The 115,343-nt window shown below is 43.6% G+C and carries 91 protein-coding genes and 6 tRNA genes (1 of these 97 running past the window's edge); 29 read left to right on the top strand and 68 right to left on the bottom strand.

From position 1 onward, the window contains the following. Positions 1-31: 31 nt before the first annotated feature. From L4C35_RS10950 to L4C35_RS10975, 6 genes are all read right to left on the bottom strand, one after another. Positions 32-121, bottom strand: a tRNA-Gly gene (locus L4C35_RS10950). An 84-nt stretch (positions 122-205) separates the two neighbouring features. Further along, positions 206-295, bottom strand: a tRNA-Gly gene (locus L4C35_RS10955). Positions 296-366: 71 nt separating this feature from the next. Beyond that, positions 367-442 (bottom strand) — tRNA-Gly (locus tag L4C35_RS10960). A 29-nt stretch (positions 443-471) separates the two neighbouring features. After that, positions 472-558, bottom strand: a tRNA-Leu gene (locus L4C35_RS10965). A 90-nt stretch (positions 559-648) separates the two neighbouring features. Then, positions 649-724, bottom strand: a tRNA-Gly gene (locus L4C35_RS10970). 12 nt (positions 725-736) lie between these two features. Then, positions 737-810 (bottom strand) — tRNA-Cys (locus tag L4C35_RS10975). Between the two features lie 303 nt (positions 811-1,113). Here L4C35_RS10975 and L4C35_RS10980 point away from each other — a divergent pair. Beyond that, entirely contained in the window at positions 1,114-1,908 is a 795-nt protein-coding gene (locus L4C35_RS10980; protein ID WP_428462903.1) for a hypothetical protein, read from the top strand. Positions 1,909-2,007: 99 nt separating this feature from the next. Here the strand turns inward: L4C35_RS10980 and L4C35_RS10985 are convergent, their stop codons facing one another. The 6 genes from L4C35_RS10985 to L4C35_RS11010 all read right to left on the bottom strand — a co-directional run bounded on the left by L4C35_RS10985 (position 2,008) and on the right by L4C35_RS11010 (position 8,194). Then, positions 2,008-2,640 carry a bifunctional 4-hydroxy-2-oxoglutarate aldolase/2-dehydro-3-deoxy-phosphogluconate aldolase gene (locus L4C35_RS10985; RefSeq protein WP_428462904.1) on the bottom strand — a complete coding sequence of 211 codons (633 nt, stop codon included), beginning with the start codon at positions 2,638-2,640 and terminating at the stop codon, positions 2,008-2,010. Positions 2,641-2,653: 13 nt separating this feature from the next. After that, positions 2,654-3,550 carry a sugar kinase gene (locus L4C35_RS10990; RefSeq protein WP_428463115.1) on the bottom strand — a complete coding sequence of 299 codons (897 nt, stop codon included), beginning with the start codon at positions 3,548-3,550 and terminating at the stop codon, positions 2,654-2,656. Positions 3,551-3,679: 129 nt separating this feature from the next. Beyond that, the gene (locus tag L4C35_RS10995) at positions 3,680-5,170 is read right to left on the bottom strand and encodes a sodium:solute symporter family protein (RefSeq protein WP_428462905.1); all 1,491 of its coding nucleotides are present in this window, start codon (positions 5,168-5,170) and stop codon (positions 3,680-3,682) included. 183 nt (positions 5,171-5,353) lie between these two features. Further along, complete coding sequence (locus L4C35_RS11000; protein WP_048900770.1) at positions 5,354-5,746, bottom strand: RidA family protein; 393 nt, start codon at positions 5,744-5,746, stop codon at positions 5,354-5,356. A 61-nt stretch (positions 5,747-5,807) separates the two neighbouring features. Next, entirely contained in the window at positions 5,808-7,247 is a 1,440-nt protein-coding gene (locus L4C35_RS11005; protein WP_428462906.1) for an N-acyl-D-amino-acid deacylase family protein, read from the bottom strand. 83 nt (positions 7,248-7,330) lie between these two features. Beyond that, positions 7,331-8,194, bottom strand: coding sequence for a MurR/RpiR family transcriptional regulator (locus tag L4C35_RS11010; RefSeq protein WP_428462907.1), 864 nt, complete (start codon positions 8,192-8,194; stop codon positions 7,331-7,333). A gap of 173 nt (positions 8,195-8,367) precedes the next feature. Between L4C35_RS11010 and L4C35_RS11015 the strand changes: the two genes are divergently transcribed. Together L4C35_RS11015 and L4C35_RS11020 are read left to right on the top strand one after the other, a co-directional pair. Continuing rightward, the gene (locus L4C35_RS11015) at positions 8,368-9,639 is read left to right on the top strand and encodes an amino acid deaminase (protein WP_428462908.1); all 1,272 of its coding nucleotides are present in this window, start codon (positions 8,368-8,370) and stop codon (positions 9,637-9,639) included. 548 nt (positions 9,640-10,187) lie between these two features. Continuing rightward, a complete protein-coding gene (locus tag L4C35_RS11020; RefSeq protein WP_428462909.1) occupies positions 10,188-12,608 on the top strand; it encodes a beta-N-acetylhexosaminidase in 2,421 nt (806 codons plus the stop codon). Positions 12,609-12,714: 106 nt separating this feature from the next. Here L4C35_RS11020 and nrfF read toward each other — a convergent pair whose 3' ends face one another. The 6 genes from nrfF to nrfB all read right to left on the bottom strand — a co-directional run bounded on the left by nrfF (position 12,715) and on the right by nrfB (position 18,325). Continuing rightward, positions 12,715-13,137, bottom strand: coding sequence for a heme lyase NrfEFG subunit NrfF (gene nrfF, locus L4C35_RS11025; RefSeq protein WP_428462910.1), 423 nt, complete (start codon positions 13,135-13,137; stop codon positions 12,715-12,717). A gap of 72 nt (positions 13,138-13,209) precedes the next feature. Next, complete coding sequence (locus tag L4C35_RS11030; RefSeq protein WP_428462911.1) at positions 13,210-13,818, bottom strand: DsbE family thiol:disulfide interchange protein; 609 nt, start codon at positions 13,816-13,818, stop codon at positions 13,210-13,212. After that, positions 13,815-15,935, bottom strand: a complete 2,121-nt coding sequence (locus tag L4C35_RS11035; protein WP_428462912.1) for a heme lyase CcmF/NrfE family subunit — start codon at positions 15,933-15,935, stop codon at positions 13,815-13,817. Before L4C35_RS11035 ends, L4C35_RS11030 begins: the two co-directional genes overlap by 4 nt. A 120-nt stretch (positions 15,936-16,055) precedes the next feature. After that, the gene (nrfD, locus tag L4C35_RS11040; protein ID WP_428462913.1) at positions 16,056-17,015 is read right to left on the bottom strand and encodes a cytochrome c nitrite reductase subunit NrfD; all 960 of its coding nucleotides are present in this window, start codon (positions 17,013-17,015) and stop codon (positions 16,056-16,058) included. After that, a complete protein-coding gene (gene nrfC / locus L4C35_RS11045; protein WP_048900763.1) occupies positions 17,012-17,701 on the bottom strand; it encodes a cytochrome c nitrite reductase Fe-S protein in 690 nt (229 codons plus the stop codon). Before nrfC ends, nrfD begins: the two co-directional genes overlap by 4 nt. A 9-nt stretch (positions 17,702-17,710) precedes the next feature. Then, positions 17,711-18,325 carry a cytochrome c nitrite reductase pentaheme subunit gene (gene nrfB / locus L4C35_RS11050; protein WP_428462914.1) on the bottom strand — a complete coding sequence of 205 codons (615 nt, stop codon included), beginning with the start codon at positions 18,323-18,325 and terminating at the stop codon, positions 17,711-17,713. 552 nt (positions 18,326-18,877) lie between these two features. On the opposite strand from nrfB, the gene nrfA reads away from it, so the two are divergent. Both nrfA and L4C35_RS11060 read left to right on the top strand, forming a co-directional pair. Further along, complete coding sequence (gene nrfA, locus L4C35_RS11055; protein ID WP_428462915.1) at positions 18,878-20,308, top strand: ammonia-forming nitrite reductase cytochrome c552 subunit; 1,431 nt, start codon at positions 18,878-18,880, stop codon at positions 20,306-20,308. A gap of 183 nt (positions 20,309-20,491) precedes the next feature. Next, positions 20,492-21,133 (top strand): DUF642 domain-containing protein, encoded by a 642-nt coding sequence (locus L4C35_RS11060; RefSeq protein ID WP_428462916.1) that lies wholly within the window; start codon positions 20,492-20,494, stop codon positions 21,131-21,133. Positions 21,134-21,225: 92 nt separating this feature from the next. On the opposite strand, the gene L4C35_RS11065 is transcribed toward L4C35_RS11060, so the two are convergent. The 4 genes from L4C35_RS11065 to amrS form a co-directional block, all read right to left on the bottom strand. Next, the gene (locus tag L4C35_RS11065; RefSeq protein ID WP_428462917.1) at positions 21,226-21,909 is read right to left on the bottom strand and encodes a TPR domain-containing protein; all 684 of its coding nucleotides are present in this window, start codon (positions 21,907-21,909) and stop codon (positions 21,226-21,228) included. 185 nt (positions 21,910-22,094) lie between these two features. Further along, positions 22,095-22,793, bottom strand: coding sequence for an MOSC domain-containing protein (locus tag L4C35_RS11070; protein WP_428462918.1), 699 nt, complete (start codon positions 22,791-22,793; stop codon positions 22,095-22,097). Positions 22,794-22,894: 101 nt separating this feature from the next. Next, positions 22,895-23,221 (bottom strand): glutaredoxin domain-containing protein, encoded by a 327-nt coding sequence (locus L4C35_RS11075; RefSeq protein WP_428463116.1) that lies wholly within the window; start codon positions 23,219-23,221, stop codon positions 22,895-22,897. 158 nt (positions 23,222-23,379) lie between these two features. Then, positions 23,380-24,477 carry an AmmeMemoRadiSam system radical SAM enzyme gene (gene amrS / locus L4C35_RS11080; protein ID WP_428463117.1) on the bottom strand — a complete coding sequence of 366 codons (1,098 nt, stop codon included), beginning with the start codon at positions 24,475-24,477 and terminating at the stop codon, positions 23,380-23,382. A 78-nt stretch (positions 24,478-24,555) separates the two neighbouring features. Here amrS and amrB point away from each other — a divergent pair, with 78 nt between their 5' ends. Both amrB and amrA read left to right on the top strand, forming a co-directional pair. After that, positions 24,556-25,404 (top strand): AmmeMemoRadiSam system protein B, encoded by an 849-nt coding sequence (amrB, locus tag L4C35_RS11085; protein WP_428462919.1) that lies wholly within the window; start codon positions 24,556-24,558, stop codon positions 25,402-25,404. After that, positions 25,373-25,960 (top strand): AmmeMemoRadiSam system protein A, encoded by a 588-nt coding sequence (gene amrA, locus L4C35_RS11090; RefSeq protein WP_428462920.1) that lies wholly within the window; start codon positions 25,373-25,375, stop codon positions 25,958-25,960. The genes amrB and amrA overlap by 32 nt, the downstream gene beginning before the upstream one ends. Before the next feature lie 92 nt (positions 25,961-26,052). Here the strand turns inward: amrA and L4C35_RS11095 are convergent, their stop codons facing one another. The 3 genes from L4C35_RS11095 to L4C35_RS11105 form a co-directional block, all read right to left on the bottom strand. Further along, positions 26,053-27,189, bottom strand: a complete 1,137-nt coding sequence (locus L4C35_RS11095) for a DUF3541 domain-containing protein (protein WP_428462921.1) — start codon at positions 27,187-27,189, stop codon at positions 26,053-26,055. An 85-nt stretch (positions 27,190-27,274) separates the two neighbouring features. Beyond that, entirely contained in the window at positions 27,275-28,354 is a 1,080-nt protein-coding gene (locus L4C35_RS11100; protein ID WP_428463118.1) for an endonuclease/exonuclease/phosphatase family protein, read from the bottom strand. A gap of 143 nt (positions 28,355-28,497) precedes the next feature. Continuing rightward, positions 28,498-28,983: a hypothetical protein gene (locus L4C35_RS11105; protein WP_428462922.1), complete on the bottom strand. Its 486-nt coding sequence runs from the start codon at positions 28,981-28,983 to the stop codon at positions 28,498-28,500. 312 nt (positions 28,984-29,295) lie between these two features. Here L4C35_RS11105 and mobB point away from each other — a divergent pair, with 312 nt between their 5' ends. The 4 genes from mobB (at position 29,296) to L4C35_RS11125 (ending at position 33,955) form a co-directional block, all read left to right on the top strand. After that, entirely contained in the window at positions 29,296-29,814 is a 519-nt protein-coding gene (gene mobB / locus L4C35_RS11110; RefSeq protein WP_428462923.1) for a molybdopterin-guanine dinucleotide biosynthesis protein B, read from the top strand. A gap of 359 nt (positions 29,815-30,173) precedes the next feature. Then, the gene (locus tag L4C35_RS11115) at positions 30,174-30,320 is read left to right on the top strand and encodes a hypothetical protein (protein ID WP_428462924.1); all 147 of its coding nucleotides are present in this window, start codon (positions 30,174-30,176) and stop codon (positions 30,318-30,320) included. Positions 30,321-30,767: 447 nt separating this feature from the next. After that, complete coding sequence (locus L4C35_RS11120) at positions 30,768-31,865, top strand: methyl-accepting chemotaxis protein (RefSeq protein ID WP_428462925.1); 1,098 nt, start codon at positions 30,768-30,770, stop codon at positions 31,863-31,865. Between the two features lie 167 nt (positions 31,866-32,032). Continuing rightward, positions 32,033-33,955, top strand: coding sequence for a PhoX family protein (locus L4C35_RS11125; protein ID WP_428462926.1), 1,923 nt, complete (start codon positions 32,033-32,035; stop codon positions 33,953-33,955). Between the two features lie 169 nt (positions 33,956-34,124). Here L4C35_RS11125 and L4C35_RS11130 read toward each other — a convergent pair whose 3' ends face one another. The 6 genes from L4C35_RS11130 to torS form a co-directional block, all read right to left on the bottom strand. Then, positions 34,125-34,637 (bottom strand): ecotin family protein, encoded by a 513-nt coding sequence (locus L4C35_RS11130; protein WP_428462927.1) that lies wholly within the window; start codon positions 34,635-34,637, stop codon positions 34,125-34,127. Between the two features lie 81 nt (positions 34,638-34,718). Beyond that, a complete protein-coding gene (locus L4C35_RS11135; RefSeq protein ID WP_428462928.1) occupies positions 34,719-35,705 on the bottom strand; it encodes a FecCD family ABC transporter permease in 987 nt (328 codons plus the stop codon). An 11-nt stretch (positions 35,706-35,716) separates the two neighbouring features. Further along, entirely contained in the window at positions 35,717-36,697 is a 981-nt protein-coding gene (locus L4C35_RS11140; RefSeq protein ID WP_428462929.1) for an ABC transporter substrate-binding protein, read from the bottom strand. A 7-nt stretch (positions 36,698-36,704) separates the two neighbouring features. Then, positions 36,705-37,430, bottom strand: coding sequence for an ABC transporter ATP-binding protein (locus L4C35_RS11145; protein ID WP_428462930.1), 726 nt, complete (start codon positions 37,428-37,430; stop codon positions 36,705-36,707). Positions 37,431-37,651: 221 nt separating this feature from the next. Continuing rightward, positions 37,652-39,124, bottom strand: a complete 1,473-nt coding sequence (locus L4C35_RS11150) for a C69 family dipeptidase (RefSeq protein WP_428462931.1) — start codon at positions 39,122-39,124, stop codon at positions 37,652-37,654. Positions 39,125-39,412: 288 nt separating this feature from the next. Beyond that, positions 39,413-42,466, bottom strand: coding sequence for a TMAO reductase system sensor histidine kinase/response regulator TorS (gene torS / locus L4C35_RS11155; protein WP_428462932.1), 3,054 nt, complete (start codon positions 42,464-42,466; stop codon positions 39,413-39,415). Positions 42,467-42,566: 100 nt separating this feature from the next. Between torS and torT the strand changes: the two genes are divergently transcribed. Both torT and L4C35_RS11165 read left to right on the top strand, forming a co-directional pair. Beyond that, positions 42,567-43,661 carry a TMAO reductase system periplasmic protein TorT gene (torT, locus tag L4C35_RS11160; protein ID WP_428462933.1) on the top strand — a complete coding sequence of 365 codons (1,095 nt, stop codon included), beginning with the start codon at positions 42,567-42,569 and terminating at the stop codon, positions 43,659-43,661. Positions 43,662-43,872: 211 nt separating this feature from the next. Further along, the gene (locus L4C35_RS11165; RefSeq protein WP_428462934.1) at positions 43,873-44,331 is read left to right on the top strand and encodes a methylglyoxal synthase; all 459 of its coding nucleotides are present in this window, start codon (positions 43,873-43,875) and stop codon (positions 44,329-44,331) included. 139 nt (positions 44,332-44,470) lie between these two features. On the opposite strand, the gene helD is transcribed toward L4C35_RS11165, so the two are convergent. Then, a complete protein-coding gene (gene helD / locus L4C35_RS11170) occupies positions 44,471-46,561 on the bottom strand; it encodes a DNA helicase IV (protein ID WP_428462935.1) in 2,091 nt (696 codons plus the stop codon). Positions 46,562-46,878: 317 nt separating this feature from the next. On the opposite strand from helD, the gene yccS reads away from it, so the two are divergent. After that, entirely contained in the window at positions 46,879-49,056 is a 2,178-nt protein-coding gene (yccS, locus tag L4C35_RS11175; protein ID WP_428462936.1) for a YccS family putative transporter, read from the top strand. A gap of 124 nt (positions 49,057-49,180) precedes the next feature. Here yccS and L4C35_RS11180 read toward each other — a convergent pair whose 3' ends face one another. Continuing rightward, positions 49,181-58,318, bottom strand: coding sequence for a retention module-containing protein (locus L4C35_RS11180; RefSeq protein WP_428462937.1), 9,138 nt, complete (start codon positions 58,316-58,318; stop codon positions 49,181-49,183). Between the two features lie 327 nt (positions 58,319-58,645). Between L4C35_RS11180 and L4C35_RS11185 the strand changes: the two genes are divergently transcribed. Next, a complete protein-coding gene (locus tag L4C35_RS11185) occupies positions 58,646-59,290 on the top strand; it encodes a LysE family translocator (RefSeq protein ID WP_428462938.1) in 645 nt (214 codons plus the stop codon). A gap of 114 nt (positions 59,291-59,404) precedes the next feature. On the opposite strand, the gene treC is transcribed toward L4C35_RS11185, so the two are convergent. The 3 genes from treC to treR form a co-directional block, all read right to left on the bottom strand. Beyond that, positions 59,405-61,102, bottom strand: a complete 1,698-nt coding sequence (gene treC / locus L4C35_RS11190; RefSeq protein ID WP_428462939.1) for an alpha,alpha-phosphotrehalase — start codon at positions 61,100-61,102, stop codon at positions 59,405-59,407. A gap of 120 nt (positions 61,103-61,222) precedes the next feature. Beyond that, positions 61,223-62,653: a PTS trehalose transporter subunit IIBC gene (gene treB / locus L4C35_RS11195; protein WP_428462940.1), complete on the bottom strand. Its 1,431-nt coding sequence runs from the start codon at positions 62,651-62,653 to the stop codon at positions 61,223-61,225. A 264-nt stretch (positions 62,654-62,917) separates the two neighbouring features. Continuing rightward, a complete protein-coding gene (gene treR / locus L4C35_RS11200; protein WP_428462941.1) occupies positions 62,918-63,862 on the bottom strand; it encodes a trehalose operon repressor TreR in 945 nt (314 codons plus the stop codon). Between the two features lie 478 nt (positions 63,863-64,340). On the opposite strand from treR, the gene L4C35_RS11205 reads away from it, so the two are divergent. After that, positions 64,341-65,507: a Card1-like endonuclease domain-containing protein gene (locus L4C35_RS11205; protein WP_428462942.1), complete on the top strand. Its 1,167-nt coding sequence runs from the start codon at positions 64,341-64,343 to the stop codon at positions 65,505-65,507. Between the two features lie 93 nt (positions 65,508-65,600). On the opposite strand, the gene L4C35_RS11210 is transcribed toward L4C35_RS11205, so the two are convergent. Then, entirely contained in the window at positions 65,601-66,851 is a 1,251-nt protein-coding gene (locus L4C35_RS11210; RefSeq protein ID WP_428462943.1) for a hypothetical protein, read from the bottom strand. A gap of 567 nt (positions 66,852-67,418) precedes the next feature. Further along, positions 67,419-68,609, bottom strand: coding sequence for an iron-containing alcohol dehydrogenase (locus L4C35_RS11215; protein ID WP_428462944.1), 1,191 nt, complete (start codon positions 68,607-68,609; stop codon positions 67,419-67,421). 473 nt (positions 68,610-69,082) lie between these two features. Here L4C35_RS11215 and L4C35_RS11220 point away from each other — a divergent pair, with 473 nt between their 5' ends. The 4 genes from L4C35_RS11220 (at position 69,083) to L4C35_RS11235 (ending at position 73,735) form a co-directional block, all read left to right on the top strand. Then, positions 69,083-69,346: a GrxA family glutaredoxin gene (locus L4C35_RS11220; RefSeq protein ID WP_048900199.1), complete on the top strand. Its 264-nt coding sequence runs from the start codon at positions 69,083-69,085 to the stop codon at positions 69,344-69,346. Between the two features lie 340 nt (positions 69,347-69,686). Continuing rightward, positions 69,687-71,369 carry an aspartate:alanine antiporter gene (locus tag L4C35_RS11225; RefSeq protein ID WP_428462945.1) on the top strand — a complete coding sequence of 561 codons (1,683 nt, stop codon included), beginning with the start codon at positions 69,687-69,689 and terminating at the stop codon, positions 71,367-71,369. A gap of 348 nt (positions 71,370-71,717) precedes the next feature. Further along, complete coding sequence (locus tag L4C35_RS11230) at positions 71,718-72,392, top strand: response regulator (protein WP_428462946.1); 675 nt, start codon at positions 71,718-71,720, stop codon at positions 72,390-72,392. After that, entirely contained in the window at positions 72,389-73,735 is a 1,347-nt protein-coding gene (locus L4C35_RS11235; protein WP_428462947.1) for an ATP-binding protein, read from the top strand. The genes L4C35_RS11230 and L4C35_RS11235 overlap by 4 nt, the downstream gene beginning before the upstream one ends. Positions 73,736-73,847: 112 nt before the next feature. On the opposite strand, the gene fabV is transcribed toward L4C35_RS11235, so the two are convergent. The 10 genes from fabV to L4C35_RS11285 all read right to left on the bottom strand — a co-directional run bounded on the left by fabV (position 73,848) and on the right by L4C35_RS11285 (position 88,876). Next, positions 73,848-75,050: an enoyl-ACP reductase FabV gene (gene fabV, locus L4C35_RS11240; RefSeq protein WP_428462948.1), complete on the bottom strand. Its 1,203-nt coding sequence runs from the start codon at positions 75,048-75,050 to the stop codon at positions 73,848-73,850. 322 nt (positions 75,051-75,372) lie between these two features. Then, a complete protein-coding gene (locus L4C35_RS11245; RefSeq protein ID WP_428462949.1) occupies positions 75,373-77,457 on the bottom strand; it encodes a methyl-accepting chemotaxis protein in 2,085 nt (694 codons plus the stop codon). Positions 77,458-77,955: 498 nt separating this feature from the next. Continuing rightward, on the bottom strand, positions 77,956-80,232 hold the full coding sequence (locus L4C35_RS11250; RefSeq protein WP_428462950.1) for an acyl-CoA dehydrogenase: 2,277 nt from the start codon (positions 80,230-80,232) through the stop codon (positions 77,956-77,958). Between the two features lie 63 nt (positions 80,233-80,295). Next, a complete protein-coding gene (gene psrA, locus L4C35_RS11255; protein WP_428462951.1) occupies positions 80,296-80,970 on the bottom strand; it encodes a TetR family transcriptional repressor PsrA in 675 nt (224 codons plus the stop codon). 333 nt (positions 80,971-81,303) lie between these two features. After that, on the bottom strand, positions 81,304-81,777 hold the full coding sequence (locus L4C35_RS11260; RefSeq protein ID WP_428462952.1) for a response regulator: 474 nt from the start codon (positions 81,775-81,777) through the stop codon (positions 81,304-81,306). Between the two features lie 19 nt (positions 81,778-81,796). Next, positions 81,797-83,125 carry an ATP-binding protein gene (locus L4C35_RS11265; protein WP_428463119.1) on the bottom strand — a complete coding sequence of 443 codons (1,329 nt, stop codon included), beginning with the start codon at positions 83,123-83,125 and terminating at the stop codon, positions 81,797-81,799. A gap of 175 nt (positions 83,126-83,300) precedes the next feature. Further along, a complete protein-coding gene (locus L4C35_RS11270) occupies positions 83,301-84,716 on the bottom strand; it encodes an SLC13 family permease (RefSeq protein ID WP_428462953.1) in 1,416 nt (471 codons plus the stop codon). A 483-nt stretch (positions 84,717-85,199) separates the two neighbouring features. Then, the gene (locus tag L4C35_RS11275; protein ID WP_428462954.1) at positions 85,200-86,669 is read right to left on the bottom strand and encodes an MATE family efflux transporter; all 1,470 of its coding nucleotides are present in this window, start codon (positions 86,667-86,669) and stop codon (positions 85,200-85,202) included. Between the two features lie 126 nt (positions 86,670-86,795). Beyond that, positions 86,796-87,212: a CBS domain-containing protein gene (locus tag L4C35_RS11280; protein WP_428462955.1), complete on the bottom strand. Its 417-nt coding sequence runs from the start codon at positions 87,210-87,212 to the stop codon at positions 86,796-86,798. 350 nt (positions 87,213-87,562) lie between these two features. Further along, positions 87,563-88,876, bottom strand: coding sequence for a DUF945 family protein (locus L4C35_RS11285; RefSeq protein WP_428462956.1), 1,314 nt, complete (start codon positions 88,874-88,876; stop codon positions 87,563-87,565). Between the two features lie 175 nt (positions 88,877-89,051). On the opposite strand from L4C35_RS11285, the gene L4C35_RS11290 reads away from it, so the two are divergent. The 8 genes from L4C35_RS11290 (at position 89,052) to gspS2 (ending at position 95,458) form a co-directional block, all read left to right on the top strand. Beyond that, entirely contained in the window at positions 89,052-91,013 is a 1,962-nt protein-coding gene (locus tag L4C35_RS11290) for an ATP-binding protein (RefSeq protein ID WP_428462957.1), read from the top strand. A gap of 16 nt (positions 91,014-91,029) precedes the next feature. Then, positions 91,030-91,530: a response regulator gene (locus L4C35_RS11295; RefSeq protein WP_428462958.1), complete on the top strand. Its 501-nt coding sequence runs from the start codon at positions 91,030-91,032 to the stop codon at positions 91,528-91,530. Between the two features lie 79 nt (positions 91,531-91,609). Continuing rightward, complete coding sequence (locus tag L4C35_RS11300) at positions 91,610-92,617, top strand: 2-hydroxyacid dehydrogenase (RefSeq protein ID WP_428462959.1); 1,008 nt, start codon at positions 91,610-91,612, stop codon at positions 92,615-92,617. 200 nt (positions 92,618-92,817) lie between these two features. Next, positions 92,818-93,369, top strand: coding sequence for a hypothetical protein (locus L4C35_RS11305; RefSeq protein WP_428462960.1), 552 nt, complete (start codon positions 92,818-92,820; stop codon positions 93,367-93,369). Positions 93,370-93,598: 229 nt separating this feature from the next. Continuing rightward, a complete protein-coding gene (locus L4C35_RS11310) occupies positions 93,599-94,144 on the top strand; it encodes a septation protein A (RefSeq protein ID WP_428462961.1) in 546 nt (181 codons plus the stop codon). A 13-nt stretch (positions 94,145-94,157) separates the two neighbouring features. Further along, on the top strand, positions 94,158-94,556 hold the full coding sequence (gene yciA / locus L4C35_RS11315) for an acyl-CoA thioester hydrolase YciA (protein WP_428462962.1): 399 nt from the start codon (positions 94,158-94,160) through the stop codon (positions 94,554-94,556). 140 nt (positions 94,557-94,696) lie between these two features. Next, positions 94,697-94,996 carry a YciI family protein gene (locus L4C35_RS11320; RefSeq protein ID WP_428462963.1) on the top strand — a complete coding sequence of 100 codons (300 nt, stop codon included), beginning with the start codon at positions 94,697-94,699 and terminating at the stop codon, positions 94,994-94,996. Positions 94,997-95,068: 72 nt separating this feature from the next. After that, complete coding sequence (gene gspS2 / locus L4C35_RS11325; protein ID WP_428462964.1) at positions 95,069-95,458, top strand: type II secretion system pilot lipoprotein GspS-beta; 390 nt, start codon at positions 95,069-95,071, stop codon at positions 95,456-95,458. A 98-nt stretch (positions 95,459-95,556) separates the two neighbouring features. Here the strand turns inward: gspS2 and L4C35_RS11330 are convergent, their stop codons facing one another. The 4 genes from L4C35_RS11330 to L4C35_RS11345 form a co-directional block, all read right to left on the bottom strand. Next, the gene (locus L4C35_RS11330) at positions 95,557-96,492 is read right to left on the bottom strand and encodes a class I SAM-dependent methyltransferase (protein WP_428462965.1); all 936 of its coding nucleotides are present in this window, start codon (positions 96,490-96,492) and stop codon (positions 95,557-95,559) included. A 52-nt stretch (positions 96,493-96,544) separates the two neighbouring features. After that, positions 96,545-96,751, bottom strand: a complete 207-nt coding sequence (locus L4C35_RS11335; RefSeq protein WP_428462966.1) for a hypothetical protein — start codon at positions 96,749-96,751, stop codon at positions 96,545-96,547. Positions 96,752-96,947: 196 nt separating this feature from the next. Further along, a complete protein-coding gene (locus L4C35_RS11340; protein ID WP_428462967.1) occupies positions 96,948-97,652 on the bottom strand; it encodes a TIGR01621 family pseudouridine synthase in 705 nt (234 codons plus the stop codon). A 175-nt stretch (positions 97,653-97,827) separates the two neighbouring features. Then, positions 97,828-99,162, bottom strand: coding sequence for a sodium-dependent transporter (locus L4C35_RS11345; RefSeq protein ID WP_428462968.1), 1,335 nt, complete (start codon positions 99,160-99,162; stop codon positions 97,828-97,830). Positions 99,163-99,532: 370 nt separating this feature from the next. On the opposite strand from L4C35_RS11345, the gene cls reads away from it, so the two are divergent. Beyond that, positions 99,533-100,990, top strand: coding sequence for a cardiolipin synthase (gene cls, locus L4C35_RS11350; protein WP_428462969.1), 1,458 nt, complete (start codon positions 99,533-99,535; stop codon positions 100,988-100,990). Positions 100,991-101,070: 80 nt separating this feature from the next. Here cls and L4C35_RS11355 read toward each other — a convergent pair whose 3' ends face one another. From L4C35_RS11355 to L4C35_RS11430, 16 genes are all read right to left on the bottom strand, one after another. Continuing rightward, a complete protein-coding gene (locus L4C35_RS11355; protein WP_428462970.1) occupies positions 101,071-101,709 on the bottom strand; it encodes an OmpA family protein in 639 nt (212 codons plus the stop codon). Then, the gene (locus L4C35_RS11360) at positions 101,706-102,518 is read right to left on the bottom strand and encodes a tetratricopeptide repeat protein (RefSeq protein WP_428462971.1); all 813 of its coding nucleotides are present in this window, start codon (positions 102,516-102,518) and stop codon (positions 101,706-101,708) included. The genes L4C35_RS11355 and L4C35_RS11360 overlap by 4 nt, the downstream gene beginning before the upstream one ends. After that, positions 102,518-103,297: a type II secretion system F family protein gene (locus L4C35_RS11365; RefSeq protein WP_428462972.1), complete on the bottom strand. Its 780-nt coding sequence runs from the start codon at positions 103,295-103,297 to the stop codon at positions 102,518-102,520. The genes L4C35_RS11360 and L4C35_RS11365 overlap by 1 nt, the downstream gene beginning before the upstream one ends. 95 nt (positions 103,298-103,392) lie before the next feature. Beyond that, the gene (locus L4C35_RS11370; RefSeq protein WP_428462973.1) at positions 103,393-104,310 is read right to left on the bottom strand and encodes a type II secretion system F family protein; all 918 of its coding nucleotides are present in this window, start codon (positions 104,308-104,310) and stop codon (positions 103,393-103,395) included. A 27-nt stretch (positions 104,311-104,337) separates the two neighbouring features. Beyond that, complete coding sequence (locus tag L4C35_RS11375) at positions 104,338-105,606, bottom strand: TadA family conjugal transfer-associated ATPase (RefSeq protein WP_428462974.1); 1,269 nt, start codon at positions 105,604-105,606, stop codon at positions 104,338-104,340. A gap of 66 nt (positions 105,607-105,672) precedes the next feature. Further along, positions 105,673-106,938: a CpaE/TadZ family protein gene (locus tag L4C35_RS11380; RefSeq protein WP_428462975.1), complete on the bottom strand. Its 1,266-nt coding sequence runs from the start codon at positions 106,936-106,938 to the stop codon at positions 105,673-105,675. Further along, entirely contained in the window at positions 106,938-107,480 is a 543-nt protein-coding gene (locus tag L4C35_RS11385; protein ID WP_428462976.1) for a hypothetical protein, read from the bottom strand. The genes L4C35_RS11380 and L4C35_RS11385 overlap by 1 nt, the downstream gene beginning before the upstream one ends. Then, the gene (locus tag L4C35_RS11390) at positions 107,477-108,790 is read right to left on the bottom strand and encodes a type II and III secretion system protein family protein (protein ID WP_428462977.1); all 1,314 of its coding nucleotides are present in this window, start codon (positions 108,788-108,790) and stop codon (positions 107,477-107,479) included. Before L4C35_RS11390 ends, L4C35_RS11385 begins: the two co-directional genes overlap by 4 nt. 13 nt (positions 108,791-108,803) lie before the next feature. Then, on the bottom strand, positions 108,804-109,598 hold the full coding sequence (gene cpaB / locus L4C35_RS11395; RefSeq protein ID WP_428462978.1) for a Flp pilus assembly protein CpaB: 795 nt from the start codon (positions 109,596-109,598) through the stop codon (positions 108,804-108,806). Then, positions 109,595-110,056, bottom strand: a complete 462-nt coding sequence (locus L4C35_RS11400) for a prepilin peptidase (protein WP_428462979.1) — start codon at positions 110,054-110,056, stop codon at positions 109,595-109,597. The genes cpaB and L4C35_RS11400 overlap by 4 nt, the downstream gene beginning before the upstream one ends. A gap of 3 nt (positions 110,057-110,059) precedes the next feature. Beyond that, a complete protein-coding gene (locus L4C35_RS11405) occupies positions 110,060-110,263 on the bottom strand; it encodes a Flp family type IVb pilin (protein WP_428462980.1) in 204 nt (67 codons plus the stop codon). 292 nt (positions 110,264-110,555) lie between these two features. Continuing rightward, a complete protein-coding gene (locus L4C35_RS11410) occupies positions 110,556-112,058 on the bottom strand; it encodes a pilus assembly protein (RefSeq protein WP_428462981.1) in 1,503 nt (500 codons plus the stop codon). A gap of 1 nt (position 112,059) precedes the next feature. Beyond that, positions 112,060-112,575: a tight adherence pilus pseudopilin TadF gene (gene tadF / locus L4C35_RS11415; protein WP_428462982.1), complete on the bottom strand. Its 516-nt coding sequence runs from the start codon at positions 112,573-112,575 to the stop codon at positions 112,060-112,062. A 2-nt stretch (positions 112,576-112,577) separates the two neighbouring features. Continuing rightward, positions 112,578-113,150, bottom strand: a complete 573-nt coding sequence (locus tag L4C35_RS11420) for a TadE/TadG family type IV pilus assembly protein (RefSeq protein WP_428462983.1) — start codon at positions 113,148-113,150, stop codon at positions 112,578-112,580. 519 nt (positions 113,151-113,669) lie between these two features. Beyond that, positions 113,670-114,818: an L-threonine dehydrogenase gene (gene yiaY, locus L4C35_RS11425; protein WP_428462984.1), complete on the bottom strand. Its 1,149-nt coding sequence runs from the start codon at positions 114,816-114,818 to the stop codon at positions 113,670-113,672. A gap of 307 nt (positions 114,819-115,125) precedes the next feature. Continuing rightward, positions 115,126-115,343, bottom strand: the end of a protein-coding gene (locus L4C35_RS11430) for a hypothetical protein (RefSeq protein ID WP_428462985.1). 244 nt of this gene lie beyond the right edge of the window; the window shows 218 of its 462 coding nt (coding positions 245-462); its start codon lies beyond the right edge, outside the window; it ends in the stop codon at positions 115,126-115,128.

The raw sequence follows: 115,343 nt of genomic DNA on the forward strand, positions 1-115,343 counted from the left end.
CTGACGAGGCTATGTATTTGGGTATAAAGCTTGGAGCGACACACGAGGTTCCCGATTTTCGAGGAGCTGGCGTGACCTCAACCTTGGCAAGGTTGCGCTCTATCCTCTGAGCGAGTACCGCATGACAGCAGACATATCACCATAAATTTCAGATAGTAAAAAGCCCCGTCATTTCTGACGAGGCTATGTATTTGGGTATAAAGCTTGGAGCGACACACGAGGTTCCCGATTTTCGAGGAGCTGGCGTGACCTCAACCTTGGCAAGGTTGCGCTCTATCCTCTGAGCGAGYACCGCATGACARCAGACATATCACCATAAATCGCAGAYAGTAAAAAGCCCCGTCATTTCTGACGAGGCTTTTTATTTGGAGCGACACACGAGGTTCGAACTCGTGACCTCAACCTTGGCAAGGTTGCGCTCTACCAGCTGAGCTAGTGTCGCGTTGCTGCATAAATGCAGACTTTAATCGATGGTGCCCCGGGCCGGACTTGAACCGGCACAACGCGAACGTCGAGGGATTTTAAATCCCTTGTGTCTACCAATTCCACCACCAGGGCACGCAATTCTTTATTGCGATGCGCTAACTGAAAAGTTAAACACCATCTAGATACTGACCTTCAATGAAGAACTATCAATATCGCAAATTTTGGAGCGACACACGAGGTTCGAACTCGTGACCTCAACCTTGGCAAGGTTGCGCTCTACCAGCTGAGCTAGTGTCGCAGAGTAATCGAATGGAGGCGCGTCCCGGAGTCGAACCGAGGTCCACGGATTTGCAATCCGCTGCATAGCCACTCTGCCAACGCGCCATGCCTTCTTTCGATTTACCGCTTAGAGATTGTCTCTCCGTTGCGGTATGGGATGCATTCTACGGATTGCTGAGTTTGAGTCAACAGAAAATCTATAAAAAAAATCTAGTCGTCTGATATATGTACAATTTATCGAATAAAAAGCCATTTTTAGTCACTAGAAGCCATTCAAAAGCAACGAAAGCTCTCAAATACAATAATAAGAAGTAGTATTAGCACCGAAAAAGGTTAAACGGCAAACTTGAATTACTCAGCAAGATACAGGAAAATAGCGACATAGATCACATTTCATCCAGTTTGCACATGCCACGTACTCAAATCATACTTATTAGCATTATTGCCACTTTTTTATCGGCTTGCTCCCCTGCTCAGCATCAATCTGTTGATGTCGCGATCAGTTTCATTACGCAAGCGCCAGATTCAATGCTAATAAATAAGCAATACCAGCATCCCGCCACTGAGCGTTGGCTACAGCGTCATTTACAGCAAGCCTACGACCAAGCGCAGGTTAGAAATGCAAAGCACATTGGCTTTTACTCTGATCAGCGCACAGACAAACCACTGCTCACACCTGCGTTTTCGTACGTAACAGCCTTGGTATTAAACGAAGATAATATTCGTTCAGTCAGCCACACTCTACAACCACAGCAGTCTATTATTGCTAGCAACGTTAGCTTCGGTTTAAAACAATACGGTGCGCATGTTTACGCCTACAACAATGACAAGCAGCGATCCGATGCTTATATTCAGTACGTCAAAGGTGAAAAAATTGCTTACCTTTCCCTTATCAAGCAAACCGCACAAGCGAATAGTGCCCCTTTAGCAGAAGACCTTTCATTACTTGGGCATTCGGTCGATCAACTGTATACACGTGCAATCAATAAAGTCGTATTACTGAACCAATACGATGAAGCATATGCCTCAACCATCAGCAAGGCAGTAAAAGGGATCGATGTCATTATTAGCGCAGGTAAAGCAAATAAAACCGTCATCGAAAACGGTAGATGTTTGGCCTATTTCGATAAGTCAAAACCACTACAAAGCAATCTCTATATTCAGTTTAATGCTTCCGGCCATGTTGATAAATGTGCTTTTTAACTAAGAAAAAGCCACCGACACAATTGCCAGCAGTGAAGCTGAAACAATAAACGTCAGTGGCTCTAAATTTATAGGGTTGAGTCCGCAATTATGCTCGTATTAATCCTGTACGAGCTCAACAGCTTCACGTACCAAGCGTCCAATTTCATCCCAATCACCCGCTTCAATCAGTTTAGGTGCAACCATCCAAGTACCACCACAGCAAAGCACACGGTCAACCGCTAAGTAATCACGAATGTTCGCTTTACCTATACCACCTGTAGGCATGATAGAAACATCAACATAAGGTGCTAACAGTGATTTCACCATATTGATACCGCCCGATGCTTCCGCAGGGAAGAATTTCAAGAAGGTTAACCCTAGCTCCAGCGCTTGTTCAATCTGACTTGGGTTATTAATTCCAGGTACAAATGGAACTCCTTGCTGCTGACAGTAGCGAACTGTATTTGGGTTTAAGCCCGGCGCGACAATAAACTCAGCACCAGCATCTTTGGCTTTATCGACTTGCGCCGCATTCAGTACCGTACCAGCACCAATACACATTTGCGGGTAAGCTTCACGCATCGCGCGGATGGCATCGGCTGCGGCATCTGTACGGAACGTCACTTCCGCAACGGGTAAACCATTTTCAACTAACACTTTAGCTAAAGGTACCGCTTGCTCAACATGGTTAATTTGAATAACTGGAATAACTTTGAAGGCTTTTAATTGTTCGATAAGAGCTTGAGACATGTATCTATCTTCCTTAAATAATTTCTTTCATTGCTTCAAGTGGAATAATGGCACCAGGGTATTGAATAACAACAGAGGCAAGTTGATGGCCTAACTCTGCAGATGATGAAGCAGATTCGCCACTTAAACGTGCGGCTAAGTACCCTGCTGCAAATGAGTCACCCGCTGCGCAAGTATCAATCACTTTCGCTACTTTGTTCGCTGCGATATATGAGGTCTCCGCGACATCAGTTTGTAACTGGGTAACCACCATACAAGGCTCAGCACCGCGCTTGATCACCACTTCTTGGCAACCATACTGCTTACATCGAGCGACGATATCACTCTCTCCCCAGATACGCTGATCATCGTCTTCGGTGATCAAGGCAATATCGACGAAGGGAAGGATTTGAGCATACCAATATTGTGCTTGTTTCTCTGTCCATAATTGTGGACGGAAGTTATTATCAAATAAGACTTTACCGCCATTACGCTTATGTTTATCTAGTAGCGTAACCAGCACTGTTTTCGCTTCTTCAGAAAGAATCGCTAAGCTGATACCACTGATGTAAAGCGCATCAACTTGCTTGCTCTCAATTGCAACTTCAAGCGGTGAACAGGCCTGTTCTGAAAAATAGAATTTAGCCGCGCTGTCGTTGCGCCAATAGTGAAAATGACGTTCACCGCATGGCTCTGTTTCAACCAAATATAAACCGGGCAGTTTATCGTCAAGCGTGCGAACTAAATCCGTATTAATGTTTTCTGCCTGCCACGAGGTCAACATATCTTGTGAGATATTATCAACGCCCAAGGCTGTTGCGTAACTCACATTAATATCACGCTTTTTACCTAAGCGAGCCAAATAAAGCGCTGTATTTAAGGTGTCGCCACCAAAGGTGCGCTGCAATGGTTGGCCACTCAGCTCCACCATACACTCGCCAAAAAATGCAATTTTCACACTGTCACCTTTGTGCTTGGTTGTAGTAATAATAAAAGGGTAGTCGTTAAGCGTTAATTTTCCGCAGCGGCAAACGATGTATTCGCTTGCCGCTTTAGCATATTATTCCGCTAGTGCTGGTTTACCGACGGGCGTTGTTGTACCCGATTGTTCCATCCCATTGCGCTCTGCATCCAGAATCGCTTTTGCTTCTTCTTTAGTTACCGTATTTGCTGGCGTGACCAAGCTAACCGCAACACCTGCCACTAGCGCTGTAAGTACTGAAGGGATACATGGGTTGCCCCAAAATGCCGACCAGTCCGCATTAAACATCACAGCAAATGAAGCAAGAGATGCACCCGCTAAGGTCGCTAATGCACCCTGCCAGTTATAACGATTCCAGAAACGTCCTAACATGCCGCAAACAAACATCCCCGACATCACAGTTGAAATCATTTTAGTGATGTAGCTAATAATGTCGTTCGAGGTTAGCGCGAATAATAAAGCACAGCCGATGACAATCACGAGTGCAAAGCGAGAGTAGCCCACCATCTTATCTTTCGCGGGCACTTTACCTGTGAACATAATATAAATGTCGCGCAAGAGGATAGAAACACCAGCAATAGCATCTGAGCTGGCGCTCGACATGGTGGCAGATAAACCTGCAATCAATACCACTAAACCCACACCGACAGGTAACACTGTTGCTGCAACATACGGGAACGCAAAGTTAGCATTGTTAAGTTCAGGGTTAATTGCATGGGCAGCCATACCGATAACCGCCGGGATGATAGAGAAGAACAGGTACAAGACACCAGACATCACAAACGAGCGACGAATCGTTGAAACATCTTTACCTGAGTAAATACGCTGACGGAAAGACGGTGTTGCAAGTACACCCACCCCAACCACCATCGCAAGCGATACCGCAGGGATAATGCCTAGCTTCTCTATTGCAAGGAAGCTCGTGGTCGCAGGGTCCATGGCAGCATATAAATTATCAAGGCCACCGATGTGTTCGACAGACAGAACGGCCATTAGAATGAAGCCCACAAATAAAATGATAGCTTGGATGGTATCGGTCCAAACAACAGCAGTGTAACCACCAATCACAACATAAATAGTAAAGGCCGCAGCAATGATGATTTTCGCGGTATTAATATCGAGATCGGCGATCCACGCTAGGTACATACCGCCACCTAGGATGTGTGCGCCAAGCCAGCCGATAGAGGCAATGAAGATCAAAATGCCAACAACATTTTTGACCACTTTATTGGCACCAACGTAGTAAGCGAGCTCTTCACTCATGGTCATAAAGTTAAGCATACGTACTGGCGCAAACCACTTCGCCAACAACAAAATACCTAATGCACCGCCAATACCATATAAGGCGCCGGCCCAGCCGTTAGCGTAACCAAAGCCAACCGCACCCATGCTTGATCCTGTACCGACCATAGTCGCTACAGTTGTTCCTAAAACTAAAAATAGTGGTAGTCCACGTCCGCCCAGTAAGAAATCTTCACCTGATTTTTGGTTGCGTGAAACAAACCAACCTAACCAGATTAAAAAGACTACATATACGCCGAAACCTGTGAGAAAAAGTGTACTGTTCATCTTACACCTCTTATAATCCGTCATTGCTAAAATGCTTGGGGATAGCTGCAACTACCCCATGAGATACTGATTTATCAGTATTTTTAATTGGGCTGGTGCTTCGCCAGCCCTTTTTTTACTCTTATCCGTGAAGGTTACGATTATTAGCCGTACCCAATATTCACGTATAACTGTGACTGATGCTTAGCGACGATCTTCGCGGTAACATGTCACATCAACTTCAACTTTCACATCAACCACTAGGTCACATACCATGCAAATACGTGCAGGTGGGTGTTCACCAAAAAACTCTTTAAAGACTTTATTGAACGACTGGAAATAGCGTGCGTCTGTCAGTACAACCTTCACATGTACCACATCTTCAAGGCCATATCCCGCTTCTTCCATAATGTTCACGCAGTTTTGGATCGCAAGTCGAGATTGCTCAACAACACCACCTTCAACCACCTCTCCATCGACCATTGGCGTTTGGCCCGACACATAAAGGAAGCCACCCGCTTGCGTTGCACGTGCAAACGGTAAATGTTGACCACCTGTACCTGTACCACCCTCGATGCCGTAACGTGTAATAGTCATATTATTCTCCAATGTTTTTACAACTTTCAGTATTAAAATAGTGATGCCCCAGCGGCTGATATTAGCGCTGATGACGATAAAGGAATCGGCCGTGACGGTGGCTGCCCACCTGACCATTTTGGTAACTGACTGCGCCATTCACCATCACAACCTCTATGCCCTTGGCGGCTTGGATTGGATTATCGAATGTCGCTAAATCTTGAATTTTGTTCGCATCAAACAGCACTAAATCTGCATATGCGCCTTCACGGATTACGCCGCGATCGGTTAAGCAATAACGCTGAGCAGACATCCCCGTCATTTTGTGAACGGCTGTAGGCAAATCAAACAGCTTTCGCTCGCGGCTGTAATAGCCCAAGACTTTAGGGAAAGTGCCCCACAAACGAGGATGTGGATGCGGATCATTGGGTAAACCGTCAGAGCCCACCATGGTTAAGCGGTATTTCAGCACTCGCTCGACGTCCGCTTCATCCATACAGTGGTATACAGCGCCAGCGGGTTGCAGTGCTTTGGCGGCATCTAATAATGGCAAGGCCATTTCAGTCGCAATATCGGCCAAAAGCTTTCCTGCATGTTGCGGCAAGGTTTCTGACCAAGTAATGAAAATATCAATTTCATCGCTGACCTGCTTAAGATCGAGCGTGGAAGAACTGGCTGAATACGGGTAACAATCGCAGGCGACATCTTGATGCGCTGCCGTTTTTTCCATGGCATCCAGCACTTCAACGGTTCGTCCCCAGTTACCTGCACCTGCACATTTTAGGTGAGAGATAACAACAGGCACTTTACCGTGTTTACCGGTGCGGAACGCTTCATCCATGGCTTCTAGTATTTGCTCGAATTCCGTACGCATATGGGTGGTATAAATACCCTTGAAAGCCGCCAGCTCTTCAGCCAGTGCCATCACTTCTTCGGTTGGTGCAGATTTAGCAGAAGCATAAGCAAGACCAGAGCTGAGACCTAATGCGCCTTGCGCCATAGCGTCTCGCAGTGTGGTTTGCATTTGAGTAATTTCAGACGCTGTCGCAGGGCGTTGCAATTCATCCATTACGTTATTACGCAATGTGGTATGGCCAACTAAGGCAGCAACATTCACTGCGGGTTGTGCCGCTTGTACTGCATCGGCATAAGTCTGAAATGATGGGTATTTGAAATCTTGTTGCTGACCCAATAAGTTCATAGGATCAGGTGGGTCGCCAGCCAATACCGCAGGAGATGCACTGATACCGCAATTGCCCACAATCACAGTGGTCACACCTTGGCTGATCTTTGGCAAGCACTCTGGGTAGCGAATAACATTAGTATCATCGTGCGTATGCACGTCAATGAATCCTGGCGCAAGTACACGCCCTTCACCATCAATGATCTTTGCCGTCTCGCACCCCGCCAGATCACCAATTGCCGCTATACGTTGATCTTTAATCGCAACATCTGCGTTGTAAGCCTGCGCTGCGGTTCCATCAACCACCTGCACATTACGAAATACGATATCGAACTGCATGTTTCTTCCTTAAATCATGACACCTCAGCTATTCACTCAGGTATCCATTTGAATCCACACAGTTCGACCGTATCAAACTGTGCTCAATCACCTAAAGGTTGGCGATCAACCCCACCGCGGTGGCTATCTAATGCCAATTTCAAGCGACGTAATCGATCACGTGAACGGCGCTTGTGGCTCAAGGCTAACTCCGTTGACAACACATCAATTAATGCCATCATGGCGTAACGTGAAGCCGAAGGTTTATATATAAAATCAGTTTCTTGCGTTACCACAGGCAACACGACATCACTGATTTCTGCTAGCGGTGATTCTGCCGCTGTAATGGCTATTACCTTTAATCCGTATTGCTTCGCAATCGTTGCCGGCTCAACCACTTCTGGGGTATACCCCGTTGCAGATATCACTACCATCACATCGTTGCTATCTGCTGTGGCTGCCACCATTCGCGCTAATAATCCATCGTTATAAGCCGTAATGGGGTAGCCCAGCCGGAATAAACGAAACTGTAATTCTTGCGACAACATGGTTGAACCACCGCCCATCCCAAGTGCTAAAATCTGACGTGCGTTTTGTAGAATCTCGACAGATTTAGCAATGTCTTGTTCATTCACCACCTTACGATTTATGTTGATCACATTTTTAATGGACTCATAAACCCCTTGGATACCCGATTGTTCAGGGCTTTCGTGAATGAAGCGCTGACCAATAGCCAGTGACTGCGCAAGTTTCATTTTCAAGTCACGCACATTTTTACAACCGACAGCTTTAGCAAAACGCGTTATGGTTGCTTCGCTGACACCCGCTTCTTCAGCAAGTTGGGTAATACTGGCATTCGCGGCTGACGCTAAATCGTCCATTACCAACTTGGCTACTTTCTTTTCTGCTTCACGCAATAACGGGAAGCATTCAGTTATTCTCGACACTATATCGACTTCGATGGTCACGGCTTTCACCTTTCTCTCGACACCACAAATAATATTGTTCACTCACTCATCAAACAGTGAGAAACAGCACAAAAATTGATCCAATGTTTGATACTTTCTAACATCGCAAATATTATCAACACACCAAAGCCCACTAACAGCAAGACTTGAGAGCCATGTTAGGAGAATAATAAATGAACACCCCAAATAAAAAGCATGTTAGTAAATACCAAGATAGCCATCACAAAAAATTTCCAAAAGGCACCAAAGGCGTCTGGGTAACTGAAAAAAGTGATGGCAAATACCAGCTAACTAACGAAGAAATCAGCCTACCTGCAGCCGTGATTAAGCAAAGTGCTATCGACAATAATCAGCAATGGATGCAGCACTTTGCCAACCATCACAATGTGAAATTATCACCTCATGGCAAAACAACTATGTCACCAGCACTTTTCGAGCAACAACTTGATGCTGGCGCATGGGGGATCACCATTGCAAGTGCACCACATGCAGAAGTGGCCGTAGAAGCTGGCGCGCGCAACATCATGATTGCCAACCAGTTGGTGGGTAAAGCCAACATGGCGATGGTGGCAAATTTATTGGATGCTCACGATGTCACGATTTACAGCTGTGTTGACTCGCTGGCGAACGCCCAGCAACTCAATGAGTTTTTCGTTTCGCGCAATCAAACCTTGCATGTATTGATTGAATTTGGGGTTGAAGGTGGCCGTTGTGGTTGTCGTACGGAAACAGAAGTGCATGCACTCGCTGAATTTATTGCACAGTGCCCAGCACTTAAACTTGCAGGTATTGAAGTATACGAAGGTGTGATCCACGGTGATAATGCCGAGCAAGCTATTCGTGACTTCTTAGCGACCACAGTTAAATTAGTCGAAACATTAAAAGAAAACGCACTGGTTGAGGGAACGCCAATTGTTACAGGTGCAGGGTCAGCATGGTATGACGTTGTAGCAGAAAGCTTTGCGGCATGTCAGCACCTTACGCCGATTATTCGCCCTGGCTGCTACCTCATCCATGACACTGGCATTTATCAAGATGCACAAAATAACGTGATGAAGCGTGCGAATACCAATCAAGGCTATGCCTGTGAATTAGGCGGTGATTTGCAATCTGCGCTAGAAGTATGGGCATACGTACTTTCTCGCCCAGAGCCAAACAAAGCCGTTATTGGTTTAGGTAAGCGTGATGTGGCTTTTGATGCAGGCTTACCCATTGTTGAACATGTCTACCGCAACGGTGAAAAGCACGCTATTGAAGGGCTAACGGCAACCGCTGTGATGGATCAACACATGTTTATGACAGTCGAAGAAGGCTGTGACTTACAAGTTGGCGATATTATCGGCTTTTCAACTTCACACCCTTGCCTGACGTTTGATAAATGGAAGTATGTTTGTGTCGCTGATGAGGACTATATCGTTGAACGCGTTATTGAAACCTGCTTCTAATCAAGTACCATAAAATACCTATCAACAAACAGAATATACAGAATATTTTGAAATAAGATGCTCGCCTTATTTGAATAAACCATGCTCATTGATTAAGCATGGTTTATTCGTGCTTTAATATCGAAAACATCACTAACATCACACTTTATTTCCCGAGAGTAATATCTACGCTTTATTCAAGTAAATGCTTTGTCTAATTCGGGATGAGCATCACAAATACCTTGCTAATAAGCGCTTTATTCTCGCGAATAAATTCAGCCGTACCTGGCATTTGTTTTCATCCAAAAATAATTATTGAAGGCGATCACAAGTCATGAAAATCTCAATGTTACTTTTATTGAGCACACAGCTTAAAATATTATAAGTACTTGATTATACTACAATATAATCATGTTACTTCCGATCGTACCGTGGTTTGATAACCAACAACTTCAGTCTTAATATAATCGGCAATTTACAACATTTAGGTAGCGCGTTTATTCAAACAGGAAATACTACCTCTATGTTCCAGTAGCAGTTTCATCTACGATTATTATCGAGGCTAATAAATGAAGTTAAAACCTTTAGCATTCTCTCTTTCTCTTATTTTGAGTGCGTTCCCTGCTATGGCTGAAAAACCTAATACCGATCTTCAATTAATGCCCTACCCTAAGCATGTTGAATTGAATAACAGCCAAGGTTTGATTATCGACCGTGATTTTTCAGCTAAGTTAATCGGCTTTAAATCTCAGCGCCTTAATAATGCCATTGATCGTTTGAATGCCCGTATTGAACGCCAAACAGGTTTTTTCCTCACCACGCCTATCCAAGCCGCAAGCAAAACACCGCAGCTAGTGATTGATGTGAAGCATGCAGCGCCAACCAAAGTGCAACAAGCGAAGGAAGATGAGAGTTACCAATTAACCATCACCAACAAGCAAGCCGTATTAGCAGCTAACACTCCATATGGCGCCTTGCATGGGATAGAAACCTTCCTTCAATTGATTGAAAACACACCTCAAGGTGCACAAGTCCCTGCCGTTGTGATTGAAGATGAGCCTCGCTTCTCATGGCGTGGCGCACTGCTGGATACTTCTCGTCACTTCATGCCATTGGAAGATGTTAAGCGCCAAATTGATGGCATTGCCTCTGCTAAATTCAATACCTTCCACTGGCACCTAACCGATGACCAAGGCTGGCGTTTAGAATCGACATCTTATCCGAAGCTTCACCAAAAGGGTTCTGATGGCCTGTACTACACTCAAGCTGAAATAAAAGAGGTGGTTCAGTACGCAAGTAACTTAGGTATTCGTGTTATTCCTGAAGTAGATTTACCCGGTCATGCATCTTCAATTGCTGCCGCTTACCCTGAATTAATGACGGTGAAGAAAGACTACCAAATCGAGCGGAAATGGGGGGTACACGAGCCACTATTAGATCCAACTAAACCAGAGGTTTACGCCTTCATAGATAGCATCATAGGTGAAGTTGCAGCCCTTTTCCCTGACGCCTATATCCATATCGGCGGGGATGAAGTTAACCCTAAACAGTGGAATGAAAGTGAGCATGTTCAAACCTTTATGAAAGAAAAAGGCTTGAAAGACGATAAAGAACTGCACGCTTTCTTCAACCAAGAAGTCGAAGAGATCCTACGCAAACATAATCGTAAAATGATCGGTTGGGATGAAACCTACCACCCGAACTTACCTAAAAGTATCGTGATCCAGTCTTGGCAGGGTCAGGACTCTCTGGGGGAATCAGCCAACGATGGTTACCAAGGTATTCTATCAACGGGTTTTTACATCGACCAAGCGCAAGCCACCAGCATGCACTATCGCAATGACCCTATGCCGAAACCATTACAAGTCGATGATCAGATCCATAGCGATGAAACCTGGCAAACTTGGCAGTTTGAAGCACCACGTAAACGTGGCAGTGCTGTCGCAGGTAGCTTCACTATTATTACAGCAAAAGATGGCAGTCAACGCGGCTTTATCGACTATAAAGGTCGCTCACGTCGTGCTGTCTTTGATATTGAAACCACCAAGGGTGTGACATCATTCTGGATGGACTCTTGGATGGGTAAAACCATGCCTCGTGTGGCATTGGTTGACGGTAAACTGACTGGCGAAATGATTGTCGGTAATGCCCCTTACGTCATGACAGGCAAACAAATCGCTGGATCTGATATGCAAGGAACTGAAGTACCTAGTAACTCTCACCCTGTCGCACTGCAACCTGAACAAGAACATCTGATTCTTGGTGGTGAAGTCACCCTATGGGCCGAGAATGTGAAGCACGATACGCTCGATTTACGGATGTGGCCTCGCTCGTACGCTATCGCAGAACGTCTATGGTCGCCAGAAAGCATCACCGATGAAGACAGCATGTATGAGCGCTTACACTCTATGAACGAATGGTCGACAATTTCTGTTGGTTTGCAACAAGAGTGGAATGCTCTGATGGGAATGAAACGTCTCGCGAATGGTCATGATGTACGTCCTCTACAGGTGTTAGCTCAAGCAGTAGAACAAGCACAGTACTACCACCGCCACCATGAAAAATCGACGTATGAAAACTATGACCGCTTTGACCCATTAAATCGTTTTGCTGATGCCCTACCACCTGAGAGCATGGAAATCCGCGAATTAGGTAAACTGGCTCAAGCATTTACTGCTAATCCAAACGACAACAAAGCAAAAAACCAGTTAACTGCAAGGCTACAATTGTGGATCGACAATACCTCGAAAGTGATGCCAATTATTGACAGCAACTACTTACTGGCAGAAGTAAAACCTGTTGCAAAACATGTTCAGCAAGTGTCGGAACTTGGCTTAATGCTGGTCGAGCGTATCAGTTCTAAGCAGCCACTATCACCACAAGAAGTGGCGCAAGCGAAAGTGCTACTGCACAATGCACAGCAAATTCAAGATGAGTTGGTTGTCTCTTCCGCTTATCCGATTGAAACCCTACTCAATGCGGCTTATTAAGCGAATTAGGCAAACTCGCAAAGCATAACAATAAGCCTTAAACCAAAAACCCGCATGATGAACGCCATCATGCGGGTTTTCTTTGAGTAAGCTATTACGACTATGCCTAGCGCTCAGCCTCATGATTAACCCTTGGCTTTGTCTGACGGGAAAAACTACGATAAATCCCCAATCCAAAGAGCACAATAAGCAGCAATGGTCCTAACCACAGCACGTAGGTATTTGGGGCAAACTTAGGTTTATACAAGACAAAATCACCAAAACGACTGGTCATAAACTCGATAATTTCTTGATCGGTTTTTCCTTTATCGACCATTTGATAAACCCTCAAACGGAGATCTTTCGCAACGGGGGAGTTCGATTCAATTAAGTTTTGATTTTGGCATTGTGGGCAACGGAGGGTTTTCGCCAACTCCATCGCTCGTTTCTGTTCATGACTCGATCGAAACGAAAAAGTTTCAACACTTTCCACCAAATGGCTATCAGCTGCAACAAACAGCTGTGGCTCAGCAAAACTCGCTGGTAACATTAAGCAAAACCAAGCAATTAACGCTATTTTAAAGCCTCGATGTATCTCTATTGAGCGTCTTCCCATCTACTTTTAACCTTGTTTTTGTTCAGGTGTTGCATGTCCAATTTCTGGTTGCTCTTCCGCTAACGTTTCCCGCATTAATACATCAATAACAGGCACAAACTGCTGTTGCCATATCGTGTCATCTAATGCTCCAACATAACGCTGACGAACTATGCCTTTAGAGTCAATAAGCATTGTCTCGGGGGTGCCGTACACGCCTAAATCCAGAGCCAATTTACCTTGAGGATCATAAATAACGGTATCATACGGGTTGCCATATTCAGCTAATGTTGCCAGTGCTGATGTACGTTTGTCTCGATAGTTTAACCCCACTAGCGCTACGCCTTGTTTTTGTAATTCGAGCAAAAAACCATGCTCTTCTTTACAAATACCACACCAAGACGCCCATACATTCAGTAACTGCACTTTCCCTTTGAGCAAAGATTCATCGACTGTAGGTACAGAAAAAGTCCCCTCACTAGATTCTCTCTCTAACAAATTAATCAGTGAAAAAGTAGGGACTGGCTGACCCGCCAACGGTGAGATCTCGACACTCACAGGCTTTTCTAGTGCATAGACCAAAACAATGCCCGCTAACACTACCCCTAACAGCGGTAAGAACCGTAATTTATTCATTTACCTTGCTTCCAAATAATTTGATTTTCAGGTAACTGAGAGATATCTATTTTACTCTGAGCAGGGACAGTTTTTTCCCTACCTTCCCACTTCGGCTCTTGCGCCGAGCGCTTATTATCGATTAACCGAGAGCGGCTAACCGCAATACGCGCCATAACAGAGAGCGCCCCGCCGAGCATCATCAAAATAGCCCCTATCCATAGCCAACGCACAAAAGGTTTGTATTGGATCCGCACTGCATAGTCCGTTGCATTAAGCTTTTCGCCTAACGTGATATAAATATCACCATCCCACCACCAACGAATACCCGGCTCACTCATATTCATAGTGCGTACCGTATAATGGCGACGCTGCGGTTGAATAAAGCCCATCCGTTGTTCTTTAGAAAAATGGCCCAGTTTAGTGACCATAATATTAGCTTGTTCAGCAGTATAATTGGCACCAACCAGTAGCTCAGTCTCGAGATAATCAAACTGAAACCCCTCCAGAATCACAGTATCACCCGGTCCCATTTTATTACTGACTTCATGGGAGTAGTTACTGACTAACGAGGCACCAATCACAGTCACCGCAACACCAAGATGTGCAATGAGCATCGCCAACTGACGTAAACGAGGGCGAGGTAAACCATCAAGGCTCTTTTCGGCAACCGTCTTTTCAACCTGTTTATTTACCGCATTTTTTTGATAAGACGGCAGTAAGATCAAAGATTGTAGAGCCGTCAGAATGATCCATAACGCACAAATTAACGCACCACAAACAACCAGGTTCACACCACGTTCGAATAACACAGATAGCACCACACCACCAATGATTGATGCAGATAACGGTGCCAGTAAACGGGTAATCAAAAAGTCTTCTGCACTCGCACGTAAGCGAACTAATACACCTAACCCCATGACAAAAAACGTCACCATACTCAGTGGTACAAACATGCTATTAAAATACGGGGCACCGACTGAAATACTGCCTAAGCCAAAGGCTTGAAATATCATCGGGTAGAAAGTCCCGAGCAAAACAGTCAAGGTTGCGACAGCCAATAAGCTATTACCGACTAGGAATGCAGCTTCACGGGATAACAGCTCAAAATTCATGGCTTGAAGATAACGTTCACAGCGCAAAGCGTACAAGGTCAGCGCCGAAATTAACATCACGGCAAGAATAGCCAACAACACTAGGCCACGCGTAGGATCCACGGCAAATGCATGAACAGATGTCAGCACGCCTGAACGCACAATAAAAGTGCCCAGCAAGCTTAATGAAAAGGTGAAGATAGCGAGTAATAAACTCCAACCCACTAATGACCGACGCTGAGCAGTCACAATCAAAGAGTGCAACAATGCCGTACCTGTTAGCCAAGGAAGTAAAGAAGCATTTTCCACAGGATCCCAAAACCACCAGCCGCCCCAGCCTAATTCATAGTATGCCCACCATGAACCGAGAGCGATACCACCCGTTAAAAACACCCAAGCCGATAATGTCCAACTACGACTGAGTTGCGCCCACTGCCATTGCGGCTTTTCGAATGTGAGAGCGGCAACGGCAAAAGCAAAACTGACAGCAAATCCGACATAGCCTAGGTACAACATAGGCGGGTGAAAAATCAGCCCGATATCTTGCAACATAGGGTTTAAATCCCGCCCTTCCATTGGCACAGGAAAAAGCCGCTCAAACGGGTTAGATGTTAGCAAAGTAAACAAGGTTAAGGTCGCAACTAAGGCCGCCAAAATAGCCAATACTCGCGTTATAAATTCTCGTTGTTCACGGTTGTTATGATAACAAGCCGCGACTAACGCAGCCCAGCCGCTTAATGAAAACACCCAGAATAAAAAAGACCCTTCATGACCGCCCCATACTGCGGCAATCTTGAAGAAAATAGGTAATTGTGTATTCGAGTGATGCGCAATATAGGCAACCGAAAAATCATCGGTTGCAAAGCCAATCGCAAGTAGCACAATCGAAGTGAGAATCGAGCCAAAAGCGCCATAACTTAATGGCCACACGTAGCGAGTAAGGTATGACGCTTTCATTTTCGCGGCAACAAAAGGCATCAAGGCTGCCAATAACGCAAAAGAAAAACCAAGAATTAATGCAAAGTGTCCAATTTCAGCCAGCATAAAGTGTCCGTTTTTTTACTTAAACAAACAGCAGCACTAACAGTCTTGATCCCAATATCAATCGCTATTAGCACTGCTGCTTTGATCTTACTGATAACCATCTCTACTAACAATAAGCTACTAGACGATGGTCATTTGTCCTGCATATAGCACAAAGGTACGCAGCATTAACACACCAAGCAAACTCAAGGTAGTCACTAACATAATAAAGGCTTTATTGTGTCTTACCCCCGAAGGACTCACTGCGTTCAAGCCAAGTGGCAATAGCATCCCCGCACCTATGACACCATACCAAAACCATGATGCCCAAAACCCGCCGCCAATTGCCGCTATGGCAGCCGCTTCTTTCTGACCACCACCGAAGTAAAGGCCACTAAAAAACGCAAACAGAACAAACAATTCAAACATAACCACAGGGCGCTCGAATTTATGTACCCATTTAACGCTTGGGCTAGTGACTGACTCTTTAAAGAACACAACCCCGAACATCAAACACGCCGCAGCGCCAGATGATAGGCTTGAGAACAAGAATAGAATCGGTAACACTGGGTTGTTCAACAATGGGAAGGTTTTTAACGCTGATAGTAAGAAGCCGGTATAAGCCGCTAACATCACAGCTAAGAAGCCAAGGAATAATTCAATCGCATTTTCATAGCGAGTGACGTATTGCATGACTTTGCCCACAATAGGTAAACGTCCATTCAGCAAGTTTAATAATTCATCTTTATAGATAGCCGCAATCCATGCGAACAAGACCACCATATAAACTTGGAATAAAATAACCCCCATCGACATGACCGATGTTGGATTATAGAAGATCATGATTTTCCAAAATGACCAAGGTTTGGTTAAGTGGAAAACTAAGATCAACAAACCCACAATTATGCCAAATGGCGCTAAAATTGCGGTTGCTTTAATAATGCCATTCGTCGATGGATGTCCCTGAATTACCTTACGTTTTAGGTAAATAGAGATCATGACTGCACCTGCTGACATACCTGCTAAAAACAGATAAATAGCAATAATCCAATCCCATACTAACGAATCAAAATAGAAGGCTTCTGCAAAGGCTGTACTCATCCTTTTATCTCCCCTTTTTGATGCGGCACTTTATACAACTGCGGTTTAGTACCGAGTTCTACTTTGTCGCGGTAGACAGTTTTTTGTGTGATTAATTTAGAAACATCACTTTGCGGATCGTTTAAGTCACCAAATGTCAGCGCCTTGGTAGGGCAAGACTCAACACAGGCTGGCTGCTTTCCTTCCGCTAGGTTGGTTTTACGACAAAAATCACACTTATCAGCTGATTTCGTCTCAGGGTTGAAGAATCGAACTTGATACGGACAAGCAGCAAGGCAATAACCACAGCCTACGCACTTAAACGCATCCACATCCACAATGCCTGTTTCTGGATCTTTAAACGCCGCACCAGTTGGACACACATACACGCAAGGTGCATTTTCACAATGCTGGCAAGAAACACGGGTAAATGTGTAATCAATATTGGGGTACTCGCCCTGTGGTTCGCTTCGCACAATTTTCAAGCGCGTCACGCCTTCAGGTACTTTATTAACCTCACGGCACGCTTCCGTACAGGCTGTACAACCAATACAAAGCGTTTCGTCATGTACCATGCCATAGCGTTTATCGCCATCCTCCATGGTTGCCGCTAGCGTTTTACGGCTAAGTACCGCTTGCCCTGCAACACCCGTCGTAAAGATAACGGCACCTGCACCAGCCAGGAAATTACGTCTTGTACACGTCATAGTATTCTCCTATTTGGCTGCTTTAGCTTTAGTCTGATCAGCATGACAATCAACACACATCTTAATCTTGGAAGATTGAGTAATGCCTTTCATGGGATCAACTGTTGGGTGGATGTTATGGCAAGACGCACAAGACAGATCGAGCGCATGCACATCATGCGTCCAATTCACCTCACGAAGATCATCAGGCTCATGACAATTGGTACAAGTTTCATTTTGCTTTTTGATCCATAGCGGATCCGCAGCAATTTTTTGTGTACCAGCGACAGATTGAGATGGCGCGAATTTAGTGACTTGCGTGGCACCGTCACGATGGTTTTCACCAACATTACTATGACAGTCTACACAGCCCACTTCACGACCTGTTTGCGAATGAATTGCATCGGCATGAGCACCAAGCAATGCATCTTTGGTGTCTTTATGACACTGCGTACAAGCGTAATCGCGATCCCTTATAAATGTTACGACATGCTGTTTCGCGGAGTCAGAAGTAAGATGAGGAACGTTAGCTGTTGTGGCATCTTGTTTTTCTGAATCGGCGGCAACATTGAGGGAGAAGCCAGCAATACCAATCACAACTAATAAGGTCATGAATGTACTGACGGCCATTTTATAAATGCCCATTGTTCACCTTTTTTATTCCATTTTTGTTTGCTGCTTACAAACAATCGGTGCTTACTGTTACTTATTATTTAACTGGCAGATAAGTACGTTTAAATATGAACAAAACATATATATCCATTCCAATTGGAATCCATTCTCATTTACAACAAACATTAGCCACAACGCTTAACATTGCCATTAAACTATAAGGCATAAGTTAAAAACTTGATCTCCCTTTTAAATAACCATTAAGTAGCATTGAATATGAACTTTTAATGATTGAGATCAAATATAAAAACAGCCTAATTGCATGAATTAGAAAGGAATATCTAAAACTGCTAACACTAAAGTATCAGAGGTTATGTAAATACCCCTTTGGGGCTATAAGTAAGTATTTACTGGTGAACTCACACCGATGAAATCACATTGTTGATCCAAAGCAAGTCGCCATTAACTTTTAATAACATCCTTACATTTTTTGTTATTATTCATATTGGAACTCCAACTTTATTTGCATATTAGCCGCATTCACAACGCTTGGCTTTTTTTACAATAAAATCTGGAGTAATAACCGTGAGTAAAAAATGGACGCTAAATAGTGCCGTTACGGCAGCCATATTGTCAGCGTTTTGCTTTACAGGGAGTGCGCTGGCTTCCACTGAAACCGAACAAAAACAACAAATAGAGCCACGAAATCAAGTTTTTGCAGACGCTCATGCTGAACAGTATAAGAGCTGGGAAGCAACAAAAAACAGTGAAGAAATCACTGATGCCCTAAAAGAAGATCCTAATATGGTTGTTCTTTGGGCGGGCTATGGCTTCGCAAAAGACTACAACAAAGCGCGTGGCCACTATTACGCTGTAACTGATGTTCGCGAAACCCTACGTACAGGTGGACCAAAAGACGAGAACTCAGGCCCTATGCCGATGGCATGTTGGAGCTGTAAAAGCCCTGACGTTGCTCGTGTGATCGATGATCGTGGTGAAGATGGCTACTTTGCGGGCAAATGGGCTCGTTTAGGCAGTGAAATCAACAATTCTATTGGTTGCTCTGATTGTCATGACACCAATAGTGAAGACTTCGCACAAGGCAAACCTGCTCTAAAACTTTCTCGTCCTTATGCTGAACGTGCCATGGAAACCATAGGTATGAAGTTTGAAGATCAATCACGCTTTGATCAACAAGCTCAAACTTGTGGCCAGTGTCATGTGGAGTACTACTTCACAGGCCCGAACAAAAGTGTGAAATTCCCATGGGATAAAGGCACCTCTGTTGATGAAATGGAAGTGTACTACGACGGTATCGACTTTAAAGATTGGACGCATGGCGTTTCTAAAGCCCCAATGCTAAAAGCACAACACCCAGGCTACGAGACATGGCGTGAAGGTATTCACGGCAAAAACAATGTTGCGTGTGTGGACTGTCACATGCCTAAAGTGCAAAACGAAGATGGCAAAGTATATACCGATCATAAGATTGGCAACCCATTCGATCGTTTTGAAGACACTTGTGCACAATGTCATACTCAAACCAAGGAAGCGTTGCAAGGTATTGTTTCTACACGTAAAGCAAGTGTCCTTGAGCTAAAACTAACCGCTGAAAAGCAAATTGTTGCGGCACACTTTGAAGCAAAAGCGGCATGGGATGCAGGTGCAACAGAGCAAGAAATGGCACCAATCCTTCGTGATATTCGCCATGCGCAATGGCGTTGGGATTACGCAATTGCTTCACACGGTGTACACATGCATGCACCAGAAGTTGCCCTACGTATTCTAGGTACTGCAATTGATCGTGCGACCGATGCCCGTACCAAAGTTGTACGCTTACTGGCAACGAAAGGAATTACTGAAGAAATCCAAATCCCTGACATATCAACCAAAGAGAAAGCCCAACAAGCACTTGGCATGGATATGGATGGTATGAATGCGGAAAAAGAAAACTTCTTGAAAACCGTCGTACCTGAGTGGGATAAACAAGCAGAAGCGCGTGAAGCTAAATACTAATTTAGTAACACAATATCCGCTGTAATCATTGAAAATCGGCACTTTTAAGTGCCGATTTTTTTATCTCTACTGCGTATTGGCAATAACTTGTACTTTTTCACTCCCTATACAACAATTAAACAAATTGCACAGCAACCACTCGCTGTAAACTTGGTTGTTTTCTTATTTCAGGGAGAGAACACTATGGCGCTATTCAGATTACTCCGTATTAGCCTTTCTTTTTTCATCATTGCCTTTGCATTAACCAGCCATGCCAACCTCATTACGAATGGCGGCTTTGAAGACATAGATGTTCCTAATAACAGCTGGCGTTTTTTCGCTCAAGGCACGCCAAGCCTCGGGTGGCAAGGGTCTAACGTTGAGATATGGGATTCATTATTTGGTTTTGAAGCGTCAGAAGGTGATCAATACGCAGAGCTGAATGCCCACCCAAATCAAGGTATATTTTCAATTAATCAAACCTTTGATACTGTCACTGGGGGGATCTACAATTTATCGTTTGATTACTCTGCACGACGCAATAATCGCAATGAGCAGTTTGAAGTCAGTGCAGGGGATTTTACTCAAATTTTCTCTAGCAACGTTCGCTTTAACTGGAATGATTTTGCCACTGAATTTACAGCGTTAGACAATGAAACAACCCTTACCTTTACTTCCCTAAATAGAGGGACTTTGGGGAACCTACTGGACAATGTGGTTGTCACAACATCTCGTCTACCTATTCCTGAACCCGACTTAATCTTTCCATTACTCTTGCTTATCGCCTTTATCGTCCTTCGTTTTCAGTATCACAGGGCGCGTAAGTCGCATCGTTTAAATTCGTAACAATCAATAACGAATACATGCAACAACGCCTGTCATTAACAGGCGTTTTGGTTGAAGTACAATTCTAAAGCTAGATAAATAACTAAAGAGCCCTACATCATTTTCTTCGCACGATTGATCGCGGTAATTAATGCGACTCTGTCTGCATCAGGGTGTTCGCTATCAAGAATTTGTACCCAAGTATCTATCGCTTTCTGATAACGAGCAGACATAAAATACTCTGATCCTAATAGGGTTAGCGCGGGAAAGTTATCCGTATCTAGCATCAGTGCGCGATCTAATAAGTTTTGGATTTCTGGAGTTAAACGCTGACCATTTTCATAATAGTGTGCAGTTGCTAGGGCCGAGTAAATATTCGCTTGAGGATCAGGGGTTAATCGTCTTGAATAATCAAAGGCGATACTGGCTTCTTCAAATAAATTTACATACATGTAAGCATTACCTAGCGCATACCAAAGCTCACCATTTTGCTTATCTAGCACAATCTTGTCTTGAATTGCTTTGATCCGCTGTTGATTTATTTCATCAGCAGATAACCCCGCTAAATCATCGATTGGGTTCACCACTACAGCCGCTTTATCACTGTAATTCGGTGTTCCTAAAAAGGCATAGCCTGCTATAGAAACAGAGGCAATACATAGGCCAAAGAGTAATGGCGCTGTACGCGAACCCGATGGCTGAGTACGGGTATGCCACCAAACTAGCGTAATTATAACGATCATCATGACGATACAAATCGTTCCCCAAACCTCGACGCCACTTCCTTGTCCCAACATGTAGTATCACCTACTTTCAATATTATAAATAAGGTATATCACAGGCACATTAGAGCTATGCGAATGTGGATCAATTGATAAAAATAAAGGCAGCATTATGGCTACCTTTACTCCTTATTTGTGAAGATGATCTGCAAATACACTGCGTTGAGACTAATATAAATTCAGGTTCTAAACGTTAAGCATTAACAGCGCAGTTCACCGAATAATCGATAATCCCATACTTCAACTTCACCTGTTTCTAAGCGTTTTTCAGCGGTATCACGCCATTTTTGCGTTAACTTCTGACAGCCGATAATCTGAGCTAACCCTTCTTTATTAAGAGGGTCATTAAAAAAGTAGTCTCCCACTTGCTTAATCGTTAATGCTGATTCATCGCGTGATAGCAAAACCAGATCATCATCATGGCTGACATAACCCGTTTGAATAACGCGGTACAACCAACCACAATAACTCAATTGCTGCATTTGCTCTGACACACCTTCCGCATTCCAGCGAACATTCAATTTGTAACATGGCGAACGCGGTTGGCTTACTTCAATAATCGCTTCACCCCACTGATAACGATCGCCAACACACACTGTGTCTTCTGTCATACCTAAGGTGCTGATATTCTCGCCCATACCCGGCGCTTGCCAGCCACGATCAGGGTATTGTGTTTGCCAGTATGTATAATGTTCTGCGGGGTATTGGTGAAGTGCTCGCTCTACACCGCCATGGTGCTTAGGATCACCACATTCATCCCCCTGCAAGCCAATTTCAGACAGAAATAGACGTTCAACAGCTTGTTGTTTATCTAGCGCAGACTCAAAGCCAAAGGTGGCATTTATTTTACCTACAGACACCTGCTGTACTTTAATCGACTGACCCTGATTAGCTGCCATGTATTTTTCCTTTGTCTTCGATGCTTATGTGCTTTTTGAATCTAGGTGTTTTCTACCAATACAAAAAAGGCCCCGATGAGGAGCCTTTATCTGACTAAGCCTTACAGCTCAAAGTCACTCATATCAGCTTCTGCTGCATCATCTTGGCGCGCCAAGAAAGCAACAAGGTCATCGTGACCACCGATGTATTTACCATCCAGAATAATTTGAGGCACAGTACGCACCGTTGTGTTTGCGACTTGCTCAATAAACGCAATCATTTCAGGCTTCTCAAGATCCTGACCAAGTACCAATGTTGTGTACTCGGTACCACGGTCATCAAGCAGGTCTTTCGCTTTTACACAAAACGGGCAGCGTGGTTGAGTGATCACAAGATTAGTAAAACCAGATAATTGTTCGATAGTCATTGATGATGTTGATTCTGACATAGTATTACGCTCTGCTGTGGTAACAGTCTTCTGTTGAGGCTGACTGACATATTGATAAGTTACGTAAGATAAAGCAAAGCATAAGATGAGTAAAACATTACGCACTGAAAATAAGCGCGTTGTAATGGCTGACATGTATGTCTCCGACAAAAACAGGGTTATTCGCCAATTCTAATCGGTATTCTACGGCGACCAAAGCGCTTTTTGCTTGACGTGAAACGTCCAACAATTTCACCACCGCAATATAAACACTTTCCGTCTGCTGAAAGCTGATAGTCACCTAACTGATACCAATCTCTTTCAATCACCCGCTGGTGACAATGAGGGCAATACGTACTGGCGCCTTTTGCGTCATGTACATTGCCGACATAGACATAGTGCAAGCCCTGTTTAATGGCTATATCTCTAGCTCTTAATAAGGTTGCAGGCGGTGTTCGAGGTTTGTCAGTCATTTTAAAGTCAGGATGAAAAGCACTAAAGTGAATGGGAACATCTGCGCCTAAATTATCGTATATCCACCGCGACATCGCTTCTATTTCCGCTACGCTGTCATTTTCACCGGGTATCAACAAGGTAGTAGTTTCAAACCAAACCTTAGTCTCATTTTTAAGGTATAACAGTGTATCGAGTACAGGCGCTAATTGGCCTAGACATACTTTGCGGTAAAAGCGCTCAGTGAAGGCTTTTAAATCAATGTTCGCCGCATTCATATACTCAAAGAAGTCGCTACGTGGCAAAGGGTTCACATAACCAGCACTTACCGCCACACTATTGATACCAAGCTCACGACACGCAATGGCTGTATCACGGGCATATTCTAGAAAGATCACAGGATCGTTATACGTAAAGGCAATACTCTCGCATTGATGAAACTGCGCAGCCTTCGCTATCTGTTCAGGCATGGCTTGCGAACCTAAAGTATCGATTTGACGTGATTTACTGATGCTCCAATTTTGGCAAAATTTACACCCTAAATTACAGCCAGCTGTACCAAAAGAGAGTACAGAGCTCCCTGGGTAGAAATGATTTAACGGTTTCTTTTCAATAGGATCGATACAAAACCCACTCGAACGCCCATAGCTGGTTAACACTATTTCACCTTGATATGCCGCACGCACAAAACACGCGCCGCGCTTACCTTCGCGCAACTGGCAAAAGCGTGGGCACAAGTCGCACTGAATACGGCCATCATCCAATTGATGCCAATATTGAGTACGAACGAATTGAGGGGGCGTAGTTAAAGTGGGATTTCTCATCACAATAAACACATCTTGTTGGCTTATAAGGAGTTTTTATACCTATACTTACTATAGCTCTTTAAAGGATACATGCTTATGAATATTCGCCACCCCGCTGTTGCTGGGCGGTTTTATGACAAATCACCAACCCAGCTTAAAACACAGCTGGAAGCTTGGTTATTGCCGGTGCAATCCTCTGAAAATCCCCCTTTAGTCAACACACTTTCAGACAAGCTAGCCCCGTCTCACATACCCTCAGCAGGGACAATACGTGCACTGATTGTTCCACATGCAGGCTATGTTTATTCAGGGCACGTAGCTGCACAAGCTTACCAAGCACTACGAGATGCCGCAGATACCATTAAGCATGTGATTTTAATTGGGCCAAGCCATCGGTATTTTTTTCAAGGCTGCGCGCTCCCAACAGCAGAGCAGTTTTCTACCCCACTTGGCAATGTCACATTAAATACACAAACTATTGCTACCCTAAGTGAGATAGAAGATTTTGAACTCTCAGAGCAAGCCCATGCGTTAGAGCATAGCCTAGAAGTACAACTACCCTTTCTTCAAACAGTACTGAATGATTTCAGTCTATTACCCATATTAACGAGTAATGTATCACCCGCTAAATTAGCCAAACTAATCGATCCTCTATGGCAATCAGATGACACTTTATTAGTCGTCAGCAGTGATTTAAGCCACTTTCATCCGTACCACAAAGCGCAGCGCATAGATCGGAATACTTGCCATCTTATCGAGCACTTTGAGCCGGCATTGACACCCGAGCAAGCGTGCGGTTCGACAGGGATCAACACATTATTATTGTTGGCGAAACAGCGAGGATACCAACTCACACGATTAGCATTAAACAATTCTGGCGATACTGCTGGAGATAAGGAGAAAGTCGTTGGATATGTCAGCTACCTCATATCAAACACTGAATAAAGGGGAATTAACCCAACTGTTAGACATTGCTCGCGAAGCGATTCGTGGTCACTTTTCATCAGGGTTACCTAAATCACCTGAATACAGTTTATACGGGCGGAAACTACTTGCACCAGCGGCGTGTTTTGTGACGCTTGAAGTCAATGGTCAATTACAAGGCTGTTTAGGCTCGACTGCCGCGCATTCGCCTTTAGTACTAGAAGTGCATAACAAAGCGCGCGCAAGTGCGTACCAAGATCGTCGCTTCATGCCATTAACTGAAGATCAACTGGGCCAATTAACCATCGAGATCTCAGTTTTGTCGACACCTGAAGCCATCAGTATTGGTTCCGAGCAAGAGCTCATCGATTTCTTGGCACAAAATAAACTTGGCGTCATTCTAAGTGACAATCACAAACAGGCTCTGTTCTTGCCACAAGTGTGGAAAAAACTTAAATCGCCAACAAATTTTGTTAAACAGCTGAAATTAAAAGCTGGCTGGAATGCAGGTTACTGGTCAAACAGCATGACGGTCAAAGTGTTTGATGTCACTAGTATCAAAGGGAAGTATTATTGATTCGATAAGCTTTATGTATACGGATCACCATATAAGAAGAGAGCGCTTTACTAGCGCTCTCTTTTCAATCTAAGCAATAGCAATTAATTTACTTATTTATGGCTTTTAGGCTCTAACCCATAAGGCACAGAGCTAAATATCTTAGGCTGATTATTGACCGTTGGCGCAACGTGCGGCTGTTGCCAATCCAATAACATAATGGCTAATACGTTGCGGTGTTCGCCGTGAACTAATCCAAAATCACCATCAACCGATGGCACCATACCTTTTTCTTTATTAATGGCAGATTGAATGGCTTGGCGCATCGCAAGTACAACAGGGTCTCCGTCTTTGCCTGCCAATAAGAAGTTAATACCAACTTCGGCTAATACATCTTCTTTAGAGCGCTTTAAAATAGTATCGACATTTTTACGGTAATAATCGTAAATCCATTGGAAATCACTTTCGTTAATTGGATGCTGATAATATTCACTGGCGGCAAAAATAATATGGGTCATGCCGTAAATCTTATTCATGTACTGCTGATCGGTCAGTGTACTGTCTAAGCTATCTGGATAGGCCTGTTTAAACGCCACAATAAAATCATCAACCACATCCTGTTCACCCAATTGACGTAACCAATAAACTTGGTTGGCAAGCTGGGCCGCCCACGCGTGGATCATCTCGGTCTCTGTCGCGTATTTTTTGAAATCGTATCGACGAATGATTTCTCGGAGCTTTTGATCTTCTTTATGTTGTAAACCATATTCGTTGGCACGCGCCATAGACCCTAGTAATCCAACACCAAGGTAAATATATTCGGGCATTTTCTTGGTTGCGGCGTAACGACGCTGACTACGCTCATCTTTATCACCAATATACTCAGCAAGGCGTTTTTGCGAATACGTGGCGATCTGTTCAGGCGTATTTAGCTCATAAGCGACAGTATTAAGCTTACTGGCTACTCGCGCCATATCTGCCCATATTGCAGATTGATATTTGGGATCGAGCGTTTGACGATACATACGCAAACCATAATGCCCCATTTTAAAGGCAGGTAAGGTATAGAGTTGAGGTTCATAAGTATCACGGATCAACTGAGCATCTTGCTGAAAGCTAACAGCTTGGCTACCAATTGCTTGCTGTGACGTTTCTTGTTTTGTAAGCGCCAGCTCTGCATTGGCGGTATAAGCAAATAAGCAGCTACTAATTGCTATCGCTGACGCTATGTATTTCAAACCGAATTTCATGTATATCCCTCACTTTAAGAGCGGTTTACCGCTTAAGCTACCAGCAAGATTAACCTTTCAAGTCACATTTGTGTCAATATTCAGCTTAAAGGCTAATATCCACCCAGATTAAACGGTGATCCGATCCCGCTTGTGCACGTTCGCGGCCTTTACTATCAACCACCAATGGGCGCATAGGATCTTTTCGATCTGGCCAGAATACGCCACTTTTTACGACCTTAAGATCATGTGACGGCAATACATAATCTAAGCGTAAGCCTGACAAATGTGTCCATTCTGACGCCCGACCAATGCGTGGTTGCCAAACTCGAGCAAATCGACCTCCCACACTTTTCGGTGTTTGCCTACCACAGCTGACTGAGCGATTGATTCGAACATGATGAAGTAACTGTTTTATTGCACTTTTACTGCCATCACCGTCGACAGGATCAGCATTTAAATCCCCCATCACAATAAACGAATCAGTTGGCGCTAATCCCGCTTGAACACCTTTGTCATCATAGAGGTAATCAGCATTATCGATAATATCAACTAGCAAACGAAGCTCGTCATGATTGCGGCGTAAATTGCGTTTTTCCTCACCGTCAAAAACAGGTGGTGTTGGATGACAACACAATAATTTAAGAGTCCGCTCACCGACAATCACAGGGAGGGATATATGATTTTTAGAGGATAAGCGAAACACCTTTTGTGCCTCGGCACCGTAATAACCACGAGGCATTTGATTGTTTGGCATATCTCGCCATAAAAAACGCTGCCAGCTACGTAACTGGCTCTCATCGATAGGGTAACGCGATAAGATCACAAACCCATAATGACCATGATGCTCACCAAAGCCATAACCGTCTTCAGGCAAAGTACATTTTCCATCCCCATTAAAATCAACGCCACTCAATAAGCCAGTATTGGTCGGTGGTAAATAACGGAAAGCATATTCAATGGGCGTCGTCATTTCACCTAAACGACTTTGTTGGGCAACAGCAAGATAGTGAGAACAAAAACGATCGAGTGCACCATCATCGCCACCTTCACCTAAGTGATCAAATTCGCAAAGTAAAAGTATATCTGGTCGCACATGCTGGATAATTGCAGCTAATTTTTGAAATCGTTCAGTATCAGGATGAGATGTCTGTGCCAAAACTTGTCCAGCCGTAGCGTGAGACATAGCAACATTAAATAAAGCGACACGTAAAGAAGAAGGCAAAGTGAAGGTTCCAGCAATGAAGATGAACGCATTATAGCGCTCATCTTGCTGATTTTTATAATGGTATTACAACGATACGATAAGGAATGGGTGAGTAGATAAAATTAATCAACCAATTGCGAAATCGCTAAGCGGATCTGGTGGGCATCATCCATTGCTCTGTGTTTAGTTGGTCCTTGCGCTTCAAGTGCTAATTGAAAGCTTGCCCGTTCAATGCCGTTTTCTTGCTGTAGCCAATGGCCTACTTCGGTTAATGTAAAAGATGGGCGCATATGCGCGGCATGATAGAGGCGACCAAGCCAAAATAAATCCCATTGGCTATCGCAAAATACAAACTCGAACTTCCCTAATACTTTATTAAGGTGCTGGCACACTTCTACGACTTGTTCACCTTTTAACTCAATTTCACGACGAGACAGGTGGTGGATATGGGTTTCAGCATAATCATCCCAGTAGTGCCAAACATCACTCGATGAGAGTGGGTTTATCAGTAAACTTTCTCCTGAACCGTCAGGTAATGAGTAACCGACTTCAATTGGATAGGATTGATCAGACAAGCCCGAGGCTTCAAAATCTAACGTTGCCCACATTACACGCTCCCTGCTATATGAGAAGGTTGTGCTGTTGCATGCGAAACATCCGTTATCTCGGCATACCACAACATTGTGTTGAATCGGGTATCGGGTACTACACCTTATTCATCCTGCTACCCTGTTGTTCTTCAACCTAGGATCCAACGAGAAAATCCTCGTTATCTATAACTAAATGTAGACTTTATCTTAGTTACCTGAGCAATTTATTCCTTAAAACTCGATATTAAGACAAAAACTGTTGCGAGCCATAGAAATAGAACCTTTCACTGGATTACACTCAAGCAAATTGAAAAAACAGAATGATTTCCTATGACTCCGACTCTTGGTTTTGCTGGCTATAGCGGTTCAGGTAAAACAACATTACTTGAAAAATTAATCCCTTTATTACGCGCACAAAACCTGCGTATCGGGCTACTAAAACACAGCCACCACGATATCGAACCCGACAAACCAGGAAAAGACAGTTATCGACTACGTCATGCAGGATGCCAGCAAACCTTACTCGCGACGCGAAAACGCCACATGCTGTATTTTGAATACCCTGATGAAGATCGTGACGAACCGAAACTCGAGCATTGTTTAGCACAACTGGATCATTCAAAGCTCGATTTAGTACTTGTCGAGGGCTTTCGCGATCAGCCTATTCCCAAAATTGAAATCCACCGCCCTGACTATGGAAAACCATTTTTGCATACTCAGGATAAACACATTATTGCGATTGCTAGTGATGCTTCAATCAATCCAACACAGGATCTACTCCCCCTGCTCAACCTTAACGATGCTGAGGAAATTGCAAACTTTGTGATGCGATGGCTAAAAGATCAATAACCTTTACAATTCAGGTTACCGAGCAGTAGAAATTACTTAGCACAAAGTATGGGCTGATACAGGAATATTACGCATAAACACAGCGTGCTCATGGCATAAATACGCACGCTTCTACCTACGCAATGACATACCTTCCTCCGCCCCCTCATTCAAGGCTGAAAATGTAGACATAAATCACACTATTGTGTAATCTTCGCGCTTATTTTTTGCTTCTCATCACCATTGAAAGCAGTTTTTTGTGAGCTACGCCCTTAAGCTCATCCCAAAAATATATTTGTGAGGCTGATGTTTTTTTCACCAAGCCATCACAAAATAAAGACATAACAACGAATAACCGATACAAGAAGAGAATACGAGCCATGCTTATTTTCACCCAGTTCCACCATGATATCGACACTTGCGCCCACAATGAAACGACGGCTCAAATGTCAGAAATGGAAATCGCACGACAAGCGCTGGTTAAAAGTCAGCAACTATCTGGTGGCATCGAGTTGATTGAAGACTAATCTAACAACCAAAGCCACTAGAACATATTAAGGCGCTTTAGCTGTTTACAACAAAGCGCCATCGTCTTCCGACGATTCCATCACGCTAAATGAGGCAATACATTCGAAATGTTGCTCATTTTTTACTACCTTCCGGCAAAATGATTCACCATCAAACAACAAGCATTGTTCACTCGTGCATCGCAAAGCAACCACTTGCCATTAACACCCAAAGCCCCATCCTTACTGACCTCAGGGCTGACTTTACTCTTTGCAAATGGAATCCTCGTTTCACAATTCGCTTTTTGACACTGTTTTTTATAAAATGATTCAATATTAACTATGGTGACACGATGAAAACCTGCCTTCTAAAAATATTGATTACTCAATAGAAAGTAAGGTTGTCACCTTTATAAAATAAAGCACTAAATATCCACAAAAAAACAGTGCTTCGACAGTAGATCTATTATGTTTAACTTTGCTTGCTTCAAAAAGAACGATGAAACCGATGCACAGCTTGCTGCGCTTGAATCTAAACTCGCAGAACAACAGCGTGCGAATGATGAGTTAGAAAAAGAACTTATCAATCAACAAAATGTACTCAATGCTCAACAACAATCCGCCGTCATGCAACAGAGCTTCACGGATCAATTGCTACACTCGGTATCACCGCTGGAACACATCCGCGGCAACATCGCCAATGCTGCAGAAAACTTAAAACAGTACTTAGATCAACATGTCACAGAAAACAGAGATGGCATTGCTATCCTCAACGTGTTTCGTGACACTTTAAACCAGCTGATTGCACAAATTAACATGAGCGGCGATTCGCTTGAGGCATTAAAAAATAATTCTGAAGACATAGGTAAATTCATCGTTACCATTAACAATGTCTCTGAGCAAACCAATCTATTGGCACTCAATGCCGCCATCGAGGCGGCACGAGCTGGCGAACATGGTCGTGGTTTCGCAGTGGTGGCTGATGAAGTGCGCAAATTAGCGCAAAACGCAAGCGAGGCTGCAAGTCAGATTCAAAACGTGGTGGGTGAAATCAGCAATAATACCCAAGCATGTAGTCAAAACGCCTCGTTCATCGAAACACAATGTTCTCAGCTTCATAATGAAATTGAGGCACTGGTGAACATTGTTACTTTACTGATTGAAAAATCAGATGAACTCCATCGACTGGTGGATGAAAGTTACTCCTCTATTTTTCTACGCCTCGTACAGATTGACCACGTTGTCTGGAAAATCAATATTTATCAACGCATCCATAATCGTGATTTCGCTAACACTGATGTTGTCGATCATCATCAGTGCCGCTTAGGAAATTGGTATTATCAAGGGCGTGGCAAGCAACTCTTTACAAGCTGTCGATCTTACCAACAGTTAGAAAAGCCCCATGCCGAGGTACATACCTTTGGTCGAAAAGCATTGAAAGCCTTTGCAGAGGGTAATGACAGTGAAGGCATGCAATTTATGGCGCAAATGGAAACAGCAGCAGACACAGTTATTCGCTTACTAAACGATTTAGAAAACGAAATGGCAAAAGTGAAACAGCAATAATGGCAAGCTAATTCAGCAAAGCCTGCAATATTGCAGGCTTTATTATTGATAGCCGCTATAAACCGCAACGAGCTTCATGGTAATGTCATAAATCAGTAAATTGTTTGACATAAAATCAGCGTTAAATATGCGACATAACAATACGCATATGACACTGGAGAAAGTCAATGACAACCCGAATGAGCCCTTTTGAGCGCCGCGAAGACGATATTGACCCACGTAGCGAGACATCTCAGCTAACAAAAATGATCGATGCAAGCCTATCTCGACGTAAATTTCTTGGGGCTGCTTCAGTGATGACCGCTGGTGCATTCATGGCTGGTATGCCAGTTTCTGCTTTAGCAAGTTCGACAAAAGCGAATAGCAAGCTGATGGGCTTCTCTGCAGTCCCTGTCAGTACCGATGACACCCTAGTGGTTCCAGAGGGCTACAATGCACAAGTCCTGATCCGTTGGGGTGATGGTCTTTTCCCTACTTCACCTAAATTTGACCCAACGGGCAATGCCCCCTCATCGCACCAAGAAGTGCAATTTGGTGATAACAACGATGGTATGACTTTTTTCCCATTGTCTAATGATCGCGGCGTATTAGCGGTTAACAATGAATACTGCAACAACGAATACCTCTTCGCACATCAAGGCAAAAAAATGACCGCTGATGATGTGAAAAAGTCTCAAGCTGCGCACGGTATTTCAATTTTTGAAATTAAACGCACAACAAACAACAACTGGGAACTGGTTGTTGATTCAAAATACAACCGCCGTATTACAGCCAATACTGAAATGACCATCACAGGCCCAGCGGCTGGCCAACCAGATATGCAAACATCCGCGGATAAAGCCGGTAAAAAAGCATTAGGCACATTTGGTAACTGTGCAAATGGTTTTACCCCTTGGGGCACTTACTTAACTTGTGAAGAGAACTTCAATGGTTACTTTGGTACTAAGAGCGATATCAAAGTTACCAAAGAACAAAAGCGTTACGGCTTAGGCAAAGAAGATTCAGGTTACGGCTGGTCGCTGCACGATGAGCGCTTTGATGTGGCTAAAAACCCGAATGAAGCAAACCGTCACGGTTGGATTGTTGAAATCGACCCTATGGATCCAAGCTCAACGCCAATGAAACGTACCGCTATGGGGCGCTTCAAGCACGAGAATGTCGCTGTTGTTATTAACAAAGACGGTCACATTGTTGCCTACATGGGTGATGATGAGCGTGGCGAACACCTTTACCGCTTTGTCTCTAAAAACAAATACGTGAAAGGTAACGATGCAGCGAACCGTCAACTTCTTGAAGAAGGCACTATTTACGTTGCTAAGTTTAGCGCAGACGACGGGAAAATTGGCGGTACAGGCCAATGGATGGAATTAACCCATGGTAAGAATGGCCTAACCAAAGAAAATGGCTTCCCAAGTCAAGAATACATCCACATGTATACACGTCTAGCGGCTACCCAAGTTGGTGCTACCACAATGGATCGCCCTGAGTGGATTGCAGTACACCCAAATCAAGACTATGTGTTCTGTACACTGACGAACAACAAAAACCGTGGTGTAAAAGAAGGTCAACCTGTTGGTGGCCCTAACCCACGCGAAGCAAACAATTACGGTCAGATCCTACGCTGGCGTCAAGTGAATGATGACCATGCTCACCCTACTTTCGCCTGGGATCTGTATGTCATGGCAGGTAACCCTGAAGTACACAAAGGCACTTTGTACGCAGGCAGTGATAACATCAACAATGACAACATGTTTAACAGCCCAGATGGGTTAGGTTTCGATGCCGATGGCCGTATGTGGATTCAAACTGACGGTAAGTATTCAAATAAAGGCGACTATGCCGGTATGGGTAACAACTCCATGCTATGTGGTGACCCAAAAACAGGGGAAATTCGCCGCTTCTTAACGGGTCCAATCGCTTGTGAAATTACGGGCTTAACCTTCAGCCCAGACTACAAAACCATGTTTATTGGTGTTCAACACCCAGGTGAAGAACTAGAGCCATCACACTGGCCTGATGGTGGTAACAGCACGCCACGCTCAGCACTTGTGATGATCACCAAGCAAGACGGTGGCGTTATTGGTAGCTAATCGTAATAAGTAGAAGCTGATGTGGTTTTAGGTCTGACTCTCACAGCTTAGTCTAAAAAAGCCCCACTCTCGTAAACTGAGAATGAGGCTTTTTTGACCACGAGAGCTTGCCGTAAACAGCAACACTGCTAACGTGAATACAACTAGCGTCAATCAATGCATGACAGCATTAATTTTGAGTCGCAGCTTTCACTTCAGGTTGCCACACACGGTACGACACATCTAAGTTATCAGGTGCATACACCACAAGTGGTAACTTGCTGTTATAGCGATATAGTTCACTGCGTGGTGCTCGCACCGTTTGCTCACTATTTTCCTGCTCTTCTGGGCACGCCATTAATGTACCAACCATGTATTCAATATTGGCATCATAACGATAGTAAGGGTAACCCCAACCTTGAGCAATTTTTCGCTCTAGAGCACTTGGCAACATGTAATTATTACAGTCAAGTTTTAACGTTTTGCTGATCACAATCTCAACTAAGCGTTCTTCTTCATTCGCTAATGGCTCTAGGATGAACACGTGACGTGTCATACCCTCGCTAGCTTTGGGATAGGCTTTCATTTCTGACTGAACTTTTGCAATATGTGTCGTGTTCATATCATCACTATTATTCGGCTGAGCAGCACAGCCACTCAGCAATAATGCGGCCAATACCGCCGTTGTTAATGTGCGCTTCATTCGTTTTCGTCGTTGCCATTGATGATGGAAAATTTATGGCGGCAGATTATCATAAGTGTTTTTTTTGTCATACTAATACATCTATAACTTGCGGCTAACAATCAAGGTTAAGCAGACAAATGCGCCAACTGCCGAGGTTATCATACTTATGGGTAATTCCTGTGGCTGTAGTAAAACCCTAGCTCCCGCATCTGCCCACACAAGGAAAATAGCACCAAATAGAAAACAAATAGGAAGTTGATGCTCGATACGATATATACCCAAACGATTCACAATATTGGGAATAATCAAGCCGACAAAACCAATTGTCCCAGTCCATGCCACCAAGGTTGCAGTTAACAGAGCAACAACTAAAAATAGCCCTTTGCGAGTACGCTGAACATTCACTCCCATCGAGGCTGCCAGCTCATCACCTGTCATTAGCCTATCTATGCTTCTACGTTGTGAATGAATAACTACGTAACAACACGCTACAACAAGAGTAATGATAGGAATAACCGCCCATTTTGCGAGCCCCAAACCGCCCATTAACCAAAACAACACTGATTGGGCTGTGCGCTGATCACCCGAGAAAATCAGAAAACCCGTTATCGCCGAAAATAAACTATTGACGATCAACCCTGACAAAACAACCCGCTCTGGGTGCCATTGATTTTGATTCGTTAATGCATGGAGCATGAACTGCGCAAGCATAGCACCACAAAATGCAAAGGCAGGTAAACTAAAGATCCCTATGATGGAGATATTGAACACAATACACGCCACAGCACCACTCGATGCACCAGCCGATAAACCAAACAAGAAAGGATCGGCGAGTGGGTTGCGGGTTAGCTTTTGTAACACTAGGCCACATATTGCTAAACCGCCGCCTGTTAACATTGCCAATATCAAACGCGGGAAGCGCAGTTCAGCAACAATCAAGGCAATCCCGCTTAATCGTTCACTGCTGAGTAACCCCGTAAAGGCTAATACAATATCATTCGCCTGTGTCGGTACGGCACCAAGTAGCGCACAAAAGAAGGCTGAGGCAACTAACCCCACAGCAAGAAAACAGTATTGAAAAGTCATGGTCTATACAATTATTCTTGGTTCATTGCGCTGATCTGAGCTGCGATTTTCTCTATAGCATGGATATTAGCAGGGCCAGGTGTCAGCTCTTCATAACCTAACTTAATGATCTGATTATTTTTCACAGCATCCGTATTCGCCACGGCAGGGATTGCTTGCAGCTTTGCCATTACCTGTTGCGAAGTTTGCTGGTTATAATCCACCATAATAATTAACGCTGGGTTACGAGCAGCCACCACTTCCCACGACATAGAACCCCAGCTGGTTTCAATATCATCTGCAATATTTTTACCACCAGCGGCGGCAATGAGTGCGGTCGGCATACCGTATTTACCGGCCGTGATCGGTTTATCGTCACCAGAATCATACAAAAACACATTCAGTGGTTTCACCTGCTTATCTTGCTGTGCTTTCGCAATACGCTGTAGTGTGTTCTTCCAGCCTTGAATCACTTCATTAGCTTTATCTTCTACTTGGAAAATCTTGCCTAAGTTTGAGATGTCTTTATATAGCAATGCAATACTTGCAGCTTGGCTCGATTCGTTATTAGCTTTAGCTTGATGGATACAAGATTCACTCAAAATATAAGTCGGAATATTGAACCGTGCTAACGATTGAGGAGATACTTCCCCCCCCATTCGCATACCGTAATTCCAACCGGCAAAAAACATATCAGGGCTTTCTATCAAAATGTTCTCAAGTGTGGGGTTTTTCGGTGCAATTTCAGGGTAGAGCTTCAGCAAAGCTTGTGCGCGTTCAGAGCTTTTATACCAACCACTAATACCACTGATCGCTTTAATACGATCGTCAAGCCCTAGCGCCAACATCATCTGAGTCATATTAATATCATGGACTACAACCTGTTGAGGGTTAGTAGGAAACACCATGGGCTTACCACAAACATCAACCGTGACACTTTGCTTGGTTTGCGCGTATGACGCTGCAGAAACTAGGCATAATGATGCCGCTAGAAATAAGATGTTTTTTTTCATAATAAACTCAGAATTGGTAAGTAAATCGAGGGCAATCTGCCATTGGGTGACGGTCGGTGATCATGGTTAAACCAAAGACAGTTTGAATATTTTCACTCGTCATAACGGTATTAGGTTTTCCATGGCACACAATCTGCCCTTGCTTCATCATGTAAACATAATCACAGTATCGTGCTGCTAAATTGATATCGTGTAATACCAACACACAGGTATGAGGAAGGGTTTCTATGGTATCTAGCATGCTGACTTGATTGGCCACATCTAAATGATTGGTTGGCTCATCAAGCAATAAGACTTGCGGCTGCTGAGCTAGCGCACGTGCCAAATAGACCTGTTGCCGCTCGCCACCCGAGAGTTGATTTAATGGGCTATCAGCCAAATGCATGATATCGAGTTGTCGCAATATATCGTCAACTGCACGTCGACTAGGATTTGGACATGCTAACTCAATAAAATAACGAGCAGAAAAAGCCAGTTCAGGCGTATGTTGTGGCACTAAAGCGAGATAATCAGCTAACTCGTGCCGTGGGATGCGCTGTGCATCTTTACCATCAATCGAATGATGACTACTTTCCGAAGGAATAAATCGTAATAAGGCTTTAATAAAGCTTGATTTGCCACAGCCGTTTGGACCAAGGACACCCACTTTCTGCCCTTTATATACCCTGAAATGTGCAATATCGAGCGACATAGTTGATGATATTTTCGCACGTAATTGAACGATATCAAGCATGTAAGTCCGTTTAGCCAAGTAATTGATTTAACGTATTATAAATCATTATCTCGCTTACATGAATAACCTTGTTATTTATGTGCCATTTGGCGGCTAATGGAATTATTTTATTGCTGTTAAGCATACAAACGTCACCTTAGCCTACTAGCAAGATCAAAAAAGGCTCCTAAATACGTTAGAAGCCTATGTTATGGTTTCATCAAAAGGATCTTATTGGCTGATTACAAGCTCATGATCTTTTTGAACTCTTCATCTGTGTATTTTTTCTCGGTGCTTTTGGTCAGATCCGTCATCATTTTGTAACGGATTTCAGTCGCCTTTGATAACGTACGTTGCAACTGACCATAAGAGTAATCCGATGCCATGCTAAGTGCCGCTTGCTTATCAGACTTATAGAGGGATTTTAACGTCATATCTAAGCTGCTAACTTGCTGATAAAGCTTGGTTTCTTCTTTATCCCAAGTCGCTTTTAGCATCGGCAGGTATTTCGCTTGGTTCGCGGTTGCCAGTGCCGTTAAACTGCGGAATTGCCAGTATGCCGATTGATCAGAATACGTGTCTGTCCCAGTTTGGTAAGCGATTGGATATTCTTCAAGGCTGGTGTAGAGCGGTACGAGAACCGACTCAGACAAAACCCCGAAGCTCTGCCAAATTAGCCCTTGTAGCTCAGTTGGCATATTAGGGCGTAACTGGATGATGTGTGATTCAAGTTGGCGTTCGACACGCATCGGACGTTCGCCGTTCTTTTCGAGTTGCGTCCCTTCGTATGTTGCCCCTAATACATTCGCGACATCTTCAACTGAGATCTTTTGGTCTGGTTTTAAAAACAGTGGGTATTGTGCTTGACGGGTCGCTTGCTGTTTAGAAGCCGAGAGCATTTCTTGACCAAGCCATTCACGGTCAATGTTGTACACATCACCAATCACGCCAAAGGCTTTCGCAAAGTTGAACGATTTAGCATTCGGCTTTTCCAGTAGTTTGTGCTGCTTAACAAACTTCATTAAGTCTTTTGAATGCAGAACATCTTTACTGTTCAAGTCAACGCCGTGAACACGTAGACCATTGGCTATCATGGCATAGCTATCATCTGGCACTTTGACTGCAATCCAGTGGTGGCCAGAGCCAATCTCTACTAACCATGCTTCATTAACATCGGCAATATAGAGGCTGTTTCCTTCACCGGCACCGTATTGCTCAATGTATTTGCCCAGGAGTTCAACCCCTTCTTTTGCTGTTTTTACCTGAGGTAAAATTAGTGTTGGGATCACAGCTTCAATGATGCCGCTTTCAACCAAAGGATCGGCTTTTTTTGCGTTATCATTCACTTCAGCACTGGTTGTTGCAGAGACAGCAACATTAAATTCATTAATGCCACGCTCTTCGTAATACTTACCTTGGCTATCAACCGTATGAGCATCCCAGTCAGGAATAGCAGAATAAGCATAGAACTGCTTTGGCATAGGAACGACCAGACCATTACCTAACTTCCACTCTCCTGCTTCATTTTTTTGTGCGGAACGGTGAGTTAAGTGTTTGTTCCAATTGTTGATACCAAAATCTTCGTTACGCGCAATCATAATGCTACCGTCAACCGACGCACCTTTACCAACGATCAAACCAGTACAAGCATTCGCGCTCAGACTAACCGCAGATAGAATTGCCGCCGACAGTAAAGTTACAGACATTTTTTTCATCGTATCTCTCCATGATGGATAATGCTGAATTGAATTTTTATTCAACTTACATGAAATAAATGATTATTTATAGTGATTATGTGGTTATTTATTTCGAATGCAGTGTATCCAGCTATACGAGTGTTTTTTGTTCAACAGATCACGCCATTAATAATTTACTCAGCAGAATAATAAAAACAAGGGCTAGATCGCGTTATACGATCCAGCCCTCTATAGTTAATAATGCTTTGTCGACAGTTTGTTAATTACTAGGCGCAAATCGACCACTATCGTATGTGTGCCATTCCCTTATTGATGCTCATCAGGGGCAAATACTGTTTTCAATTCCTTGATCGAACCTGCAAATGTCTCGCCTAATTCATCTAAGGACAGCTGTGCCAGAGAACCTGATTTACCTACTTTTTCAAAATACAGGCAATGTTTATATAAGCGCATTAATCCCATCGTACCCGCAGCACCTTTAAGATTATGGGCAAGGCTAGTTACCTGCGCTACATCGTTTGCTTTAAACGCATCTTCTAACTTTCTGTAGGTTTCAGTCGATGATTCAGAAAAGAGCTGAATCAGACGTTTTACTTGCACCTCGCCCAGCACTTTCAAATCACTACCTAGCACTTTGCTATCTAGCCACTGAGCCTCAGCAATCACGGCATGGTCATCTGTCATTTCATCCATATCGGGCATTGTTCTCTCTGTATTGGGTTCGGTAGTGATTGCGGTATGATTTTCATCATTATGGGCAGTAATCGCTTGCGCCTTCACTTCGGTATCATGGTGATTTGAGTTTTCGAACTCATTAGCCTTGGCTACGCGATCTGACGCTGGCAACACCTTATGTAAAACATCCCATAGCTCTTTTTCAACAATGGGCTTTGGTAAGAATCCAGCAAACCCGGCCGCCAAGTAACCTTCCACTTCTTCTCGAAAAACATGGGCAGAAAAGGCAACCATAGGGGGAGTCAGTTTGGAAGCGGATAAACTCGAACCTTTCGACTTTTCAGTATCAATATGGCGTAAACGCGCTAGTAAAGTAACACCGTCGGTATCGGGCAAGTTAATATCCAAGAAAACCAAGTCAAAAGATTGTTGGCGATAAATAGATTCGGCTTGCTTGCCATCGATCGCTGTGACCACACTGTGCCCTAACCGAGCTAAGAAACCTTCAGCCACCATGCTGTTGACGGGATTATCTTCAACTAGCAAGATATGAGCAGGCTGTATCTCTTCGCGCTGAGATAGCTCGCAGCTAGTAACCTCGCCCTGTTCGAGCGGAATAGAGAACCAAAAACAGCTCCCCACCGACAAGGTTGAGTCGGCGCCAATTTCTCCATCCATGGCCTCAACAATGCGTTTACTGATCGCCAAGCCAAGCCCTGTGCCTCCCACCGTTTTTCGACCATCTTCAGCTTGATGGAACGCGGTGAACAAACCATCTTGTTCTTGTTCGGCAATTCCTACGCCTGAGTCCTGTACTTGGAACATCACTTCATCTGGCATGTCTGGGTGCATACCGACATTAATGCTCACTTGCCCTTTATGCGTAAATTTAATGGCGTTGCCGACTAAATTGACTAACACTTGGCGAATACGGGTAATATCACCGACCCAGTGATCATTCATGTAATTATCAACATGCGTTACTAAACGGATTTTTTTGGTACGCGCACGGTGTTCCAGCAGATTATTTACATCTGATAACAGCTCACACAAAGAAAAATTCGTCGGGCGAATATCTAAATGTCCTGCTTCAATTTTAGAGTAATCCAGCACGTCATTAAGAATATCCAGCAGATTTTCACCACTTCGATTAATCACAGCAAGATACTTTGCTTGTTTTTCATCAAGCCCAGTGTCAGCTAATAACGATGCTGTGCCTAGCACACCATTCATTGGGGTGCGGATCTCGTGGCTCATGGTCGCAAGGAAAGCAGATTTCGCTCGGTTGGCTTTTTCAGCTTCGACCCGCGCTTTGGCATGGTTAACAACTTCTTGGTTCAACTTAGTGTTGGTTTTCTCTAACTCACCAGTCCGTTGAGCGACCAAACGCTCTAAGCTGGTTTTATGTTGCTGTAATTCAAAGCGAATTTTAGATTCAACTTGAGCAAGGCGGTGGCGCTCATACGCAGTGTCTCGCGCCACCATGATGGCACGCCCCATCTCTGCAAGCTCATCATCACCTTCCGCGGTCAACTTAATATCTAGATCACCACGCGCTAACGACAACAGGGCTTGGCTGTAATTATTAATGCGTCGGATCACTTTGGCGTACACAAAGCGCCACATAATCAATACCAGGGCCAACATACCAATCGCAGAAATACCAATTAAGCTATTTCGAGCGGCAGTAAGTGTCTTATCAACGGTGGTGACTGCCTGTACTGTATTGTGGTTAGCTGTGGTAATAATATCGTCAACGGTATCGTTCACCTGCTGAAATAGGGCTAAATTTTGCTGAGCCATACGCTCAACATCTTGCTTGGCTTTCAATAATAGGTGTAAATTTTCAAACAACTGCTCGCCTTCATCTAACGTGGCAGCAAGTTTTGTTAGTTGTGCAGAGCGACTCGGGTCTTCAACAGATTTAACCCGATTTTGAATCACATTCGCAGCATGGGTAAATCGCTTTTGCTGAACATCCAATCGGACAGGATCATCCAATCGCATTGAATCATCCAGCATGTTGATCACTTGCAAAGACAAAAATCGCAGCTCAAAAAGGCGTTCAGTTAAGTCCATATCGACTTCAACCAAGCTATCCAGAGCCTGATAGACTTCATTGGTTTTGTCTTTCGCTATCAGGTCATAAATTCGCGATACGTTTGCAACTGCAATGGTGTTGGCATTAGACACCTGCGATTGTGATAACACATCGATCTGAGTTGTTGCCGAGCTCATCTTTTCATTCAATTGATCAACCAGATCTTGCAGCTCAATCTGACGTCCAACTAACAAGCCCAGCATTGCGAGGTTTTCAACTATCTTCTTAATGTTGTCATCAAGTCGAGTCATCAATTCAGGCTCAAACGAAAAGCGCTCTAATGCTGTTAGACTTTGTTTGAGCGTTTCCATATGAACAGTTAACGCCCGACCTTGCCTGACGCGATCATCTTCGTCTTTGGCTTGTGCCAATACTTGAGCAGAAAAAATGATACGCGTACTAAGATCGGAAAGCTGACGCGCTTCCACCAGCGCAGGAACAGCAGAGTTAATCACTGTTCGTTCTGTTTTGGCGACAAACGAAAAACCAGCCACCCCAATTAATACAGCGATGATCATCAAACCCGCCATTGCAGAGAAGGCCCAGAGGAGTTTTTGACCAATACCGTTTCGAGTGAACGCCATATGACTAACCACTTATCTTTCAATGTGCAATTATGGCGCTGACGCCATAGAATAGAGATATACTATTTTGCCAGTGATTTAGGCCTAGATGCTATCTACCATGCGAAAAATACCGTTAATATCCCTATTGTTTCTGTTTATTTCCTCCACTTTGGGGATAAAAAGCGCTTATGCGCGTGAAGTGCTTAACCATACGCCAGCATTTTCACCAGATGCGATTGGAGTTGCTATCAACTACCAACCTCTGACTAAAGCATTAAAACCGTGGAAAATATGCGCGGTTTACCCACATTTAAAAGATTCATACTGGCTTTCCATTAACTATGGCATGGTGCAACAAGCAAAGCAGCTCGGTATCGAACTGAATGTTTTTGAAGCAGGGGGCTATCCGCAGTTACAAAAACAAAAGAGCCAGCTTACCGCATGTAAAAAATGGGGGGCTGACGCAATTATTTTAGGCACAGTAGATCGTGATGCGTACAACGGTATGCTTTCAAACCTAATCGGTGATATTCCTGTTTTCGCGATGACCAATGACATTGATTTTACCGACGCAGATATTCGTAAAACTATCAAAGCGCGTGTCGGCGTAGACTGGTATTACATGGGTCAACAAGCGGGTGCTTTTTTAGCAAAACGTCACCCGAAAGGTAGCGGTAAGGTGAAAGTTGCTTGGTTACCTGGGCCTAAACTAAGAGGCGGAACCAAGCCTGTTTCTGCTGGTTTTAACGATGCTATCTCAGGTTCTGATATCGAAGTGGTTACCACGTTATGGGCAGATAACAGTAAAGAACTACAGCGCGATTTAATTCAGCAGCTTTTTGATAACCATACTGACATTGACTACATCGTTGGTGGTGCTGTTGCCGCCGAGGTAGCGATCAGCGAATTACGCACCAACGGGAAAACTAACGATATTAAGATTGTTTCCACTTACCTAAGTCATGGGGTATACCGTGGTTTACGACGCGGGAAAATCTTGTTTTCACCAACCGATAAAATGGCACAGCAAGCAAAACTGTCGATAGATCAAGCAGTGCGATATTTAGAAAACAAGCCCAGCAATACAGATCTCGCACCAAAAATCGAAGCATTAACGCCCGATCATTTGCCAGAAGACACAATTACAAATTCGCTCTCACCTGCGGAATTTCGCCCCGTTTTTCATGTGTCAGATCACCATATTAGGCAGTGATCTAACTCAACATCATCCTAATCGACAAAAATATATTACAGGTTCATGATTCTTGAGAATTTGTCTTGTATGAGTTGATAGTGCTCTGTTATTAATAGCCCGATATATCATTAGATATATCAACACTTGGCTAGAAAGGTCATCGTTTACACTTAACGCACAACAATAAAAAGTGAAACGATGCCGTTAAATAAGGAACCAGGGTGTATTTATGCAAATAACAACCCGCACAATGCAACGCCGTAAGAACATTGCTTTGGTTGCTCACGATAACTATAAAAAACATTTATTGCGTTGGGCTACCGAGCACAAAGACAAACTCAGTGAACATACTCTGTTTGCGACTGGCACCACAGGCCACATGATCGCTAATGAAGTAGGGCTAGACATCAAATGTATGATCAGCGGCCCTATGGGCGGCGATCAGCAACTAGGCGCCATGATTTCAGAAGGACAAATTGATTTAATGATTTTCTTCTGGGATCCGCTAAATGCGGTACCGCATGATCCAGATGTAAAAGCACTGCTGCGTATTGCTGGCGTTTGGAATGTACCTGTCGCGACCAATCGTGCCAGTGCTAATTTCTTGATCACGTCACCCCTGTTAGATCGTGAAGTGGAAATCGAGATCCCTGATTATGCGGCCTACCTTGCTGAGCGCGTAGGCTAATTTACCCCACAGCAAACAAACAGAAAAAAATAACTAGATATAAAAAAGCCTTCTCTTGTGAATACAATGAGAAGGCTTTTCTCTTTATGGCTTAGCGAGAATCAACACAGCCATTACGTTTGCTGTTTCCAGCCTAAGACTAACTCGCCTTTTTAGTACGTCTAATTTTATTGAGCACCGAATAGCTGTCATCAATCAATTCCTGCACAAATGGTGAGATTTTGTCTTGATCAGCACATACCCATACATGCTTTTTCGCGCGTGTTAATGCCACATAAAACAAACGACGCTCTTCGGCATCACTGAAGGCTTCAGTTCGCGCTTGCAAGCAGGCAGCTAATCCTGTCTCACGATCTGGTGCAGGGAAAGTCCCCTTGTTCACATCAAGAATGAACACATAATCAGCTTCACGCCCTTTACTGGCATGGCAGGTCATAAATTGAAGGTTCAACTGAGGCCATTTTTCTTGCCAACGGCTTAAGTGCTGCGGACGCTGATTATTATTACGACCAAGCAGTAACACCGAAGTTGGCTTTTCATGCTGGCTGGCAAGTTGAACCAGCTCTTGCTCAAGTAAATCTTGGCACAACAAAGTAACAGCTTTGCGTTTTTGCTTTTTGAAACTGGTCAGTGATTTAGAGACTTGCTCAGGGTTTTGCTGAATAAAAGTATTCGCGACTTCGCCTATCATGCTGTTAAAGCGATAAGTCGTTTCTAGTTGGGTAATGTGGCAATCACCAAAACGTTCTTCAAACCCCGTGGTAAGGTTCACATCGGCCCCCGCAAAACGATAGATCGCCTGCCAATCATCACCGACGGCAAACAAGGTCGCTTTACCCGCCCCTTCCGTTTCACTTTTACATAAAGCTTCAATTAACGCTAAGCGATGCGGTGAAATATCTTGATACTCATCCACCATGATGAACTTCCAAGACGGTACGAACTTACCGTCTTTGACGTATTCGGTCGCTTGCTGGATCATGGTATTAAAATCAATTTCTTTATTGGTCTTTAAATGCTGTTCATAAGCACGAAAACATGGCCACAACAACGCGAGTTCTGACTTCATTCGTGCGTGAGAAGCGGTTTTATCACTTTGATCTATGGCTTCGACTAACTCAGTTTTTTTCACGCCACCGCGCTGGCCTAATAACTCAATATGGCGCCACACCCAAGCAATAAGTTGCTCATTACTGGCTTGTTGTTCCATAGAATTATCAGATCTAAAACCAGGGATCCGCCATTGGGTCAGGTGTTTTTGCCAGCGCTTGCTTGATGCGGCATTTTGCCACTGCTCTTTAAGCATTGAAGCAATCCAGCTCGCACGCGCCTTATCATCTAACGCGAGTGGTGAAACATTGGGACGTTCACCTTCCACCGCCTGAATAATCTGTGTGCCCAAGCTGTGGAATGTCGCCACTTTAATGGCACTATTCACTTTGGTGCTCAAGCGTTCGCGCATTTCTTCCGCCGCTTTTCGCCCAAATGCCAACATCAAAATATCTTCAGGGTGAGCTTGCTGATCGGCAATTAAATAGCCAGCTCGCGCCACCAGCACACTGGTTTTGCCGGTTCCTGCTCCCGCAAGGACAAGGTTATGATCTTGATTGATTAGCACCGCTTCACGTTGAGATGGGTTTAGCGGCGAAGACTCAAATTGATCAAACCACGACGCCCATTTTTCAGATTCCGCCTCTAACCATTCACTATTGGTTTGCACTACCCAATCTTGGTTATCGCTCAGCCAAGGCGCGATTGTTTCAAGTGCATGCGGACGAAATGCCGTCGCCAATTCAGAGGTGAGTTCGGTCTCTGCAAGTTGCTCATTCAAAGACTGATGCAAAGCAAGATGTGCTGAACGACGTAAGTAGCCTTTTTGTTCCGTGAAAGATTGGATCTGCGTCATCATTTGAGGGATAGCGGCATCAAGTTTATCAACACGGTTGTGCGCCCACTGGCGGTAAGCATTCAATAAGTAATTCGCGAACACCTTACAATGACGCCACGGTAAACCATGTATGGTCCAGCAATATTGTTGATCAGCCGATGTTAATTCTAGTGAACCCCACATCACGCCACGATGAACGGCAATGGCGCCATCCCACTCATCAAAAGGAAGTACTTCGGTTGCAGTTTGGCTATCAAGAATCAGGCTATTGTCTTGCAATTCGATACTGTAAAAGTCGCCTTGTACTAACCATTGGGCAAACCAGTTGGCACTTAATCTCATCCTGTCCTCTGAAGCACTGAGTCATTACACGCTTGGCGTGATATTTCACATCCAGTATTTAATACTAGCTGTTAGGTATATAACGGAACTAGAGATTACCAAGAACTCTGACTTCGCCATAGCCTTCTGACCTAAAATTGACTAAATACCTCATCTCAACCATCAGATACTTGCATTTATCATACGATTTTTATGCTAAGGAAAAGCAAAAAGCTCCTATATTTGATATATTTGCCCTCCTTATTGCGATCAATATAATCAACGCAATGAATTGTTGTGTAACCTGTCTTCATTACGAATAAGAACTCATCAAAACCATGCAGAACAGCCGCTTCAAACAAACATTAGGCCGTTATTGGGCTAACGACCGTATCAACTACAGCATTCGCGTATTTATTGCACTCGTTGGTGTGGCGTTACCGTGCTGGTATTGGGAAGCCACCACGGCAGTTACCCCGTTAGTGCTTGGTATTATTGCATCTGCATTAGCCGAAACGGATGATAACTTACGAGGACGAATTAAAGCGCAAAGCATGACGCTGATTTGTTTCTTAGTGGCATCCTTGTCGATTGAATTACTGTTTGATACCCCTTGGCTGTTTGCAATAGGCTTATTCGTTTCAACCTTTGGTTTCATCATGCTGGGGGCGATGGGGGCACGCTACGCCAGTATTGCCTTTGCTTCGCTACTATTGGCGGTATATACCATGCTAGGCGCTGAAAACAGCCCTAACCTTTGGTATCAACCCACATTACTGATTGCAGGTGCCAGCTGGTACGGCATGTTATCGCTAACATGGCAGTTACTATGGCCAAACCAGCCCGTACAGCAAAGTCTAGCAGGCGTATTCAATGAGTTCGCCCATTACCTCGACAGTAAAAGTAAGTTATTTGAACCTGTTCTAGATATGGTTCCTCAACCGCTGCGCCTTGAAGCTGCCAGTAAAAATGCGCGCGTCGTTACCGCGCTTAATAATGCTAAATCGACCCTGTTACACCGTGCCCGTCGTGGTCAGCCGAACCAAACTGGCGATAAGTTTCTAAAAATTTATTTTCTGGCGCAAGACATTCATGAACGCGCCAGTTCATCCCATTACCGCTACCAAGATCTTGCGGCTGCTTTTCATCGCAGTGATGTGCTGTTTCGCTTTCAACGCTTGCTCAGATCACAAGCTAATGCCTGCCGTGAAATAGCGCAGGCACTGTCGATGGGTAAGCAATACCGACATGGCGCAGAGAGTGTTCGCGCCTTAGATGAACTACAGGAATCGCTTAGCTACCTAAAAGCGCAGAACAAACCGGAATGGCGGATTTTTGTTAGTCAATTGGAGTACTTGTTTAATAACCTTGCAACGGTTGAACGTCAGTTATCGAATGTGAGTAACCCTGATGTAGCTCAAACTGGCGACGATATTGAATTAGCCGATACCGAAGCGCGAAGTGTAAAAGAACTGTGGCAACGCTTTATTAGCCAGTTTACCCCTGACTCGCTGTTATTTCGTCATGCCCTTCGAATGGCGATTGCGTTAGTCGTGGGCTACGGTTGCATTCAATTTTTAGACCTTGAACGTGGTTACTGGATACTGTTAACCACCCTGTTTGTTTGTCAGCCCAACTATAGCGCGACCCGCCAGAAACTGGTCCAGCGTGTTGCTGGTACTTTAGCTGGCTTGTTAGTCGGTATTCCGCTGCTCTACTTATTCCCAGGTCAAGAAGGACAACTGGTATTAATGGTTTTGGCTGGGGTACTTTTCTTTGCTTTCCGCACTGTGCGTTACGGCTTAGCGACAACCTTTATAACACTGTTGGTTCTGTTTTGTTTCAACCAACTGGGCGAAGGGTTTGCGGTTATTCTACCGCGCTTAGGCGATACATTACTGGGCTGTTTACTGGCGGTATTAGCGGTGAGTTATATCCTGCCCGATTGGCAAGCTAACCGCCTTCATAATGTCATGTCTTCGGCTATTACAGCGAACCGCGATTACCTAGGCCAGATTATTGGCCAGTATCGAATTGGCAAAAAAGACAGTTTGCAATACCGTGTTTCTCGCCGAGATGCCCACAATACCGATGCACAGTTAAGTACAGCAATCAGTAACATGTTGGCAGAACCAGGACGCTACCGAATGGCAACCGATGAGTGTTTCCGCTTCTTAACCTTAAACCATGCCATGCTTAGCTATATCTCGGCTTTAGGGGCCCACCGTACCCGTTTAGATGAGGAATACACTCACCAGTTGGTCGCAGAAGCGCATCGTTATATTCACTCACAACTCGATTGTTTATCCACTCAACTGGCTGGGAATGTCTGCGCTACGGCACCTGATGGCGATAACGAGTTAGAGCAACGTTTATCACAATGGCGTGATGAAGACTGCACCTCAGCACGCATGGTATTGCAGCAGTTACATTTGATTCACCGCATGCTGCCAGAGCTGCATTCTCTGGCAAATAAATTAGCGGCGCGTACAACGAATACTAATCTGGGCAAGTAGCCGTTCAGACTACTTGCATAGAACAAAGCCGCTAAAACACCCTGTGTATTAGCGGCTAAATTTGATGCGAATTAAAGACCTAAATGAATAGAAGGGTAAATAGTTTTGCTTAAGCTACCTTGCCTTAATCAAGCTTAAATGCCTGTTGATTAAATAGCTGAGTAATGATGTCTTCACTTGCGGCTCCGCTTGCAAGCCCTAAGTCGGCTAGACCTACACTCGATAAGTTAATCACCTGCGTACCACCACCACTGGTATTCACATCCAGACTGAGTGCGCTGTTATCGCCACTGGCAGTAATGCTTGCCAGTAGATCATCTAAGCCGAGTCCATCGCTATTTTGATCATCCAAGATCTGGCTGATATCAAGCTGATCGCTATTTAATTCAAAGTCTGTGACTTCATCGGTATGCGCGGCAATATCTTCGCTGCGCCACAAGAATAAATCATCACCGCTGCCACCCGTTAAAATATCATCGCCCAAGCCACCAATCAGGATATCGTTACCACCAGCAGCCTCTAAAATATCGCTACCACTACCTCCCGTTAGCGTTTCAGGATCATCACCGCCTATCACCAAATTTCCGTCAGGTAACGCTGTCGCCCCTACCGCTAAATCATCACTGGCTTCCACCGTAATATTGAGAGCAATCGTATTCACCGATACTTCAGTCTCTCCAGCAACAGTTGATTGTGCTTGTACTGACAGTGCTGTTGACCCAGCACTGAGGCCACTGATATGCAAATCTGTCAGCTCTGCAGGTGTTAAGCGTGTACTGTTCGCATCAATTGTTGTTCCAAGTGGATCACCACTGCTATCCACCAGCACACCGCCATTTAAGCCACTCACCACAATAGTGAGTTCATCAGGAACAGGATTCGCCACGGCGGCCATTAAGCCAAGCAGGGGGATCAAGGTGGCAGTCGCTGCGGTTATCGTTGCTGTTTGTGGGCGAGTTAATGTGAGTGTCGGAATATCGGGTTTAGGTTGGACGGTAATATCAACCGTTTTGGTATCTGTCAGCGGTCCAGGTGTGCCTGTATTACCGTTATCGTTGGTGAATACCGTCAGCGTGTCATTGCCATGAAAATCTTGATTACCTTGATAGCTTAAGCCCACAGCAAGCGCAGTATTAATGGCATCAATTTGCCCTGTAATCTGCAGTGATCCCGTTCCCTGCCCTATGACAATAATGTCTGTGGTATCAAGTAAGGTGAGAACGCCATTATTCACATTCAATGCCACGGTTATGTCACCATTATTCTCGCGTGCGTCCACATCGGTGATAACAATGTTTGAGATGGTTAATGGGATATCTTCATCCGCCGACAATGGCCCTGTGGGTACGACATTAATGGGGGCATCATTTTCAGCCGTCACATTCAGGGTTAGAGTTTGATTGGTTGCCAGGCTATCTTCCGCTGCAACGCCGTTATCAACGCCGCGAATATTAACCGCTAGTACTATCTCTCCGTTGGCATTCACTGGATTAAACACCAAGCTATCGAGCTGGGTCGACGCAATTTCAAACTGCCACACACCACCGCCAAGGTTGACCGCAGTTCCGTTGGGCGGCACGTCAAAGGTACTGGAATCAGGCACATTCGATATGGTCACCAAGAGCGACTCTGGAGGGTTCTCTGTGACATTACTGACGGGTGGATTGACGCTGTCTTGCTTGTCTCGCGCTTCTACATTGAGCTCAAGGGTAATGCTGGCGCTCTCTGTTCCTTGATAAACAGTGGTGATGTCGCTATCGACCCGATCCCCAACCGGCGTCACTGTCACATTCACGGTTGTACTTTTCTCGGCAACCTCACTTAATAAGTCTTCTTTGGTAAAAACCGTGATCCCAAGTTCGACATCACCACTAAAATCTTTCGGCGGGATCAGGTTAATCCCCGATAAATCAAAGCGAGTACTATTGGCGGGAACCGTTACTTTCCATTCACCACCGCCTAAATTACGGGCTGGAGAGCCAATCAGGAAGCCATCAGGTACATTGGTTATGAGCACAGACACCATAGATTCAGAGCCATCAATATCATCAAGCTGAAACGCCACTGCGCCCAAGGATATGCCACCGACTTGTTCTTCTTCACCGACGATGACTTGCTCTGTACCACTGAATTGAACGTCGTCATTCACAGGGATCACATCAAACTGAGTATTGGTTATGACATTGCCCGAATCAGCGGCTGTTGCTGGCGTTGTTAAGTCATAAGCCACATTATCAATGACGACAGCATCGACAGCGACACTGACAGGGCCGCTGTAATCTTCAAAGGGTTGAAATTGAATGGCATTCAACTCACTGCTACCGACAGTTATCGATTGGGTCGGGGTAACACTGCCATCAGGATTGGTCACCAAAAATGCCCCGAGGGCGGCATCCACCGACAGTGTCGCTTGCTCAACGCTTTCTAAGCCTTCATCTAAACTGGTGCTTATATCCGCCAAGGTGGCCGCTAATGCTAGCGTGATAATGCCATCTTCATAAGCGCCGTCCGTTAAGATAACTTCAGGGTTGCCCGTCTCACTAATCGGTTGTTTATCTGCATCTAGCCCTGCCGTTTGCACTACATTAATATCAAAGTCAGGGTTACCTTCATTCGGCACATCCACAATGGGGGCAACACGTACCTGCAACGTCAGGTTCTCAGTATTCACGTCCCCGCTTGTGATATCGGTAGTCACCAAGCGCACAGGAAAATCAAAATCACCGGCAAAATCTTCCGCTAAATTCAATGTCATGCTGGTTAATATGACTGCGCCAGTTGTTGGATCAACTGGCACCTGAATAACGTACTCACCATTAACAAAATCAAATTCAGTACCGCCAATAGTGACACCACTTGGGAGATCACTGGCTTGAATAACCAATGAAAAAACATCATTTGTTTGATTACCATCAAGGGCTACTGACACAATATTGCCGAGCTGAACACCCAGATCAATGGTGCGATCTTCATCCCCTGTGATCACGACATTGTTGACTACAATTGTGCCCGCTTGATTAGTATTGACCGAGGTATTTGGTGAGAAATCTAAAGTAAGCACATCATCAAAGCGGACCCGTGAGCTGATATCACCTTCTGGAATGCCTGTTGCTGCGTTACTGTCCCCTTGGTCTTGCACTTGCGCACTAATGGTTAAATCAAATGTGCCGATGTAGCCACTCGGGGCAACAATCTGAATGTTATTAAGCTGGCTTTCTGGCACAACCCAGTTCCCTTCCCCATCATGGAAACCACCCACCACCACAAAACCTTCTGGTAACGGGTCACCATTACTGTCCGTTGCGGGGAAGCTGATCACCACTTTACGCACAATTTCATCACTTGAATCTTGCGGTGTCGGCGCATCATCTTCAACAAAGTTGAGCTGACCTTGCGAGTTCGTACCGTTACTTAAATCAATGACACCTTGCGTACTACTTTGCAAATTGCTGACCGCCGCACCTGTACTATCTTCAACTTGCAATACCCCATCAGGCTCAACAACCGCGCGAATATCAACCACTAAACTGCCGACGATCTCTTTGGTGGCTGTCGGCTCACCATCAGGATCACTTTGCTCTATGGTTAAACGGGTGGTGAGCGTTAAGTCACGATCTGAATCTTGCGGTGCTTGCAGCTGTAATTGGCTGCCTGATTGCAAGGCACTGATTTGAGCTGCTGTCAGCACTATCGCCCCACCCACTTGTGGTGTTAATACTGTCCCATCAATCAACAAGTTGTAATCACTCGGGATGGCATCAATACTAAAACCAGCAATCTGTTCCTGATTATCAATAAAGCCTTCATCCGCTGTTGGCTGCCAATCAATATTGATGGTGGTATCTTCTAATGCACCGTTTGAGGTGGTTTTGGTAAAATCCACGGCATCTATCACTGGTGCAATATTGATTTTAATGGTGCCTTCAGAGGTTAACTGATCGCCATCATCTTCTGTTGTCACCAAGGTCGCTTTGAGTTCGATATCGGTCGTGCTGTGCAATGGTGGAACAACACTGATACTTTGCAGTGACGATAAATTCACCTCATACATAGGGTTACCGCTGGCATCATTACCGACAAAGGTCAGTGTCTGAGGGTTACCCGCGGCATCAAAAATCTGCACGCCTGCTGGAATATTCGAAATAACGAAAGTTAAGGTTTCCGAATTATCACTCGGTTGTTTTAACGCGTCTTCACCCGAGACAATATCGAAATTCAGTGTTGCGGTACCATCTTCTAAAATTAAGGTTTCGACCCCTAGCTCTGTGGGTAACTTCTGCCAATCACCCGGGTCGAGGCTACCATCAGGGTCATCAGCCACCACAAAATCAGGCACATCGGCAACGCCTGTTAACGCTACTTCGAGTTGCGTGGCTGGGGTAATAAACACATCCTGCACGGTTTGGATATTACCCGCAGCATCCGTAATCACCGCGGTATCAACAACTTTACCTTCAATGGTCAATTCAAAATCAAGGTTACTTTCTGGTGTCGGTTGAAAAGTCAGTAAGCTTAGCTGATCAATCGGGACTTCATATTTACCGTCGGCATTTGGAGCTTGTTCTACATTATCGATAAATACCTTACTGGCAACAGGTAAACCCGATACCAGAATAAATCGCGTTTCCGACCCATCGGTGTCATCGGTTTCGGATAAGGTGATGAAATTGCCCAGCGCAATACGAACATCTTCATCAGATTCTATTCGTGTCACTTTAAGCACTGCGCTGTCCGCGACAGGTAATACATTCACCACTAATTCAATCGCCACTGAATCCGCATTTTGTACATCGAACACGGCAAGCTCTTCACTCTGTGCGACAGCAGTTAATCGAATATCACCACTGTAATTATCATTTGGGTTAACCTGCACCGAACCAATATTCGCGGCGGCAATCCGCCACTGATTGAGGCCCGTACTGACGAGCCCGCTCCCTACTAAGGTGCCATTGATGACACCGTTCGCATCGGGCTGAATTTCTACGATATAAAAGAGCGCTTCTGAGCCATCGGTATCATTTAAATCCGCGGTTAATTGCAGCGCGATATTGGCCTCATCCTCACGCCCTGTGTAGTGGAGCTCGGTTTGATCAAAATCCCATGTAGGAATATCCGCTAAACCTAACACAGTAACAGTAAAGGTCGCGGGAATAGGCGGATGCGGCACATCGTCAGTATCGACCGTCACTTGAACCGCAAAATTTAAATCACCATTAATGGTCGAGAAGTCAGCCGTGGGTAGAAAGCTGACATTGTTCATGTCATAAACTATGCCATCACTCGTGGTAAATGCGGACACGGGTACAATATAAAACTGACCGTCAGGTGTTTTATCTAACTTCACACCATCATGATAAAAATCACCATTTTCAGTCGTAGGCACTTGAATTAACACTTCACCAATGCGCTCACCACGATCCGCATCCCCTATACTGACCTGCATAAATACAGGTGTTCCAGCAGGTGGTTCGATAATTGTTTCATCAGGATCTGGTATACGACCAACATCTTCAAATGTTTGCAGTGGATCGATTTCAATAATCACAATGGGTGACTGATCGGCGATATTTAACGTAATGGTGCTTAATGCAATATCCCCATCACCATCCGTCACTTTGTAAGGAATTTGATGCGTTAAGGTGGCGCTATCATGGTCAATATTGGGTTCAACAATAAATTCAACCCGACCATTTTCACGAATGCGAAGCTCCCCCAGTAAAACCCCGCGATCATCATGAATCGGGATGGTATTAAAGCCTGTCCCTGTGAGGAAGATTTCTTGGCCTTGGTCAAAAACAGACGTTACGCTTGCATCATCAGCCCCTTCACGAGCAGCAGGTAGCAAGTTAACCCGATTAGTAGCGCCAGCCCCTTCAGTCATCGAAAAGCTAATATCACGACCGTTGGCGACATCATCGGTTACCACCACTGCAAGGTTTACAACCTCACTTAAATCACCGTCTTGGTCTTGCGCTTGAATAGGTAATTGTACAACCAAAGTATCAGCACCTTGAACGCTATGATCCAATGCGCCCAGTAAAGTAAATGTATAGTTTCCCGTCGGTTGCAAAACATACTCAAAGACAACTTTATCCGCACCACCTTGGCCGGCGCCAGCCACCACACCTTGATATATGCCGCTACCTGCGTCTTGCAGTTCAACCAAGGTGCCATCACTGGTCAGGGTGGGATTTCGTTGATTAAAAGAGGTAGTGTTGATTGTAAATGTCACCACTTCATCGCTACCAGTCACTGCACTAAAAAGTGAAGTATCAATATTGCCAGTTCCCGACGGATTCGACCCTTGGTGATTATCCGCATTACCATCAATATCACTTTCCAACACTGCAGCAGGCGCTGGAGAATTAATAACAGGGTTATCGCCATCACGCAGCACCAGTTCTACCAAAGCGGTGGTGGTTAAGTCATCCCCATCGGTATCTTGCATTTGAAGCGGCAGGTTTATTACTATTTGCTCGCCACTGACTTGCACTAAGCCTTGGCTATTACCATTGATGTTATGATCCAAAGGCGCATTTTGCGTCATTGTCAGGCTGACTCTGACATCCTCAGCGCCAGCATTCACGCCAGCATTCACGCCTGCACTGGCACCTGTTACATTGACGGCACTAAAGGTAATGACAAGCAGCGTTTGCCCAGCTAACTCCCCAATTAAGGTGTTGGTTGTAGCATCAAAACTGTAACTCAGCGCTTGCCCCGCAGATAAGACATCCGCGGTTAACTCAGCAATTAAGGCTGCAAGTTGCGTAGGGTCTATCGTAATACTGCTTGGGTCTAACCGATCAACGCCTGCTGCAAAAGTAAAACTTGCAGTATCAGTGGCTGGATAGCCACCCGCTTGTCCAGTGGGAATGGATAAACTACCTTCTCGCAAATCCGCGCTATCTTGGGTGGTAAAGGCGCCGCTGGGATCAAGGCCGTCATTAATGGTAATTAGCAGCTCACCATTTGGCGCGGTGACATCGTTATCGCTATCTTGCCCAGTCACCCCGAGTACAAGCTCAATGGTATCTTCAGCATTGATTTGGTCTAGCGCTTGGCTTTGCACCAAGGTGTAGCTGCCATCAGTTGCTAATGTCACTGTCAACACAGTTTGACTCGGGTCTGAAGCCAAAAATACCGTCAACACATTCGCGCTGACGCTAAAATCAGTCGCAAAACCATGGCTTGTGAGGTTTTCAACACTCGGTTGCGATGATAAAAATGAGACCGACTGCATCACATCACTGCCCAGATTTATCTCAATTTGACCATCATCAATCGTTCCAACTTCAGTTATTGCACTGCCTTGGTCTTCAACAAAAGCAGGGGCTTCACCATCCGTCGAAGCAACGGTCAATACTGCCGGCTGCCCCAGAAAATCACCATCACTGTTTTGCGCTTGAAGCGGTATTTTAAATTCGAGTTGTTGGTCGGTAACTGTGAGTAATGTCTGCGACTGGCTCAGGTGATCCAATGGCAACCGTTGGACCATCGTATTGGATATCAGAATATTCTGACCATCTTGGGTGGGAGTCATAACCACACTCAGCACTTCTTCGCCCGAAGCTAATCGTCCCGTCAGCGTTATTTCCCCTGTCGCCGCTTGGCTAGTACTAAAGGTGATGGCTTGTCGGCTGCTCGTCAGTGAATTGAGTTCTTGTATCAGTGTTTGTTCAAACGCAGGGTCCAAAATCAGTGACTCGGGCACCATGCGATCAACCCCTGCTTTAATCACAAAACTGTCACTGTTTGAAACAGGGTATTGTTCTACCGTCACCGTACTATCAAGATCACCCTCAACGACTTGGATCCGTCCTTTATTCCCGCCATCAGGGTCTGCACCATCGAGAATTTTAATATTCACATTCTCAATATTACTGGTATCACCATCTTTATCTGTCACCGTCACACCAAGGGCTAATAGTGTCACATCGGTGATAGGATCTTGGTCAAACGGTTGCGACAAGGTCACGCTATAAGCCCCTGTCGTGGTGATGACAATTTGTAAAACCTCAATATTAGGATCGTCGGCCCGTGTCACTAAAATAGTATCGCCAACCACTGAGAATTGAGTGGCAAAACCATTACTGGTTAACCCAACTAGGGTCGGCTGATCTGCTGCAAAATCGACCCTTTCAATAAAGTCACTCCCGACATCAAGGGGAACCTGACCATTGATTGTTTGCGGTTCATTTTGCTCTTGTAATTCAACCCCAGGATCAGTGGCTAACGCAGGAAACTCACCATCATTCAGCACGGCATTCATAGTGACAGGCGCCAGCATAGCATTGCCACCACCATCAAAGGCCTGAATGGAAAATGGAACACTTAGCCGCTCACCATCTATAGTCACTAGACCATTAGTCGTCGTGATGTGATCTATGGGTAAACGCTGTTCAACCGTTAAGGTAACCGCTAAATCAGTACCTGAGGTTTGGCCGCTTAAACCAAAAACCACCACTACACCATCAGAGCTTGTTCCAACGATTTCATTATCAGCTAGATTGTAAACAAAGCTGACACTTTGACCGTTCGCAGTGACCGTTTGAGATAATGCACTAATAATTTGAGCCACCGAGGCAGCTTCAAACACCACACTGCTTGCTTCCAAGGGCAAAGACCCAGATTGGATGAGAATGCTCTGTTGTGCATCGACAGGATAAGTTAAAGGCTGTAAATCCCCTTCCGCCAGAACAATAGAAACCGATTGACCACCAGCTGCTAATATAAACGGTTTTTCGTCATCGTCATCTTGATTAGAAAAGCGCTGAAAAGCGGTGTCATACCCCGCCATGGCCAAGGTTGAAAGATAGTTATAATCAATGGCAACAAAACCATCATTGGCCGAACCATCATCGTTACCAGCAGCGGGAGCGTCTAGCGTTGCCGTTGGATCTTGCCCTGCTAAAATAGCGGCTTGGATCGCTGCAATATCAATACCTTGTTCGTCATCTGGAGAAGTAAGCGCTAGCGATGGCGATTGGGAAACCGCCTGGGTATTCTGTTGAATCAAAGGATTGGTTGAGGTGTCCGCTGTTGAAGTTGGAGATAAACACGCTGCACAATTGGCATCAACAGCCACCAAATCACCATTGATAAACACCAATACTTGAGCTCCGTCAGCCGTCACTATGACTTGACCTGCTTTTAACACCATGCCCGCTTCAATCGGTATAGCTTGATCATTCGCTATAAGTAAAAATGCCGTCCCCTCGACACTTTCAACAACGGCAGCTTGCCCCACCTCAACTTGATGCATCGCTTCGCCCTCGCAGCATTCCTATAGATAAGTAACCACCTATAACTACTAAGTATGTACGAGTATTTGAATTTATCTTAAAACAGATATGAGAATCATAAATAAGATCAGCTGCACCAGAATCGAACAAAACAGATCGACTCAGCCATCTGTGCTTTAATCGGCTACATATTCGCAACTATAATTACATTTGTTATCTACTATTAATAACAATAGATATAGGCATAACATCTGAATTTTGATCTCTTCGCGACTTTAATTATCTAGCAAATAGTATAGAATCCAGCCCTTCCTTCTGATTTCATACAACAGTAACGTACCAACACCATGATTGATTTTTCTATACTGCCTGTTTATTTAACCGTAGTGGTCGCTTTATTGCTGATCCCTGGCCCTGATATGTTACTGATTGCGAGCTCGAGCCTAAGCTACGGGCGTAAAGTGGGGGTATTTGCCAGTTTAGGTAATGCAACCTCTGGTGTAATACTCACGTTATTGGCTGCTATGGGCGTTTCAGCTCTAATTGCGATGAATCCAATTGCACTTGAAGTACTTCGTGTGATGGGTGGCGCTTATTTATTAAAGATGGGCTGGGATTGCATGCGCACCACGCCATCAGATGCACCTGAGCTAGAAGCGCAATCAGGCATTGCCAAAACCTTATATCGCCGTGCGGTGATCAGTAATTTACTGAACCCTAAAGCGCTTATTTTCTTTGTGCTATTTTTGCCTCAATTTGTATCGACCCAATCAACAGCCTCGTCGGGTGAACAAATGTTGGTGTTAGGTTTACTCCTAAACGTACTGGGCTTGCTGTTTAACTTATTCTTAGTCACCACAGTAGGAAGCCTAGGCAAAATATTATTGAAGAATGAAAAATTCCGCACTAATCAGCACAAACTCATGGGGTTGATCTTTTTTGTATTAGCCATTTGGTTGTTGGCCTCACAAGTGCCGACACCAACACTGTAACGAATAATACAAAAACGAAAGGCTTCCGCTAATTGGGAAGCCTTTTTTACATCTACTCAGAAGAGCGAATGACTAATACACTCGTGCGAGTTAGGGGGACTCTATCTACGCGAGCTACGCTGTATGTTTAATGCAAACAACACGACACTCATAAGGACGAAGGGTCAGCTTTTGTTCTGGCTTCTGAGTGCATTCAGATTCAACTAAATCCGTGTAGTTACCTAAGAGATACATCCCTTCCGCCATATTAATTTCAGCCGGTATTTCGCACTCTACCGATTCACCATAGTAGTTATTGATACACACCAAGGTTTGGCTTGCTGACTGGCGTTTATAGCAAAACAGCTGCGCATGCTCAGGCATCAAATCGGTATAGTCACCCGTGGTGATCACATCAACCTCTTTACGCAATGCGATCAACTTACGGTAATAATGAAAGACCGAGTCAGGTTCTGCGACCGCTTGCTCTGCGTTCAAATTTGGGTAATTACTGGCAACCTCAAGCCAAGGCGTACCTTGGGTAAACCCTGCGTGCGCACTGGCATCCCATTGCATCGGGGTACGTGAGTTATCACGGGATTTTTGCGCCAAAATTGCCAGCATATCCGCTTCACTAACACCCTGCTCATTCACCATGATGTTATACATATTGGTACTTTCAACATCACGATACTGATCAATCGAAGCGTACTTAGGATTGGTCATCCCAATTTCTTCCCCTTGATACACATACGGTGTGCCTTGCATCATGTGGATCGAGGTGGCTAACATCTTGGCGGACAGCTCGCGGTATTGCTCATCATTGCCTAGGCGGCTCACGACGCGTGGCTGATCATGATTACACCAAAACAATGCGCCCCAGCCCTTACCATGCAAACCTTGTTGCCAATGATTAAAAATCGATTTTAACTGTAAGAAATCAAATGGCGCTTTGGTCCATTTTTCACCGTTTTGATAATCCGCTTTGAGATGGTGGAAATTAAACACCATCGACAGCTCTTTACCATTGTGTGCAGAGTATTGTTGGCAATGCTCTAACGTAGTCGAAGACATTTCACCCACAGTCACTGAGCCGTATTTCTGAAACACAGCTTCACTGATTTCTTGTAGGTATTCGTGCACACGCGGGCCATCGGTATAGAAACGTCGCCCATCACCTATGTCATCATTGACAAAATCTTGCTGCTTAGAAATCAGGTTAATCACATCTAATCGGAAGCCATCGACGCCCTTTTCGGCCCAAAAACTAATAACGTCTTTCACTTCTTGGCGAACTTTTGGGTTTTCCCAATTCAAATCGGCTTGCTCTTTCGCAAACAGGTGTAAATAGTATTGGCCTGTTTGCTCATCGAGTGCCCATGCATTACCACCAAACTTTGATTGCCAATTGGTTGGCTCTGCACCCTCAACAGGATCGCGCCAGATGTAATAATCACGGTATGGACTGTTCTTATCACCCAATGCTGATTTGAACCACGCATGCTCAGTTGACGTATGGTTAACCACAATATCCATGATAATGCGGATACCACGCTGATGCGCTTGGCTTAGCAACTCATTAAAGTCAGCCATGGTGCCAAAGTCTGGGTTAATGCGGTAATAATCGGCAATATCATAGCCGTTATCAACCATAGGTGATTCATACACAGGCGTTAACCAAATCGCATCAACACCAAGTGTTTTTATGTAATCAAGTTTAGAAATAATCCCGTTGATATCGCCAGTACCCTTTGCCCCACTGTCACAAAAGCTTTTTGGGTAAATTTGATAAATAGTTGCGGTGCGCCACCATTCATATTGCTCTGTCATCATGATTACTTGCTCACGTAAATCGTCATATTGCTAAAGGCTGCACCTTTCATCGATACTTTCATTGAAAAAGGCGCAGCTTAATGTGGAATCTTGCTGATTCGTACTGAATTGCTGTTACCGCTAAGCGGGTTGAGGTGAAGACTCGATTTCCCCTTTCGCTTGTGCGCGTTTATATAGCACCAGCGTAAGGACAATGGGGACGACCGTCGCAACAAGCATGGCGATAGCGAATGTCATCCAGTATTGCGGTTGGATAGAAAGAATCCCCGGAAGGCCACCTACGCCAATACCATTTGCCATCACCCCCGCACTACCACAAATTGCCGCCGCTAACGCTGAGCCAATCATGGCGCTCAGCATTGGGAATTTGTATTTCAGGTTAATACCGTACATGGCAGGTTCAGTCACACCGAGATAAGCAGAAATAGCGGCTGGTACTGAAATTTCACGTTCGTTGTGCTTTTTACTAATCCAAATAATACCGACAACCGCAGAAGCTTGAGCGATATTCGACAAGGCGATAAGCGGCCAAATTGGTGTGCCTCCCATGTCTTGCATTAATTGCAGATCCACGGCATTGGTGGTGTGGTGAATACCTGTGATCACTAACGGCGCATATAAGAAGCCAAAAATCATTGAGCCAATCACTGCAAAGTCACCTGTCATCGCCGCTTTCGCCGCCACACCAACCGCGTCACCTAACATGCGACCAAATGGGCCAATAAAGGCATGCGCCAAAATCACAGCAATAATGATAGAGACAAACGGCACTATCACTAGGTACAAATAAGAAGGAATAATCCGTTTGAGGTTGGTTTCAATCAGAGCAAGCGCTATACCCGCTAGCATGGCTGGAATAACCTGCGCTTGGTAACCCACTTTTTCGATAACAAACAAACCAAAGTCCCATACCTCGGGCACTTCTTTACCGATCAAATAGGCGTTCATCAACTGAGGCGACACCAGCGTCACCCCCAGCACTATCCCTAGAATTGGCGTACCACCGAGTTTTTTCACGGTAGACCAACACACGCCGACAGGTAGGAAGAAGAAAATGGCTTCACCGATCAGCCATAAGAATGAGTGTACTGTCGCCCAAAACTGACTGATTTCAGTTAAGGTTTGGCCATCGAACATTTTAATGTCGCCGATGACATTGCGAAAACCGAGGATCAAACCACCCGTAATAATCGCAGGCAGTAATGGCACAAAAATCTCAGCTAAATGAGAAATGCTACGCTCTAGCAAACTCATGTTCTGACGGGCTGCGACTTTGGCTTCGTCTTTACTCACGCCCGCTTGGCCTATCATTTCGTTCAGTAGCTTATAAACGTCATCAACCTCTGTACCTATCACGACCTGAAATTGACCTGCATTGGTAAAGCAACCTTTCACCATTGGAATGCCTTCAATGGCTTTTACATCTGCCTTGTCGTTATCTTGCAATACAAAACGCAAACGCGTTAAGCAATGGCTAACACCTGCGATATTTTCGCTTCCGCCAATATGTTTGATAAGTTGCTCAATATGCTGCCTGTCTATCTTACTCATATCGATATCCGTTCATTCTATGGGGCGTCGAGTGCCCGTATTTAAGCCTAAAGTTTCACTACGACTATTATTGTTATGCTTTGATTTAAGCCGTTACACCACCGTTGTACTACCCTTACCCAACATCGATGGGAACATTCCCAAATCAAGCTGCGATAATAATGGCAAACCTGACTTAAAATTGAAATGGGAACATTCCCAAACCATGAGAAGGCTCACAGTACGAGCACGGATTAACTATGGCTGATAAATAGTAGACAAGCGTTACAAATGCGCTTCTTGAGTCAAATGGGTAATAGAATGCTCACCTGAAAGTTGTTTAATCAACAAGTTAGCAGATGACTTGCCAGCATTAAAATAGCCAGGATCAATTGAGAAGGTATTGGGGAAAATAAATGACAATAGTTCGTTAGTACCGACCCCTGACACCATCACATCGCTACGGTTACGTTCCTGTAACCGCTTAGCAACGCCTAACGCTAAGGTATCACTGGCACAAACAATAGCATCGGTGTCATCGGTAAGAATCGAATCGGTAAGTTGGTAGCCACTTTCATGACTAAGCTGACCATGGCAATAATTAGGGATTAACTGACAGGCTTTACAGTAATTAATGTAAGCATTTAAGCGCATTAACCCCGTGGTTTTATCACAGGGATCCACGCCAACAAAACCTATATGTTGCTTACCAAGTTGCTGGAGTTTCGCCATCGCCAACTCGATCACACCCACATTGTCATAACCAACGGACGAAACCGCATCGGTATCGACCGCAATAACAACCGCCTTATGTTGCCATGCTTCAATCGCTTGGACATCAAAACCTGTAAACCCAAATACGATCACCCCATCAACATTACGCTTCTTTAATACATCGAGGTGTTCGTTTGTTTTCTGAATACTAAACTGACTTTCCATAATAACGGCATCATAACCAGCGGCATAGATAACGTCTAAAATCCCGCTCACTGCTTTATTTTCCGATGGCGAGTCTAATCGCGATAAAATAACACCCACCACTTTTGCACTACCACCACGCATTGCCTGAGCAGATTTAGACGGTACAAAACCTGAATCACGAATCACTTTCTCGACATTAATACGGGTACTTTCTTTCACTTTAGGATCATTGGTCAACACACGAGACACGGTCGATTTACCGACGCCCGCTAATTTCGCAATATCAAGAATGGTGAGTTTTTTAGTCATAGGTATGTTCAGGCTTAAACGTATCGCTACATTGTCGTTACCACGCTAATTTTTTCAACCGATTTCAGTCTCTTTTGTTAAATTCAATAAAAAGAACCCGTATTAGCGCGAAGATCGAAGCAAATAGATAAATTTACATTATGAGGACATGCCATTGAAACTTTGGATTTACACTCAGGTCTAAGTAAAAGGCAGAATTAAATTGCTTAATTTACACAGCAATTGCTTGAATTTTGGTTAATGAAACACCATATCTTACTCAGCGATATTAAATACATTATTGCCTTTAAGATGTTTTTTTTGAGCAACCATGATTTAAATCTGCCCTATGCCGTGTGGTGTTTTCAAAGCGCTTTGGTTGGCTATCTCCTATTTACTGCTGCCACACGGTCAACAATATTAGAACTAAAATCACCTCGTGCCACTGGTGACTGTATAAGCCACAGCCCACAGTGAGACACTATAAAGGTAGGAACTTATGATTACTCATGTTGGCATTATCGACCAAGACCCCGTCCGGTTGATAACCCCGTTACTAGACCATGGTGTACCCGCCAATAAAATGATTTTTATTGGTACAGAAGCGCAACGCGAACAATACGATCGCCTGTCTTCCATCTTAACGCCACGCAACATTGATGCTGAGTTTTTCGAGATCCCAGACTCCATCAACATCACTTGTATTCGCCAGCGTCTAAATGAACTCGCTGAAAAGTTAAAGCAATCACAATCTGAAGTATGGTTTAACGCCAGCTGTGGTCTACGTCATCGCTTGCTGTCTGCTTATGAAGTATTCCGCTCTTTTCATTGGCCCATTTATGTCATCGAACCTTTTAGTGATGAAATGTGCTGGCTATACCCCTCTGATCGTGAACAACAACAGGTTGAAGACCGCATTCAACTAACGGATTACCTCACTATCTTTGGTGCGCGCTGCGAACTACCAGAACAACTGGTACCCGAAGCACTTAGCGATCAACTACGCGAGTTAGGTCAACGCTGGGCAAGTTCAGCCCTCGAATTAGGCCCAGGCCTTGCAACACTAAACTACCTAGCGACAACGTGCCGCAAAGAACAATGTCTAACCGTTGCCCTTAGTGAAAAACAGCAAGGTTACCGTGAGTTAGGTATGTTACTGGCTGACTTAGAAGACACAGGGCTAGCAACGTACAAAGACGGCTCACTGACCTTCAAACATGAAGAAGCACGTCGCTTTGCCAACGGTGAATGGCTCGAAAACTTGGTGCACAGTACGGTACGTGCTATTCAAAGCGACTTACCGACGATTCAAGACCACTCTGTTGGTGTACAGGTTTACCGTAAAATTGGTGATCGTGAAGTACGTAATGAATTAGACGTTGCAACTGTGGTAAATAACAAGCTGCATATCATTGAGTGTAAAACCAAAGGTATGCGTGATGATGGTGACGATACGCTATACAAATTAGAGTCGTTACGTGATCTTCTTGGTGGCCTGCAAGCGCGTGCGATGCTAGTCAGCTTCCGTCCACTTCGTCACCATGACTTAGTGCGCGCCCAAGATCTTGGTTTAGCGATTATAGGCCCCGATCAACTTGGTGAACTTGAGCAACACCTTCACCTGTGGTTAAAAGGCGCTGGCGGTTGGGAACACAACATCGCTTAATGCTATATAGATGAAATAACACCAATAAAAAAAGAGGTTGCAATGAGCAACCTCTTTTTTTCAAACTAACTCAAACAATATTTACCATCAGCGTTACTGAACAGCCGATTGCGCCGTCTCACCTTCAAGAGGCAATTCAGCCTCATCAGCACTTTCTGCATCAAGATCAACCGCTGCCGTTACTGGTTCTTCATTAGGCGCAGTTGACTCTTCATCTAGCGAAGCTGGTACAGCTAATGGTGGCGTAGCTTTTTGTTCAAGCTGTAATTTCAGCGCCAATATCTCAGCTTGCTGTTGATTCACCAAGGCTTCTAATGCTGCTGCACGCTGGCTCACTTCATTGGTTTTCAATGATGTTTTAGCCACATACTGTAAACGTGCTGACTTAACATTATTGGTGATTAACGTTGCTTGGGTGCGAATAGGTTGATCACGTAAGTCTTGGTCATTCAATGCCTTAGATATTCTCAGCAACTTATTCTCCATTTCTAGAATGAAGTCTTCATGCTGATCTTTACTCAGATCACGCATGGTACTCACTTCCAATGCGATATGCGCGGCATGAGCTAATTCAAATTCGATGTCTTTAACCGCAACCTCAATCGCAGCAAAATCACGAGGCGTTGCATCTATGGTTGCTTTACCTGATTCAATTCTGATCTCGACGCGATTATAGCTCAGTGGCGCATAGTAACGCACATCATTGCGACGATGTTGATCAAGCTGAACTTCTAACGGCGCGATATAAATCTTCTTGACCGTTTTCACCTCTAAACTGTGCGCACGTTCCAAATACTCATCTTGCTTTTTACGTGCTTGGCTGACATCTTCACGATCAATGTAGTGAAACAAGCGGGCGTACAAACGGCCAATACGGGTATATTCAGAACGGTAATATTTCTTCGCGTCTAAGCTATCTAAATACTGCATCTGCGCCATCGCAGGTGCAAGTATCTCATCAGCTTCTTCCTTCAAGCGCTCTAATGCCTTCATTTGTGTTTCAACAACAGTGATCTCATCGTTGAAACGATCCAAATAGGTCGAGGAAGAAAAGAGTGAATAGCTCTTTAAGGCAAGATCAGGGTTGTTGACGAGCTCTTTATAGATCCCGTCCGCTTTAGCCCAGCTCGACTGCATCAGGGCAAACTTCTCAGGTGAATAAATTTCTAAAAATTCGATTCCTTGTAGCTTTTTTTCCCAAGAGTTATGACGCTGTAGACTATTTTGATAAGCATTTTCAGCGTTTATCTCAACCGTCGCCGACTGAGGTTCGCTGGTACTCTGACAAGCACTCAATAAAGCAGCACATACCGCTAACATGGCCACTTTACGAAATGGGTTCATACTGTAATCCGTAATAATTATTATTTTTAAGCGATTTACTCTGTTACTTTCATGAAGTAATCATAATTTCAGACAAAATCGTAATTTATTTGCTTATTTTTTCGTATTTAAGTAATAGTAACCGACCCTCATCGGGTACTAAAGCCTTTATTTGTAATAAAGCGCAGCATGAAGAGCCTCACTTCTGTAGATATGGTGCTGGTGATTTACTGAGACCACGTTATTTCTTTGCTTCCTGCGATTCTAAATTATGACAAAGGCCACCAGTATAGACCCCACCAAATGCTAAAAATTCCGCAGCGACGCAACAATTTTTACCCGAGTGCATCAATCGGCTAAAATGAAGGATGATAGATAAGCGATACAAAAGCAATACCACACGAGGGGCTCTCACTTGTACCAATCAGAGGGAAGTATTCAGGCTCTTGTCTAATAAAAGTTACACCGACAAGAGCACTAATAACAAGGCGTAGATGCCGTTAATCCTTTGCTCTAGCTGAAAATATCACAACGCAGTCACGAACAATTTCAAGCATAAAAAACGATCAGTTAGCTCACCAACCAATACTAGTCATTTCCTATTGTTGTATGATCCAGTCTTGTTCCACAACAGTCGCAAATTTGCTCTAAAATACCCAATAGACGTTCCTTATTGAGCGGTAAGGGATTTCCTTTGATCGCATTCGATAGCATGGCATCTTCCGCGACTTCACTGAACATAGTATCGCAAAAACCGTACTCACTCACCGCGGGTAAATTCAAACGGCGTAACGTCCGTTTGGTCCATGTGATCCCGTCTGAAATTTCTGCATTCATACGCCCAGTTAGCAAGCATGCCAACTGACGATAGCGGTTCAGTACATCCGCACGGCCTGCCTCGCGCGCCGCTAAGACATTTTCTTGCATGACATAAGGCGATAAATGCGCGGTGATCAAACCATGTGGCGCTTGTAGTCGCCCCCCCAGCGCAGATGCTAATCCATGCGCAGCACCTAGCTTGGCATTCGCCAAAGCCATGCCACCCAACATCGCGGCAAAAGCCATGTCTGAACGAGCTCTTGGATCATCATCTTCACAAGCCGCAATAATTGCGCCCGCTAATCGGCGTAGGCCCTCTTCACAAATCATATCTGTGAGTGGATTTGGGTCGCCACAGACATAAGCTTCCATCAGGTGGGTAAAGGCATCCATACCACAACATGCTGACCTCACAGGATCCATGCCATAAGTTAGTGTGGGATCAACTATCGCCATATCAGGTAACATATCAGGGCTACGTAAGCTCACTTTGACATTTTCTTGAGCGGATCGAAGCACCGCATTTTTACTGACTTCGGATCCTGTTCCAGCCGTAGTTGGGATAGCGATGAAAGGCAAAGGTTTGGCTTGCAGAGGAACATTACGCCCGACGACTTCTACATAGTCATAGACGCTGCCTTGGTTAGGAATAAGGGCCGCTAGCGCCTTACCTGAATCTAAAACACTCCCCCCACCTATTGCTACTACCATATCAGGGCGAAACTTACGTCCCATCGCAGCCATCTCTTCGATCATGGCAATTAACGGCTCGCCATGTACAGCAACTTGCTGATAGCGCATGTTCTGCTGCTTAATATAATTAATGATGGGTTCGGAGCGAGCTGAGTCTTTACCTGTTACCAGTAGAACACTGTACCCAAACTGATTAAATGTACTTAAAGAGTTATTGAGCGCCCCTTCCCCAAAGACTATCCGTGTTGAAGTCATAAATTGAAACATAGCTACCCCTACTACTCAATTTGAAAAATCCATTCGTATTATTTCAAACTCTGATAATACGAATGCACTCTATATCCCTGCGGCATCTCCCTACGTTGCAACCTTTTAGCGGTTGTAATCTTGATATTAAGCAAGTTTACCCAGTGTTCATCTTATGTACTGCTAATAACTAGCGAATAGTCACAATTGAGACAATCAAGCGTTCCCAGTGTCATCCAACTGCCTTCTTTTTCCATTTATCCGTCACTAGAGCCCATAGCCTAGTCCCATTAAATAATGGCATGACACCTAACAGCCACAATGAGCGCCGAGCTTTACGCTCGGTTCTTTGCTTCCTAAATTCATAAAAAGCCAACCCTTATCGGAAAAATAACCATCAATCGGTTTTCTCTATCACATCAAGTGATAAATCCCACTTCCTCATCGCCGTGAGCCACGATATAGTAATCCCAATTGATTTAAGGAGAGAGTGTATGTTCGTTGTTATTTTTGGTCGTCCGGGTTGCCCATTCTGTGTTCGTGCTAAAGACCTAGCAGAAAACCTAAAAGAAAGCCGTGAAGACTTTAACTACCGCTACGTAGATATTCACGCTGAAGGTATCAGCAAAGCTGACCTAGAAAAAACAGTGGGTAAGCCTGTTGAAACAGTGCCACAAATCTTCGTTGATCAAGAGCATATTGGCGGCTGTACTGAATTTGAAGCATACGCAAAAGAAAACTTGGATCTTTTCCAATAATCCTCTCTGCGTAATACCGCTACGTAACTCGGTACTGTATTAAAGATATAATGCCGAACATTACGACCTGTTAAAGCCAGTTTTAACTGGCTTTTTGTTATTTTATTACCGTTAACTCAAGTAAAATCTGGCATAACTTTTTCATCCCATTGAATAAATTATCACGCCTCTCATGACACACCGCACCCCGTCCTGTTTCCACCTGTTTTTACAGCACTTTTCCGTATTAAACTCAACGTATTATTGGAAAAAAATATTTCACTAAAAATCTATAACCTCCCCCTAAAATCAGATAAACTTCACACACTCATCGCGTGCCCATTGTTCCGGAAAATTTGTTGTGAATATCGACGTTGCAGCTTTGCTTCACCAAAATGATATTTTGTTGCTCTTTGTTGTTCTTGCTGTTGGCTTAAGCGTCGGAAAAATCCGATTCGCTAATTTGCAATTAGGCAATTCTATTGGCGTTCTACTCGCCGCCCTTCTCCTCGGTAATGCAGGCTTTACCTTTAATACAGAAGCGTTAAATATTGGCTTTATGCTATTTATTTTTTGCGTGGGTATTGAAGCGGGCCCTAACTTTTTCGGTATCTTCTTTCGAGACGGAAAACACTACCTCTTATTAGCACTCGTCGTACTACTGACTTCGATTGCAATTACCATGACGATGGCTGAACAACTCAACCTTGGTGTTGGTTTAGCAACTGGCTTAATGGCAGGTTCACTCACCGCTACGCCTGTTCTGGTAGGTGCAAAAGATGCGCTGAATGGCGGGTTAGCTGGTATCACAGATAGCACAGCCATTCAGCAAATGGTTGATAGCTTGAGTGTGGGCTATGCAATGTCTTACCTTGTTGGTCTTGTTAGTTTAATTATGCTGGCGAAGCTGATGCCTAAACTGCAAAAGCAAAATCTGGCAGAGTCGTCCCAACAAATCGCGAAAGAACGGGGTATTGGTGAAGTCGGCCAACGCAAAGTCTACTTACCGATAATTCGCGCTTACCGAGTTGGTCCAGAGCTGATTAACTGGATTGATGGTAAAAACCTACGAGAGCTAGGCATTTACCGCCAAACGGGTTGTTATATCGAGCGCGTACGTCGTAATGGCATTCTAGCGAACCCAGATGGTGATGCTATTTTGCAAGAAGGTGACGAGATTGCACTTGTGGGTTACCCCGACAGCCACGCACGATTAGACCCTAGCTTCCGTAACGGTAAAGAAGTCTTCGATCGTGACCTGCTTGATTTACGTATTGTTGAAGAAGAAATCGTGGTTAAAAATGACAATATTGCAGGCAAGCGTTTATCTGATTTGAACTTATCAGAGTACGGCTGTTTCTTGAACCGTGTAGTACGTGCGCAAATCGAAATGCCGATGGATCACAATATCTTGCTTGATAAAGGTGATATCTTGCAGGTTAGTGGCGAAAAAAGCCGCGTGTTAGGATTAGCTGAACGCATTGGTTTCATCTCAATTCACAGTCAAATTGCCGATCTTTTAGCATTCTGCTGCTTCTTCATTATCGGTATGCTAATCGGTAGCATTACCATGACCTTTGGCCACATCGCCTTTGGTTTAGGGAGTGCGGCAGGTTTGTTGATTGCAGGTATTACACTGGGCTTCCTACGAGCTAACCACCCAACTTTTGGTTATGTCCCACAAGGGGCGCTTAATATGACCAAAGATCTAGGCTTAATGGTTTTCATGGCAGGTATTGGTTTAAGTGCTGGTTCTAACCTGTTTGATTCTCTGTCTGAAGTTGGTTTTGCGGTGTTCGCGACTAGCATCATGGTGAGTGTGATCCCTGTTGTTGTCGCTTATCTGTTTGGTGCTTACGTGCTAAAAATGAACCGCGCCCTGCTGTTTGGCGCTATCATCGGTGCCCGCACCTGTGCACCAGCCATGGATATGATTAATGAGCACGCCCGCAGTACTATCCCAGCATTAGGTTATGCAGGTACATACGCAATAGCTAACGTACTGCTAACTATCGCAGGTACACTGATCATGATCCTATATTAAGCGTCCGTAACTAAAACAAGACTTCAAACCATAAAAGCAGCGCTCATACAAAGCGCTGTTTTTTTTTGGTGGTCACATTTTATAAGTGCGGCATTGGTATAAGTCAGCCCCTATTCAGTCATATTCGTTACACTCTTATGCTTCGAACACAACCCATGTACGTAACGGCCTCGTCGATAACATGTGCTTTTTCGTTCATTTAAGTGTCACTCGTGACAATTTAGACTCTATGTTCGGGCGCTGAATCAGAAAACCTTGAGTTAGTCACAGATTTACCATCTTGATATTCGCAAGGTTCTCATCTATTCAGTATATTCAATGAAATACATTTATCTGGGTACTCATATTATGCGAATTCTTATCGTCGAGGATGATTCAATCCTCAGTCATCACCTTAAATCCCAGCTTACCGAATTAGGTAATCAAGTTCAGTGTGCCGATACCGCAGAAGAAGGTCTATTCTTCGCAAAAAATTACCCTAACGACATCGCAATTGTCGATATTGGCTTACCAGACCGAGACGGCATCAGCTTAATCAAAGATATGCGAAAACAAGGCTTACGACTGCCAATTTTGATCTTAACAGCCCGTTCAAACTGGCAAGACAAGGTAACAGGCCTAGAAGCTGGTGCTGATGATTATTTAGTGAAACCCTTCCAAAAAGAAGAAATGGTGGCGCGTTTAAGCGCGCTTGTTCGCCGTAGTGCTGGTTTTGTTAAGCCGGAAATGTCTGCAGGACAAATTCGGGTAGATTTACTCGCTAAACAAGTCTTTATTGATGAGAACCCACTTGAGCTAACAGCCTTCGAATATGACTTGCTTGAGTATCTGATGCGCCATAGCCGCCAAGTTGTTTCTAAGCAGCGCTTATTGGATGTGCTTTACGAAGACCAAGAAGGCGATCCAAACACAATCGAAGTTATGATCAGCCGTTTACGTAAAAAAATCGTCAAAGCTGGCCAAGATAACCCTATTTCAACCATTCGTGGTCAAGGGTATATTTTTGAGCTGCACGCTCAATGAGTAATATTATTCAACCTCGATTACGCCGCCGAGTACTCGTTACTTCGGTGGCCATTATTGTCTTAATAACCTCTGCACTCGCAGGGGTTATTAACCAACTTTACACCCAAAGCTATATTGCCGCTTACTCATCAGATCTCGCAACCCAAATGCCAATGGTGGTTGCTCAGCTTAATCGTGCTGGTTTGATCAAAGATGTGGATAAATGGATTCAATCTATAGACCCGTCTAAAACAGACTATATGTCTGTAGTGTGTAACCAAAAATCGGAAACGGTTTGGTTATCCGACGATGCCAAAGATGCCAAGCTCAGTAATATTTGTGAAGATGTGCCAGATGAACTGTTTGCCCCGAATCTGATCCAAAACAGCGAAGGCGTTAACTTTATTGTCTCGAACTTTGGTACTGAACATAAAGAAGATGGCAATACATTCCGCCTTGTTGTTCTCCGTTCTGGGGACGATTACGCATCGGCTTTATCGCAACTCCATAAGCGCACCACCTTTTACCTCGGCCTGTTTGTACTGATCGCCGTTGCCTTTTTGATTGCCGCATTCCATTGGAGCTTCCAGCCCTTACGCAAACTAGCAAACCAGTTAGACCAAATGACCGAATCAAAGCGTGAGGCCTTAGATCAAGACTACCCCATGGAGTTACAAGAAGTCACATCAGCATTAAACCGTTTAATTCGTATTACTGAAGACCAAAAAGGTCGCTACCGTCATGCCATGGATGACTTAGCTCATAGTTTAAAAACGCGCTTAGCTGCAACCAACGCTTTGCTTGATGATAAAGAACTCACCCGTAACATGCTTAATCAGCGTGTAATGGAACAGATTAGCCAAATGGATGAGTTAGTTCAATATCAACTTAAACGCGCCATGATGGGCCAGCAAGGTCTACAGAAAGCCATGACCGAGTTAAAACCGACTATCGACAGTTTCCAACGCTTATTAAGCAAAGTTTACGGCGATAAAGAAGTGAACTTGATCTACAACTTTAAACCGAATATGAAGCTGCCTATTAACCGTAATGACTTGATGGAGCTGCTCGGCAACTTGTTAGAAAATGCCTACCGCTTCTGTATCAGTACAGTACAGGTGAGTGTCAAGGAGCATGCAGACCATTACATCATCATGATTGAAGATGATGGCCCTGGTGTAAACGATAAGATGCGTGAGGCTATCTTCCAGCGTGGGGTGCGTGCCGATCAACTCAACCCAGGGCAAGGCATTGGGTTATCTGTCTGCCATGAATTAGTCGACAGTTACCAAGGCCGTATTCATGTACAAACATCGAAGCTTGAAGGCGCTGCGTTTATTATTCGGTTACCTAAACACTAGCGCTATAAGCATGAATTATGGGCTAGATACGCTTTAATACTGCCCATCACAGGCATAAAAAAACCGCCCTTCAATTTAATATTGGGGCGGTTTTTCTTATCTGCAAATCGGGTTAGATGTCTTGAACATCAAACTCAACAAGCGTTGCAACGTCAGCTTCGTAGTCAATAGACTCAATACCAAAGCCAAATAGTTTCAAGAATTCATCTTTATATTCTTGGTAATCTGCAACTTCGAATAGGTTTTCGTTAGTAACAGTCGACCATAGATCACGGCAATGCTTTTGAATATCTTCACGTAGTTCCCAGTCATCTAGACGAAGGCGGTTCTCAGCATCTACTTCAGGTGCTGTACCATCTTCTTTATAAAGACGCTGTGTGAACATGCGGTGGATCTGCTGCATACACCCTTCGTGTACACCTTCTTCACGCATTTTCTTGAATACCATTGCGATGTACAGTGGCATAACAGGAATTGCAGAACTCGCCTGCGTAACAACACTCTTAAGTACCGCAACGTTGGCAGAGCCACCCGTTGTTGCTAGTTTGTCGTTAAGTGCTGTTGCTGCGCGGTCTAGGTCCATCTTCGCTTGGCCTAGTGCACCGTGCCAGTAGATTGGCCACGTAATTTCAGTACCGATGTAGCTGTAAGCTACGGTTTTACAACCGTCAGCCAGTACACCAGCTTCAGATAGTGCGTTGATCCATAGTTCCCAATCTTCGCCACCCATCACAGTAACAGTATCAGCAACTTCTTGCTCAGTTGCAGGTTCAATGCTTGCTTCAATTAATACGTCTTTGTTGGTATCAACCGCTGTTGCTGTGTACGTTTCGCCCATAGGCTTCAACGTAGAGCGAATAACTTCACCCGTTTCTGGCATTTTACGTACTGGCGATGCCAGTGAGTAAACAACCATATCAATTTGACCAAGGTCTTCTTTGATCAAATCAATTGTTTTTTGTTTTGCTTCATGAGAGAAAGCGTCGCCATTCAAGCTCTTAGAGTAAAGGCCTTCTTCTTTCGCTAGCTTATCGAATGCTGCTGAGTTGTACCAACCTGCTGTACCTGGCTTTTTCTCTGTACCGGCTTTTTCAAAGAACACACCAATAGTCGATGCGCCACCACCGAATGCCGCAGCAATACGTGATGATAGACCGTAACCACTTGATGAACCAACGACTAATACACGCTTAGGTGCATTGGCAATTGGGCCTTGTGCTTTAGTGTAAGCAATTTGCTCTTTGACGTTTTCTTCACAACCCACTGGGTGCGTTGTTGTACAAATAAATCCACGAATTCTAGGTTTGATGATCATCTTCAACTTCCCTTACATAATTGCCAGTAAGGATAAAAGGTTACTGACATTTTCGCATTACATTTATAGTCGAAATTGCTAAAAATCACAGTGGTTGGAGGTGTTATCGCAGCAAATTGACACTTTAAATACCTTTTAACACCTTAATATTAATGGCATGTACACCTATTCGTACAGTTTATCATCAGGTTGAATGTCATTACCCTTTAGTGAGTATTTGTGTAAATCATCGCCTAATACCACATAAAAAAGCTGACTCAATTCTGAGCCAGCTTTTTATAATCAGCAATACTGCACTATCGCATATGCTTCAGCCGTTAAACTAAAACTTAAAGTGACTGATTTTCTCGCTAACGTCCTTCGTATAGCCAGAGACTTTCTCACACTCTTGTTGAGACAGTTGAGACCCTTCACCGATTTCTTCGGCTGCATCATTAATTGCAACAATGCTGCGGTTAACCTCCTCGGTAACTGCCGCTTGTTCCTCTGCTGCACTGGCAATTTGATGGGCCATGTCTTGAATTTTGTCGCTTTGTACGCTGACTTCATTCAATGCTTTAACCGCTTCTTCTGCATGAGACATACACAAGTTACTCAATTCTCTATTCTTCTGCATCGTTTCCACGGCTTGCTTACTGCTACCACGTAAAGCATCAATCATCAGCTGAATTTCATCTGTTGAATCAGATGTTTTCGTTGCAAGGTTACGAACTTCATCAGCAACAACGGCAAATCCCCGCCCTTGCCCACCCGCACGAGCGGCTTCAATCGCAGCATTCAAAGCTAACAAGTTCGTTTGTTCAGAAATATTGCGTATGACATCTAAGATACTGCCAATGCCGTTACTCTGTACTTCGAGCTGCTCTATCACCTCTGTTGCCTCAACAACATTCTGCGCTAAATTTCGTAAACCATTGGCATTCGCTTCAACAACTTGCTGTCCTTGATTCACCGAGTGCTGCGTGAGTGACGCCGCATCAGCCGTTTCTTGCGCATTATCCGAGACACTGTGCGCAGTCGAAGACATTTCATTGGTAGCTGTTACTACTTGCTCAATTTCTTGGCGCTGCGCCAAAATATTCGTTTGACCTTGTGATGCCACCGCTGCCGTTGCCGATACACTTTCTGTCAGTGAATCAACTGACCCCGCAATATCACTAACAATACCTCGCACGTCACCAATAAAGGTATTCAAATGCTTGGCAAGTTGGCCGGTTTCATCCTTACGGTTAATATCTATAAATTGTGTTAAGTCTCCACCTGATTGTGTTAGTGCTTTCACTCGTGTCACTAACACACTTATAGGTGCAACAATCGATAGTGATACAAACCATATCAAAATAAGCCCTATCAAGCCTGCAATTGAGCCGACTATCATTTGTCCCGTCAGGTTATCTGAAAATCGTTTAACAACGGTATCAACAATGGCTTGTGCATTCGCAAGCGCTAAATCTTCAGGGACAATAACGATAACCTCCCACTGTGTCTGCGTACCACTCGTTTCGAACCCTGCCGTCGCAATGAGATCGTTACCATTAATAATGGTTTCTCCAACTTGTCGAGACAGTAATAATTTATTCAGTGATGTAGTAGCAAAGTTTTTACCAATATTAGATGGATCTGCACTATCAGCACTAATTATACCGAGTGAACTCAAAATAATAACGCGAGAGTTACCACTTAATATGTTCGTCGACGTCGTTTTAGCTAAGGATTGTAAAAATGCCAGGGAATAATCCGCACCAAACATACCAACAAACTCACCGTCACGTAAAATAGGCGCAACAAATGAACTCATTAACGTCGAAACACCTTGAATTGTGTAACTAGCAGGGTCAATAACACATGGTTTTTTCTTTTCCATCGGGCATAAGTACCACTCGGAGTCACGGACACCCGTTGATGTGACATTACGGTTGTAATAAGGATATGTTTCCTCTAATACAATATCACCCGATGGAGAACGATTATAGTAAGGACTAAATGAACCATTTGGTTGAGAGTATGGGTCATTAATATAATTATTAGATTGCCCATTAAATTTATTATGTTCCCAGCCAGAGTAAATACCAATAATACTATCCTGATTCTTAATGGTATTACCTAGCAATGTAATTAAGCCATCTCTTGATATTTTAGGGTCGGTACCACTGAATGCTGACGAGTAACTACTAACAAGATCTATTGCTTCATTAAATTCAGCATTGATTTTATTTGCTTCAACTTGCGCAGATAAACTGAGTTGCTCCATCAAAGCACTTTCAGCATCCGTTAAAATAAGCACTTCTAATTCATCAAGTAAATCTTTTCCACTAAAATGGCTGTACCCTGCCATTGCTAACGTTACGGTTAACAAACTCGCGCCACCAAACAACATTAAATGTTGTTTAATACTGGAGAACTGCATATCAATCCCTTTACTAATTTCATTTTTATTAACGTAAAAACAATGAATAAATATTCCCACTGTTTAATTTCATTCTAAAACAAAAAATATCACCCTCCTTTCATTCTGAAAATAAAAATAAGAGCAATATTTTTCTTTGTTAAAAACCTAGCACAAGGATATATTTCGAACAAAACACTTTTGTCATATAAATATAAACAGGATATTTTTGACCCATGCATTCTAATATGGAATTAATATTTGTTAAGCCACCCAGAATCAAACTTGTTAGTTGTTAATAATGACTAACACCATTGTTATTAGTTATAATTAATTAACTCAATATGTTTCACATATTAAACGCTATAAACAGCATCAATGTAAAAAACTATTAATTCATAAAGAATTAAACTTGCATAACGCCAGCATATTATTCGAAGTAACTTTATCTACAATAAAAAACACCACGCTTTTGCGTGGTGTCTTCATTCTTCAATCGTTTGATTAACTAGTGTACCATCAAGCAGCCTTACCTGATTCAAGTGTGATACGAGTAAACTCATCAGATGCAAAATCATCCACCGAAATAGCACGGCGACGAAGCGCATCCGCGTGGTTCATTTTTTCGACTTCGTGGTCCGTAATCAAGCCAGAGGCCAATGCAAGTTCCAACTTTTCAGCTAACGTTGCTTTACGCGGGATGTCACCCGCTTTGATTGCTTTAATCAATTTACGATCGATGTCTTTCACATCTTGCAGCGCGATAAAGGCACGCTCCATGATCGCAATCGGATCACCGTCCTTCTCTCCGACATAACAAAGTTTGGTTAAGCGGTCACGATGCGCACCTGGGGTCATGAGTAATTGTGCAATTTCAACCGTCACCTCATCTTTTGGCGCTTGATAGCGAATGCCTAGCGGGAACAGCAAGGTACGTAATAAGCGACCCACCCCTTTACGTGGGAAGTTGTTCATCACTTCATCAAACGCGACACCACACTGATGCAGACAATGCTGAAGAGCATAATGCACCATAGGCAAATCGGTTTGTTGGCGTCCTTCATCTTCGAAACGCTTAAGTGTTGCAGATGCTAGATACAGGTGACTCAACACATCGCCCAAACGTGCCGAAACAAGTTCACGGCGTTTTAGCTCGCCACCAAGGCTGAGCATAGAGAAGTCCGCTGCGACAGCCAGTGCACGGCTCATACGTGAAAGATGGCGATAATATTCCGCCGTTTCACCACTGACTGGCGCTTTATTAAAGCGCGAACCAGTAAATGCATTCAGCAAGGATTTAGAAACATTACCAATCGCAAAACTGATGTGTTTACCTAATAAGGCATCAAATTCTTTTGCACCTTGAGCCACATCTGGGTTTGCCGCGGCTTCCATTTCACTTAAAACGAAAGGATGACAGCGGGTTGCCCCCTGACCAAAAATCATCAGGTTACGTGTAAGAATGTTAGCCCCTTCCACGGTAATAGCCACTGGCATCCCAAAGTAATGATGACCAAGGTAGTTCTTAGGCCCCATTTGGATAGCACGCCCAGCATGGATATCCATCGAGTCATTAAGAATCGTACGTGCCATTTCCGTCATATGGTATTTTGCAATGGCAGTCACAATGCCCGGTTTTTCACCTTGGTCGAGCGAGGTGGTGGTTAAGGTGCGCGATGCTTCAAGCATATAGGTGAAACCACCGATACGCCCCATTGCCTGTGCTACACCTTCAAAATTACCAATCGACATGCCAAATTGCTTACGAACATAGGCATAAGCCCCTGTGGTGCGTGCCGTCATATGGCCTACCGCCGCCCCCAGTGCTGGCAATGAAATACCACGGCCTGCCGACAAACATTCCACCAGCATACGCCAGCCTCGACCTGCAAAGTCTTGACCACCGATAATCCATTCCATTGGAATGAACACATCATTACCGCGTGTCGGCCCATTCATGAATGCCATATTGAGTGGGTCGTGGCGCATGCCCACTTCTACCCCAGGGTGATCAGTTGGAATTAACGCACAAGTAATACCAAGATCTGTCTTATCACCTAGCAATCCATCAGGATCTTGTAACTTAAACGCAAGACCAAGCACAGTAGAAACAGGTGCCAGCGTGATATAGCGTTTATCCCAACTTAGCTGGATCCCTAACACTTGCTCGCCTTCAAACTCACCATAACAAACCGTCCCCTGATCGGGGATACCACCAGCATCCGATCCCGCTTCTGGGCCCGTTAGAGCGAAGCATGGAATGTCATCGCCATTGGCTAAACGTGGTAACCAATAATCTTTTTGTTCTTGCGTGCCGTAATGGGTTAATAACTCACCAGGGCCTAATGAATTAGGCACCATGACACACACCGCCGCACTCAAACTTCGCGTAGCAATGCGGGTGACTATGGTTGAGTTCGCTAACGCCGAGAAGTCCATTCCGCCATATTCTTTACCAATAATAAGTGATAAGAATTTCTCTTTACGCAGGTATTCCCATACCTCTGGTGGCAAGTCTCGGTCTTCTTGCACAATTTTGTAGTCATCTAACATCGCCAACAAGGTTTCAAGCTTGGTGTCGATAAATGTTTGCTCTTCATCCGTGAGCTGAGGTTTAGGGTAATTCAGTAGCGTATTCCACTCAGGGGAACCACCAAAGAGCTCACCGTCCCACCAAACACTACCCGCTTCCATCGCTTCTCGCTCGGTATCCGATAGTGGAGGCAGCACTTTTTTAAACATCTTAAAAGCGGGCTCACTGAGATAGCGTTGACGCAAATTTGTTAAAGTGCTCATTTTTCAGGTCCTTTTGTCTCATTTATCGATGATCGACTATTTATTTTTATATCTACGTAGGCATTACAGAGTTCCAGTTTGCTCATCACTGACTAGCGAAAAGCTTTGTTCTATCGGTGCAGCGACACCTGCTGCCAAATATGGCACTAGGCTATCAATAAGATCGGCTGTGGTTACTTTGCGAGAGAAATCATTCTCTGCGATTTGACGCAATGCCGTGCTTGACGCCATAGTGAAAACAGACGCGCCAAGGGTGAAGTGCAGCCGCCAGAAAAGGGTTTCAGGATCTAAAGATGGATTTGCACGGCACACAGCATTAGTAAAGAGGTTCAAAACATCTGAATATTGCGTAACAATAAACCAGCGAAGGTGTCCTTGAACATCGGTATAACCTCGACCAATCAAAGACATAAAGTTACTTGCACCGTATGGGCGGAAATCATCAAGTTGGACTAAAGGGCGCTTGATACAATGAAATACATCTTCCATGGTGATTTCATCGCGAGATAAAAGCGCTTCAAGTTCTTCTATCAACACAGGGACAAACTGCTCTAAATAGCGGCCCAACACTGCACGTATTAAGGTTTTCTTATCACCATAGTGATAGTTCACCGATGCGAGATTAACGCCAGCTTTACTGGTGATAGTACGTAACGAGGTTTCGTTAAAACCATGTTCCGCAAAAAGCAGTTCAGCGGCATCCAGAATTCGCCCTTTTGTTTCTCCTTTCACTGCCATTTTCATTCACCTGTATTAAACACATGTTTGAACTTTACATCTCATCATGTTTTTTAACAAGTATTAAACACTTTATCTCACTTCTAGTGATCACAGATCTAATGATACCTTATGCACATATTGCGTAGCTTAAGGCGCGACTAAGAAGCAGTAAAGAAAGGTCGAAAACAGGTAGGAAGAAAAGGATTAAATTTTTTGTGGAAATAGTGGGAACATTTTGCTCAATTGCAGGTCATATATAATGCCACTGCTTTTTCTTAGAAGATATTCTTCAAAGCCTGTTCACTGCTATGAACAGGCTTTCTTTCGTTTAGAGGCTAGCGTTATTCAACGTTAGCGTAACCGCCTAAAGACAACGGTATTATCCAGAATATCTGTCCATTGTTGATAATCTAACCCCATATCAAACACATACTCGGTAATGAGAGAACGCGCTGTTGTTAACAATACATCGGCTTTCCATGGTTTTTCAAAGTAGCTTTCGATACGTGCTCGGTTAATGGCGGCAATGGTATCTTGATGGGTTGCCTGTCCTGTTAATAGCACCTTTTTAGTTGCATAAAAGCGCGGATCTTGTGAGATCTCAGTCAGCAGCTCTACCCCTGTTTTCCCCGGCATAACGTGATCTGAAATCACCAGTGCGATGTACTCTCCTTCCGCATCTAGCTCATCCATCAGCTCTAACGCTTCGTCTGCCGATTCGCAATCTTCCACATGAAAATAATCATTAAGCGGCGCAAGATCTTTGAGTACGGCGCTTAAGACTTCCCTTTGATCATCTACACAGATGATGTTCAACTTTTCCATAACCGTTCCTTACAAATTGCTAAACTATAGGCAGTTTGATTCTAAATTTGGTTTTATCTTCATCGCTTTTCAATGCAATCGTTCCGCCATAGCTATGTACTATGCGCTGAACAATTGACAGTCCTAACCCCAAGCCAAAAGATAAGCCGCCTTTTTTGGTGGTGAAATTAGGTTGGAATATTTTCCGACGAGTGACTTCGTCGATCATTGGGCCATTATTGCTAATGGTGATCATGAGGCGGTTCTTGGAGTAACGGGTAATAATTTCAATCTTAGGTTCGTCCGTTTGCTCCATGGCATCGCACGCATTTTTAATAATATTGACCCACACCTGCACTAATTCCGTCGAACTGGCCGTAATAGTCGGTAAGACAGCTGGACGTAAAATAACGTTAACGCGCCGTAAATTACTCTGCAGCAAAGCCAGTGACTTATGGATGGTGTCATTCACGTCCACATCAGATTGATGATCCTGATCACTGCCCCCTAGCTGCTTCACTGAACGCACAATATTGGCAGCATGCTTGGCGGCAATGCGCATATCATGTAGATCTCGCCCCACATCCCAGTACTGTAGCGCTTCATCAATATTGTCAAACCAATACGCTGGCACCTCCCCCTGCGGTAAAGCGCGAGCAAGTTGGCGTGCTTGATCACGGCTAAGCTGAGGATATTGCAACAACAATTCTTTGGCGCGTTGCCGTACTTGTGCTGAGGTACTGGATTGTCCCTCGCAAATACCTAAATCAATAAATGGCGAGGCATTCGGTTTGTTTTCTTCTAAAAACTGACAAATCGCCCCTTGAACAATCTCGGTTTTACTACTTAACACCCCAACAGCATTATTCAGCTCATGGGCAATGCCTGCTGCGAGTTGACCTAGTGTTGTCATTTGTTCGGCAGCATACAGTTTTTGTAGGGCCTTTTCTTTCTCAATTGCTTGCAGTCCAGTCAACATTTGGCGTTGCGCCAACTCATGCACCATGACGGGCATAAACTGCTCTCTGAGTGAGCCAAACGTTGCCACATCAACGGCTGGGATCGTAAGATCTATCCACGCCAAGACGCTGTCTTTCTCGGCAATCACCGTAGTAGAAGCTTGCTGGGTCTGAGCAAAAAAACTGTGAACGCCAAAGAACATACCCGGCTCAACGCTGAATACTTTTGCGGTTAACTCATTCTTTTCTGCATTCAAGTATCCTGAAAGCTCACCACTTTTCACCCAATAAAGGCGATCATTGAAGCCATCTTGTTTAAGGACTTGCGTACCCGCTTTCACGGTTTTGGTTCGGCTTGTCTCCTGAAAGTAAACATCAATAATACGCTGCAGTGCGGCAGGACGATGTATACCTTTAGAAGCCACTTTTTGAGCTATCGAATCACGATTGTTCATGTCTGACATTGTTGTTGCCATAAAAAGCGGTTATCTCCCAATATCACAGAGTAGAGTTTTCATCGTTCAGAATAGTGGCTATCAGTTTGGCGCATTTCTCTGCGCCAAACTGTGATAGTTGCAAAGCTCTTTAAATGAAATTCACCAGGTGCAATAGCCACACCATGATAAAGCTCATGATCACACCCACCACACCGATGATCACACCGACACGCGCCATTTGATTACTTTCAACATGGCCCGTTGCATGTGCCAATGCATTAGGTGGCGTACTTATAGGTAAAGACATACCCAGTGATGCTGCAAAGGTTACAATCAAGATTAAGGTGATCTCACCACCAAGAGGAACCAGGCTTGCCATAGAGGTGCCCAGTGCTGCCATAATTGGCATTAATAAGTTAGCCGTTGCGGTATGAGACATGAAGTTTGCCATGATTAAACACAAAGCTGCCGCGCCAACAAGCACAACGTACGGTGAGTAATCATCAAACGGAATACTGTGCACTAACAAACGCGCTAAACCCGTCTGATCCAGTGCTAAGCCCAATGCAATACCACCAGAGACCAACCACAGCACATCCCACGAAATTTTCTTTAAATCTTCTTTATTGATGATCCCGGTTAGCGAGAAAACAGCGACCGGAATTAATGCCACTGTGTAAGAGTTCATCCCGTGAGTCGATCCCATCAGCCACAAAATAATCGTCAGGGCAAAAGTGACATAAACCGTGATCGCTTTCGGTGTTTTAAGGAATTTACCTTTAATGGTTAATTCAATTTTCTCTTGTTTAGCAGGAAATAATTTATTAATTAACACCCATGCGAACATCAACAACACCGCTACAAAAGGTACGCCAAACATCATCCATTCACCGAAGGTAATTAAGTTTTCACCTGTCAGGTATTTAAGGGCTATGGCATTGGGCGGGGTACCAATCGGGGTACCAATACCGCCGATATTGGCTGCAACGGGAATACAAAGTGCAAAAGCAATTTTACCTGGGTCACGATCACCAAATAGCGCAATCACCGGCGCTAAGATCGATAACATCATCGCTGTCGTTGCCGTGTTTGACATAAACATCGAGAACACTGCAGTGATCAGCATAAGGCCAAACATCACGTACTTGGGTTGATGGCCAAACGGCTGCAGTAAGACACGGGCTAAGTTAACGTCAAGTCGATACTTAGTCGCCGCCATTGCAAGGAAAAAGCCCCCGAGAAATAGCATGATTATGGGACTAGCAAAGGTCGCCATAATATCGCTATAGGAAAGCAGCTCACCAAAATGCGCTTGGCCATGATCCAAACGGAAAAGGTATAAACCTTTATCAGAGAGCAGCAGCAACTCTAGAACAATTATCACAACCGAAGTGGCATAGATAGGAATAGGCTCCATCACCCAACATAAAGCCGCCAACAAAAAGATAGCAATAACACGCTGCTGAATGACTGTCATTCCTTCAACAGGAAATGCCGATGCAGGTAGCAGTAGAATGATCACAGGGATCAGGATCGGAATGATATACCGAAGATATTGACGCATGCTTGAATATTCCCTTAAACACTAATTTGAATCTTGTTAGCGAACAGGCTGATAATGAAAAATCCGTGTTCGCATGCTACTCCGTTTGGTGTCCGCCAAACCAAGCAACTTAATACTTTAGTAGTAAGAGTTATATTGCGCGGTTACTGCTGTGTTTTCACCGAATTAGATCAATAAATGAGTGAAACGAAACAAATATTTCAGCCTATAAGCGTAAGCTAACTCGCTGAAGAGTAAGTTCAAATTGGCAAAAACAGCCAAAAACAGCAACCCAGATCACAAAATCATCGTTAGCGTGATTTACATCACCTTTTCCGAGTCAATTTATCATACAAATCAACTAAAGACTGTAACTCCAGTCGTTTCCTAAACAGGCCGCAGGGATAAAAAGATGATAAATGTACAAAGAAAAGAATAAGTAAAAAAGGGAGAATAAATGATGCCTTTCTTATGGTAGAAAGGCATCGATGTAAGGCTATAACGTTACTTCACAGGCTGTTCTTGCTCATCCACAATGGACTCTTCCAAGACGTTTTCCTGCCCCATATAAGTACGGGAAGAGCAAAATGGCGTAATAGGAACGCTAGGCTCGAGTACTTCAACTTCTTGCTGTTTCTGTTCGTGCTCGTAAGCCATTATTTTGACCTGGCGAATAACCAAACCAAAGCCCAACACACCAAACAGTACCGAACCTACGGCCTGACCGATCAATACGCCACCCGCACCGGCCATTTCGCCACCGAGGTACACAAATGGGATAGTGCCTATTGTTGCTTTACCCATATTCAGCGCAGTAGACCACGTAGGGCGGTTCAAGTTATTGAACGCAGCATTGGCAACAAACAACGCGCCATTAAAAATAAAGGTCACAGCAACGAAAGTACAGAAGATGCCAATCATGTATGCCGCATCCCCTTGCAAGCTAAAGATGCTAACTAATACGTCTTGTCCTAACCACAGTAGAATCGATACCAGCACACAGTAAACAGAAGTAAACAGCAGCGCATCTCTTAAAGTACGCGTAATACGATCCCAGCGTTCTGCACCAAAGTTTTGCCCTATGATAGGACCAACGGCACCCGATAATGAAAACACCAAAGCAAAACTGACCGGCATAATACGACCAATTACCGCGTAGCCCGCAACAAAGCTTTCGCCAAATTGCGCAATATGACTCGTCACAAAAGCGTTACCTATTGGGGTTGCGGTATTGGTTAAAATAGCGGGAAAGGCGATGGCAGAGACTCCTGCCAAGGAGGTTTTAAATGAAGATAGGTTCGGTCTTGCAACCAAATCATGCTTGTAAATAATTGCATGAAGCGAGAATACCAATACAGCGAATCGCGCAAACACAGACGCAATCGCAGCCCCTTCAATACCCATCGATAAGCCAAAGATAAAGATAGGGTCTAAAACCGCATTCACACCGCCCCCAATCAAGGTGGCAACCATAGAGCGACGAGCATCACCTACCCCTCGCAATGCAGCCCCTGCCGCCATCGAAATGGCAATCATAGGCGCACTGGGCAGCAATATGACTAAATACGATGTCGCAGCTTCGGCCACTTTTCCCTTGGCACCTATCATGTCAAGTAGTTGTGGCAACTGCCAGAGCATCAAAATCACTAATACACAGCTAATAATGAACGCAAACATCATGACGTTAATAGTCAGATCGCGCGCTTTATCACGCTGCTTTGCACCTAAGGCACGAGAAACTAATGCGCCCATCGCAATCGAGGTACCAATCGATGCAGAGGTCGAAAAGAAAACCAGTGTCCCCGCAAAACCAATTGCAGCAGCAAGCTCAATCTCACCCAACATACTGATAAATAGCATATCGACCAAATCGACAAGAAACAGTGCCATCAATCCAATAGCACCGGTTCCTGACATCACGGCGATATGTCGCATGGGTGAACCCGTAACAAATTTTGCTTGCTGCTCGCTCATTAAATTACCTTTATTAGTACCAATCTAGATTGGTATGACGTCCTTTTCTCAAAAAAGACAAACCACGCTAACGACAAAAAAGGCGCACAGTGCGCCTTTTTCGTTCTTTTTAATTATTGAGCGAAATCATACTGGATGCTGAAAACAAGCGCCAATTTGATTACTGATTGCAGTTAGAACATCACGTCGAGTGATCACTCCCACCAATTGACCGCTTTCAACCACAGGGTAAATTTTGGGTTTTTGGCCCGACATAATATCCGCTAATTCGATAATTGAACTTTCAGGAGACACTGTAAGTACATCTTCTCGCATACACTCACCTACGGTGTGTGTATCCTGACAGTGATAACCGACCTTGATCAGCTTCTGAATCATATCTTGCTCTGATAAGAAACCAACAACCTGACGGTTAGCATCAACAACCGGACCACCAATTTGTTTTGCCGTTAACAACTTATCAAGTGCCGCAGACAGCGACTGACTTGGATCAAAAGTCACCGGGCGCATATTCATATAGTCTTTAACTTTTAACGATTCCATGCATCCCCCTAAATCTTCTTATTGTGCAGAGAAGTGTGTCAGAAAAGTGATGCGAAGAATCAACGATTGCTGTCTTGCATCTGACTGGCTATCCAAACACGTTACGCGAACATGCTGTTTAACCTTTATGTGTTAATTGTCGTCTATTTATCTGAAATTACTAAATACAAATAATGTATTTCATCAATAGGCAAAAACTATCAAGGAAAGTATCGCAATAAAAAAACGCGTTACCTATTGCTAGATAACGCGTTCTTTAAATCGCTTTTTTACTTTTTAAGTCAACTCGTTAAATCAATAGTTACACAAAAAACAGTACCAAAGTCAGTCCTAATGCGTTTAATACGCAATTACATAAATAGCATAAATAACATGCCTAACGGCAGTTGGTCACCATTGGCGAGAATCACTTTATCGCCTTCAACCTGCATGTTTAATACATACTTATCTTCCAAGCGCTCTACGATTTCGGCTTGTTCCATCATAGTCGCTCGCTCTAACAAGGCTGGATCCATTTCAACAAGCTCTTTCGGTAATTCAAGCGCAATGTTGCCCGTTAGTTTTTCAGCCATTTTATCGACATTTTGCGAAGCACGCGCTAACCCAGGCGATACAACAAAACGTACTTGGCTACGAATATCTCCCATCGGTGTTGTCAGGCTTAAATCATCCATGGCGAGCGTTAGCCCTTTAGCCACCAGCAGATCTAGCGCTAATAAGGCTTCTTTTTGCTGCTCTGGGCTCATTTGATCATTAATTTCATCACTCATATCGCCTAGGCGCGTAATCGCAGGGTAATCCAACCCAATGAAAGACAGAGCAAAGTTGAAATTGTTGTAATCTTTTCCATCAATTGAAACAATTTTCTCTATGGTCACCTTATTTTCATTGGTTAGGCGTGCATTTTCATCTGCTGCTGCATCTTTAGTTGGCTCTGTCAGCACATTACTCATCGCCACTGACATATTAGTTAGACTCACCGCCTTATCGTTATTACTGTCGATGAATTTAACGGAACCTAGCTGCGCGCTTTGACTGCCTAGCCAAAACTGACCATCCATCACACCTTTACCATCGCCAGATAAGTTACTCATCGCCATGGTTTCATTGGCGGTTGTCGTCACCGAAAACTGTGGAAGATGGTAATGAAATTCCCCCGCCCCTTTCGCATCAACAACACCATCAAAGATAAAGGGTTCACTAGAGACTGATGAACCAAAATCATCTTTATAAGCAACTGGGTTAACCACCACTTTAAACTCAGTACGGCGTGTTAGCGATGTCTCTGTTTGGAATGTAATGGGCGCAACACCTTCACCCCACGCTTGTGCCGCCACTTTTTGTAGCCCTTCATCCAGCTCAAATTGGCTTTCTGACGTCATACCAAGGAAGCCATGTTTGATCTTGTGCGAGACATGCCAAACAGAGGGTAAGCCTTCTTCTTCAAACAGCGCTTTAAATTCGTCTTTTACTTCAATACGAGATACCGCTTCGGAACCGAGATAACCACGGTCATAGCTTTCGTTGCTGATTTTGACGTAAGGGTTCTCATACTTGCCAACGGTATCTAAATAAATACGTTCGCCAACTTGACCCACAGCAATCGGCCAACACACCGCCACCGCAATAGCACCACCAATTGCCCCAATTTTCTTGAGCGTCATAAATATCCCTGATCGAAAAAAATAAACTAAGGCTAGTGTATTACAAAGCGATGCATACCTCTATGAATCCTCTATGGATCAACAAGTAATCCACTCAAATTGTTGTCAGCCTCTCAGACCTTATTGCTCATTTAACATACACTGCCAATAGAATTCACCTCAGAAGGATCCCACCGTGAATAGCTTTGTCATTTTGTGTCTTGATGATGAGCCTGATATTGTCGAACGACTGCGGCAAGATCTCAGCTCGTTTAGCAATCTGTTTGATATTATTGGTGCAGATTGCATTGAAGATGCCAATGACACGCTGACCTTTATTGAACAACAAGGTCAACAAGCTGCGATGGTGATCTGTGACAACGATTTAGGGGCCGATAACGGGGTTGATTTTTTAGTGCAACTCGATAATCACCCTGTCACCAAGCGCGCCCGCACCGTGTTACTCAACGACAAGCCGCAAATTGATGTCATTATGCAAGCCGTTAACGAAGGTCGGCTCAATTACTGCTTAACGAAACCGTGGCAACGTGACGAGTTACACCGTGTACTCACCAAAGAGCTCACTACCTATATCCTTAAACACCCTGACGAAGACTGGCTCAAATACAGCCAGCAACTTGACCATCGCCGTATCTTAAAAGCCCATATTGATCGACAAATGTCGCGCTTTCGGTCAGGCTTTATTCGTCATGGTGATCACCTTGATGATGCAACACTGGCCAGCCAAGTTACCGATGCCTTGCACAGTTTCTTCCAAGGGAATGATGAACATAAAGCGTGCCGCACTTACAGTGAAGGCCACGTGCTGACCCATGAAGGTGAAGCGAATAATTTCTTATGGTTCATTACCCGAGGAGAAGTTGCCTTATATAAAAAAGACGAAGACGATTTTAAACACGAGGTGGTTCGAGTTGGATCTGGCAACCTGATCGGAGGTATGTCTTTTGTGACTGGCGAGGCTTCTTTTTCAACCGGTATTACGCTGTGTCAAACCGATGTGATTAAGCTAGATAGGCAACTGTTTACCAAGGTAATGAATTCCCAAAGCGAGTTGCTCCCACTTTTTACAAACCTTCTACTGCGCAACTTTAACCGCCGCTTGCAAGGCAGCATCAAAACCGAAATGCGATTACAGCAAACCCTTAAATCACTTGATGAAGCCTATCAAGAGTTAATCGACAAAGAAAAAATGGCGATGCTTGGCCAGTTAGTTGCAGGGGTTGCACACGAGCTAAACAACCCCGTTTCTGCCATTTTGCGCGGCAGCGACACCTTAAAAGAAACCATCTGCAAACTCACCGAATCACAGCTAAGCCACGATAACCAAATGCAGGGGAATGTCATTTTACAGCGAGCGATGCAATCTCGCCCACTGTCTACATCGGAGACAAGACAGCGGGCAAAACAACTAGAAAGCACACTTGGTGATAGGCAAACCGCCCGCAAAGCCGTTCTAATGGGGCTTGATGATGCCGATAGCGTTGAACAATGGTTACTCCCGCAAAAGCATCAACTCAAAACCGTTATCGATGAATGGGAACACTACTATCAGATGGGGAACTTCCTACGCTCCATCAATGTTTGTGCTCATCGCATTGCAGACTTAGTCAAAAGCCTGAAAAGCTACGCCCGTCAAGATGATGAAACCACTCATGACGTTGATTTACATGAAGGGTTGGAAGATACCTTAGTGATCTTTGAAAACCGATTAAAGCGTCATAAGATCACCAAGGAGTATGCTGAACTGCCACCTATACGCTGTCAGCCTATTGCATTACAACAAGTCTGGACTAACTTAATTGCTAACGCGTTAGATGCCGTTCCTGAGCCAGGTGAAATTCGTATCACCACCCAGTTCACGCCCAATAGCCATCAGCAAAGTATCGATATTATCGTCGAAGATAATGGCAAAGGCATTCCGCTTGAACAGCAAGAAAAAGTCTTTGAGCTTAACTACACCACTAAGCGCGAGGGCAATTTTGGTCTTGGAATTGGCTTATCGGTATGCCAGCAAATCATTCACCAACATAATGGGGCTATTCGTATCGAATCTGAGTTAGACCGCTTTACCAGAATGATTGTGACTTTACCTGTACACAGCAACACCAACCACAGCCAAGATCAAACAAGGCAATGACATAAGGAAGAGCGCTATGAACAAGTATATGATTTTATGTGTTGATGATGAGCGCGAAGTGCTCGATAGCGTCTTGCACGACCTCGAGCCATTAAGCGAGCACTTTATTTTAGAAGCGGCGGAATCGGTAGATGAAGCCAAAGAAGTCTTAGCTGATGCTATCGCCGATCATATTCCACTGGCATTGATTTTGTGTGATCACATCATGCCTGGGGAAACTGGTATCCATTTTTTAATTGAATTAAAGCAACAAGATGAAACAAAATCTGCCCGTAAAGTGCTATTAACCGGGCAAGCTGGGTTAGAAGAAACTGTGCAAGCCGTTAACAATGCCAGCTTAGATTATTATGTGGCGAAACCTTGGGATGGTGAAAATTTAAGAACCGTCGTAATTGAACAATTAACCAGCTATATGATTGATAATGAAAAAGAATTAATGCCATGGGCGCGTATATTAAATACAGCAAAAATCATGCAAGCAATGAGTGATCGTCGCCTTTCTTTGTCTGACGGCTAATTATCATACAAAGCCTTGCGATTGAACTAAGAAGTGTTATCTTTATCACAAAATCTAAGTTCTCCGAAAAGGTGACGCTATGAAAGTTGCAGTCTTTAGCACAAAAAAATACGACCAAAAGTCCTTTGAGTTGATTAATCAAGATTATCAACTTGAGCTTTCTTATTTTGAATTCCGTTTAACCGAGCAAACGGCCCGTATGGCCCAAGGCTTTAATGCGGTATGTGCCTTTGTGAATGACGACTTATCACAACCTGTGCTAGCACAACTGGCTAAAGCAGGTGTTCGCCTTATTGCTATGCGCTGCGCTGGCTTTGATAAAGTCGATTTAGCCGCTGCAAAAGCACTCAATATCCAAGTAGTTAGAGTGCCTGCATACTCACCAGAAGCCATTGCCGAACACACCATCGGCCTAATGCTTAGCCTAAATCGCCGCATCCATCGCGCTTATCAACGTACTCGCGATGCCAACTTTTCCCTTGAAGGCCTAACAGGGTTTAACTTTAACGGCAAAACCGTGGGGGTAATTGGTACTGGTCGCATCGGTATTGCAACTATGCGTATTTTAAAAGGACTCGGCATGAATATTTTGGCCTATGATCCTTTTGAAAACCCAGCAGCAATAGCACTAGGTGCAACCTACACCAGTCTTGATGATATTTACCAACAAGCGCATGTGATCACCCTGCACTGCCCAATGACAGATGACAATTACCATATGCTAAACGCCCAGGCATTTGAAAAAATGCAAGATGGCGTCATGATAATCAATACCAGCCGTGGCGGCTTACTCAACTCCAAAGATGCCATCGAGGCGCTAAAAAGCAGCCGTATTGGTTCATTAGGCATTGATGTATATGAAAATGAACAAGATTTGTTTTTCCAAGACAAATCTAACGATGTCATTAAAGACGATGTATTCCGTCGTTTATCCTCGTGTCATAACGTGCTATTTACTGGCCATCAAGCTTTTTTAACGGATGAAGCACTAGGCAATATTGCCGATACAAGCTTATACAGCATCCGACAATTTGCCATGGGTGAAACCTCGGGCAATGAGCTCATCACCAAGGCTGAATCCTGCTAATCATAGGTGTAAAGCAGCATAATACTTGGCAGGTGAATAAGCACAGACTGTGGCAAAGTTCACATCAACAGGCTTAATTCGGTGGTTATTTAACCACCGCATTATCATTTTGATGAACAAGTTAATGCAAAACCTATGATTGGTATTACTTGTACTTTAGAATACTGGGAATTCTATTTTACAGCCTTTGGAATCCTTTCATGCGCAAAACACTTATTGCAGCAGGTCTTGTTCTAGCAACAATGTCTGCGGCACATGCTGAAACACCAGCAACCAACACAATGAGCAACTTCAGCTACGATTACGCAGAAGCGCGTATTGGTATTGATCCATTGACTTACGGTGGCGGCTTTAGCATGTCAATTCACCCTAACGCGCATATCACAGGTAGTATTGATACACGCTTCAAAGGCGATTGGGATGCAAACGTTGGTGTTGGCTTCCATGCTCCAGTGAACAACTGGGCAGATATTACAGGTGAAATCAAAGCCCTGAATGTTAAAAATGATCGCTACAACAGCGCTGGTGGCAAGATGGGTGTTGAAGTGAACTTAGGTGTTCGCCAATGGCTTGGTCCACAGTTTGAGGTTGGCGGCAAAATCGGCCACACAACGATTAGCGATGATGATAAAGTCATTGGTTCAATTACTGGTCGCTTCCATGCAACTGAGCTGTTTTCTATCGGTGCAGAAGGCAAGTTCAACGGCCTTTACGGTGATCAAATTATCCTAACGACACGTTTCAAACTGTAATCCGTTTGTACGAACGCGTCAGCATAAAACGGTAGCCACGCGCTGCCGTTTTTTATACCCATTAAATATCATCTTTACGCTTCATCAATATTTCCCCACTGAACAAGCCTTGCTGTAAAACAAAAAGCAAACACACACAGCTATAAACACTCACAGCCAGTTACTCTGCCTTTTATTCTCGGTTTAGGTATACTAGCCAGACATATTTGTCAGTAAGGCTCACCGCCACATGAAACAACTACTCGATTTTATCCCGCTTATTGTCTTTTTTGTATTGTATAAAACCCATGATATTTTTGTCGCTACGGGCGCTTTGATCATCGCGACAGCCATTCAAATTGCACTAACATGGTTTTTGTACAAAAAAGTCGAAAAGATGCAGCTGATCACCTTTGCTATGGTTGCTGTTTTCGGTAGTTTGACGCTGTTCTTGCACGACGAAAATTTCATAAAATGGAAAGTCACCATTGTCTATGCACTCTTTGCGATTGGCCTAGCTGTTAGCCAGCTAATGGGTAAGCCCGCAATTAAAAGCATGTTAGGCAAAGAACTTACCCTACCCGACACGGTTTGGGGCAAAATCAACCTTGCTTGGGTGGCTTTCTTTTCAACTTGTGCAATAGTAAATGTTTACGTTGCATTCACTTTACCGCTCGATGTTTGGGTAAACTTTAAAGTATTCGGCTTGCTTGTACTGACGTTACTCTTTACCCTTGCCACTGGCGGATATATCTATCACCATATGCCGAAAGAAAACGGTTCAGACAAGCAGTAACTCGGAATCAACAATGAGCACAGAAAACAACATCCCTCGCGGACAACTTCTTCTCCGCACCCTTGCAATGCCAGCAGACACCAACGCTAATGGCGATATTTTTGGTGGCTGGATCATGTCTCAGCTCGATTTAGCTGGTGCGATTTTAGCAAAAGAAATCTCAGGTGGCCGTGTAGTAACGGTTTCTGTCGAGAGCATCGCATTTAAAGCCCCCGTTAGTGTGGGTGACGTTGTTTGCTGTTATGGTGAATGTAAGCGTATAGGCAACACATCAATGAGTGTTGGCCTTGAAGTTTGGGTTAAGCCTGTCGCGCATGAAGCCATTGGTGACCGCTACCAAGTTTGTGAAGCAACATTTAATTACGTTGCGATTAATAGCGAAGGTCGACCGCGACCAGTTAAAAAAGCCTAATCAAAAAAAGCCTCACTTCATCGTTGAGGCTTTTTTTATTGAGCTAGCAGTTCGCTCTCAAGAAACATTGCTGACCTTGCCCTGCAAAGATACAATCAGATGATAAATGAACGCCCCACCCACTAAAAAGGAATATAACAATGTGGTATGTAATCTTCTCTCAAGATGTTGAAAACAGCCTAGAGCGCCGTTTAAGTGTACGCGAAAAACACCTTGCGCGTTTAACAGACCTACAAGAACAAGGTCGATTACTGGTCGCAGGACCGAACCCTGCCATCGACAGCGAAAACCCAGGTGAAGCTGGCTTTACAGGATCAACCGTGATTGCTGAATTCAACTCATTAGACGAAGCAAAACAATGGGCAGATGCGGATCCGTACATTGAAGCGGGCGTTTACCAAAACGTGATCGTTAAACCTTTCAAGAAAGTGCTGCCTTAGTTTTTGATAAATTTAAATGCTGAGTTGACACGCTAACTTAGTTAAGCCACTAACATTAAGAAAGCCTTAATTATGCTGAAGAAAATATTAGCTCTCGCTGCATTTTTAGCCCTGAGCGGGTGTGCATCTAGCGAAGATGATACTGCGATAGCCTTAGCAAAAAGCCGAGCAGCGACCATAAATGCGAAAGCGCCTTACGACAAGATTGATGAGTACAAAATCATGAAGGCGCAAGCACAAAATAAGACAGTGGTTATTACGGTACTTTATGGTGGTGGTGGCAAAATGGCTCCTTCGCAGACCATTAAAGCAGCTGCTGCCAACTATTGTAGTAGCGAAGAACTGACGCCACTGTTTGATGCCGGTGTCAGCTACAACATCAAAATCATGGATATGCGGGGACGCACCATGGTTGAGCAATCGGTTTATGGTGATTACTGCAAACAATTGGCGCAGCAATAGCGTAAAACCTTATATTTCGTCTCAAATAGCAAACGGCCGCGAATATCACCATTCACGGCCGTTTTTATTTAATACGAAAGACCTGAAACCCGTTATTGTTAACGACGAAAAACTAAAGCTTTTAAGCCACCTTCAGGATCGATGTCTTTAAATTCAGGCGGATTTTCTAAACGCTCAACAAACTGTAATTCAGGGGCTTCTTGCGCCATACCATCGATTAAGAACTGAGAATTAATGGATGGATCGTTCACACATGCCAGCACTTGACCGTTCTCGACCAGTAACTCAGGTAAGCGACGTAAGATTTTGGCGTAATCCTTGGTTAACGCAAAACTGCCCTTTTGAAATGAAGGCGGATCGATAATGATCAAATCATAAGCGCCCATCTTGCGCACTTTTCCCCACGACTTAAACAACTCATGACCTAAGAAGCTCACTTTTGATAAATCGTGCTTGTTCAGATGGTGGTTATCACGACCACGGCTCAACGCAGCCTTTGCCATGTCAAGGTTTACAACATGCTCGGCGCCACCCGCTATCGCAGCAATAGAAAAGCCACAAGTATACGCAAATAAGTTAAGTACTCGCTTACCTTCGGCGTGTTCTTGTACCCACTTGCGACCATAACGCATGTCTAAAAATAAACCATTATTTTGCTTACGCCCTAGGTCCAATTTATACGTTAGACCATTTTCAACTACATCTTGGTATTCACGTAATTCACCCCAAATCACTTCGGTTGGTAAACCATCGCGATCACGGTGCTGAAGCAGTAAAGCGTTTGCACCACACTGCTGCCATTGCGGTGTCGTTAATAAGCGCTGTAATAATGCGTGTAACGCTGCTAAAAATTCAGGAGATGGCTCTTTAAATAAAGAGACCAAAACCTGATCTTGTAACGAATCAACCGTGATTTGCTCTAATCCCTGCCAGCAGCGACCACGGCCATGAAACAAACGACGCACTTCAGATGGTGGAGTCGATAATGCATTAAGGAGGTGTTGTTCTAATTGAGTAAGTGCGTTTATATCCATCTTGCCAGTCGATTGTTCAGATAAAGGCGCTATTCTAATCACCTAAGCGTGTTCAAGCCACTAGCTTTTGTTGTTCTTCTTCAATACGGGAGCTGGCGAGTACAGCATACTCTGCGGTGATACGAACTTGACGATGGCGTTTAAGGCGGGTTTTCATGGTATGACGGTTACGACGGAGCGAGGCTAAATCCCAAAAGCGGGTTTTATTTTTCTTTTTCTTGATTCGCATACGTAGCGAGACGGAACGGGTCAGGCGCATTCTATTCCTCGGTCTAGGTCATTTCCTAGACCGATATTATAGGAGACTCTTATTAAGATAGCATTTGCGTTTGAACAAGTTAGCAGCAGTTAAACCAAGTTATTTTTTGATTTAACTAAAACTGTTGAGAAACGAGTAAATAAATCAGCACTTGCTCACACCACCAATGCAATTCTAAGGTAATCACTGCATAATGTTAACGCTGACAGGCTTTTTGTAAGCTAACCGGTAATGCTGGCCAATCTAGCGTCCAAGGTGATTGCCAATCCACTAATGCCGCTTTTATTTCCTCACTGTGCCAAAGATCACCCTGAACAGGTGGGCACGTAAACCTCAATATCTCACCTTTATACGGGAATGCCAACGAGTAAGCATGCAGATAACCACGATCGGCATCTTCACAACCATAAATCGCATCTCCCGTAATGCCCGCACCAACACTACGTAACGCGACACGGATCTGGTGGGTCTTGCCTGTATAAGGCTTACATAAAAAGAACCGACGACCATGGCCTGCCGCGGTTGAAAAAAACTGAGTCACCGCAGGGTTTTCTTTGGTACTTTCCAATTTCCAGCTACTGCGGCGAGAACGGCTCATATCACCAACAACGACACCCTGCTTTTTCTTTGGCTTCTTAGTACCTATCGCGATGTAAAACTTCTCTACTACTCGGTTGGCAAAGTTAGCCGACAGCACAGCTGCCGCCGCTTTATTGCGCCCTAATAACAGCAGGCCCGATGTCATCTTATCTAACCGATGGATCAAATAAAGTTGCTCATCACCTGTTTGTTCAGCAACAGCCGCTAATAGAGGCTGATCATTATCATCTTTATGCACACTCACTTCTGGGTGTTTATTGATAATAAGAAAGTCAGGGTGTTGATGAACCAGTGTAAACATACTGCGGCCTTAGGAGGAAAGAGTGTTAAATGGCATGAACGCGGCATGCACATAATAGAAAGCGGAGTATATACCCAAGTCACTATAAAATGCAGGTTTCCGTTTAGCGCTTCATACAAAAAGAAAACCACTCAATTCAAATTGAGTGGTTTTCTTTTTTAATCGATTCCGCAGTCTAAGCAAAGAATACAAATAGCATCAGTAGTGGGCAAACCACGCGGACATACCAAGGCCAGATCTTCCAAAACACCCCTTGCTCTAACTCAGGGTAACCTTGCTTAATCTCTTGTAGTGCTTGATCGCGCTTCCATACCCAGCCAACAAGTAACGCAAAGACCATACCTAATATAGGTTGTGCATATTCAGTGGTGAGTGAGATAACTAAACCAAACATATCACCGAAGTTAAACACTATGATGGCAGAGAAAATAGTAATGACACCACCTATCCACCACACTGCGACTTTTCGATCTTGTTGGAGCTCTTCCGTAGCGCAGGCAACAGGTACTTCTAGCATTGAAATAGAAGATGTTAGAGCCGCGATAACCATAAGAATAAAAAACAGAATACCAACTAATAAGCCAGCAGCCCCCATGGTTTCAAACATGGCTGGTAACACACTAAATACCAAGGTATCTGATGACAGCAAGGCACCTGCTTCATTATAAATCTCAACACCGTTGTTGGCGGCAACAAACATCGCAGGCAAAATCAACAAACCCGCAACAAAAGCCACAGAGGTATCAAGTAAAGCGACTTGTGCGGCTACTTTAGGTAGGTTGACATCTTTTTTAATGTAAGAGCCATACACCATCATTGAGCAAACACCCAAAGACAACGAGAAGAAAGCTTGCCCCATGGCACTAACAACGAGATCGGCACTAAAGTGTGAAAAATCTGGGATCAAGTACATTTTAAGGCCGTTTATCGCACCCTCTTGAGTGAGAATGTAACCAACCATAAGTATAAAGAGTATCAATAAAACAGGCATTAAACGCGTTGACCAACGTTCGATACCCTCTGCGACCCCATTTCGTACTACCATGATGGTGAGCACCATGAAGACAACCATCAAGATCAGGTTACGTGCGGTACCAAAAGACTCCAACCATTGCGCAGCCGCAACCATCCCCAATGTTTCTAGAATAGGCCCCATAAGAGACCCCAACAACCAACCTGCAACAATGGCATAAAAACTAAGGATCATAGATACAGCGATCATACCCGCAATACCTAATCCTGTTGCCACCTTCTTTTGTGCAGGCCAGATAGAACGCAATGATTTAATAGGATTAGCACTGCCATAGCGACCAATGGTTAATTCGGCAACCAATAGCGGGTATGCCAACGCAAAAACCATCAATAAATAAACAATTAAAAAGACAGCACCACCATTGCTTGCTGCTTGAGTTGGAAATCCCCAAATGTTTCCCAACCCAACAGCAGAACCCGCTGCTGCTAAAATAAAACCAATTCTGGAGCTAAACTGCGCTCTTGATTGACTTGCCATACGCCTTCCCTGTCGTGTTAGTTTCTAATTAGAATTACGTCATGTAAAATATTTTTTACAATATGGACAATCTCATTGTCGCTACGTTACTAGTTAGTAAACCAGTTATCGAATACAATGTGAAGCGCACTTTTCAACATTTTGAAACTTAGCACTAACCATATTCACAATAACTGCATAAATCGCCAATTTTATTAGCACAGTCACCATTCAATCACATCGCAAAGTTTCTCACTGACATTTCCTACTGCTCTGCATCATAGTTACACTTTAATCGTTGCCTAGTGCCGAGTTCGATGACTTAACACTATGTTTTCGTGACAAAACGATGCAAAATAAGCTCAAAGTTTTACAATTATAAGTCGGTAGAATGGAACAGTTTTATCAAATCTTAGTTTGGCTGAGCGTATTTTTATACTGGCTACTCATTGCCGGTATTACTATCCGTGTCGTCTTTAAACGCCGCGTGGTCGGCGTGTCGCTTGCTTGGCTAATGATTATCTACATCATTCCTGTTGGTGGGATCATCGCTTACCTCTTATTTGGTGAGCTCAACCTAGGGAAAAAGCGCGCTAAACGCGCTCTCGATATGTTTAGCCCCTACGCTGACTGGTTCCAACGCTTAAATGATTGCCCTGAACACCAACCGCAACTAATGAGCCAATACGCACGACCAATTTGTGACTTGTGCGAAAATCGTTTAGGTATACCAAGCTTAGTTGGCAACAGTTTGTCACTACAAGATTCACCGCAAACAATTCTGCGGTCGATTATCGATGACATTAAACAAGCGCAACTCTCCATTCATCTCGAGTTCTACATCTGGCACCCAGGTGGTTTAGCAGATGAAGTCGGTGTTGCGCTTATCGATGCAGCCAAAAGAGGGCTACGCGTTAAGCTGCTATTAGATTCCGCTGGCAGTATGCGTTTTTTCCGCTCACATTGGCCTAGGTTGATGCGTCATGCAGGCATAGAAGTGACAGAAGCCCTCGCTGTCACGCCTTTTCGGATGTTCCTTCGTCGATTAGATTTACGCCAACATCGCAAGATTGTGGTGATCGATAATGAGATTGCTTATACAGGCTCAATGAACTTAGTCGATCCAAGATTCTTTAAAACCGATGCAGGTGTGGGTGAATGGGTTGACGTGATGGTACGCCTAACGGGGCCAACGGTAACGGTACTTAACAGCATTCAGGCATGGGACTGGGAGGTTGAAACAGGTACTCGCGACTTACCCCCTATGCCCAACTGCAGTATCAAGCAACCGAACGAGCATTCAGATACCGTACAAGTGATCCCTTCAGGCCCTGGTATGCCTGACGAGATTATCCATCAAGTATTGCTACTCAGTATTTATCAAGCCCAAGAAAGTGTTGTGATCACCACGCCTTACTTCGTACCGAGTGAGAATCTACTGCACGCCCTGCGCGGTGCCGCACTACGGGGCATTAATGTCAGCTTAATTATTCCAGATAAAAACGACTCAACCATGGTTGAGTGGGCAAGCCGCTCATTTTTCGCTGAATTGCTCAGTGCAGGTGTAAAAATTTATCGATTCCATGGTGGGCTGCTGCATACTAAGTCCGTTGTTATCGACGATAATCACTGCTTGATCGGCACAGTTAACCTAGATATGCGCAGTTTATGGCTCAATTTTGAGGTAACCCTCGCCGTTGATAGTGCAGAGTTTACCCAGCAGCTCAGTTGGCTACAGCAAGAATATATCAAAGATTCAACCTTGGTCGATCGGCGAGAATGGGAAAAACGCTCAGTCCAACACAAGCTTGCAGAGCAGTTTTTCTATATGTTCAGCCCGCTGCTTTAAGCTCTTACCCATAAAAAATCCCAGCCAAGTTTACACTTGCGCTGGGATCTTTAATTACGGTGTAGCGATATTAAAGAGTATTAAACTTTAATTTCAACACGGCGGTTCAGCTCACGACCCGTTTCTGTACTATTATCCGCAACTGGCGCAGACTCACCCTTGGTGGTCGCTTTTAATTGATTGTTATGCATGCCACGCGATTTTAAGAAGGCTTCAACAGACTGGCTACGACGTAAACCCAGTGCCAAGTTATATTCAGCGCTACCTTTGGCATCAGTGTGTCCTTCTAACTCCACCATTGCCTTACTATTTTTAAGCTGAGCGGCAATACTCTCAAGAATACGTACTGATGTTTTACTCAGTGTTGAATGATCGAATGTAAAAAACACACGTGCAACAGTTTGGCCACTCTGAAATTTTGGTGATGCATTATTATCGACAATCTTAACCACACCATTTTGCTCAAGGTAAGCTAAGCAATCGCGGTTAATATCTGTCATATCTGCCAGTAACTCAGCATACGCCGATAAATCAAGATCAACAGGTTTGCCTGTTAACATTTGGCCATTACGGTGATGTGCAATCACAACGGGCTGATGCTGAGTAATGGTTAACTCTTGATTAAAAGCCGTTGTTTCACATAGGTGTTGAAGCAAGGTTTCGTCAGCATGCACGCTTGATGTCGCGACAAGTAATAATGGCAATAAACGTTTCATCATGATTCAACTTCCTCATCTTGATCAACACGTTGTTGATCACTTTCATTAATACTTTGTGATTGCTGTAAACTATCTAATGCCGGCAAATTGAACCTTGCAGGCTGTTGTAAGTCTTCACGAAGATGTTCAAACATCTCCATTGCTTCGTCTTCACTCATTTCTTGCAACAGCAAATGCTTAACTTTGCTGTATTGATTAGAGAGCATTAAACTCACAATCAAATTTGCTTTGATCTGGGTATCAAAACGATTTTTCTGGTACAACGGCATTAAACGCTCAGCCGCTTTTTCGTACTGTCCTTCCATCATTTCAGTCATAGCAAGGTTATTCTTTATTGCACTTTCACTCTTAAAACCAACTCTGGCCTCAAAGAAATACTGACGCGCTAAATCAAACTGACCTTGTCGAGCTAACATAATACCGTAAAGATTTTTTACCGCATAAACGTCTTTGCCGACAGCTAGACTATAATCGATATAATACTTTGCTTGGCTATAGTCTCTCTTGGAGTAAGCTATATCAGCACGAGTCAGCCAGCAATTATTTAATAAGCTACATTGATCATCAGGCACTTGATCAATGTAATAGCTGGCTGCTTCTATATCACCATCTTTGTAATACGTTGTCGCCAGTTTCACAGATGCTTCAAAATCCTTAGGGTTTAATTTTAAACGCGCCCGATAATTATCTTGCAGACCATCATAGTTTTGTGTGATTTCCATTCTTTTTTCATCACTAATACTCGATTTAGTTGAGTTAGAACAACCACTACTCATCAGTGCCAATAAGAAAACAATAAGAAACTTCATTAACTAATCCCACCTGATTGCATTAGTCGCATTACTCCTGGTGCGATGATTAAAACGACAATAGGAATCATAATAAACAATATAAGAGGGATACTCATTTTTGCCGATAATTGACCAATTTTCTCTTCCGTATCAAGCATCTGAACTTCACGAATATCTTTCGATAGCGTAATAAGCACTTCATAAATAGAACTACCATGCTGAAGGCTTTGCAATAAGGTAAAAGTAAAACTACGCACTTCTTGAGTGTTAATACGGACGGCTAATTCTGTAAGAGCCGTTTCTAACCCCGTTAAACGTGCACGTTCTGCCGTTTTATGAATATGGTATGCCAAGTGCTTATCAAAACCTTTCATCTCTTCGGCTAAATACGCCATCGCAGACTCCAATGTCATACCGGTTTGCACACATACCGCCATCAAATCGATCAAATAGGGTAACTCTCGACCTACATTACGCTCTACTGCTTTCTTTTTTGAAGCAAGTAATTTATCAGGAACAACAATAATTAGCGCCATACATCCAAAAAAGCTAGCCATAGCCACCTCTATATCCTCAGAGCCTGACATGTAAATAAAGATACAGATACAAAGGGCAATCAATATAGCCGCCATTTTGGCTGGTAAATAGTATATCGCTAAACTTCGGTTATAAATCCCAGCTTGTTCTAATTTATGTTCAAACTCTTTCTTATTTTCAGCACTGATCTTATTCATTGCCTTGCGAAAATTTCGGCGTGCTTCAGACTCTACTTCTTCACTTTGCAATAAACTGTGCATTCGTTTTCGTTGTTTGGCTCGATGCTCAGACTGAACCCAACTAAATACAATGACACCCAAAAAAAGTAAGACAATAGAGATAACCATTGATGACATTAACGAATACCTCGCATTAAGTAATAAATGATTCCCATACCAATAGTCTCACTCGCAATCATGTAGAGAAGAATGCTTCTTCCTTCTGGATCAAATATCACAAAATCAAAATTTTCTGGTTGAGAAAACTTCATTAATATCAGAAAAGCAAATGGGATAGCACCCACTATTTTGGCTGAAATTCGAGCTTCTGATGTCATTGCATTGGTTTTCTTTTCAACTGCACGTGCATCAAATAACACCCGGTTTAACCGTGTCATGATCTCTTTGAGTTGACCACCACGGATCATATTGGCACGAAGGGTGATAATGAAAAAGCGATAGCTTTTATACGGGCAGTTTTGGCATGAACGGCGAAAAACATCATCAGGAGACTCTCCGATTTGTAACCGCTGTCCTACCCATTTAAATTCCTGCCCAACAACTGAGTCTAATTTATTACCCACAAATTGAATGGCTTGCATAACACTTTCACCAGAGCTCACCGCACTGGTCATTAAGTTAATCGCATCAGGGAAAGACGCTTCAAATTTCTTTTTTCTTCGCGCTAATAAGAATCGAAATAAAATAAAAGCAGCGACAAAAGGTGTGGCAACTAAAGCAGACATACCCGATACAAAGCCAAGTGCTAGATACACACCAACAAGGTAGCTCATACCAAAACTAATAATAACGATACCGATAACGGCTTGGATAAGCCCAGTCTTACCAAGCTGAGAGAACACGCCATTTAAACGGATTAACAAACGGTCTTTAACACTTTCACCTTTCAGTGATGCGAGGTTCACTAAGTTAATTTCATTTTCAGACTGTGATTTTTGGTCCTTCTTTATTGCTGATATTTTCTGTTTTTTAACGGTACTGCTGTATAACAGTGCAGCAGCACCAATCAACACTAAAGAGAAGTAGAGGGTCATGCCTTATCCCTGTTTTATTAAAATGAATTAACGAAAAGCTGTCATGAGCTCATCATACAAGCCAAAGAATTTTGATTTTTTCGCTAACTCAGAGCGTTGCATCAAGCCAGGGGTTACAAAGCGACCTGAAATTTTATCACCTTCGGTTTGGTGGTCGTCGGCTTCGAAACGGAAAATATCTTCCATCACCACGTTTTCACCTTCTAGGCCAACGACTTCAGAAATAGCCGTCACTTTCCGGCTGCCATCGTGTAAACGGTTAGCCTGAATCACAATATTCACGGCGCTTACAATGGTTCGGCGGATAGCTTCTAACGGCAGGCTTAAGTTAGCCATCATGATCATACTTTCAACACGAGCTAACGCATCGCGCGGAGTATTAGCGTGCAATGTAGACATTGAACCATCATGGCCTGTGTTCATGGCTTGTAGCATTTCAAATGCTTCAGGGCCACGACACTCACCAATAATAATGCGATCAGGACGCATACGAAGGGCGTTAATCACCAGATCTCGCTGAGAAATAGCGCCTGTTCCTTCGGTGCCCGATACACGAGTTTCCAAACGCAGAACATGAGGCTGCTGCAAGCGAAGTTCTGCTGCATCTTCGATAGTCAATATACGTTCTTTTTCTGAAATATATTGCGATAAACCATTGAGCAAGGTTGTTTTACCCGAGCCTGTACCGCCAGAAATCAAAATATTACAACGACATCGTGCGGCTATCATCAAGACTTTCGCCATCTGCGGGCTCATTGCTCCAAACTCAACCAATTCAGGTAAGCCTATACTTTGCTTTTTGAATTTACGAATAGAAATCGCCGTACCATCAATACTGATCGGGCTGATCACGGCATTAACACGGCTACCATCAGGTAAGCGAGCATCCGCCATTGGGGTTGATTCATCAATACGACGGCCAACGCGCGAGACAATACGTTGCGCAACTTGGCGTAACTGCTTGTCATCGACAAAACTGATGTCAGTCTGCTCAACGATGCCATGGCGCTCAATAAAAATACTATCAGGACCATTGACCATGATATCGGTAATGTCTTCGTCATCCATCAAAGGCTGAAGTGGACCAAGACCGGTTAGCTCATCGATTAAGTTAGTAACATACTGACGACGCAGAACAGCAGGAACAGGCTGCTCCATCTGCTCAATCAGCATATCAACACCATTGGTTAATTGAGCGCGCAACTGATCTTTGCTAGCACTTTCAACGGCATTGGTATCTAACGCTTCAAAAATACGATTTCGAATATCTAGGTATAGTGACTTGGCAGCACTCATTATTTTCTCTTTATCATTATTATTTAAATAAGCATCAGGTCTTACTATGACCCCATTTTACTAAGTCTATTTTTTCGGTAACAAAGAAGTTAACTTTGTGAGTAATTGTTGCAAAGGATTGGCTTTTACTTCAATTGAACGCCCCAACACTAAACCTGATAGCATGAGTACCTTTGCCGAAAATTTACCGTTAAGATCAATAAAGCGCTTACCTGACAGCAAAGTAGCAGGAATTGTCTTATCGTAGGCAACTTCAACATCAACTACACGGGCAAGCTCTTTTTCGATCTCATTTTTATATAAGATGCCATCACGAAAAGTTCGATGTTGATTCAACACCAGTAAAGTACGCGGTGTTTTAAGTGACAGGCGCGCAGCCATATCAAGGCTGTGCAACATACGCTTAGCCGAACGTATAGAGGAAACCGTCGGATCCGCAACAACAACAACCGTATCGTAGTTTTCACAAAATTGTTTGTAGTCGATAGCAAAAGGAACTGAGGCTGAAAAGTCCTCAACAATCAAATTAAATCGACGCAGCAGCAGTGAAGCAACAGCATCACTCTCTTTTAAACACTCAGTAACCGCGGTTTTTTCACCGTCTATCGCCAATAATGACAAGCCATCGTTAACTTTGAGCAACATGGAGTGCGCTGAATCTTCATCCAATTGAGTTAATTGCACCGAAGATTTGCTCATGTCAATTTTGGGGTAATCATCCATACCAAGTAATACATCCAGATTACTGTCGGTATAGTTATGATCGACCAGCATGACACGGCTTTGCGTCTCTTTGCGTAGAAAACGCGCAAGTTCACAACTTAATAAAGACGCCCCTACACCACCTTTAGAGCCAACGACCGCAATGCGCTTTGCTTTACGCTCTTTTCCTAACCCCTTACCACCATGATGGTTTTTTACCACATGACGCATAAAGTCGCTTAATTCACTTTTTACAACAGGCCAAAACACATAGTAAAAGCCCATTTCTTTCAGCGAACGAATCGTTGATATTGCGTCCTCTTTACCAATAACTATCACTGAAGCAGTATTAGGAATTTGAGGCGCTAGCTCTGCCATGCGGGTCACCACATCCTCACATTCAGTGAGTTCGATAAGCACCATATCAATATTGAGTTGATTGGTAGCAAAAAACTCGCCCCATGACGATGCTTTCATTTGACGCAGTTCTGGCTCACCTAACGCGTCAAAGCGGAACACTTCTTTAACTAAATCACGGCAATGCTCTGACTGATAAAAAAGAACACTACCAAGCCCTAAAGTTTCATCCGCGGTTTGGGTAGATTTGAGCGCTTCAGTAAGATCTAACATTAGTGGCCTTCTCGCTGTTCAATTGTCATTTCTGATGCAACAGGCATGAGAGTTGAAGGCGTCGCTAACTGTTTATTGCGAGCACGTTCAGAAAAACAGCCATCCTGTTGTTCCCAAGCGTTATATTGCCCCAAAGGTTGGCATGGCGGAATAACAACTTGCGTTTTATTCGCTTTAATATACAAATCAACAGCAGATCTTGGTTTACTTTCAAACTTATAATCAACCCATTGCTGGTATTGCCCTAAAGTCTGCTTTAGTTTTGCTTGAGTCTGTTTACCCGTACGAGTATTCGCCGTTACAACAATACGTTCAGCATTATGCTCAAACTGCTGAACTATAAAATCATAAGCTCGTTGATAAAGTTTATCTTTATCCACACTTTTATTCGTTTTCACAGAGAGCTTTAATTCTGCTGTCGTCGGCACTAATACCGCTTCAGTTCCAGTCATTGCTGGCCCTTGACTACAACCAGATAGTAGCAGAGTGCTCAAACAAATAATGGTGGCAGTAAGGCGGTTTAACATTTTGTTATTGTTCATTTTTTAAATCCACCATTTGAAAGCAATTCGTACGTCACACCATATTTCGGTTGTGTTGTTAACCCCAACAGACGATTTAACGTACTCGTTCGCTGCATATTCGGTAGCTGAATTTCAGATTGATGCTGTGCTTTAACACGGTTTACCGTTGCTACAATAATCAACTCACGCTTAGTACGCTCTGTGGTTGTATTTCTGAACAAACTACCAATAATAGGAATGTCACCTGCTCCTGGTAATTTTGAAATACCTTCCATATCATCGGTACTTAATAAACCTGCCAGTACAAAACTCTCACCATCTTTAATTTCAATCGTGGTTTCAGCTTTACGAGTACGAAGCGCAGGGAAAGAGTTACCCTTTAGTTGATAAGCCTTATCGATACTACTAACCTCTGGCGTCAACTTAAGACGAATTCGACCACTTTCTAACGTTTTAGCAGCAAAGGCTAATTTAATACCATAACTCTTATAGCTAACAGATGAACCATTACTGCTAGAGGTAATTAATGGCACTTCACCACCGACCAAAAAACTGGCTGATTCCCCAGAAATCACAGACAAGTTAGGTTCAGCGAGCATTTGACCAACAGATTCGTCGTTAATCGCTGAAATTAAGGTATTAAGTTGATCAAGTTTGAAATCTTTGAATAAGAACTTACCTGGTTCGCTGAGTGCATCAGACCACTTAACGCCTAATTCTTCATTAAGCTGACGGCTGACTTCAGCAATAGAAAGTTTTACGTTGATTTGATCCGCGGTCGCAACCTTTAACTTATCAACCAAACCTTTGTATTTCACTTTTTCGATAAAGTCAGCTTTAACACCACCGCCTTTTTTATCGTCTTTCTTATCCCCCCCCTTAGCATCTTTTTCTAATTTCAGAAGTTCACCGATAAGTTTGATCACTTCTTGATGCTGAGTCTGATTAATGATTTCACCCTGCACCAACACTTGTTCATCTATGGCCTCTACTTTGACATTCAGATCGGGATAATGCATAGATAGTTGGCGGTTTACTAAGCTCACATCGCGCACAACATTAACCTTACGGTCATAGAGTTTCTTATTGTCTTTATCGAATACCATCACTCGGGTATCGCCTCGGGCACGTCCAAAAACAATAAACTTATGAGCATCTAAAATTTGATAATCTGCAATTTCTGGCGAGGTAATAAAGATCGTGCCAATCTCTTGCTTGGTCGTCACACTAGTCGCATCGCCTAACGCGACGGTCAAGCTTTTAGCACTAACCGTGGATGATGCCAATGCAAACAACAAAACCGCTGTAAGACGAGCAGAAAACTTCATAATATTTCCCTTATTAACCACGACGAGATCCTCGCATTTCGACAATTCCTTGATAGCCAGGCAAAATATCTTTTGTTTGTGCATTAGGAATACGAGATGCAGCTTTTGATTTATAAATTTCAAGCGCAGAAAGGCGGCGTGCTAACGTCATTTTACTGATAAATCGATGTGGAATCTCTAACACCAGCGTGACTAAGGTACTGGCTTCATCAGCGCCATAATTGACTAAGTCTTGATCATCGTATGTTTTACCTTGTACTGCTAATACGCGAATGCGATTTAGCAAGGGTTTAACATCGATATTGGCTGCGCGAGGGGATTCAACCCGATCACTGGATGACATATTTTGCTGCAGCGAGGTTAACGCTAAAATATCGATATAATCACCGGCTTGAACACCGGCGGCAATAATATGGCGCTGTTCTACAGCCAATGGAAACGGCGTCATGCCTGCACTTATGATAGTATCGATATAATCTGGCTGATCAGGGGTGATCAAATCTTCTTGTGTGAGCATTTCACCTAATTTCACATTGTGGCGAAATACCGCACCTTGATTATAAGGTAAGTCTAGCAATGCAAAATCCGCATCACGTTCTAAACGCATCTCAGAGGCCAACTCATCTGTTGTAAAGTTCTGGCCTTTCTTAATATCAGCCGTCGCTAACCAGACTTTCACTTTTTTTTCTACCGGCGCTTGTTGCTGAACCGTCACTTGTTGCTCTGGTTTAAACAGCTCAGTAAACACGCCATATAATCCGACACCCAATGCTAATAAAGCAAATAAGTATGTTATTCGTTGTTTCATATTCCAGCCTTTCCAAATACTAAGCAACCAATGTTAAATACACTTACCAACGAGATAGCAATTCCATATGGCACACCGCGCTGCTTCAGCTCAACAAAACCTGCAGTAACATAGGCCCAACCTAATTGAACCATCACGACCACACCACCCACTAATAAAAACTCAATTAAATTTGTTAACGCCAAAGAAAAATCAAAGCATAGCGAATAGCCCATTAACAATTTAATGTCGCCAGCGCCGAAAATTTGAAAGCGAAATAACCCTAATCCGATAACAAATGTAACTAAAGAGACCACAAAGCCTTGCCAAATTGGAAAAACATCCAATAACAAAGCTAGAGACAAACAAACCGCAAAATTTAATAACACCCAGTTATTAGATATTTTGCGGTCTTTAACGTCGGAAATAATAATATTGACCGCAATAGCGGTCAATATAGATAAAAGTAAATTAATCATTAATTAATTTGTTGCTGAACCGCCAGAAGTGATGGTATTGGCAATTTTGCCAAATGCATCATTCAGCGATTTTAAGAATGTTCCATCTTTATCTTTCCCACCAAGGATAGCAGTAAGACCTACAGCCATTGCCACACCTAGCATTGCATATTCAATTGCTGTGATACCATCTTCGTTATTCCAAAATTGAGATAGAAGGTTTTTCATAATAAGACTCACTTTAAAAGTTTATATAATTAAACACCGCATGATTTAACGTTGAATGCAGCATCTTTTGGCTTGGTGCATATAATAATGATTTCACATATATAACGCAAGTTTTTTGTCGTTCCACACAAAACAAAAAAACCTTTAAAATCAACCAACTGCAAACATCAAGACCAAAAGCGCCATTTTTTTGTCGTACGACCAGTTGTTGATAAAAATGTTATTTGGGGCAAAAACAACTCATTTGAAATAAAAAAAGCCACCTTATTTAGGTGGCTTATTTTTATGCTACTTAACTTCTTTCTACGTTATAAGATGTAGTGTTTGTCAATAATTCTAATATGACATCTTTTAGCTTTTTTAAATCATTTACCGTATATATATGCTTACCAAAACAATCTTTATAGGCTTGAGCTCTATTATTAAACTTAAGTCCGATGACAAACATTTCGAACCTTATAGATTCACCATTTGCATTTGTGCTCATTTCTTGCCTAATAGTATTACAAAGTTTATTTTTAACTAAGTACTTAAAGCTGTCGTTATTCTCATCACCATCTGAAAGTACAAATATAAACCGATTCTTATTCGTTGCTCCATAAAACTGGCTTGGAGCAGCTAAAAGCGCTTGATACATATCTGTCCCCCCCCCCACTCTCATAGGTTTAATTTTATCATTAAAACTCTTCAGCTCCGATTCTTTAGACATTACTGTTCTATCAATTACATGATGAGCGGGAGTTCTTGAGTTAATGCTGCAGTATCTATCTGTTCTAATATTTCTCTGCCCCATTTTCATTGGGGTCATCAATTTTATATTATTTTTATCTAATTGAAGCTCTGTCGCTGTTCTATAGTAATCAATATGTTTACTTTTAAATCCGCCATTATTTGATGAGTAATTAAAATCAATATGCCGACTTCCTTGTTTGGCCCATGAAATATATTTTTCCATTACATATTGTTCATTGCCACTATAACCTACACCTTTCAATTGATACCATTTTGTTCTTTGTTTTTTACTCATAGCGACTAGGCTTGAAAAATTCGTCTGAAAACGAGGTCGTGCATATATTGATAACTTGGGTGGAAGTAACATAGATGAGCAAAAATAGTCATTCCCTTTCTTAAATACAACTCGTTTTGAAAAAGGAACAAAACCAAAACTTGAATCACTAATTTCGCCTGGGTATTTTTTCTGTAGCTCTTGTGTACCTTCAAATATCATTTCAGTTACATCTTTAATAGCACTTCTTAAGTTTCTTATCCTTTCGCCTCTCATCGAGCCTGAAAAATCAGAAACAAACACTACATCAACCGGTTCAAAATCAGTTCTTACACGTGCTGCTGTTGCTCTATTACTCACTTTTTGCTTTTCATCAAACGAAGGGACATTAGCCATAGCCATCCAAGAGTCATGCTCTGTCGTACTATTTATATAATATTTGTGTATTGTTCTTTTCACTTCCTGACCGGATGGCAACTTTTTAATAATTTCTTCTTTCTTACGATCAATAACAAAGTCAGAATGCGTGTTATCAGGAACAAGATAATCAACCCAAGCTTTGGCTACTTCTTTGGCCTTAGCTTGCTGTACTTTATCAAATTTATTATCATCTCTAATATCATCACTCTCAGAGACAGCAACTGCCGTTGCTTCCATTACATCGCCTAAGTGGGCTTTTTCTGTAATGTAACGGCTCCCCTCTACGCCTAATGCCCCCATCCCTAATATAGCAACAGCAATGAGAACAAAATATATTGCAGCAGCACCTTTTTGTTTTTTAGCGTTCATTTTATCGACCTACAAATAAAGATGTTGAACTTAGTATACGATCTGTTTTATTTTCATCGCTTGTTACTGCCTTTTCAAAAAAGGCCGGTACTTTTTTACAGATAGTTACCCGATAAACATTAAGACCATGCTTATCCCCTTCTGTTATTTTTGGTATTAACGGGCGACTATCACATTTGATACTAGCGTCTCCCGCATAGTATTTAACTTCGTCCTTAGTGCCACTTTTTAGACCAATACTTATACGAAGAGTCGCTTTTTCACCTTGCAGTCTTTTAGCCATCTTTAAAACTTGATCTGCTTGAGACTGATTAATACCCCAATTTGTTATTCTTGAATTAGGGCTATAAAACGCCTTTCTTTCTTTCAAAACAGAAACTAAAGAATAGGATGTGCGGTGTAACTGACTTTTTTGAATAACTTGGTAACCAAGATCGAATATAAAAAACAGTAATGCAGTCATTCCGATAAGTACAAGTGCCAATTCAATACTAAAAGTACCTTTTTGATTTTTCATAGTTAGCCTTTTAGTTTTTCTCTAAACAGTGCTGTATCTTGAATTGCAAGTAACTTACGAGTGATCTTACTTTCTGCAAAAGACCACCTAAACATAATGGGCCTATAAGTATAAGTTACGGTATATTCAGCAATTGTTGCTTTATCCCAGTTACTTGTTTCTAAGTTATTCTCGTAGTGAGATGGATCTAAGTATGCTCTAACTTTTAGCTCATAATTACTCTCACTAGTGAATACTTTCCACAAAACACCTGCATTAGAACTGATAAACTGGTAATACCACTGAGAGAACTGATCCTTACCTATTTTTTTCACTCGCTTACAATGATTCTTTTCCGACTCTTCTTTAATCTCATCACAGTTTATATGCTCATATTTTTTAAACTCTTCGTTTTTCTTTAGCTGCACCCTCGCATCCCTGGCAGCTTCTGCTGTTGCGTAATCTAAAACGGCGGCAATATAAGTCACGCGACAGGTTTCAAAGATCAACATAGTGAACATGAATAGAACAAAAAAACCGAGTGCAAACTCAATCGCAAAAACACCTTTTTGCCGTTTAAAACGAGAAATATTCATAAATCATCTTAATTTTATAAATTTAGTTATCTTTAAGATCTAATTCTGTAAAGAAGTCTGTTCATTTGTTTGCCATGATACATATCAAACATTCTAATGACAATAAATTGACGCCCAATATACGAAAAACAATGCACTCAGTCACTATTGCAGCTAAACAAGACAAATTGACGCAAATACCTATATGGAGTTCCACGCTTATCTTTATACCTTACAGCCATTTATCGAAAGCTAAGCTCCATATCAATGAGTCTATTGATATGGTCTAACTTAGATCTCCTAAGTCATAAGACTAGAAATCATTACACTAATAAATGGATTGACATGAAACCAAATGACAAAACAAGCAATTACCTAAGTATATTACAATCGGTTATTACACAGAGGGATAGCAGATACATGTTTAATGGTAGATTTTGTTCTTGTGGCGTGGCGTGATATTAAGTTCAAACGAACAGCAAAAAAAACGGCAGGTATCGCTACCTGCCGTTTTTGTTAGAAACTAATTTTTGTTGACGATTAAAGCGCAGCTGTAAAGATTGCTGAGATTTCTTCGTGTGTTGCTTGTTTCGGGTTAGTGAAACCACAAGCATCTTTTAATGCGTTGTCAGCAAGAATTGAAATATCTTCAGCTTTAGCACCAAGCTCGGTTAGACCTGCTGGAATACCTACATCTTTAGATAGCACTTGAATAGCTTCTAGAGCGGCATTAGCACCTTGCTCTGCTGTCATGCCTTCAACATTTACGCCCATCGCTTTTGCTACATCACAAAGACGTTCTGGACATACTTTTGCGTTATAGCGTTGAACGTGTGGTAGTAGTACCGCGTTACACACACCGTGTGGTAAATCGTAGAAGCCACCTAGTTGGTGCGCCATTGCGTGTACGTAACCCAGTGACGCATTGTTGAATGCCATACCAGCCATGAATTGAGCGTATGCCATTTGCTCACGCGCTTCGATGTTCTGACCTTCATTAACGGCAGTGCGAAGATGCGCTTGAATTAGTTCGATAGCTTTAATTGCTACTGCGTCAGTAATTGGCGTTGCCGCTGTTGAAACATACGCTTCAATTGCGTGAGTCAGTGCATCCATACCTGTTGCTGCGGTTAGTGAAGCCGGTTTAGCAAGCATTAGCTCTGGATCGTTCACAGATAACAATGGTGTTGTGTTTTTATCAACAATTGCCATTTTAATGTGGCGCTCTTCATCAGTAATGATGCAGAAACGTGTCATTTCAGAAGCTGTACCCGCAGTTGTGTTAATTGCTACTAGCGGTAACTGAGGCTTAGCCGATTGGTCAACACCTTCGTAATCACCAATTTTGCCACCGTTAGACGCAACAAGTGCAATGCCTTTTGCACAGTCATGCGGTGAACCACCACCCAATGAAATAACAAAGTCACACTCATTGTCTTTAAGTAGTTTAAGGCCAGCTTCAACATTACCAATTGTTGGGTTTGGCTGAGTGCCATCAAATACAACAGACTCAACATCGCGAGCAGCCAATAGATCAGCTACTTGCTTAACAACGCCAATTTGGTTAAGAACTTTATCCGTTACGATAAGCGCTTTTTTAAAGCCGTGTGCTTGAACAGTATCAGCAGCCTGAGTTAAACAACCAGCGCCCATTAAGTTTACAGCTGGGATAAAAAATGCACTACTCATTATAATTCTCCATAATTACGAATACTTTTTACGCTAAACGCCGATCTACAGATAAACCACTAGATGTAAAAAGTATCTCGCTTTGCTCTTCGCCTTTATGTAACACCTCACTTATCAATAAGAAATTGATCTTAGACAAGCTATTAATCCGAACTATCAAAAAGTAGTAGGCAACATGACACGCATCACAATAACGACGTATAAATCATGGACTTATAATCCACCAGTAAAAACAGTAACATTCCATAGCGAAACAATAGTGTAAAATTAACGCATAAAAAAACCACCATCGGTGGCTTTTCTCGTTTTATATTTTTGCTGATAACACTAGGCGTCCAGTGGCTTTGATTTCGCCATCCCCTAATCCGTTAGTATCCAGATAAGCTGTAGTAACTAAGCTATCTTTAGCAAATCGCGAACGCCGCTCTAATGTTACTTGCGGGGTTGACGTTGAAAGCTGAGCCGTCTTGTTTGTATCTTCAATACAAATTGTAATATTTGAGCACATATCCTTTTTAGGGTCTA

This window comes from Photobacterium kagoshimensis (assembly GCF_050337045.1).
Lineage (GTDB): Bacteria > Pseudomonadota > Gammaproteobacteria > Enterobacterales > Vibrionaceae > Photobacterium > Photobacterium kagoshimensis.

What these genes read in the sequence shown, in the direction of transcription:
- L4C35_RS11120 (WP_428462925.1), top strand. Translation starts at nt 30,768, where the DNA reads ATGTTTAACTTTGCTTGCTTCAAAAAGAACGATGAAACCGATGCACAG.
- L4C35_RS11230 (WP_428462946.1), top strand. Translation starts at nt 71,718, where the DNA reads ATGCGAATTCTTATCGTCGAGGATGATTCAATCCTCAGTCATCACCTT.
- treB (WP_428462940.1), bottom strand. Translation starts at nt 62,653, where the DNA reads ATGAGTAAGATAGACAGGCAGCATATTGAGCAACTTATCAAACATATT.
- L4C35_RS11330 (WP_428462965.1), bottom strand. Translation starts at nt 96,492, where the DNA reads ATGGATATAAACGCACTTACTCAATTAGAACAACACCTCCTTAATGCA.
- torT (WP_428462933.1), top strand. Translation starts at nt 42,567, where the DNA reads ATGCGAAAAATACCGTTAATATCCCTATTGTTTCTGTTTATTTCCTCC.
- L4C35_RS11275 (WP_428462954.1), bottom strand. Translation starts at nt 86,669, where the DNA reads ATGAGCGAGCAGCAAGCAAAATTTGTTACGGGTTCACCCATGCGACAT.
- L4C35_RS11065 (WP_428462917.1), bottom strand. Translation starts at nt 21,909, where the DNA reads ATGTTGGGACAAGGAAGTGGCGTCGAGGTTTGGGGAACGATTTGTATC.
- L4C35_RS11235 (WP_428462947.1), top strand. Translation starts at nt 72,389, where the DNA reads ATGAGTAATATTATTCAACCTCGATTACGCCGCCGAGTACTCGTTACT.
- L4C35_RS11130 (WP_428462927.1), bottom strand. Translation starts at nt 34,637, where the DNA reads ATGAAGCGCACATTAACAACGGCGGTATTGGCCGCATTATTGCTGAGT.
- L4C35_RS11185 (WP_428462938.1), top strand. Translation starts at nt 58,646, where the DNA reads ATGATTGATTTTTCTATACTGCCTGTTTATTTAACCGTAGTGGTCGCT.
- nrfD (WP_428462913.1), bottom strand. Translation starts at nt 17,015, where the DNA reads ATGAGTACAGCCTTTGCAGAAGCCTTCTATTTTGATTCGTTAGTATGG.
- L4C35_RS11370 (WP_428462973.1), bottom strand. Translation starts at nt 104,310, where the DNA reads ATGACCCTCTACTTCTCTTTAGTGTTGATTGGTGCTGCTGCACTGTTA.
- L4C35_RS11385 (WP_428462976.1), bottom strand. Translation starts at nt 107,480, where the DNA reads ATGAACAATAACAAAATGTTAAACCGCCTTACTGCCACCATTATTTGT.
- L4C35_RS11345 (WP_428462968.1), bottom strand. Translation starts at nt 99,162, where the DNA reads ATGGCAAGTCAATCAAGAGCGCAGTTTAGCTCCAGAATTGGTTTTATT.
- L4C35_RS11020 (WP_428462909.1), top strand. Translation starts at nt 10,188, where the DNA reads ATGAAGTTAAAACCTTTAGCATTCTCTCTTTCTCTTATTTTGAGTGCG.
- nrfB (WP_428462914.1), bottom strand. Translation starts at nt 18,325, where the DNA reads ATGGGCATTTATAAAATGGCCGTCAGTACATTCATGACCTTATTAGTT.
- L4C35_RS11405 (WP_428462980.1), bottom strand. Translation starts at nt 110,263, where the DNA reads ATGAAAAACCTTCTATCTCAATTTTGGAATAACGAAGATGGTATCACA.
- amrS (WP_428463117.1), bottom strand. Translation starts at nt 24,477, where the DNA reads ATGAGAAATCCCACTTTAACTACGCCCCCTCAATTCGTTCGTACTCAA.
- L4C35_RS11035 (WP_428462912.1), bottom strand. Translation starts at nt 15,935, where the DNA reads ATGCTGGCTGAAATTGGACACTTTGCATTAATTCTTGGTTTTTCTTTT.
- L4C35_RS11210 (WP_428462943.1), bottom strand. Translation starts at nt 66,851, where the DNA reads ATGAACCCATTTCGTAAAGTGGCCATGTTAGCGGTATGTGCTGCTTTA.
- L4C35_RS11335 (WP_428462966.1), bottom strand. Translation starts at nt 96,751, where the DNA reads ATGCGCCTGACCCGTTCCGTCTCGCTACGTATGCGAATCAAGAAAAAG.
- L4C35_RS11145 (WP_428462930.1), bottom strand. Translation starts at nt 37,430, where the DNA reads ATGCTTGATATCGTTCAATTACGTGCGAAAATATCATCAACTATGTCG.
- L4C35_RS11100 (WP_428463118.1), bottom strand. Translation starts at nt 28,354, where the DNA reads ATGTCTCACGCTACGGCTGGACAAGTTTTGGCACAGACATCTCATCCT.
- L4C35_RS11060 (WP_428462916.1), top strand. Translation starts at nt 20,492, where the DNA reads ATGGCGCTATTCAGATTACTCCGTATTAGCCTTTCTTTTTTCATCATT.
- L4C35_RS11125 (WP_428462926.1), top strand. Translation starts at nt 32,033, where the DNA reads ATGACAACCCGAATGAGCCCTTTTGAGCGCCGCGAAGACGATATTGAC.
- L4C35_RS11030 (WP_428462911.1), bottom strand. Translation starts at nt 13,818, where the DNA reads ATGAATAAATTACGGTTCTTACCGCTGTTAGGGGTAGTGTTAGCGGGC.
- L4C35_RS11095 (WP_428462921.1), bottom strand. Translation starts at nt 27,189, where the DNA reads ATGAAATTCGGTTTGAAATACATAGCGTCAGCGATAGCAATTAGTAGC.
- L4C35_RS11375 (WP_428462974.1), bottom strand. Translation starts at nt 105,606, where the DNA reads ATGAGTGCTGCCAAGTCACTATACCTAGATATTCGAAATCGTATTTTT.
- helD (WP_428462935.1), bottom strand. Translation starts at nt 46,561, where the DNA reads ATGAGATTAAGTGCCAACTGGTTTGCCCAATGGTTAGTACAAGGCGAC.
- L4C35_RS11390 (WP_428462977.1), bottom strand. Translation starts at nt 108,790, where the DNA reads ATGAAGTTTTCTGCTCGTCTTACAGCGGTTTTGTTGTTTGCATTGGCA.
- L4C35_RS11000 (WP_048900770.1), bottom strand. Translation starts at nt 5,746, where the DNA reads ATGACTATTACACGTTACGGCATCGAGGGTGGTACAGGTACAGGTGGT.
- L4C35_RS11270 (WP_428462953.1), bottom strand. Translation starts at nt 84,716, where the DNA reads ATGCGTCAATATCTTCGGTATATCATTCCGATCCTGATCCCTGTGATC.
- tadF (WP_428462982.1), bottom strand. Translation starts at nt 112,575, where the DNA reads ATGAAAAATCAAAAAGGTACTTTTAGTATTGAATTGGCACTTGTACTT.
- L4C35_RS11280 (WP_428462955.1), bottom strand. Translation starts at nt 87,212, where the DNA reads ATGGAATCGTTAAAAGTTAAAGACTATATGAATATGCGCCCGGTGACT.
- fabV (WP_428462948.1), bottom strand. Translation starts at nt 75,050, where the DNA reads ATGATCATCAAACCTAGAATTCGTGGATTTATTTGTACAACAACGCAC.
- yciA (WP_428462962.1), top strand. Translation starts at nt 94,158, where the DNA reads ATGAGCACAGAAAACAACATCCCTCGCGGACAACTTCTTCTCCGCACC.
- L4C35_RS11380 (WP_428462975.1), bottom strand. Translation starts at nt 106,938, where the DNA reads ATGTTAGATCTTACTGAAGCGCTCAAATCTACCCAAACCGCGGATGAA.
- L4C35_RS11165 (WP_428462934.1), top strand. Translation starts at nt 43,873, where the DNA reads ATGCAAATAACAACCCGCACAATGCAACGCCGTAAGAACATTGCTTTG.
- L4C35_RS11250 (WP_428462950.1), bottom strand. Translation starts at nt 80,232, where the DNA reads ATGAGCACTTTAACAAATTTGCGTCAACGCTATCTCAGTGAGCCCGCT.
- L4C35_RS11205 (WP_428462942.1), top strand. Translation starts at nt 64,341, where the DNA reads ATGATTACTCATGTTGGCATTATCGACCAAGACCCCGTCCGGTTGATA.
- L4C35_RS11070 (WP_428462918.1), bottom strand. Translation starts at nt 22,793, where the DNA reads ATGGCAGCTAATCAGGGTCAGTCGATTAAAGTACAGCAGGTGTCTGTA.
- L4C35_RS11245 (WP_428462949.1), bottom strand. Translation starts at nt 77,457, where the DNA reads ATGCAGTTCTCCAGTATTAAACAACATTTAATGTTGTTTGGTGGCGCG.
- L4C35_RS11105 (WP_428462922.1), bottom strand. Translation starts at nt 28,983, where the DNA reads ATGTGGGCAACGTTAGATTTTGAAGCCTCGGGCTTGTCTGATCAATCC.
- L4C35_RS11360 (WP_428462971.1), bottom strand. Translation starts at nt 102,518, where the DNA reads ATGAAGTTTCTTATTGTTTTCTTATTGGCACTGATGAGTAGTGGTTGT.
- L4C35_RS10995 (WP_428462905.1), bottom strand. Translation starts at nt 5,170, where the DNA reads ATGAACAGTACACTTTTTCTCACAGGTTTCGGCGTATATGTAGTCTTT.
- treC (WP_428462939.1), bottom strand. Translation starts at nt 61,102, where the DNA reads ATGATGACAGAGCAATATGAATGGTGGCGCACCGCAACTATTTATCAA.
- L4C35_RS11220 (WP_048900199.1), top strand. Translation starts at nt 69,083, where the DNA reads ATGTTCGTTGTTATTTTTGGTCGTCCGGGTTGCCCATTCTGTGTTCGT.
- L4C35_RS11150 (WP_428462931.1), bottom strand. Translation starts at nt 39,124, where the DNA reads ATGAAAAAAATGTCTGTAACTTTACTGTCGGCGGCAATTCTATCTGCG.
- L4C35_RS11215 (WP_428462944.1), bottom strand. Translation starts at nt 68,609, where the DNA reads ATGTTTCAATTTATGACTTCAACACGGATAGTCTTTGGGGAAGGGGCG.
- treR (WP_428462941.1), bottom strand. Translation starts at nt 63,862, where the DNA reads ATGACTAAAAAACTCACCATTCTTGATATTGCGAAATTAGCGGGCGTC.
- psrA (WP_428462951.1), bottom strand. Translation starts at nt 80,970, where the DNA reads ATGGCAGTGAAAGGAGAAACAAAAGGGCGAATTCTGGATGCCGCTGAA.
- L4C35_RS10980 (WP_428462903.1), top strand. Translation starts at nt 1,114, where the DNA reads ATGCCACGTACTCAAATCATACTTATTAGCATTATTGCCACTTTTTTA.
- L4C35_RS11285 (WP_428462956.1), bottom strand. Translation starts at nt 88,876, where the DNA reads ATGACGCTCAAGAAAATTGGGGCAATTGGTGGTGCTATTGCGGTGGCG.
- torS (WP_428462932.1), bottom strand. Translation starts at nt 42,466, where the DNA reads ATGGCGTTCACTCGAAACGGTATTGGTCAAAAACTCCTCTGGGCCTTC.
- L4C35_RS11365 (WP_428462972.1), bottom strand. Translation starts at nt 103,297, where the DNA reads ATGCACAGTTTATTGCAAAGTGAAGAAGTAGAGTCTGAAGCACGCCGA.
- nrfF (WP_428462910.1), bottom strand. Translation starts at nt 13,137, where the DNA reads ATGTTACCAGCGAGTTTTGCTGAGCCACAGCTGTTTGTTGCAGCTGAT.
- L4C35_RS11320 (WP_428462963.1), top strand. Translation starts at nt 94,697, where the DNA reads ATGTGGTATGTAATCTTCTCTCAAGATGTTGAAAACAGCCTAGAGCGC.
- L4C35_RS11295 (WP_428462958.1), top strand. Translation starts at nt 91,030, where the DNA reads ATGAACAAGTATATGATTTTATGTGTTGATGATGAGCGCGAAGTGCTC.
- L4C35_RS11140 (WP_428462929.1), bottom strand. Translation starts at nt 36,697, where the DNA reads ATGAAAAAAAACATCTTATTTCTAGCGGCATCATTATGCCTAGTTTCT.
- L4C35_RS11180 (WP_428462937.1), bottom strand. Translation starts at nt 58,318, where the DNA reads ATGCATCAAGTTGAGGTGGGGCAAGCTGCCGTTGTTGAAAGTGTCGAG.
- L4C35_RS11310 (WP_428462961.1), top strand. Translation starts at nt 93,599, where the DNA reads ATGAAACAACTACTCGATTTTATCCCGCTTATTGTCTTTTTTGTATTG.
- nrfC (WP_048900763.1), bottom strand. Translation starts at nt 17,701, where the DNA reads ATGACGTGTACAAGACGTAATTTCCTGGCTGGTGCAGGTGCCGTTATC.
- L4C35_RS10990 (WP_428463115.1), bottom strand. Translation starts at nt 3,550, where the DNA reads ATGGTGGAGCTGAGTGGCCAACCATTGCAGCGCACCTTTGGTGGCGAC.
- L4C35_RS11305 (WP_428462960.1), top strand. Translation starts at nt 92,818, where the DNA reads ATGCGCAAAACACTTATTGCAGCAGGTCTTGTTCTAGCAACAATGTCT.
- L4C35_RS11410 (WP_428462981.1), bottom strand. Translation starts at nt 112,058, where the DNA reads ATGAACGCTAAAAAACAAAAAGGTGCTGCTGCAATATATTTTGTTCTC.
- L4C35_RS11260 (WP_428462952.1), bottom strand. Translation starts at nt 81,777, where the DNA reads ATGGAAAAGTTGAACATCATCTGTGTAGATGATCAAAGGGAAGTCTTA.
- cls (WP_428462969.1), top strand. Translation starts at nt 99,533, where the DNA reads ATGGAACAGTTTTATCAAATCTTAGTTTGGCTGAGCGTATTTTTATAC.
- L4C35_RS11005 (WP_428462906.1), bottom strand. Translation starts at nt 7,247, where the DNA reads ATGCAGTTCGATATCGTATTTCGTAATGTGCAGGTGGTTGATGGAACC.
- amrB (WP_428462919.1), top strand. Translation starts at nt 24,556, where the DNA reads ATGAATATTCGCCACCCCGCTGTTGCTGGGCGGTTTTATGACAAATCA.
- yiaY (WP_428462984.1), bottom strand. Translation starts at nt 114,818, where the DNA reads ATGAGTAGTGCATTTTTTATCCCAGCTGTAAACTTAATGGGCGCTGGT.
- L4C35_RS11115 (WP_428462924.1), top strand. Translation starts at nt 30,174, where the DNA reads ATGCTTATTTTCACCCAGTTCCACCATGATATCGACACTTGCGCCCAC.
- L4C35_RS11340 (WP_428462967.1), bottom strand. Translation starts at nt 97,652, where the DNA reads ATGTTTACACTGGTTCATCAACACCCTGACTTTCTTATTATCAATAAA.
- gspS2 (WP_428462964.1), top strand. Translation starts at nt 95,069, where the DNA reads ATGCTGAAGAAAATATTAGCTCTCGCTGCATTTTTAGCCCTGAGCGGG.
- mobB (WP_428462923.1), top strand. Translation starts at nt 29,296, where the DNA reads ATGACTCCGACTCTTGGTTTTGCTGGCTATAGCGGTTCAGGTAAAACA.
- L4C35_RS11075 (WP_428463116.1), bottom strand. Translation starts at nt 23,221, where the DNA reads ATGTCAGAATCAACATCATCAATGACTATCGAACAATTATCTGGTTTT.
- L4C35_RS11015 (WP_428462908.1), top strand. Translation starts at nt 8,368, where the DNA reads ATGAACACCCCAAATAAAAAGCATGTTAGTAAATACCAAGATAGCCAT.
- L4C35_RS11135 (WP_428462928.1), bottom strand. Translation starts at nt 35,705, where the DNA reads ATGACTTTTCAATACTGTTTTCTTGCTGTGGGGTTAGTTGCCTCAGCC.
- cpaB (WP_428462978.1), bottom strand. Translation starts at nt 109,598, where the DNA reads ATGAAACAACGAATAACATACTTATTTGCTTTATTAGCATTGGGTGTC.
- L4C35_RS11300 (WP_428462959.1), top strand. Translation starts at nt 91,610, where the DNA reads ATGAAAGTTGCAGTCTTTAGCACAAAAAAATACGACCAAAAGTCCTTT.
- L4C35_RS11355 (WP_428462970.1), bottom strand. Translation starts at nt 101,709, where the DNA reads ATGATGAAACGTTTATTGCCATTATTACTTGTCGCGACATCAAGCGTG.
- L4C35_RS11400 (WP_428462979.1), bottom strand. Translation starts at nt 110,056, where the DNA reads ATGATTAATTTACTTTTATCTATATTGACCGCTATTGCGGTCAATATT.
- L4C35_RS11420 (WP_428462983.1), bottom strand. Translation starts at nt 113,150, where the DNA reads ATGAATATTTCTCGTTTTAAACGGCAAAAAGGTGTTTTTGCGATTGAG.
- amrA (WP_428462920.1), top strand. Translation starts at nt 25,373, where the DNA reads ATGTCAGCTACCTCATATCAAACACTGAATAAAGGGGAATTAACCCAA.
- L4C35_RS10985 (WP_428462904.1), bottom strand. Translation starts at nt 2,640, where the DNA reads ATGTCTCAAGCTCTTATCGAACAATTAAAAGCCTTCAAAGTTATTCCA.
- yccS (WP_428462936.1), top strand. Translation starts at nt 46,879, where the DNA reads ATGCAGAACAGCCGCTTCAAACAAACATTAGGCCGTTATTGGGCTAAC.